Raw genomic sequence first — 103,020 nt, forward strand, 5'->3', positions numbered from 1 at the left:
TTAATTCATGCTGGCCATCAATACGTTGCAGGAAGACTTGGGAATTTAAATTTTGATTTGAAAACTGAATATGGATCGCACGTTTCTGTGCTGTGAGGCCTAAACTGTCCAAGGCTTGAAATATATTACTCAACATATTTTTTATAAAATATTTACTCAAATTTTCCGCATTTTATACAAAATAGACAAATTTGTCTATTTTGTATAATTATCGTTACTCTTGATTTATATGGCGTTTATAAATCCCTTCACTCATCAAAGCATAGATATTTTCCAGATCGTTACGTTGTGTCTCCGCTAATAAATGGCGCTGCATCTTTAATATATTCTGATCACCACGCATTGCAGGCCCTGTCTGCATTTGTTTAGGGTCATTCTGGGTCGCCTTATTCGCAGTTTCCATAATTAAAGGATATAACAAACTAAAATCAACCTGCTCGGCATCTACAATTTGTTTTGCCAAGTCATAGCAATAATTGCTGAAATTACAAGCAAATACAGCCGATAAATGTAAAGTTTGTCTTTGCTTAGAACTATATTGATAGACACGATGGCTTAAACTGTTTGCTAATTCTGTTAAAAAAGCTAAATCCTGCTGCTCAGCAGCTTCAACAAATAAAGGGGTTTCTGCCCAGTTCACATCCCGTTCAAAACTAAAGGTTTGCAAAGGATAAAACACACCAGCTCGATAATGAGTATTTTGTAGAACCGATAAACTGGTGCTGCCCGAGGTATGTACAATCAGATTATCTGGTAAATAAGCTGTAATCGACTCAATTACGCTGGAAATGGCCTGATCACTTACCGCAATAATTACCAAATCTACCTGTGGATCAAGTTGATTAACCTGATTAATCGCTTGAGCATTTACTTGATCTGCAAGGGTACCAGCATGATGTAAGTCTCGGCTAAACACTTGCGCAATCTGATGCTGCTGTTTTAAAGCTCGAGCTAAATGTGTCGCAACCCGCCCTGCACCAATCAATGTAATTTTCATAAACTTTATCTAAGCACGTGATTTGCTTAAGCATGCCAATAAAAAAAGGACGAATCAATTCGTCCTTTTCTACTTGTTTATTTAATTGACATTATTTAGGTAAACAATCCGTTCAATCGTGCGTTGGATAAAGCATTTGGTATATTGCATATCCTGATCTTGCTGATGCATCGCATCATTCCAGTAACCCGCCTGTTTCTGATAAGTTTCCCGGTCTTTTTCAGGAGTATCATAAACACTCTTCTGTGACAGCACTTTACAATCTACATCACGTTTCTCAAACCAGTCTGACTGATCCTGCTGTAATTGTGCCTTTTGTTCAGGACTGAACTTATCCCACGTCTGATTTAAACGTTCCACTTGTTTTGCCTTTTCAGCATCCAGCTCTTTGTTACGAATATTCATGGCCTTTTGCGCCAGATCCATTTGAGCAGATGACTTTGCATCATACTCCTGCTGGGCCTTTTCACTATTCTGTTCAATCAGGCGGTTTTCTTTTAAATACGCCATGTAATGCACGGCTTTGGTCGCCATAAACACAACACCATCAATCACGGCATTTTGATCTGGAATATTCAACACGACACCATCTTTATCGGTTTTGGTCAGATTATAAGAAAACTCACCACGCAACTGATCATCTTCAAGCTTTAATGGATAGTCACTATCTGAGAAATAATCACCTAAAGTATAAGTCGACTGGCCTTCATCCTCACCATCTCGTTGATATTTCTGCTCTTCGAGATACGCATTTTCAGCACGTTTCTGTAAGCCTTTCGGGAATGAAATCACCAATTGGCTATCACAATCCAGTAATGTTTTTGACGCTTGCTCACTGTCGCTATTATCTAAAGTACGGACATTTTTGATTTCAAATTTCAGTCCCTTGTTAATTTTATCTAAAATTTCATAATCAGCCTGATATTCGCTTTCTCGCAAACTCCGTTCAATTTGCTTTAAATAGGCTTTCTTTAAAGCTGCCTGAATATTATTCAAGTTATCTTGATTGGTACAACTCCATTCTGAAACAGCTGTATCAATATTTTCAACTTTCTCTTTGGGTTTGAATTTATCGCATCCTGTTAATAAAATTGCTGTCGTTAATGTGGTGAATATCAAAAACTTATTCATATTAATTACCCTATTATCTTATTTTCGGGCGTATTCTACTCAATTTAATTCGATCTATTCGAGTCTTTTCTTTGACTTTATTTAAATTAATTTTGAGATAAGACTTTAAATGTAATTATAAGTCAAAATTAAAGGAGCTATTATCCTAATAGCTCCTTTAAAGTGTTGCATCATTCCAAATTTAAGGTGTGATTGAGAACTCAATACGTCGGTTTTTAAAACGTCCTTCTTCCGTTGTATTATCTGCAACTGGATTATCTGCACCATGCCCAACTGCTGTTAGCTGGTCAGCAGCAACGCCCTGACTCACCAAATAATCCACCACAGCTTGAGCACGTTTTTGCGATAACGTTTTATTACTGTTCGCGTTACCTGTTGAGTCGGTATAACCCGCCACAGTCAATTTCGCATCTTTGGTATTTTTCATTAATGCCGCAGCTTTATCCAGAATGGCTTTATTCTCATCTGGAATCTGGTTTGAACCTGTAGAGAAATTAATAATCTGTAGGTTTAATGCCTTGATCACATCATTAATATCAACCTGATTGGCATCAATATTTGCTAAAGCATCTTGTGCGGCATTTAAACTATGACTCACAGAATCAGCGGCAGTCATTGGAGCTTCAACCACCACTTCTGTATTGGGCACCAAAGCTTTAATTTTGCCAAGTAAATCGTTAAGTTGATTCGCATCTCCACCTTTCAAAGTGATCTTGTCACCAATCCAGTCCAGAGAAACATTCGGCACACCTTTCAGTAGACCTAATACGCCAGCAAGACCTGCCTGATCCATAAAGGTTCCAGCATGTTTTGTTGCAGTATCAACTGTACAATCCTGATTCGCAGAAAAAACCTCTTTGACTTTGGCCTGTATGGTCGCCAAAAATCCTTGATCCCCAACACCCACCTGACATTGGGCAAGATTACCTGAACCATCGGTGCTTAAAGCTAATGTCGCTGGTGCAGCATCTGCCGCAACTTCTGAGGCTGAATTTGTATCATGAGTTACAGGTGCAGTCGCCTGTTTGTTTTGACAAGACTTCCACAACCAAGCCACCAATAAACCGAGAATAATCAAGGCCACAATAGGTAGCCATGCACGAGATTTAGGTCCCGTCGCTGCCGAAGTATTGGCAAAGTTAGAAGTAGCAGCAGATGCGCTCGACACCAACCCGAGTGGCGCCAATAGACCAACCGCCCATGCTGGCAATAATGAACGGATCGAATCCATATGTTGTTTTAAATAGTTCACAATACTTTGCGTATCATTGCCAGCTTCACTGGTTAAAGCGGCCAGACTTTTTGGAATCGCTTGAGTTAACGTTTGTTCTGTTTCAGCACTGGAAAGTTGCCCATTGCTTAAATTGGTCAGAAGCGCATTTTTGACTTGGTCATTATGCCCTAATAAATCTGATAGTGAGGGCGAAATAGAATCTTTTAATTTCTGAATAAGTTCAGGTTTTGCCGCTAAAATAGAAAGTAAAATGGGATAGAACCTAGATAAAAGAGCACTTTTTTCATTTACTAGACCGTCTTGATCACTCACGATCATCGAAGTCACTTTCTGCTTTAACAGTTCCATTGGGTTTATTGACATTGTTATTCACTCCAACACATTAAATTTATAATATTCAGAACACTCAAGAAAAAAGCGAAGCTCAAGTGAACTGCTGCTTTTTCATTCTAATCTTTTGTATTTTTTTTATTCATTTTTATATAATTTAAATACAATACTTACATCACAATTTACAAAGAAAAATAAGAAATGCGCATCTTTTTTAACAATTGGTACAATATTACCAAATCAAAAAACAACCTTATATTCTTCACAATTATCTATTTTTATATTTAAAATCAGAAGATTATAAAAATAAGAAATTCACTCTAGACTATACATTCAAACCAGCAAGCATCATTTACTTAAATGATATAAAAAAATCAGGGAAAAGCCAAAAAGCACTGTAAAAAGTGGAAAGATCTTGTTCTGCTTTTTTGTAGGAGGCACGATAGGAATAGCGGGAATAACGTCTAGCAATTGCTCTTTAATATAGGTTTCATTTAATTGTGCCAAAACTCCGGTAGTCCAGCTCGGCAATAAAGAATAAATCGATGCTTTATGATCTCTTAAATAATAAATGATCGCCATCGCATCATTGCCCACTTCATTGGATAAAACCGCCAGACTTTTAGGAATAGCCCGATTTAAGGTAATCTCTACCTCAGCTACGGACACCTTTCCCGCGGCCAGTCTCAACAACAACGCATTCTTAACACGCTCATTTTCTTCCAGTAAATCAAAAATAGAAGGCGTAAGTTTTTCTCTTAACTTATCGACCAGCTCAGGCTTTTCTAGAAAACGATAAAGTAAGATAGGATAAAATCTTGATAAGACATCATTTTTTTCATTCACCAAGCTGGTTTGATCATTTACAATCACAGATGAAACTTTCTGTTTAAGTAATTCCATAGGATGTATAGACATCGTATTAAGCTCCAATTATTAGAATGGCTTATTTCTCTTTTTTATAATTTTATGTAAGGCATATCTCATTTATATAATTACTTTAATCTATTTTTTCTTGTTTTTATCTATTCTGTAAAATTTAAATACAATATCTACATCACATTTTACAAAGCGGAATAAGACTTAGCTCCTATTCCGCTACATAAACAAGCTTTTGCTTTACGCGAAAGTGGTCACAACTTTACCTGTCAATTGCTGGCCAATAAGTGGTGTATTCTTACCTTGTGAAAGAATGCTTTCTTTAGACACAGTCCATTGTAGTTCTGGATCAACCAATACCCAGCCTGCTTCCTGTATCCAACGTTCTGTCATATTGGCAACTTGTGCTGGTGTCGAAGTGACTTTTGCCACCCATTCCAACGGCTCAAACAGTCCTTCCTGAATCAGTTGCACACCGAGAGCGACATAGGTATCAAATGCAGTAATCCCTGGTTGAGTTTCCGCAAAAGGTGCCATTTTCGCTGAGCTGCTCAAAGGTTCATGATGGGTACAGATTGCGTCAATCACGCCTTCTTTTACGCCCTGACGTAATAACTCTTTATCCTGTTCCGAACGCAATGGCGGGCGCACATGTGCAAGTGAATTAAAGCCATCGGTCAATTGCTCGGTGAGATGTAACTGATGCATCGCGACATCTGCAGTCACAGGTAAGCCTTTGGCCTTTGCTGCACGGATCAAATCGACCGATGCGCCGCAAGACAATAAACCAAAATGTGCTTTCACACCGGTTGCTTCAATCATCAAAAGATATTTAGCAATCGCAACCGTTTCCGCAATTGCAGGAATCATCGGTAGGCCTTGGCGAGAAGCGATGAAGCCTTCATGCGCACAACCATCTTTGGCAATTTGCGGTTCTTCTCCATAGAACACGACGGTTAAACCCAAGCCTGCGGCATATTCAAGGGTACGGATCACCACATCATCATTTTCAAATGCAGCATTGGCATTTGAAACAGCAGTACAGCCACCCTTCTTTAAACTTGCCATATTGGCAGGTTGCTTACCATTTAAACCTTGCGTTTGTGCGCCAATAATATGTAGATAAATTCCGCCATCCAGTTGAGCTTTTTCAATCAGACCGTGGATCAAGGCACCATTATCTTGCACGATTGGCTTTGAGTCTGGTGGCGTAATAACATGCAAAATACCATTGGCACGTGCAGCTTTTCCTTCCGACTTTAAGGTTCCATGCTGTTGCTGACCCGGCTCACGCATTCTTGCGCACAAGTCCACCATGGTTGGCATTAACCATTTGCCTTGACCATTGATGGTTTCATCCACCTGATCAACGGCATCAATACGCTTACCATTTTCGATATAAACCGTTTGCACCTGATCAGTCTGTTGAATTGGATCGAGCACACGGACATTTTCAATTTTTACAATACTCATGTGATCTATCCCTTACAGTGCAATCGCTTCAATTAAACCTTGTTCTTGTAACTGCCCTTGCATCGCAAGTGCCAGTACAGCCATACGAACCGCAATACCGTTGGTGACCTGTTTTAAAATTACGGATTGATCCCCATCTGCCACGCTCGAGTCAATTTCAACACCACGGTTCATTGGGCCAGGATGCATCACGATACAATCAGGTTTTGCCAGCGCCAGACGCTCTTTGTTTAAACCATACATTTTGTAGAATTCGGCCTGTGATGATAAGGCTGGTGAATCAATACGTTCATTTTGGATACGTAAGGCAATAATCACATCGCAATCTTTCACACCTTCATCCATTTTATTAAACAGACGAACATGCTCACCATATTCATTAAAACCCACTGGCAATAAAGTATTTGGTGCAATTACACGAATGTCTTTACAGCCCAATGTTTGCAACGCTGCTACATTCGAACGTGCTACACGTGAATGTTTGATGTCACCAATAATGGCGACTGTCAGCTCTTCAAATGGTTTCTTGGTCTCACGGCGAATGGTCAACATGTCCAGCATGGCCTGAGTTGGATGTGCGTGACGACCATCACCTGCATTGATAATCGCGACATTCGGACAGACATCTTTGGCAATAAAATGAGCTGCACCCGATGAAGAATGACGTACCACGAAAATATCCGCTGCCATAGCTTCCAGATTCCACAATGTATCGCGTAGCGTCTCGCCTTTCGAGGTACTTGAACGTGCAATATCGATGTTCAAGACATTGGCAGACAAACGTTTTGCTGCTGCTTCAAAAGTGGTACGAGTACGGGTGGAGTTTTCAAAGAAGAGATTCATTACCGTCAGTCCTTCAAGTAACGGACGGTTGATCAAATTATTATTTTCATCTAAAAAGCTTTGCGCTGTATCTAAAATCTTGGTCAAGGTTTCTTTAGAAAGACCCTCAATTGTTAAAAAGTGTTTTAGATTTCCTTGTTGATTGAGCTGGATCTGACTCAAAGTATGCAATGCCGCCAAGTGCATAAGAGATTCCTAACACGTTAAGTTAACGCATTATACAGACTTTAGATTTGGTGCGTAGTTGAAGTTTTCAGCACTTAAGTAAAAAAAGGATGTAATTTCCCCCTTACATCCCTTTTATAATCTATAGCTTATGTGACTTATAACTTAACGTAATGCACCAATATAGTGATGATGAACCTGAGCCTGATAAATTTCTTCCTCGGTTACTTCTATTGAATAGGCATCTGAAGCGACTTCTTTTTGAAGATCTGACGTGTTCTCCTTTACTATCGAAACAGGCTCAGGATATAGCTCGACCAATGGACTCAAGCGTGCCACAAAGCGTTCTAATTCCGGATCTTGAGTATCGAGAGCAATGCCCAGCACATGTTTGGCATAATCCTTATTATTCACCAGATACATCACATCAATTACACGCCCACAAACACGTCTTAAACGGACATACATTTGAGTGGCAATCGTAAATGCCTCAGCATTGACCAAAACTTCGTTCTTCATCACATTCTCCCAGCCTTCAAATTTAAATGCTTAAATTTCATTCGCTTTAAGTAAAATTATTTGCCAATGAACGGAATACTAAAAAGCAAAAGCTGTACCAATTATTCAAATCATGATTAAAACCGCCCGATCAATTTAAAAAAATCATGCTTAATCACGGCCTATCAATGAAAAAATTGCATCGAAACGATGATAAAGCTGACAATCACACAAATATGCACCGACAGAACAAACAAAAATCAGTTAAAATAGCCGATTGCTGAACTGCTTTTTTGGAAATGTGCATGAATTCTACACAACGTCTGACAAACTATTGGGTGACCTGTGCGGATGGACTTGAAACCTTATTACAACAAGAACTCGAACAGTTAGGGATTCAAGACATTCAACGCTTCGCTGGACGTTTGGTTTTTAAAGGCACACTCGAAAATGCATATCGCATTTGTATGTGGTCGCGTCTCGCCTCTCGCGTACTTTTACCGATTCATACACATGAACTAGAACATACACATGACGCCCGTGATGTCGCAGAAGAACTCTATGAAGGTGCGATCAGCTTTGACTGGTCTTTGATTTTTGCACCACAAAGTACCTTTGCGATTCGCTTGCACGTTGAACGTGAAATTAAGGTTAATACTCAATTCGCGACACTCCGTGTTAAAGATGGTGTAGTTGATTCCTTCATGGAAGCTGTGGGTAAACGTCCAAGTATTGATATCAAGCAACCAGAAATTACGCTCTATGTATTGGCGGGTAAAACCGAACATACCTATTGCCTAGATTTATCTGGTGATTCTTTACATAAACGCGGCTATCGCCGTTTTATGACCGATGCACCGATTAAAGAAAACTTGGCTGCAGCAATTTTACAAAAAGCACAACTTGCGCAATATCAACCCGATATTATTCTTGATCCAATGTGTGGTTCAGGTACATTTATTATTGAATCGCTTTTGATCCTGACTGATCGTGCACCTGGTCTGGTGCGCCGTTTTGGCTTTAATGGCTGGCATGGGCATGACCATGAATTATGGATGTCTCTCAAAGCCGAAGCTGCTGAGCGTCATGAAAAAGCCTTACAACAGCCATTACCACAATTCTATGCTTATGATGCAGACTGGGAAGCAGTAAAAGCGACACGCCAAAACATTATCGCTGCGGGTTTTGAAAAGTTACTTGATCAAATCCAGATTGAAGAACGCACTTTGGCAGACTGGGATGATTTCCATGCCGAAGGTAAAAAAGCTTTTATCGTCACCAACCCACCGTATGGTGAGCGTTTAGGCGATAAAGCATCGAATCGTTCTTTGTATCTAGGCTTATCTGCCTTACTTCAAAAGAATTTCCCAAATCAGCGTGCAGCCATTATTGCGGCTCAAATTGAGCAGGCAGATGTACTAGCCTTTAACGATCCACAAACCTTGCGTTTAATGAATGGTAAATTACCAATTTATACACGTTTTGGTACGGTAAAACCTGCGACTGTCACTCAACCCTTCTTGGCAAATTGGCAACCACAACAATTTGAAGCAATTGAAGGCGCCGAAGACTTTACCAACCGTTTGCAAAAGAATATGCAAACTTTGAAAAAGTGGGCAGTGAAGGAAAATATCTATTGCTTACGCTTATACGATGCAGATTTACCAGACTTTAATATCGCAGTTGATTTGTACGGTGACAAATTGCATGTACAAGAATATGCACCACCGAAAAAAATTGACCCAGAAAAAGCAAAAAAACGTTTTAACCTTGGTCTTGCTGCAATCCGTGCAGTAACAGGTCTAAATCGTGATGCCATCTTTATTAAAACCCGTGCCCGTCAAGCCGGAACGAATCAGTACACCAAACAAAGTACTGCATCTAAACGCTTTATCGTACAAGAAGGCGATGCACGTATCTTGGTGAATCTGACTGATTATCTGGATACAGGTTTGTTCCTTGATCACCGCCAGATGCGTTTACGCATTGCTAAAGAGGCACGCGGCAAGCACTTCCTTAATCTGTATAGCTATACCTCTACTGCTAGCCTGCATGCCGCTTTAGGGGGTGCAGCGAGCACAACCAGTGTCGATTTATCTAATACTTATCTGAGCTGGTCAAAAGAGAACTTTGTTCTGAATGGTTTAACCGTAGATCATGCAGATGAACAACATATGTTCTTCGCCAGTGACTGCTTTGAGTGGTTAAAAGAAGGTCATGAGCAATACGATCTCATCTTCATTGATCCACCAACCTTCTCTAACTCGAAGAAGTTCTACGGTACTTTTGACGTGCAACGCGACCACGTTTCATTGCTTAAACGTGCCATGAATCGCTTAACCAGCGACGGTACGCTCTACTTCTCAAATAACTATCGTGGTTTTGAGCTAGACGAAGAGATTGAAGCCATGTATCAGGTCGAAGAAATCACTTCTGAAACCATCGGACTGGATTTCAAACGTAATCAAAAAATCCATCGTGCCTGGAAAATTCAGCACCCAAGTATTTAAGTGTTTTGAATACTCACCGAAAGGTAATTTTGCTTTTTTTTACGTTCGGTGAGTCAAACTCATAAATCATAAAGCGATCAGGAGCCTCAGTATGGGGTTTTATGGTCGCTTTTCTTTTCTCACGAACATCCATCACCGTGGTTTTTTTCTGCTCTTCGTAAGCCGAAAAACCTCCTTCGGCAAGCATACTGACACGAATTTCACGTAAATTCCGGTCACTCAACACACGCTGTGAACGCCAGCGTTCCTCCGCAGGCTTTAATGCATCTTGTTGAGCTTTGATAATGATACTTGGCAAGGCATTATTTAATGCACCTGTTTGCAAAGACAAGGTTCCCTCAGGCAATGGCTGTGCAGCATGTCCGATAGAAGATAAAGCCGTGAACAACAAAATTACACACGTACCTGTGCAATGATGTCTGTTATTTTGCATTTTAATTCATCCTGAATTTTTTTCTTATTTGTTTTGAAGTTATCAAGTTTTTATAGACGTGGCAATGTCATTGGTAATATTCCTGTAAAAATCTGACCAGATGCACCAACATAAAAAAAGATGGTGACTTTCATCACCATCTTTTTGGGTAAAACATTAAAACTTCCGCTTAGCTCAGTTTTAACTTATCAAATACCAGATGACCATTCTCACCTTTGATCAGGATATTGTCTCCAGGCTGGAACTCACCAGATAGGATTTTCTGAGCCAGACTATTTTCAACCTGTTGCTGAATCGCCCGTTTCAATGGACGCGCACCATATACAGGATCAAAACCAGCATCAATCAACAGATCAAAAGCAGTATCATCCACAGTTAAGCCCATATCACGTTCACTCAAACGTGTGCGTAAACGATCTAACTGAATGTCTGCAATACCACGAATCTGTGCTTTTTGCAGAGAATGGAAAATGACCAACTCATCAATACGGTTGATAAACTCTGGACGGAAATGCTGCGTTACCGCACTCATCACCACTGCCCGTACTTCATCATCAGTTGCACCTTCTCCCAGTTCACGTACATCTTGCGAACCTAGGTTAGAGGTCATTACGATCACCGTGTTCTTAAAGTCAACCACACGACCTTGTGAGTCCGTTAAGCGACCATCATCCAATACTTGTAATAAGATATTGAATACATCTGGATGTGCTTTTTCCACCTCATCGAATAACACCACGCTATACGGCTTACGACGAACGGCTTCAGTTAAAACACCACCTTCTTCATAACCGACATAGCCTGGAGGCGCACCGACTAGACGGCTGACAGAATGTTTTTCCATGAATTCGGACATATCAATACGAATCATGGCATCGTCGCTATCAAACAAGAAGTTAGCCAATGCTTTGGTTAGCTCCGTTTTACCCACACCTGTCGGGCCAAGGAACAAGAATGATCCACTTGGGCGGTTCGGGTCAGATAAACCTGCACGTGAACGGCGTACTGCATTGGAAACAGCAACCACAGCTTCATCCTGCCCAACAACACGGTTGTGTAAAAACTCTTCCATATTGAGAAGTTTTTCACGTTCACCTTGTAGCATTTTCGCCACAGGAATTCCTGTTGCCGCACTCACGACTTCAGCAATTTCGTTTTCAGTGACTTTGGTACGAATCAGCTTCGGTTCTTCATTTTCCTCAGCAACTTCGGCCTGCTCCAGACGTTTTTGTAACTCTGGAATGACTCCATATTGCAAGCGTGCAGCTTCAGCCAAATCACCTTCACGTTTGGCTTTTTCCAAAGCACTACGCGCCTGATCAAGTTCAACCTGTGCCTTCTTATCACCTTCAACCAGTGTTTTTTCAGCTTTCCAGATCTCTTCAAGATCATTGTACTCTTTTTGCTTTTCCGCAATCTGTTGCTCAAGATGATTCACTTCGGCTTTACTGCCCGCATCTTCATCTTTTTTCACCGCTTCCAATTGCATTTTCAACTGGATTAAACGGCGATCAAGTTTATCCAAAGCTTCTGGCTTAGAATCAATTTCCATTTTAATCCGCGATGCAGCCTCATCAATCAAGTCAATCGCCTTATCTGGTAATTGACGATCAGTAATATAACGATGAGACATCTTCGCTGCAGCAATAATGGCTGAGTCGAGAATTTGCACACCGTGATGGGTTGCATATTTTTCTTTAAGACCACGTAGGATCGCAATGGTATCTTCTACACTCGGCTCATCGACCAACACTTTCTGGAAACGACGCTCAAGCGCAGCATCTTTCTCGATGTATTGACGGTACTCATCTAAAGTGGTCGCGCCCACACAACGGAGCTCACCACGCGCCAAAGCAGGTTTTAGCATATTACCTGCATCCATCGCGCCATCACCTTTACCTGCGCCAACAAGCGTATGTAACTCGTCAATAAACAGGATGATCTCACCTTCGTGCTTCGCAAGGTCTTTAAGGACTGCTTTTAAACGCTCCTCAAACTCACCACGATATTTTGCGCCCGCAAGCAATGAGCCCAAGTCAAGTGAAAGCACACGCTTGTTCTTTAAGCTCTCTGGGACTTCGCCATTGATAATACGTTGTGCCAAACCTTCAACAATCGCTGTTTTACCCACCCCTGGTTCACCAATCAACACTGGGTTGTTTTTAGTACGGCGCGATAACACCTGAATGGTACGGCGAATCTCATCATCACGGCCAATCACGGGATCAAGCTTGCCCGCTAAGGCACGTTCAGTTAAATCAATGGTGTATTTATTAAGTGAGTCACGTTGATCTTCATGATTATTGCTCATGACTTTGTCATTTCCTCGAATATTTTCAATTACTTTACGTAAATTATCTGGCGTAACACCCACGCCATTTAAAATGGTTTTGGTTTCGCCTGTTTCTGCCAGACCGAGTAATACCCAATCGGTTGATAAAAACTCATCACCTGCTTTCTGTGCATAACGGTCAGCTAAATTCAGCGCCTTTACCGCTTCAGGATTAAGATTGATATCACCCGTAGGATTTGCCAAGGTTGGCGCATTTTGCAATGCTTGTTCCAGTTTCTGCTTTAACTCTGGTAAACGTGCACCCGCTTGTTGCAGCAAACTCAAATTGGCAGGTTCTTCCAATAAGGTAGAAAGAATATGAATACCTGCAATCGAGGTATGGTCTTTACCCATTGCCAATGATTGTGCATCTGAGAGTGCTTGCTGTAAGCGGTTTGTAAATTTTTCAAATCGCATTCTTGTTATTCCTCACAACAAATTTCTAACTTATCACTTAGATGGGAACGATTTTCTAAATTTCAAATAAAAATTTATATATTTTTCAATATTTTATAAAACATTATACAGATAAAACTCAGTAATAATATGGGTGTATAAACAATCTATTTCAAGTATCTTTTGTATAATTTTTCTGTCTATTCGATTCTGAACAAAATCATTATTGTGATTTTTGACCGAACGATTTAGCTTAACACTTTAGTTGATTCAAAATGATGCTCATGTACTTAAAAAAAATTTTACTCGGCGCAGCTTGCCTACTTCCTCTTCATTCGGCATTTGCCCAACTTCCACAAGATTCTCGCCGCGCTGGTGGGATTGCAGTCATTCCCTTGACAGCAAATACCACTCAAGTCTTTTATGAGCAAAAACCTGTACTCATTACACAAGAAGGCGCACAACGATATGCCGTGTTTGGTATTCCACTTTCTGCGCCATTAGGCAGTTTGAACTTAACCACCAATGCTTCTCCGATTCAGATCGAAGTAACGCCATATCGTTATGCGGAACAACGTTTAAACGTCAAGAATCAGGATTATGTCAATCCTAATCAGGATCAGCTCGACCGTTATGCAAGTGAAGCAAAAGAGCAAAACGATATTTATAGTTCATTTACTCAAAGTAACTGGAATAGCTTTCCCAATTTCATCCGCCCTACCGCAGGTAAATTTAGCAACTCTTTTGGCAGAAAACGCTTTTTCAATGGAGAAGAACGCGCACCACATTCTGGCCTCGATATTCCAGCACCCGTAGGACAGAAAGTGGTAGCCCCTGCGGATGGCGTTGTTGTAGGAACAGGCAATTATTTCTTTAATGGTAATACGGTACTGATTGATCATGGTCAGGGGCTGATCAGTATGTTCTGTCATCTCAGCAAAATTAATGTAGAGAAAGGTCAACGCATCCAGCAAGGTGAGATACTTGGGCTGGTCGGTAAAACAGGACGCGTAACAGGCCCTCATTTACACTGGGGAATGAGCCTGAATAATGCTCGGGTAGATCCACAATTATTTTTAAAATAAACAGAACAACAAATAAAAAAGTGATCGGTTCAAAAACAGATCACTTTTTAGCAAAACTTAATAGTTTAAGCTTTATGCAGCTTCAATAATTTCGAAGTCGTGGGTAATTTCGACACCACCATCAGACAGCATTTTACTGGCTGAACAATATTTTTCAGCAGAGAGTTCTACGGCCTTTTCCACCTGTTTAGATTTCACAGCTTTACCAGTCACAACGAAGTGCAAATGAATTTTGGTAAACACCGCTGGAATGCTATCTGCTCTTTCTGCTTTAAGCTGACATACGACATCGGTCACATCTTGACGAGATTTCTTTAAAATAGTCACAATATCAAACGAAGCACACCCACCAAGTCCCATTAAAATCAATTCCATAGGACGTGGACCACGGTTTTCACCCCCATATTCGGCAGAACCATCCATCACCACACTGTGGCCACTTTCTGATTTTGCTTCAAAAGCAACATTCTCTAACCAATGTACACTTGTTTGCATTGCAACTACCCGAAAAACGTTATAAATTTACTCTGTTCTTGTACACTAACATAAAATGAGTTGATAAGGAATTTCATCTCTTCTGTGTAGAAAAGGCTCTTTTAAGGGTCTGTGCGATCGGTTTTATCCAAATTCGGAAATTTTAAGCATGACTTCAAATTTTTCACAACTTAGCACTGATGCTTTATCACCAGGTCAACTACCTGAATCAGTTAAAGCGCTGCTAAAACGTGCTCATATTAATAGATATCCTAAACGCACCACGATTGTTGACGCTGGAACGGAATCAAAATCACTGTATTTAATATTAAAAGGTTCAGTGTCAATTATCTTACGTGAAGATGACGAACGTGAAATCGTAGTTGCCTACTTAAATCCAGGCGACTTCTTTGGCGAAATGGGGCTTTTTGAAAAGAACCCTCAACGTACCGCAGAAGTACGTACACGCGATGTCTGCGAAATCGCAGAAATCACTTACGACAATTTCCATGAGTTAAGTAAACAATATCCAGACTTAAGCTATGCTGTGTTTGCTCAACTGGTTCGCCGTCTTAAAAACACCACACGTAAAGTGACCGATCTGGCATTTATTGATGTGTCTGGTCGTATCGCGCGTTGTTTAATTGACTTATCTGCTCAACCAGAGGCAATGATTCTGCCAAATGGTCGTCAGATTCGTATTACCCGTCAAGAGATTGGTCGTATTGTCGGTTGTTCTCGTGAAATGGTTGGACGTGTCCTCAAGACACTTGAAGATCAAGGCATGATTCAAACTGACGGTAAAGCCATCTTAATCTTTGATGCTTCTTTGGAAGAAAATGCTTTCCCTGAAGATGAGTATGATGACGAAGATTAATTTGATCTAAGATCAAATTAATCGCTATAAAGCCAGTGCACTGTCACTGGCTTTTATGTTTTAAATCAAAATTTATAACAATTGCTGATTACATAATTACAATGATTATAGAGGTATTCAGAATGTTAACTGGTGTAAACATTTTTTATAATCCACCGTGATCATGACTATATTCATAAGATACTGATTTGGAGAGAATAAGTATGAAGAAATTAGCTTTAAGCCTTTGCGCTGTAACTGTGATGACAATTTCTGGCTGCGCATCGTTCGCAGATATGGCAGGTGCGGACAGCGCGACTTTAAACGCGCAATCAGCACAAAGTTTCTCAAAAATGACTCAGGAAGCGCGTGCTAAAAACCAGTTGGATAGTAGCTCAAGTACATATCAACGTATCAACACCGTATTCAACCGCTTAAAGCCTTATGCGGATCAAATGAATCAGACAGGCCAACGTTTTGATTGGCAACTTGCGGTATTAAAATCTGATACGGTCAATGCTTATGTTGCACCAGGCGGTAAAGTGGTCTTCTATACAGGTATTGTTAATAAGCTCAACCTGACCAATGACGAAATTGCAGCGGTGATGGGCCATGAAATGACGCATGCCTTAGAAGAACATGCAAAGAGCAAAATCGGTGCACAAGCTTTAACTAATCTTGCAATTGGGATTGGTAAATCTTATGCAGGCAACAGCATTGGTGATCTAGGTGGCGCTGCAATTGATTTAGGCAGTCAGGTTGGTATCGGTCTACCTTACTCACGCAACCTTGAAAGCCGTGCCGATTATGGCGGTTTAATGTTGATGGCAAAAGCAGGCTATAACCCAAATGCAGCAATCAGCCTGTGGGAAAAGATGAATCGCTTAGATGGCGCTGGTGGCAGTTCATTCTTGTCAACTCACCCATCAAATACACAACGTATCAGCGACATGCGTAAAAACCTGCCAGCAGCGATGGCCGTTTATAATAAACGCCGCTAATCCATAGCATTAGCAGTATCTGCCCTTAAATGCCTATGTGCATTTAAGGGCTTTTTTATTCGTGCCTCTGAATCATCAACGCTGAGCTAACTGTAAGTGCAACATATGCGTTGCAATGGTATGACGGATATGATCTGGACGAGCATGAAAATAACGCTCACTCAACCCATCACCTGATAAATCTTCAATCACGTTATACCCCATTTCAGCAACAGCTTGATGCAATGCTTTCGGTCTAAATTGACCTTTTAATGGTTCTTTTAAAAATCGTGTAAATTGGGAGACAAATAAAGTTCCGAAACGTTCAACACCTTCTAACTCCCGATAATCAATTGAATAATCCAGAACCACTTCGCTTCCCTGTGCAGCAATTTTTGCAATGCTGGCTAAGGTATGGAACGTGGTTTCTGGTTCAAGATAATGTGTCGTACCCAGCCACGAGAAAAAAGCTGCTTGATCTTGCTTCAACGTACTACGTGCCAAAGCATCTGCAATAGATTCTTTTTCAAAATCGATTGCAACAAACTCCACATTCGCTGGGAGCTCTCCCAATTGGTGTAATTTCTTTTGTTTTGCGGCTTGGGTATCAGGATGATCCACTTCGTAAATCTTGAGCTGAGGAAATTGTTGTGCCTGTCTCAAGGTAAATGAATCTAGCCCCGCACCCACTAAGACATATTGCTCGACACCACGTTCAATGGCTACATAGAGCTGATCTTCTGCATAACGTGAACGTCCTACCACTTGTCCTGTTAATAAGCCCAAGGTGCGATTAAACACGGAAGAATTCATTAGCTTGACGGTTAATGGCGTGCTGAGCAATGCCTTCCAGCCTTTACTGGTTAGCTCGAATGCAAAAGGATCTGCAAAGACAGGATCTGCAGCATTCTGAAAATGATTGGCACGCAATGCGGCAGCCGCTTCCGCCGTTCGGCTTGATTGTCCTTCTTTCATTATTTTCCCCCATATTTCTTTCTATCTTGCAAAAAATAAGCAGCAAATTCCATCCTTAGATAAAATTTACTGCTCTTTGATGATTGATTTAGAATCAGTTAGTTTTCTCAGTCTGATAAGTCACTTGATAATCATTCAAGTCCATACGTTTTAAACGTTGCTTTAACTTTTTTAATGACCAAGGCCAAGCAGCAAAGTTACGACCATTGGCATCTAAATAGTAACTCTTACATCCACCCGCATTAAACACAGTGGTTTTAAGATGTTTCTGTACCAATTCATTATGCTGCTTAATCACTTCAGGCTTAATGTTGAGTTTGGCAATGCCTTTGTCTCTGATTTTAAGCAGACCATCTACGATATAATCTAGCTGAGCTTCAGCCAAGCCAATAAATGAATCATAAACCAGTACGTTAGGCCCCAATACCAAGAATGCATTCGGCACATTTTCAATGCTTGTACCTAAATAGGCTTCTGGCGAACTGCTTTTCCATAAATCATTCAGGCATTCGCCTTTTTCATTTGAAACACGTTTGCCAATCGGTGGATGAGACACCTCAAAGCCTGTTCCCCAAATAATCACGTCCACTTCATGACGCTCACCATTTGCTGAAACAACGGTATTGCCTTCGACCTTCACCAATCCATGTGGAATCAGTTTAGTATTCGGTTGCTGCAAAGCAGGATAATAGTTGTTGGCAAACAATAAACGTTTACAGCCAATGGTAAAGTTCGGCGTCACATTTTTACGTAGTTCAGGATCTTCAATCTGGAAGCGTAAAATCAGTTTTGCCAATTCACCCACAGGTTTTAATACCGCTGGATTACGTAAACCAAAGTTGATCGCATTCAGAGACTGGGCAACCGTTTTACGCCAAGTCTTTTGAATCAATGGAAACTTCTCGATCAGCGCTTTGCTGACATCACCCAAGTCAGTATCAGGTTTTGGCACCACCCACGGCGCAGTACGTTGATACACATACAGCTCTTTGGCTTTTGGCTGAATCTGCGGTACGAACTGAATGGCAGATGCACCTGTACCAATCACTGCAATACGTTTACCTGTCAAATCATAATCATGATTCCATTTAGCTGAATGGAACATTTCACCTTTAAAAGTTTCCAGTCCATCAAGCTTTGGAATTTGTGCTTCGGTAATCGGCCCTGTAGCAAAGATCACAGTCTTAGACAGGTACTGCCCTTTATTGGTATCGATCACCCAAAGATTACGCTGGTTATCCCATGCTGCATTGAGCAATTCCGTACCAAACTCGATTTTTGAGTTCACCCCAAAATTTTCACTCACTTCTTCTAGGTAGTTCAGAATTTCAGGTTGACGCGCAAACAAGTGACTCCATTTTGCACTTGGCGCAAATGAGTAGGAATATAAAGCTGAGGGTACATCACAGCCGCAACCTGGGTAGGTATTTTCACGCCATGTACCACCGACACGTGTCGCTTTTTCAATAATTTTGTAGTTGCTATACCCCACCTGATCCAGACGAATTGCTGTCGCAATACCTGAAATACCTGCACCAACGATAAAAGTATCGTAAATGTGCGAGGGTAAAGCCTTTCCTTCAGCTGAATTTAATTTTTTTGCTTGAGCTGTCATTTAAAATGTCCTTTGTATCATGTAGCTGAAATCGTTGATTACCAACAGGTTATCTCTTTATTTCACTCTTTCAGTTCTGTTGCTTAATCAGGGTTATTTCATAAATCGATATGATGTGCCCAAAAATTTTGCATATAAATTTGGTGCCGTACGTTTCATGAGCCAGAATAACTTGGCATCAATCTGTGGAATAGTATAAAGCTCATTTTTATCCAGACGGTCTAGCGTCAGCTTTGCGACCTTGTCACTGGTGGTAAACGCCAGATTAGTCAATGCATAGTCCAGAATCCCTTTATGTGGGACTTTGCCATTCTTGATAATGTTGGTTGGTACCAGCGTTGGGCAAAGTACATTCACCTTGATGTTATGTTTACGAAGCTCAGCAGAAAGCGTCTCCGATAATGCACGTACACCCGCTTTAGTCACGTTATAGGCTGTCATTTCGGGTGCAGCTGTATAAGATGCCGCAGATGCAACATTGATAATCGCACCACGACCGAGCTGTTTAAATTTAGGTACGAAATAATGGCAACCGTGGATAACGCCCCATAAATTGATATCAGAGACCCACTTCCAGTCTTCCAGCGAAGTTTCATCAAACTTGCCGCCTAAACCAACACCAGCATTATTGATGACCAATGTGGTTGGATGTTGCATCAATTGCTCAGCCTGTTCTGCCAGCTTTTCTACTTGCTTGGCATTGCCAACATCACATTTCACCGCAAATGCTTTCGCACCTAGCGCTTCAATCTGCGCTACGGTTTCTCTGGCTGCGTCTAAATTGATATCTGAACACACCACAGTGCCGCCACGTTTCGCCAGTTCAAGCGCAAAACTACGACCAATCCCGCTTCCGGCACCCGTCACCACAGCAAATGCTTTTTGGCTTGGCTTGGTTTTCTTAGCAAATAATCTCATCATTGTTTTCCCAGCAATATCATATTGACTTGGACCAAGTTATGCAGAAGCTGCACGTACAGGTGGCACAAACTCTTTAAGGAAATAAGGGCTTAATAAACCTGTTTCAGGATTCAATAAACGCTCTTTGTAGTACGCCATATACGCAGTCGTATCATGGTCATTGGGATGGAAACTTGGACGCAGATACTCAAGAATATGCATGAAACTGCTACCGAACACGCCACGTTCACTACCGAATAACAACGCGGTACTCTCCACAATATCTTTCATATAGCGAGGATTAATCAGATTGCTTGGTTTCCGTACAAATGGCATCAGATAGCCACCCAGTGAAACACCTCCTAAAATCGTCAAACTGGCCAACAGGAAACCTGTGATTCGGAGCCAATAATCACCAGACAACTCAAGGAACACATCATAGGCAATATCTTTATGCTCTGACTCTTCCAACATATGCCACATCCACATGGCACGTTGTCTTTCATCTTGTGAGCCAAGTAAATATTCTTCGTGCTGCATCATAAATTCAGCAAGCACAGCCGTGTAATGTTCAATGCCGGCCATCAATGAAAGCTGTAAAGACTGTGGAAGTTTATAGATCCCATAATCAAACACCTTGCCAGCAATCGCACGTAGCAACTCGACTGGATAGCCATTTTCTTTCAGCACTTCGTCATTAAACTGATTATGTATTTTTGAATGAATGGCTTCCTGACCAATCAAAGAAGTCAGTCTTTGTTTTAAAATCGGATCATCAATAAAATCACGATGGTGACGTGCCGTTTCGATCACCACATCTTCACCAAAGGTTAAGAAAATGGATAAGGCATGAAAGTAAGAAGTTGCTAATTCTTTATTTAAGAAAAATCGTTCATCTAGTTCTGACGGATTAAACTTAAAGTCAAAATGACGAATTGGAATGGGCGATTTATTTGCTAGGTTCTGAATAATCCCCTGATATTTCGTGCTTAATTTGTCTGAAAAGACATTTCGAATCATTTGAGCAACCATGGCTTGATCCCCAGAGAGAATAAAAGTCCAACAACAGCACATCGATTGAAAATAAAATTGTCTATAAGATTATTTCTGCAATTTTACTTGATTCAATCCTTAAATAATTTAAGTCAATGCTCTGTCATTTCTCCTAATAAGCCTTTTGTACTCGGCTTATTAAGTAAGTTCCTGACAGCATAGTGCACAGATCAAATATGACTAGAACCAAATTGCTCATATCCACATGAGCGATTTTGCCAACTCGACATATCCATACAAATGCAACCTCTGCTGCCCTTAATCAATGCTGTGATTAAGCTGCCTGTACTTTAGGTGTGAACTCTTTTACAAAGAATGGATGTAAGGCACCACCCTCAGATAAAAGCTTCTTCTCATAGTAGGCAAAATAAGCTGAAGCATCATGATCATTTGGATGAAAGTCAGTCCGTAAATAGTCAAAAATACGGCCTTGGGTACTACCAAAAACGCCATCTTTCGGACTAAAAATCAGCTTCACTCCACGGCGTGCATCTTTCCAGAATTTTGTAGTGAGCATTTCTTGTGGCTTACGGAAAATAGGCACCAAGGTTGCTGAGAACGGGATAAGACCTAAAATCGTGAAATAAGCCAAGAAGAAGCCTGAAACACGTAACGCATAATTACCATTCAATGTCTGATAGACATCATAGGCAACATCTTTGTGCTCTGACTCTTCCAGCATATGCCACATCCATAAAGCACGGGTTTTGGCATCATCCGAGAAATAGAAGTTCTGCTCATGCTCCATCATGTATTCAGCCAATACTGCGGTGAAATGCTCAATCCCCGCCATGAGAGAAAGTTTTAGAGGTTGCGGAAATTTCAAGAAAATATATTCAAAGAATTGCTCGCCCAGAAAGCGATAGAATTTTACAGGGTAATCTAGCTCAACAATCGCATCATTAAATTCATTATGTAGTTTTGAATGAATTGCTTCTTGTCCAATCAATGAAGTGACACGTTGTTTTAAAACAGGATCTTTGAGTAAGTCACGATGATGACGTGCTGTCTCAATCACTAGATCTTCGCCATAGGTTAAAAATACAGAAAGCGTAGCGAAAAAAATCGTTGCGAATTGATTGTTCATATAGAATGATAAATCAACTTCCTTGCCTTCAAATCCGATTGCTAAATGACGAATTGGAATACTTTTTTTACTCGCAAAATCGATTTGCTCAGTTATTGGATTCGATTTAAATAAACTTAAACCTTTCCTTAATGTGCTGCTAATCATGGCTACACCTACCTAGTCACTTGAGCGTCATTTGCCCTTTTACATTCTTTTCGTCTGGTTCATCTCTTTTCGACTATCCCAACTGACAGGAAAGTACGAAAAAATATTCGGGAGATTTTCTTGAACCTGATCCTCGTATAAAGCAAATGTAAACCGATCTTATGTTCGGATTCAATTCGGGTAATTTTTATGATTTTTCCTCAATTTTCTACAAAACAGATTTAAAGGAAATTTGCTCTAAAAATATCTTTCATTATGATGTAAAAATATTTTTATATATAATTATCAATATATTAAATTAAAAGCTAAAATTAATATTTTCTAAAAATTGAATGCTTTCATTTCAGGTATACTTATTTATTACAGGATTAAAAACAAATTTAAAAAACTTGTAATTTTATTTGTTCGGATTACTGGACTGACACTTTCAACCAATTGCTGCACATGTTAATCTGAAGTTATGTTCGGATTTTAATAATAATACTTTATGGCTACACGTAAACCACGTCAGTCGCGTTCGAAAGTGACCGTAGACACCATTATTGAAGCAGGTTTTATTGCAGTTGCAACCAACGGTACCAGCGGCACCACCACACGGCATATTGCTGATATTGCAGGTGTAAGTGTCGGTTCGCTGTATGAATACTTCAAGAATAAAGAAGAAATCTATGACGCGATGGCAAAAACCTTTGTTAAAGAAGTTTTGGATATGGTGAAAGAGCTCACGCCCATCATTATTGAGCAAGAGCTGGAACCATTATTCGAAATGATTTTCTATACCTTTAGAGACTTGCTGACGCGTGATGATGATCGTTATCTGATTTGCCTTCGCTATGCGACTGAACTCAAGTACGAAAAATATATTGGTCAGATCGAAATGGCATTGATGGAAGTATTGATGAAATATATGATTCGCCATCCTCGCTATTTGAAAGTGAATAATCTTAGTGTGACTGCTTATATCAGCATTAATAGTAGTATCTTTAATGTCGCACGGCACTTGATCTTGCCCAATCCACAAATCAGCTTTGATGAAATGGTCAAAGGTCTAAGTACCATGATTATTAGTTATATCGAAGCAGAATTGGCAAAAGCTGGAAATTAAAAGCCAGCTTTCACTGGCTCAATTTCATTTTAGAATGGTCTTGCACCTGCCAAACTAACACGTTTCAGTAAACGACGTTGCTCGGCAGGAAAAGCGGTCCGCGAATGCAAGGTCAACTGATTATCCCAATAAACAATATCTCCAATTTCCCACTGATGTTCATAACGATATTGAGGTTGCACAATGTGCGCTCTTAAGCGTTCAATCAATGCAGAACCCTTTTTGTCGTCATACCCGACAACTTCCACTTCGGTTTGTGCATCAAGATAGATACCACGGCGACCACTCTCAGAATGCGTACGGACCAATGGATGGGGAAATGCAGCGCCTAATACAGGTTGATCAGAGAAGCGATATTTGGGAATCGGGCTTTTATCCTTTAATCGCAAGAATGGATTATAAGTAATCAGTTGCAGCCCTTCGATTTCGTCTTTGGTTTCCTGATCAAGGTCTTCATACGCCTGAACAGTGTTATACCAACTGGTTGCGCCCCCATCTTTTGGAAGTTCAATTGCGTAAAGTAAAGATCCACTAGAAGGCTGTGGGGTCCAGTGATGATCACTATGCGGGGTGAGTTCCCCATGACCAGTATAATCCCCCTCTCCAACCGCATTGGATACGGGCACGATATCGGGTGGTGCATTGGTATCATTCCGCGTTGCCAATACCGGAATATCTGTTGGTGGGCGGAAAATCCCGCCAAAATAACTGGCAAAAGCGAGTAAGTCATTGTCTTTTAGATCTTGTGCCTTGAAAACCAGAATTAAATGTTCATGCAATGCCTTTTTCAGCTTGAGGATCACTTCCCCGCTTTGAGGTTTACTGGCATCTAGCCCAGTCACAACTGCACCCAATGCACCTTCGATAGGTGTAATCTGTACAGTATCTAAACGATTTTTCTTATATTCATGCCAACGTGGAGCACTTTCAATTGCGGCTGAAAGTTGTGTGAGTACTGTCATTTTCTTTCCTATAGATCATTCATTATATTTTTTAACGTTGAATTTTATTCACAATTCCTCAATCACAAAAATGAGTGATCTCATTAAATATATGCAAACGATTTAATATAAGAACCAATATTTTTATATTAATTTATTTGTTTTTATGATTATAAAATCAGCGTGCTTGGATTTGTCCAGCTTCGCTCTGTTTAAACAGCAAAAATGGTGTCATCTATACAGAAGACGATGTTGCAGGCAGCTTAATAGTAAACACACTATTATTGGCAGGATTGCTGTATTCAATCGCCCCTTTATGAGCGACGACAATCGCGTGCACAACTGCCAAACCCAACCCTGTTCCGCCGAATTCTTTATTACGGGACTGTTCAAGTCTGAAAAAAGGATCAAATAAATCTTGCTGATATTCAGAAGCAATACCAGGTCCTTGATCAGCAATTTGAATAATCCAATGATCTACAACTAATTTTGAAGAAATGCTCAGTTTTCCAGCATTGGCATAACGAATGGCATTATCAATCAATGCCATAAGAACTTGCTCAATACGGCGCTGGTCACAATTTACTGGGGTCGTTGAAATCTCAAGTACAGGTTCTAATCCTGCTTGCTGTAAACGATGTTCAAACAGTTTCAATACGTTGTCTGCAAGGACTTTTAGATCAACAGCTTCATAATGTAATCTGAGTTGCTGATTCTCAACCAGGCTTAAAGTCCGCAAATCCTCCACCAGATGTGATAATCCTTCCACTTGTCCTAACAAGCTTTTAAATAATGCTTCATCAGGCTTAAACACACCATCGAGAACACCTTGTAGACGTCCTTGCAAAATGGTGATGGGAGTTCTTAATTCATGGGCGATTGCAGCATTCCAGACCTGAGCATTTTCGACTGAACTTTCTAATTTTTTCGCCATATTATTAAAATTATGCATGAGTTCAGAAATTTCAGCGGAATGAATCTGGCTATCCTCTGCTCTGGCTGAAAGATCTCCCTGACTAATTTTTTGTGCAGCTTCCGCCAGATAATTAATTGGTTTAATAAAACGCTGAGCAAGAAACATCCCAATGATTAAAGAAATCACCGCACCACAAAAAATTACGGTTCCTAACCAGATCCAGTCAACAAAATGGAATTCAGTCCAGTCGTCTTGCAATGAACTTAAAGTCAGCCAGCCCGCATCAATCGCGTAGTTATAGATGAAATAGCCAAGAAAAATCGAAAACAGCGTCACACTCAAGTTCACAATACTTAAAGCGATAAAGAGCTGTTTACTAATGCCTGATTTATTTTTCATGTTATTTCTCAAACGACTTGTACGAATATCTGAAACTAAAAATTAAAAGGTTTGCGGATAATCAAAACGATAACCCACACCACGAACATTAATTAAGACCTGCTCTAGTCCCTGCTCCTCGAGTTTTTTTCTTAATTTACTGACGTGGCTATCGACTGTCCGCTCCAAAGCATCACTATCGGGTAAGCAGTAGCTCATCAGCTCACTTCGGGTAAATACTTTATGCGGGTACTCCAGCATCAGAATCAGGATTTTATATTCGGTCAAAGTTAAATTCAGTAAGGTTTTCCGATCTTGCTGATGAACATAAACACTGTGAATGGCCGTGTGAATCTCAATATTTTTATATAGCAGATTTTTATTTTGCGCTTGCTGATTTTGTTGTGCTCTTCTCAAAACAGCCTGCACCCGTGCAACCACTTCATTGGGATTGAAAGGCTTGACCACAAAGTCATCTGCACCAATTCTTAATGCCATGACCTTGTCAATTTCCTGATCCAGTGCGGTCAGCATAATCACAGGAGTTTGGGCTTTTTGGCGGATTTTGCTCAGTACTTCCCAGCCATTTAATTCAGGTAATTTAATATCCAGCAGGATTAGGTCAATCGGTTGAGCAGCATGAATTTCAATTGCTTGTTTACCATTCATGGCTCGAAGCACCTGCATGCCTTCTCGTTTTAAGTAGTGCTCAATAATATCGCCAATATCGTACTCATCTTCTACGACGAGAATCTGCTTATCACGGCAATCAAAAGAAAATGAGGCTTCAAACATGAATCAATCATCGAATAACTACGGTCATTTTGCATGATACGCTGATTTATCTGTCGATCTCCACACTTTTTCCACACTTCCCCGATGTTGGTTACACAAAACAGAAAAATAATGTCAGCATCAAAAACTCCCAAGGTCGGACAGAATGCAAAAGCGTTTATTACTTCCATTATTTTTATCCATCGGGCTTGTGCTACAAGGCTGTGGTTCTGACGAGGCAAAACCTGCTGAAACACCGCTTGCCAAAGTGAGCGTGTTAAGTCTTCAACCACAAGCAGTCAACTTTAGCGAAAACTTGCCCGCACGTGTACAGGCCTTCCGTACTGCCGAGATCCGTCCGCAGGTTGGCGGTATTATTGAAAAAGTGCTATTTAAACAAGGCAGTGAAGTTAAAGCAGGCCAAGCACTTTATAAAATTAACGCGGAAACTTTTCAAGCCGATGTGAATAGCAACAAAGCTTCCCTCAATAAAGCTGAAGCGGAAGTGGTACGTTTAAAAGTTCAGTTAGAACGGTATGAACAATTACTGCCAAGCAACGCGATCAGTAAGCAGGAAGTCAGTAATGCACAAGCTGAATATCGTCAGGCCTTAGCCGATGTTGCCCAGATGAAAGCGCTGCTCACCCGTCAAAACCTGAATCTGCAATATGCTACGGTGCGCGCACCGATTTCGGGTCGTATTGGACAGTCATTTGTGACCGAAGGGGCTTTGGTCAGCCAAGGTGATGCCAATACCATGGCAACCGTACAGCAAATTGACAAGGTGTATGTTGATGTAAAACAGTCGATTGGTGAATACGAACGTTTACAGGCTGCGCTACAAAGTGGTGAGCTTTCTGCCAATAATGAAAAAACTGTACGTATTTCAAATAGTCATGGTCAAGCCTATAACGTCACAGCCAAAATGCTCTTTGAAGACATCAATGTTGATCCAGAAACTGGCGATGTCACCATTCGTATTGAAGTAAATAATCCTGAAAGAAAATTACTTCCGGGTATGTATGTGCGTGTCAATATTGACCGTGCTTCGATCCCTCAAGCCTTATTGATTCCAGCACAAGCGGTACAACGCAACATCAATGGCGAGCCGCAAGTCTATGTGATCAATGCCAAAGGTGCAGCAGAGATTCGCCCAATTGAGCTGGGACAACAATATGATCAGTTCTATATCGCCAATAAAGGCCTAAAAACAGGCGATAAAGTGGTTGTAGAAGGTATTGACCGTATTCAGCCCAATCAAAAACTTGAAATCAGCAACTGGAAAGTACCTGCAACACAAGGAGCCCAATGATGATGTCACAATTCTTCATTCGCCGCCCTGTGTTTGCATGGGTGATTGCGATTTTCATTATTTTATTTGGGGTCCTTAGTATTCCCAAATTACCGATTGCCCGCTTTCCAAGTGTGGCACCACCTCAAGTCAACATTACTGCGGTATATCCGGGTGCAACTCCTAAAACGATCAATGACAGCGTTGTGACTTTGATCGAACGGGAATTATCTGGGGTTAAAAATCTACTTTACTACAGCGCGACCACGGATACCTCTGGTACAGCTCAGATTTCTGCGACCTTTAAACCGGGTACAGATGTTGAAATGGCGCAGGTCGATGTACAAAACAAGATCAAGGCTGTTGAAGCACGTTTACCTCAAGTGGTTCGCCAACAAGGCTTACAAGTTGAGGCTTCTTCATCAGGCTTCCTGATGCTGGTTGGAATCAACTCACCGAACGGGCAATATTCTGAAGTTGACGTGAGTGATTATCTGGTCCGTAACGTGGTCGAAGAGCTGAAACGTGTTGAAGGTGTAGGTAAAGTTCAATCCTTCGGTGCTGAAAAAGCCATGCGGATTTGGGTTGACCCAAACAAACTAGTGTCTTACGGTCTGTCGATTAGTGATGTCAACAATGCCATCCGTGAAAATAACGTCGAGATTGCACCTGGCCGACTCGGTGATCTGCCTGCTGCCAAAGGGCAATTGATTACAATTCCTTTATCTGCCGAAGGTCAATTGGGCGATGTTGAACAATTTAAAAATATCAGTCTCAAGAGTAAGACCAGCGGTAGTGTTATTAAACTGTCTGACGTTGCGAATGTGGAGATGGGTTCACAAGCCTATAACTTTGCAATTTTAGAAAATGGTAAACCTGCAACGGCGGCTGCGATTCAGCTCAGTCCGGGTGCCAATGCTGTAAAAACGGCTGAAGGTGTCAGAGAAAAAATTGAAGAATTAAAACTCAATTTACCAGAAGGCATGCAATTCAGTATTCCTTACGACACCGCGCCTTTCGTTAAAATTTCAATCGAAAAAGTAATTCATACCTTACTTGAAGCCATGGTTCTGGTGTTCATTGTCATGTATTTATTCTTGCACAATGTCCGCTATACCTTAATTCCAGCGATTGTTGCACCGATTGCGCTGTTGGGTACTTTTGCAGTCATGCTCATGGCAGGCTTCTCGATTAACGTACTGACCATGTTTGGTATGGTGCTCGCCATCGGGATTATCGTCGACGATGCAATTGTGGTGGTGGAAAACGTCGAACGGATTATGGCAACTGAAGGTCTGCCACCGAAAGAAGCAACGTCCAAAGCCATGAAGGAAATCACCAGTCCGATTATTGGTATTACCTTGGTCTTGGCAGCGGTATTCTTACCAATGGCATTTGCCAGTGGTTCGGTCGGCATTATCTATCAACAATTTACCTTAACCATGTCGGTGTCGATTCTGTTCTCTGCATTATTGGCGTTGATTTTGACTCCTGCATTATGTGCCACTATCCTTAAACCGATTGATGGACATCATCAAAAGAAAGGTTTCTTTGCATGGTTTGACCGTAGCTTCGATAAAGTTACTAAAAAGTATGAATTGATTCTGCTGAAAGTGATCAAGCATAGCGTTCCAATGATGGCGATTTTTGTGGTCATTACAGGTCTTACTTTTGCAGGCATGAAATACTGGCCAACCGCCTTTATGCCAGAAGAAGACCAAGGCTGGTTCCTGACTTCGTTCCAGTTGCCTTCTGATGCCACGGCTGAAAGAACGAGAGGCGTCGTCAATGAGTTTGAAAACAGTTTAAAAGACAATCCGAATGTCAAAAGTAACACCACCATTATGGGCTGGGGCTTCAGTGGTGCGGGTCAAAACGTGGGTATTGCGTTTACTACGCTCAAAGATTTTAAAGAGCGTACCTCAAGTGCCAGCGAAATGACCAACGGCGTCAATGAAACCATGGCACATAGCAAAGAAGGTGCAACCATGGCGGTGCTTCCACCTGCCATTGATGAACTTGGGACATTTGCCGGTTTCAGCTTACGCTTACAAGACCGTGCGAATCTGGGTATGCCTGCGCTGTTAGCTGCACAAGACCAGTTAATGGAAATGGCAGCCAAGAATAAAAAGTTCTATATGGTTTGGAATGAAGGCTTACCGCAAGGTGACAATATTTCTTTAAAAATTGACCGTGCGAAATTGAATGTTCTTGGTGTGAAATTCTCTGACGTTTCTGACATCATTTCAACGTCAATGGGTTCGATGTATATCAATGACTTCCCAAATCAGGGACGTATGCAACAAGTCATTGTTCAGGTCGATGCCAAGTCACGAATGCAATTAAAAGATATTTTGAATCTGAAAGTGATGGGGTCAAATGGACAATTGGTCTCTTTATCTGAAGTGGTTACACCGCAATGGAATAAAGCGCCACAGCAATATAACCGCTATAACGGTCGCCCATCGTTGAGTATTGCAGGTATCCCGAACTTCGATACCTCATCAGGCGATGCCATGCGTGAAATGGAAAACCTGATTGCCAAACTACCGAAAGGGATTGGCTATGAATGGACAGGTATTTCTTTGCAAGAAAAGCAATCTGAATCGCAGATGGCGTTCTTACTTGCTCTTTCTATGCTGGTGGTATTCCTTGTTCTGGCTGCACTTTATGAAAGTTGGGCAATTCCACTTTCAGTGATGCTGGTCGTGCCTTTGGGTATCTTTGGTGCCATCGTTGCGATTATGTCTCGAGGCTTGATGAATGATGTGTTCTTTAAAATTGGCCTGATTACCATTATTGGTTTATCCGCCAAGAACGCGATCCTGATTGTCGAATTTGCCAAGATGCTGAAAGAAGAAGGCATGAGTTTAGTCGAGGCCACCGTTGCCGCAGCTAAACTTCGTTTACGCCCGATTTTGATGACTTCGCTGGCCTTTACCTGTGGTGTAATTCCACTGGTGATCGCTTCGGGTGCCAGTTCAGAAACACAGCATGCCTTAGGTACAGGTGTATTTGGCGGCATGATTTCAGCGACGATTCTGGCAATCTTCTTTGTACCCGTGTTCTTTATTTTCATTCTGGGTGCAGTTGAAAAGCTATTTTCTTCGAAGCAAAAAAATCCATCTTAAATGACATTGCGCAGAGGGAATCAACGGATTTCCTCTGCCTCCTCCTCTGCATTTATTCTTATCTTATTTGGAGAAGATCATGTCTAAAGCGACTGTCTTATCTCGTGGCTTGCTTGTCTCTACACTCTCAATTGCCTTGACGGCGTGTATGAATATGCAGGCACCAAAACCTGCGATTCAATCGGATACTCCACAAACCTTTTCCCAAACCACAACTGGAACTTCGATTGCCAATCAAGGTTATCAACAATTTTTTTCTGACCCGCGCTTATTACAAGTGATTGAAATCAGTTTAAATCACAACCGTGATTTACGTACTGCAACGCTGAATATCCAACGTGCACAGCAACAATATCAAATCAGCAAAAATGACCAGTTACCGACCATTGGTGCGACTGGCAGCGCTGTAAGACAGGTTAACCCTACTGTAAATCCGAATAATCCTTATTCCACCTTTCAAGTCGGTCTTGGGGTAACTGCTTATGAGTTAGACTTTTGGGGTCGTGTACAGAGTTTAAAAGACGCAGCACTGAATAATTATCTTGCCACCCAAAGTGCCAGAGATGCCACTCAAATTAGTCTGGTGAGTCAGGTCAGCCAAGCATGGTTGAATTATGCCTATGCAAAGGCCAATTTAAATCTGGCTGAGCAAACGTTAAAAGCACAACTCGATTCATTTAACCTCAACAAGAAACGCTTTGATGTCGGAATTGATAGTGAAGTTCCTTTACGTCAGGCACAGATTTCAGTTGAAACCGCCCGAAATGATGTGGCGACCTATAAGACCCAAGTGTCACAAGCACAAAACCTACTGGATCTATTGGCTGGTCAAGCTGTTCCTCAAAATCTCCTGCCGAATCAAGCCGTGAAAAATATCAGTGCTGAACGTAGCTTTACAACAGGCCTAAGCAGTGATTTACTCAATAATCGTCCAGACCTGAAAGCTGCTGAATATCAGCTGCTTGCTGCTGGGGCAAATATTGGTGCAGCAAAAGCACGTATGTTCCCGACCATTAGTCTGACAGGCTCAGCGGGCTATGCATCGACAGATCTCAAAGATTTATTTAAATCAGGTGGCTTCTCTTGGTCAGTTGGGCCAAGTATTGATCTTCCAATCTTTGATTGGGGAACGCGTAAAGCCAATATTAAAATTTCTGAAACAGAGCAAAAAATTGCCGTTGCAGATTATGAAAAAGCCATTCAATCCGCTTTTCGTGAAGTCAATGATGCCCTTGCTGCACGTGCCCATATTGAGGATCGTTTGAGTGCACAACGCCGTTTGGTTGCTGCAACCGATACCACCTATAAATTATCTACGGCCCGTTTTAGAGCAGGCATTGACAGTTATTTGACGGTGCTGGATGCACAACGTTCTGCCTATGCGGCTCAACAAGGTCTACTGCTGCTGGAACAAACCAAATTAAATAATCAGATCGAACTCTATAAAGCTTTAGGTGGCGGCTTATCTCAGGCTTCGTAAACGCTTAAGTCGATTATTTGGGCTGATTTTTAAAGATTCAGCCCTTATAGTATTTGAGTTTAAATAAGAAAATAACCATTCATCTATGTTTACACTTTCGATTACGCCTAGATTCTATGAAACCGATGCTTTTGGACATATCAACAATACTGTGATTACAGGTTGGTTTGAAACTGCACGTGAACCAGTTTTCCGCCTATTTAACCCCGGCATGGAGATCAAAAATCTGCCTTTGATTCTGGCACGGGTTGAAGTCGATTTTGTTGCCCAAATCTATTACGGCGCTGAGATTGAAATCAAAACATGGATTGAGCAGATTGGAAATTCTTCATTCGTTGTTGCCCATGAAGCTTGGCAAAATGAGCATTGCGTTGCGCGTGGCAAAGCGGTTCAGGTGTATTTCGATTTCAGTACACAAAAATCAGGTCGTATCCCAGATCAATTCCGAACCCAGTTGCAACAATACCTGATCACTCCATAAATATTTCCCGCTGAAATAAATGCATTCATTTCAGCGGTTCTGAATTACTCGCCTAAATCTTCGAGAAAATCAAAGGTCGGAACGAAGAATAAGCTCCCTGAAACAGGTGTACTAAAATCGAGTAAGCGATCGACATGACCAGTTTCTTTACCCAAGAACATATTCTCAAGCATGGTTTTGGTGATATTAAAAGAACGTGAATAACCAATAAAGAAGGTGCCATACTCCCCTTCAGTTGGATTTGAAAATGGCATATTCGCTCTTAAAATTTTAAGTTCGTTCCCTTCCGCATCATGTGCCTTACTTGCGACATTATGTGCACTTTGAGGTTTGACATCATCGCCAAGCTCAACATCGTCATATTTCTTTCGACCAATCACTTTTTCCTGTTCTTCAGTAGTTAAGCCCTTCCACATTTCCATATTATGTAAATACTTTTGAATAAATACATAACTGCCACCGAGGAACTCAGCATCTTCTGAACCGACATAAGCAATCTCTTTGGCAATTTCATGCTCAGGATTTTCAGTCCCATCTACAAAACCAATAATCGCGCGACCATCAAAGTATCTAAAACCTTTGGTCTCGCTAATTGGGTAAGTATCTTCTTTTAATTGCTCATGCAAAATTGAGGCAAGTTCATAGCAAATTGCCATTTGATTGGCACGGATATGAAAGAATAAATCACCTGTTGTTGCGACCGCAGTATGTCTCGGCCCTTTGATCTCTTGAAATGGTGCCAGTTCTTTCGGTTTATTTAAATCAGGGAACAGTAAATCCCAAGCATTTGAGCCGATCCCCACCGAAGCACTGAAATTGCTGTTCGGAAAACGATTGGTCAGGCTGCGGACTAAGGCTGAAAAATTGGCGAGAAAATCAATCACCCCTGAATGATCTGGGTTGGTGTTGATGCCAAGCACGATAAATAAAGCATTTTCACCTGAAAGATTGTTGATCACAGGCTGAGGTCTTAAAGGTATATTCATAATATTTGGGAATAAAAAAACTTAATGCTCATATCCTACACAAATCAATGCATTAGAGATCAAACAAATCACAATTTTTTACTATTATTGCGTATACAAAACAAAGCTATCACCACGGCAAAAACTGGCTAAGGTGAGATTTAATTGCTTTGCCATTTCAATCGCCATACTGGTGGGTGCAGAAATGGTGGCCAATAGTCCAATATTATATTGTGCACATTTGCGAACCAGCTCATAACTGGCGCGACTGGTCATCACTACAAAGCCCTCGGCAACATTCAGTTTTTGCTCCGCCAGATGACCAAGTAATTTATCTAAAGCATTATGCCTGCCGACATCTTCAAACAGTGCCACGATTTGCCCTTGTACCACCCATGCCGCAGCATGTGCGCCACCAGTGAGTTCAGTAATTTTTTGTCGGGCTTTTAGTTGAGCAATGGCATTTGGGATTTGCTTGAGCCACAAGGACGAAACCTTGCTGCTCACCAAAGGTAGATCGGCATAAAATTGCTTTAGGCTCTCGATCCCGCATAAACCACAACCAGTACGTCCCACCATCATTCGGCGATGTTCCTTGAGAGCCATAAATGCACGCGATGAAATCGTCATATCGACCTCAACGCCTAATGCATTGTGACGAATTTCAAGCGAATACAACTCGTTTAAGCTTTGTAATATCCCTTCTGAAAGACTAAAACCCTTGGCAAATACCTCAAGGTCTGATGGCGTTGCCATCATGACCGCATGAGAAATCCCATTATAAATCAGTGCTACAGGATACTCCTGAACAATATAATCCATTTCATCTTCAGAATGATCCTGATGGAAACGATGCACTTGCACCGTTTCATAGCCGCGTGTTTTGGTATCCACAATTGACCTCTTTACTTAGACGCGCAACTATACGCCACCCACACGTTCATTGGCATGTTCAGGATCGACTGCAACCGCTAAGTTAAAATGCTCAGGCGCCTGACCTGCATGCAAGATCACAGGGATACTTTTTGATGCTGGAATTTTGGCATATTTATCATGACTGCCTAAGGCCACCAATGGATTGGTTTCAGGATAATACGCTGCCAGACTGCCTTGTGGAATGTTATAAGGCACGATACGGAAACTATGGACAATCCGTTTTACCCCATCCGAGAACACACTTTCAATATCGACCCATTGATCAGCCTCAAAGCCTGCTGCATCAATATCCGCCTGATTCATAAACAGTACACGGCGCTGCCCGAATACCCCGCGATAACGGTCATCCAGACCATATAACGTCGTGTTGTACTGGTCATGCGAACGTGTCGTCATCAAGGTATACACCTGTTGCTCACTATAAGCTGCGGCATACTGGTTTTCTTCATCCTCATATACTTCGGCCAATGGCGTAATCAAAAATTGTGCCTTACCACTTGGGGTATTCCAGACATGCTGATTGGCTGGATGCTCTAAATGGAAACCACTCGGTTGATAAACCCGTTGATTGAAGTCATGAAACTCATCAAAAACATCGGCAATCGAGTCACGAATACGATCATAACTTTCAATATACCAGCGCCATTTCACATGACTCTCAGGCAACGCGGCTTCCGCCATACGTGCCACAATATCGGGTTCAGACAAGATATTTTCAGAGATCGGTGGATTACGTCCCGCTGAAAGATGCACATTACTCATCGAATCTTCTACAGAAATCGCTTGAGGTCCATGCACCTGCATATCCACTTCGGTACGTCCAAGACAAGGCAACATCAATGCATCCTGACCACACACCAAATGGCTACGATTCAGCTTGGTAGTAATATTGACGGTTAAATTACAACGGCGTAAAGCTTCTTGGGTATAAGGTGTATCAGGCGTTGCAACGGCAAAGTTACCGCCTAGGCCAATAAAGACTTTTACATCACCTTCGTACATTGCCTTAATGGTATCGACCACGCCAAAACCATGTTTACGCGGCGACTTGATGCCAAATACGCGATCAATACTATCGAGTAGCTTATCACTTGGGTTTTCATTGATACCCATGGTACGGTCACCCTGCACATTACTATGCCCACGAACAGGACATAGCCCCGAACCCGGTCGTCCGATATGTCCACGCGCCAGCATCAAATTGGCCAGCATATGAATATTGGCAGTACCATGACGATGCTGGGTAATCCCCATCCCCCAACAGAAAATAGCCGTTTTCGCATCCAGATACATTTTGGCAATCGACTCTAAATGCTCGGCTGAAAGTCCAGTATGCTTGTGGATTTCAGACCATGCGGTACCGTCAATCTCCGCCAGCATTTCATCAAAACCGATGGTATTCATTTCGATAAAACTGCGGTCAAAAACACTATGCTCACCTTTGGCAAGGGCTTTTTTGTCCCACTCCAGTAAATGCTTCATCACCCCGAACATCAGCGCGTAGTCACCCCCAATTTTTGGCTGGAAGTAATAGCGACTGATTGGTGTACTACCATTGGTCATCATTTCCAGAGGTGCTTGCGGATCTTGAAAGCGCTCTAGACCACGTTCTTTGATCGGGTTAATCGCAACAATGTTCCCCCCACGTCTTGAGACCTCTCTCAAGGTTGCTAACATACGTGGGTGATTGGTTCCTGGGTTATGCCCGAAACTAAAGATCGCATCGGCCTGATCGAAGTCATCCAGAATAACCGTCCCTTTACCTAAACCAATCGCATCTTTTAAACCGACACTGGTGGTTTCATGACACATATTAGAACAGTCTGGGAAATTATTGGTTCCAAAGCTTCTGACAAAGAGTTGATATAAAAATGCTGCTTCATTGCTGGCACGACCAGAAGTATAGAAAGCCGCTTGGTCAGGATGGTCTAAAGCTTGTAAATGTTTGGCAATCAGTTGAAATGCATCGTCCCAAGAAATTGGAACATACTTATCGGTAACAGGATCATAACGCATTGGGTCGGTTAAACGCCCCAAATCTTCCAGATAGAAATCACTCTGCTCTGCCAACCAGCTCACTGTATGCTGGGCAAAAAACTCTGGCGTAACGGTCTTACTGGTGGCTTCAAAGGCAACGGCTTTGGCACCGTTCTCACAAAAGTTAAAGGCATGCGCATCCTTTTTCTCAGGCCAAGCGCAACCGGGACAATCAAAACCTGTCGGCTGATTAATATTGAGTAAAGTAATCGAACCTTTTTTAAGAATATCTTGTCGTTTAAGATTGCGAGCCACGCTCAACAATGCTCCCCATCCGCCGGCGGGCTGGGTATAAGGCTCAATTCTCGCGTAGCCATTATTTTCTTGTTTATGAACCGTTTGTTCTGAATTATCCATTGCGTCGCCCTCAGCTGAGCTATTTTCATTTGTTACTCAACTAGGAGTATCATGAATCTGGGCATTTTTCTATTCCTGATTTGTCTCATACCATCCAGATACAACTTAAAATCACCATCCATTTAACCAAGAAATCAAAACAAAAAAATGCTAACCAATACTTAGCAACAAGCTAAATAAACTGTGGCATCAACTATTGATGGGTATGGCTAGAATGCTGTGCTTGAGTTGAATTCTGCTTTTGTTGTGAAGGCATATAATCAGGTTGATTACTCACTGCCAAAAAGAAAAACACCAGAAATAAACAGCCCAGTAAAATACTGATACCTACCGCCAAATAGGGAAATTTTGATTGCTCTTGAGACATTTGATCTGCTCCTGTTTAAAAATTAAAAAATTTTCAACCTCGTTTACATCGTCGATAAAACCTTAAAACTGGCGCCATTTTGAATACGGGTTTGCATATATTCCGCATAGACCGATAACTTCTCGAAAATGTGTTCGGAATAAAACATATCTTCGATCAAGTGCGCTGCCTGCTGTTCGGAAAATTGGCCCATATTGGCAATCAATTGGGCATTCAGATGCGAGAACAACGTAGAAATCTCTTTATGGAAATCATCTTTATTTTTAAATAACAGTTTGCGCATATTGATCAATGCATGATCCACTTGAGGTGTATCTTGATCGGTATGAATAATCGTGATTTTGACCTTAAAGAAATCTTGCAACACCTTAAGCTTATGCATATCGATCGCCAGATCTGTTACCAGAAAAAGATGGGAAAGATCCGTTCTGCAAAGCGCTTTCACCAGACTACGAAAAAGAAAATCTTCCTCATTTCCTGAATCATTCACCAGTTCAATATAGAGCTTGAGACTATCAAGGACATCTTCGATCTTGAGTTGAATACTTTTCTCTGCCTGATAATATTGTTTAAAAATTGATAGAACTGGCGTTGTCGCAGGCGTGGTATAGATCACGGGTTGATTTAGATTCGCAATAATCAATGGCGCAAACACATAGCCCAGATGACGATTATTTTCCACGATCTTCGCCTGCGCGATATAGGTCACTTTGTCTTTAGAAAAATCTCTAAGCACCTTACCTCTTAATAAAGTTGCTTCAAGATTGACATATTCAAGATGTAACTGTTCTTGTACTGATTGGGACGGTATCTTGCCTTGAAAAAGTCGGGTAAGCGCATAAAGCTCTGGGGTGACAAACATAATTAAACGCCATTCAGTCAGAAGTATTATCATTCAAACGACTTACAATGCTTGATCAATATTTAACACATTGTATCGTTGCTTATGCTATTTTGAATGAGCAACATACAACTGAATAGCTACAGAATTTTGCTAAAAAAATATAACAGATGAGTTAGCATTTCCGTATCTGTTATAAAAAAACAAGAAGAAATTGTACCTACTCATATACAGCAGAAGACTGGATGATGAATAAAACTTAAAAGGTTTTAAATACGCCGAGAACATTTTTAAGGTTCTGTTTATTTTTAATCGTTTAAGCCCCTTCTTTCACATTTTCCTAGCGACTGCTTTACTCGTCTGTTATAGGAGAGGATATATGGATCTCGGTCTCACTGCTTTAGAATTAGCCCGAATACAGTTCGCCTTTACTGTTTCATTTCACATTATCTTTCCAGCTACCTCAATTGGCTTGGCTTGCTTTCTAGCAATGCTGGAATGGAAATGGCTTCGAACTCAAAACCCGATTTATAAAGATCTATTCAAGTTCTGGATCAAAATCTTTGCTGTTGCCTTTGGTATGGGCGTGGTTTCAGGCGTCGTGATGAGCTATCAGTTTGGAACCAACTGGAGTGAATTTTCCCGAATCGCTGGTGGTGTTACAGGCCCCTTACTTACCTATGAAGTATTGAGCGCCTTCTTTCTGGAAGCAGGCTTCCTTGGCATCATGTTATTTGGCTGGGGACGGGTCAGTCCCAAAGCACATTTCTTTGCCACCCTGATGGTTGCCATCGGTACCTGTATTTCCATGTTCTGGATTCTGTCTTCCAATAGCTGGATGCAAACACCACAAGGATTTATTATTGAAAATGGTATTGTGATCCCAACCGACTGGTGGGCCATTGTTTTCAATCCATCCTTTCCTTATCGCCTAGCGCATATGGCTGCTGCCGCATTTTTAGTATCGTCACTTTTGGTAGTAGGTACTGCCGCATGGCATTTAATCAAAGGCCGTCGTGATGAATTGGTCAAAAAATCATTTTCGATGGGCCTCTGGATGGTGCTGGTCACCTCATGTTTGCAAGTGGTCATTGGTGATAACCATGGTTTAAATACCTTAAAGCACCAGCCAGCCAAACTCGCAGCGATTGAAGGACATTGGGAAACCAATCATAACGAATCCATGCCTCTGCTGCTTTTCGCAATTCCGAATATGGATAAAGAAAAAAATCTGTATGAAATCGGAATTCCTCACCTCGGCAGCCTGATCCTGACCCATTCTCTTGATGGCAAAGTGACAGGTTTAAAAGACTTCGCCCCTGAAGATCGCCCAAATGCCACCATTGTGTTCTGGAGTTTCCGCGTCATGGTCGGTCTAGGCATGCTGATGGTACTGCTTTCATTGGTTGCTTTATGGTTGCGTAAAACTGGCAAACTTTATGGTACTTCGTGGTTTCATAAGTTCGCTTTTGTGATGGGCCCTGCGGGTTATATCGCTCTGCTTGCAGGCTGGGTAACCACCGAAGTTGGTCGTCAGCCTTGGGTGATTTATGGTGTGATGCGTACCAAAGATGGCCTTTCGCATAGTGTGACAGCCGATCAGGTCGGGATCAGTTTAATTATCTTTGTGGTGGTCTATACCATCGTTTTTGGTAGCGGTATTTACTACATGCTGAAACTACTGAAAAAAGGTCCTGAATTTATCGATGCGATTGAACCTGAACCTGCGGGTCCTGGTCATTTCAAAACACCAATGCGTCCACTCAGCGCAGTCGATGAAAGCATTGACGGACAAGACCAAAGTAAGGAGAAACGCCATGATTGATTTATCTCTGATATGGGTTGGTATTATTGGTCTAGGTGTACTGATCTATGTGGTTCTGGACGGGTTTGATCTCGGCATTGGGATTCTGTTCCCCTTCATTAAAGACCGAGAAGAACGCGATGTAATGATGAATACCGTTGCGCCCGTCTGGGATGGTAATGAAACCTGGATGGTGCTCGGTGGTGCAGGCTTATTCGCAGCTTTTCCATTGGTCTATTCAACCGTGCTTTCCGCCTTGTATATGCCCATTACCTTGATGGTAATTGCATTGATTTTCCGAGGTGTCGCCTTCGAATTTCGCTTTAAGGCCAATCGTACCAAGCATTTATGGGATCAAGCCTTTATCTGGGGTTCGATTTTATCCAGCTTCTTTCAAGGTGTGATTCTAGGGGCTTATATTCAAGGGATTCAAACCACTAATGGAATTTTCTCAGGCTCGGGTTTGGACTGGTTGACACCTTTCGCCTTATTTACAGGTTTGGGGGTGCTTGCCATGTATGCAGCACTCGGTTGTGGCTGGCTGATTATGAAAACAGATCATGAGCTACAGGATCAAATGTATCGTTTAATGCCGAAGCTGATCATTCTGCTCTTTGTGGTATTTGCTTGCGTCAGTCTTTATACACCTCTGACTCATCCTGAAATTGCAGCACGCTGGTTTGCCTTGCCAAATCTGCTTTATTTTAGCCCTGTGCCTGTTTTAGTCGTGTTATTTACTGCTTTAATCTTGAAAGCATGCAAAAACCGTCAGGATTTAAAGCCATTTATCTATACTTTAGCGCTGGTGTTTTTAGCCTTCACAGGTTTTGTGATTAGTTTATGGCCTCATATTATTCCGCCATCAGTGACGATTTGGGAGGCTGCTGCACCAGCTTCAAGCCAAAAATTTGCGCTGGTTGGTGCCCTAATTCTCATCCCGATTATCATTGCCTATACGATCCTCTCATACTGGGTATTTAGAGATAAAGTCCGTGTGGGTGATGCAGGTTATCACTAAGGAGGAACATTGCATGAAAATAAAATCTCAGCATTTAACTTCAACGCAATGGTTTATAATCTTATGGTTACTTGGATTTTTTGCACTCGCCATTATTGCAGGTCTGTTTAGATTGCTGTTGATGTTTGCTTATTAGAACGATGAATGGAACAGTCTTTTGATCAAGGCTGTTCCTTCGCACGGATTATCCCTATTTTATGTATAAATCAGAACAGTTAGCACATAACCTGAAACTTCTCATTGAAAATGGGACATGGAAGCCGCATACCAAACTGCCATCTTTGCGTGAACAGGTACAACGCTCAGGCTTTAGCCTCATCACGGTCATGAATGCTTATCAGGAACTGGAAGCACAGGGCCTGATTTATTCCAAAGAAAAGTCGGGTTATTTTGTGGCTGAGCAAAGTCATATTCAGATTCCGCAAGCCTACTCAGTGGTGTCTTTAAATCCTAAAATTGAAATTAACTCACTGGTTTTTAAATATCTTAAATCAATTCAATCCAAGCAAGTCAGTCCATTAGGCTCAGCTTTTCCTGACAGTCAGTTGCTCTATCCTCCCAAACTGATTCAGATTATGGGGCAGCTTTCACGTAATCGGCATAGTTATGATCAAACCACCAATCTGCCACCGGGCAATTTGGCACTCAGAAAACTGATCGCTCAACGCTATTGTATGCAAGGCATTCCAACCGATGCTGATGACATTGTCATTACATCTGGTGGCCTAGAAGCATTGAATCTTTCACTGCAAGCGATCACTCAACCTGGCGATTATATTTTATTGCAGCAAACCATCTTCTATGGCGCATGGCAGGCTGCTGAGCGTTTGGGTTTAAAGGTGATTACCATTCCTGAGCATCCGCAACATGGATTTGATATTGAAGCCTTTGAGCAAGTCATCAAGAATTATCCAATCAAAGTATGCTGGTTTATGCTCAATGCACATAACCCGATTGGCTTTACAGTCAGTGAGGAAATTAAATATAAAATCGCTAAACTGTTACACGAGCATCAGATCCATTTGATCGAAGATGATGTTTATGAAGAACTGTTTTATGGCAATCATAAACCTTTGCCGATGAAGTATTTTGATCAGCAAAATCTGGTGCTGCACTGCTCTTCTTTTTCCAAAACGCTTGGTTCTGGTTTCCGTATGGGTTGGGTCTATGCAGGTAAATTTTCCGAGCATATTCAGCATTTACAATTGATGAGCACCATTTCAGCCAATGCACTGATTCAGAATGCGTTGGTTGAGTTTCTCTCCCATCATCATTATGAAAAGCATTTGCGAACGCTGAGACGTGCTTTGGAGAAAAATAAGAAGCAGTTCTTCCAATATCTCAAACAGCATTTGCCTAAAGGTTGTAAGGTCTACAATTATCCAAGCGGTTATTTTCTCTGGATTCAACTGCCTGACAAAGTCAGCAGTATGAAAATCTATGAGCACCTAATTCAGCAACAGATCGGTGTCGCGCCAAGTACATTATTTAATGTGTTGCCCTCGCATCAACATTTTATTCGTATGAATTGTTCTTTTGAATGGAGTGAGCAAATTGAGCATTCTTTAGAATTGTTTATTCAAACGGTTCAAAATGCTGTGTCAGATTAATCGACTTGGGTCAAACACCTTTTGCGATACTGGCTCGGTGTTTCCCCAAAATTCTTTTTAAAAGCACGAATAAAATTGGTGGCTTCTTCATAACCCACTAGACCCGCAATATCTTGAATGCTGTATTGCTGTTGTTGCAGTAATTTCTTCGCTTGATTAAAACGAACCTCTGCTAAAATCTGTAAAAAACTTGTCCCTTGAGCCTGTAAATGCCGTTTAATGGTTCGCTCCGACATATTCAGGCGCTGTGCAATAACGGGCAAAGTTGGGTAAGTACTGCTTGAGTGATATAACAATTCAGACCGAATGCTTTTTTGCAAATCACGAGCCCCTTCTTTCACTAACTTGAGCCTGTCATTTTCACAATAAAGTACTGCTTGCTGAAAAGCGACTTGATCTGCATTTGGATTTTTACAATGCAGATATTGCTTTGGAAAACGTAAACCATTACGAGCTTGATTAAATTGAATCTTGATCTGTGATAAATCAATTTTTTTATAATTCGGGGCATCAGCCCAATCCACAAATACCTCACAGTTTTCAGCAATACGTCCAGAAAACAAAGTCAAAAAATGAATCGCACCAAATAACAGACTTTCTATCAGGAAATGTCTTAATTGGTCTGATTGTTGTTCATTCCCCAATTTTACTGGATGCACATCATCAAGATAAACATAGACAAAATTGTCATTGATGCACCATTCTGGCGTGAAGTTCTGTATTCGCGTACAAAAATACTGCTGGCAAAGGCTTAGCGCAGTTTCCACATCCGTACAGCTGAGAAATGCAAATCCTAAAGGTCCATGCGAAGTGGGACGTAATTTAAAACCATATTCAATCCCAAGCCGTGGATTGCCTGTCAAGCGTAAGGCATTGACCACTAGTTTCGACCATTGATGCGCACTCATTTTGGCATCAGCCTTATTTATTTCGCTGGAATCAAGCCCAGTACCATTGAAAATACTTTTAGTATCAATACCATAGTCATACACAATTTCTAATAAGATATGTGCATAAGATACAGAAATCGTTTCCTGAAATAATCCGAATGGATCCCGCATGACAGACATCCTGTCCTAAAATGATCATCAATATGGCATAGCCACACCTATTGTGCGAGTGTTTTATTCGAAATAATAGCTTCAATAATAAACAATGGCACAATAAGGATGTACTTAAATGGCAACCATGAGGCTTGATCGACAGCAGTCCATTTATGTTCTTACATTAACCAATGGCGATCAGGAAAATGTCTTAAATCAAGATGTATTGAATGAATATATCGAAGTATTTAATGAAATTGAAAGTCATCAACAAAATGCATGTCTGGTCATTCAAAGTGACCATCCAAAAACGTTTTGCAATGGCTTGGATTTAGCATGGCTGATGCAACAATCCATAGAGGATAAAAAAGCCTTTACCCTACAACTGGAAAATATGCTATTGCGTTTGGCCTTGCTCAACTTGCCTGTTATCGCTGAAATTAATGGCAATGCCTATGCTGGTGGTGCAATTTTAGCATCGGCTTGTGATTTTCGATTTATGCGAGCAGACAAAGGGCGCTTTTGCTTTCCCGAAGTCAAATTAACCATTCCTTTCACCGATGTGATTGCAGAAATTGTGCAATTACTTCCCAATCAGCATACGATCTGGGAAATGTCATTGACGGGCAAATCGATGACAGGGCTTGAATGTTTAGACACGCAAGTCGTCCATCAAATTTATCCCGTAGAATCGTTAAATTCCGAAGTTTTTAAATTTGCAGAAGACATGTCACAAAAGCATCGCTTAACCTATGCCGTGATCAAACGTCAGTTACGCCATCGTATTGTCGACATTGCGAAACAGCGTCAACTGTACAATCCTGAAAAATTTGCACATCCTTTTATGATTTAACTCCACTTTTATAAAAATTAAATATAGGAAATTCTCATGAACAATATGCACGGAAAAACCGTTTTTATTACTGGTGGCAGTCGAGGAATAGGTAGAGCAATTGCAATTAAAGCAGCGCATGCGGGTGCAAATGTCGTTATTGCAGCTAAAACTGAAATCGAAACTGCCAAGTTAACAGGCACGATTTACAGCGTGGCACAAGAGATTGAAGCCGTAGGTGGCAAAGCACTCCCCTTACTGCTTGATGTAAGAGATGAACAACAAATCCATGCTGCCATCCAGCAAGCAGTTCAACACTTTGGCGGTATTGATGTGCTGATTAACAATGCTGGTGCCATTGCGCTCACAGGTGTAGAAGCAACATCCTTAAAACAATATGACCTGATTCAAAGTATTAATCATCGTGCCACTTTTATCTGTGCACAAGCTGCTCTTCCTTTTTTGAAACAGGCCGAACATCCACATATCTTAAGCTTATCTCCTCCTGTGAATATGTCGCCAAAATGGTTAGGCATGCTCTCACCTTATGCTCTGTCTAAATACGGGATGACGATTTTGACTTTAGGTATGGCAGAAGAATTCCGTCAATATGGTATTTCCTGTAATACCCTATGGCCTGAAACCTACATTGCAACAGCTGCTGTCTCAAAAAATTTAGGTGAAGAAAATACACAACAGCTCAGCCGAAAACCGGAAATCATGGCAGATGCAGCTTTTGCCATTTATAGCACAGCCAAAGGTGAACTTACTGGACAAAGCCTGACTGATGAACAAGCTTTAACGAGTATGGGTATCACTGATTTTGCACAATATGCTTGTATTGCAGGTAATCGCCAACTGCAAAAAGATTTCTTCTTAGATTAAATAAAGCATAAAAAAACGACCCTAAAGCATTCACCTTAAGGTCGTTTTCAATGATATTCCGCAGTATTAACCCGGGAAGATACCACGCTCTTTACGTGCTTTTAAGATACGCTCACAACCTAAAATGAAAGCAGCTGTACGTAAAGTACATTCTTTTTCACTAGATTTGTGCCATACATCATTAATCGCTTGAATCATTAACTTATCGAGTCTTTCGTTAATTTCTTCTTCAGACCAGAAGTAGCTCGACATATCCTGAACCCATTCGAAATAAGATACGGTTACACCACCCGCATTACAGATTACGTCTGGAACAACAGTGATACCACGTTCAACGAGGATGTCATCTGCTTCTGGATAAGTTGGACCGTTCGCGCCTTCAAGTACCAGTTTTGCTGATAAGTTTTTCGCACGTTCAACCGTGATCTGGCTTTCTAAAGCAGCAGGGATCAAGATATCCATGTCTACTGTCCAGAACTCTTCATCGCTGATCACTTGAGCACCGGCAAAACCGCCCACACCTTGGTTAGTTTCCATGTGGGTTTTTAATGCAGCAAGATCAATACCTTCAGGGTTGTAAATCGTACCCGTATGGTCTTGAATGGTCACGATTTTAGATTTTGAATCACCGAATAGATACGCAGCTTCGCTACCGACGTTACCAAAACCTTGAACCGCAATTTTAGCGCCTTCCAAAGGTAATTTGATTTTTTCAGCAACTTGCTGGCCTGTGATAAATACACCACGGCCTGTTGCTTTAATACGACCTAAAGAACCGCCAAGGTGGACTGGCTTACCCGTTACCACACCTGTTACGGTATGACCTTGACCAGATGAATAAGTATCCATGATCCAGCCCATTACGTTTGGATTGGTACCAACGTCTGGTGCAGGGATATCTTTTTGTGGGCCAATAATATGGCTGATTTCACTGGTATAACGGCGTGTTAAGCGTTCTAATTCACGTGGAGAAAGTTGACGTGGATCAACACGGATACCGCCTTTTGCACCGCCAAATGGTAGATTCACCACCGCAGTCTTAATTGTCATCCATGCTGAAAGAGCCATTACTTCATTTAAATCTACATCTGGGTGATAGCGAATACCGCCTTTACCCGGACCACGTGACAAGTTGTGTTGTACACGATAACCTTCAAAATGACGAATTGTGCCATCGTCCATAACAATTGGCACGTCAACGATCAAAGCACGTTTTGGGCGCTTCAATGTATCCACATAACCTTCTAGACCTTCTAGATACGGAGCAACACGCTCGATCTGCTCGAGGTAAGTTGCCCATGGACCGTCATTTTGAGAGACATAAGATAAATTAGACATGTTTTAACCTTTTGATGAATTCACATGATCCATCAATAAAATATGTAGTTAAAAATTATATAAGCGGCTAACTTGGCAGTTCTACTATCCAAATCGAACCGTGGATTACATTCCGCCACATCAAAAACTTTAATCTTTCCGGTTTCCTTAATGGCCTCTAGTAATGGGTCAAAGACTGATAAATCAATCCCTTTTACCGCAGGTGCACTTACACCTGGAGCAATGCTAGCACTAAATACATCAAGATCAACTGTAATATACAAATAGTCAACTTTTCCGATAAAAGCTGTGATTTTTTCGAGTAAAATTTCAACGTTTTTCGGTTGTAATTCAAAGTCGTAGATGTAACTGCAATTTAGTCGGTCTGCCGTTTCAAAAAGGACTCTAGTATTTGAGTGTTTTGCAACGCCGATACAAAGATAATGAAACGCCTTTTGATACTGCTCAGAGAGTCTTGCTGCATTTAAAAAAGGTGTGCCTGAGGTGACATGTTCCGCTTCACGCAAATCAAAATGGGCATCAAAATTAATGATCCCGATGGTCTTATCTGGCTCATTATTCTGTAGATATTGGAACAAACCTGAAAAGCTGCCAAAAGCGACTTCATGACCACCGCCTAAAACAATCGGTTTCATTCCCTGTTTTAAGCTGCGTTCAACCTGATCTGCCAGTTCAGCTTGTGCCTGTTCCAGTTTGCCATTGTCACACACTACCGTACCAAGATCGGCAATCGTGACAGGTTGATGGACTGGTAAATTTGCCAACTGCGCCCGAATCATGTCAGGTGCATCAGCTGCACCCAAGCGCCCTTTATTGCGTTTTACACCTTCATCGGAGCTAAAACCGATGAAAGCAAATGAAGCGTGCTGTTGCGTATTGACCACTTGATGGAGACGCAAGTGCGCTTCACCGTCGCCATCATGTCGTCCTTGCCATTTAAATGAATGATTCATTATAAATACCACGCTTTAAAAATGAGTCTTGAGATTAGATCGAAACTTCATTGCCATGCTGAATGATGCGTTTTGGCAAATCACCACCTAACCAGTAAACGATTTCTGATGGATGCTCGATGTCCCATGCAACAAAATCTGCAACTTTACCCTGCTCCAGACTGCCATGCGTTTCTTGCAAGCCCAATGCATGCGCTGCATGAATAGTCACGGCTGCCAAGGTCTGTTCAGGCGTTAAACGGAATAAGGTACTGCCCATATTCATCATTAAACGTAAAGATAAAGCTGGCGATGTGCCTGGATTTAAATCACTGGACAAGGCAATGCGTACCCCATGTTGCTGCAAACTCTCCAATGGCGGATACTTGGTTTCTCTCAAGAAATAAAATGCGCCTGGCAATAACACGGCAACTGTTCCCGCAGCAGCCATCGCCTTCACATCATCTTCAGTCATAAACTCTAAATGATCTGCCGACAAAGCTTGATAACGCGCAGCCAGACTTGAGCCACCGAGCGAAGAAAGCTGCTCTGCATGTAACTTGATGGGTAGATTTAAAGACTGGGCTGTTTTAAAGACGCGCTCAACCTGAGCAGGAGAAAATGCCAGATATTCACAAAATGCATCGACAGCATCGACCAAACCTTCTTGATGGAGTTTTGGCAGCATGTCATTACAGATGTGCTCAATATAAGCATCGCTTTGATTCTGATATTCAGGCGGTAAAGCATGTGCCGCCAAGCAGGTACTGCGTACCGTCATCGGCAAAGTTTCTGCAATCTGACGTATCACACGCAACATTTTGCGTTCATTGGCATAGTCCAGACCATAACCAGACTTAATTTCAATGGTAGTGACACCATCTTTAAGCAGACAACGAATCCGTTTTAGTGCCGATGCAAGTAGCTGTTCTTCACTCGCTTCACGGGTGGCACGAACCGTACTGGCAATACCACCACCACTCGCTGCAATCTCCGCATAGCTAACGCCTTGCAAGCGTTTTTCAAACTCAACGCTACGGTTGCCACCAAACACACTATGGGTATGGCAATCAATCAAACCCGGTGTCACCCATGCCCCATTCAGATCAATGGTTTCTGCATAAGCATCGGCAGGAAGGTCTTTAAATGTACCAATCCAGTGAATCTGCTGCCCGAGCGTTACAATTGCAGCATTTTCAATACTGGAATATTGACCCGCTTGCATGGTGGCGATATGACAGTTTTTCCAAAGCTTTTTCATTCAAAATTCCTCTCACTGCTCAAGTGCTGTTAACACTTGAGCAGCTTGATTATTAGCTTTCCATCTCAATGTTTTGTTGCAAAGCCGTGTTTTCTTTTACCGTGTTTTGCTTGGGTTTCACCCAAATGGTATAGGCAATCCAGAGTAAAACTAACCAAGTTGCACCGACATAAATTGCAGGTCGTGAGTCTGGGAAATAACCCATCATGGCTAAAATAAACAGCATGAACGCAATGGCAAAGGCAGGTGCATACGGCCAGCCAATCACAGGGAAATCCAGAGCTTTGATCTCAGCTTTAGACAACTTGCGACGCATCGCAACCTGAGAAAGCAAAATCATGAGCCAGACCCAAACGGTCGCGAATGTTGCGATTGAGGCAATAATGATGAATACATTTTCTGGAATGAGATAGTTCAGCAATACACCGATCAACAATACGCCTGCCATCACCACTACGGTCATCCAAGGCACACCATTTTTAGAAATTTTCTGGAATACTTTTGGTGCTTGTCCACGGTTTGACATCCCGTACAACATACGTCCTGCACCAAACACATCACTATTGATGGCAGATACAGCTGCTGTAATAACCACTATATTCAAAACGGTTGCCGCTGATCCAATGCCCAGATTTTCAAAAATCTGTACGAATGGACTGCCCTGACTACCAATCTGGTTCCACGGGAAAATCGACATCAATACAAAAATCGTCAGAACATAGAACAACAGGATACGTACCGGCACGGCATTAATCGCTTTTGGAATCGAAGTTTTTGGATCTTGCGATTCACCAGCAGTGATCCCAATAATTTCAATACCACCAAAAGCAAATACCACCACAGATAAACATGCAACCAAACCTGCAATGCCATTTGGCATAAAGCCTTCATGAATCCATAGATTTTGAATGCCAGTGGTAAAACCACTGTGGTCAGCATGGAAACCGTAGAACATTAGCCCCAAACCACCGACAATCATCGCCACAATGGCCGTGACTTTGACAATTGAAAGCCAAAACTCAAGCTCGCCAAAGACCTTAACGTGAATCAGGTTGATTGCACCCAAGAACATGATCAGTGACAAAATCCAGATCCAGCGTGGTACATCGGGATACCAGAATCCCATGTAGATCCCGAATGCAGTCACATCCGCAAGTGCAACGATGATCATTTCGAAAACATAAGTCCAGCCTGTGGTAAAACCTGCAAGCGGGCCAATATATTGAGAAGCATAATGGCTGAATGAACCTGATACCGGGTTGTGTACAGCCATTTCACCGAGTGCGCGCATCACGATATAAATTGCAATCCCTGCAACAATATATGCGAGTAATACGGACGGGCCTGCCATTTTGATCGCAGTAGCCGAACCGTAAAAGAGTCCTGTCCCAATGGCTGAACCCAATGCCAAAAAACGAATATGGCGGGTGTTTAGCCCCCGCTGTAATGTGGAGTGCTGTGACATTATAATCTCCAATCCTTGAGGAAATTTAGTTAGATTCGGCCACTCCATGTGACCGATTTATTGATCACACTTCAGACAAACTCGGTAATAGCTTCGGAATGAGTAATTCGTTCAAGCAGCCACTTGCAAGCAATTCACTTGCTTGCTCGATATCTGGCGCAAAGAAACGATCTTCACTGTAGTAAGGCACTTGATCACGCAACACTTTACGCGCACGCTCAAGTTTGGGAGAACTTTTCAATCCTTCACGGAAATCAAGGCCCTGACATGCACCTAGCCATTCAACTGCAAGGATGCCGCGAACGTTGTCAGCCATATACCACAAGCGTTTCCCAGCATTCGGCGCCATGGAAACATGGTCTTCCTGATTTGCAGAAGTCGGTAAACTATCAACACTGGCAGGATGTGCAAGTGCTTTATTGTCACTTGCTAACGCAGCGGCTGTTACTTGAGCAATCATGAAGCCTGAATTGACCCCACCATTGGCAACCAAGAACGGTGGCAGCTGTGACATGTGACGATCCATCATCATTGAAATACGGCGTTCAGACAGTGAACCAATTTCTGCAATCGCCAATGCCAAGTTATCCGCTGCCATCGCAACAGGTTCCGCATGGAAGTTACCACCCGAAATCACATCGCCTTCTGCTGCAAATACCAATGGGTTATCTGACACTGCATTTGATTCGATTTCCAGTACTTCTGCCGCTTGACGGATTTGAGTCAAGCAAGCACCCATGACCTGTGGTTGGCAACGTAGTGAGTACGGATCTTGAACCTTGCTGCAATCTTCATGTGAATGTGAAATTTCACTCGATTCAGTCAATAAATCACGATAAGCAGCAGCCACATCAATTTGACCACGCTGACCACGAACCTCATGAATACGGGCATCGAATGGCGCACGTGAACCTAACATTGCTTCAACGCTTAAACCACCGCACACCGTTGCCGCAGCAAATAGATCTTCTGCTTCAAACAAACCACGTAAAGCATAAGCGGTTGAAACTTGCGTACCATTTAACAGTGCCAAGCCTTCTTTCGCAGCTAAAGAAATTGGCTCTAGACCCGCAATTTTAAGCGCTTCAACCGCAGGCAACCATTCACCTTTATAGCGTGCTTTACTTTCACCCAGTAACACCAAAGACATATGCGCAAGCGGTGCCAAATCACCTGAAGCGCCCACAGAACCTTTTAATGGAATATGCGGATAAACTTCTGCATTGATCAATGCCAAAATCGCATCAATCACTTTACGGCGAATACCTGAAAAACCACGTGCCAAACTGTTTGCTTTGAGCAGCATAATCAGACGCACCATCGCATCATCAAGCGGCTCACCTACGCCAGCAGCGTGTGAAAGTACCAATGAACGCTGTAATTGCTCTAGATCTTCTGGTGCAATTTTAGTTGAAGCAAGTAAACCAAAACCTGTATTGATACCGTAGGCTGTACGGCCTTCATTCACGATTTTTTCGACACAAGCAACACTTGCATTAATGCCAGCAGAAGCGCTGTCATCGAGTTTCACTTTGATTGGATTTAAATAAGCGTGGCGGAGATCTGCTAAGGTAAGTTTGCCGGGTTGAATTAGAAGTTCCATTGTTGGCGTCCTGTTTTGCACTCTATTGTTCTCTTACGATGCTGTTTACACAATTGCAAAAAGCATCGTAATGTCCTTGTCTGTTTATTGCGTGATCATTGGCAAGTTCAAGCCTTGCTCTTTGGCACAATCAATTGCGATGTCATAACCCGCATCGGCATGACGCATTACCCCTGTTGCAGGGTCATTGGTCAGTACACGTGCGATACGTGCTGCTGCTTCATCTGTACCATCACACACAATCACCACGCCTGAATGTTGAGAGAAGCCCATACCTACACCACCACCGTGGTGCAATGACACCCAAGTCGCACCGCCAGCTGTATTGAGCAAGGCATTCAATAACGGCCAGTCAGATACGGCATCAGAACCATCTTTCATTGATTCGGTTTCACGGTTCGGACTAGAGACTGAACCTGAATCCAGATGGTCACGGCCAATCACGATTGGTGCTGAAAGTTCACCACTACGAACCATTTCGTTAAATGCCAAGCCAAGTTTTGCACGTAAACCTAAGCCGACCCAGCAAATACGTGCTGGTAAACCTTGGAAGCTGATGCGTTCACGCGCCATATCTAACCAGCGATGTAAATGTTCATCATCTGGAATGAGTTCTTTTACTTTGGCATCTGTTTTATAGATATCTTCTGGATCACCTGAAAGTGCAGCCCAGCGGAATGGACCAACACCGCGACAGAACAATGGACGGATATAGGCAGGAACGAAGCCTGGGAAATCAAAGGCATTTTCTACGCCTTCATCTTGCGCCATTTGACGGATGTTGTTGCCATAGTCAAAAGTTGGCACACCCATTTTCTGGAAATCCAGCATCGCTTGAACATGCTTCGCCATTGATTGTTTCGCTGCTTTCACTACAACTTCTGGCTCAGTTTTCGCACGTTGACGGTATTCTTCCCATGTCCAGCCAATTGGCAAATAACCATTTAATGGATCATGTGCGCTGGTTTGGTCAGTCACCATATCTGGATGTACACCACGGCGAACCAATTCAGGTAAAATCTCAGCGGCATTGCCATGCAGCGCAATCGAAACAGCCTTGCCTTCTTTGGTGTATTTTTCAATACGTGCTAACGCATCATCCAAATCAGTTGCTTGCTCATCGACATAACGGGTGCGTAAACGGAAATCGATACTGGTTTGCTGGCATTCAATATTCAATGAACATGCACCTGCAAGTGTTGCAGCCAAAGGTTGTGCACCGCCCATACCACCTAAACCAGCCGTTAAGACCCAACGACCTTTTAAATCGCCGTTGTAGTGTTGGCGACCTGCTTCTACGAAAGTTTCATAAGTACCTTGTACAATGCCTTGGCTACCGATATAGATCCAAGAACCAGCCGTCATCTGACCGTACATTGCCAAACCTTTGGCATCCAATTCATTGAAATGCTCCCAAGTTCCCCAATGTGGTACAAGATTCGAGTTTGCAATCAAAACACGTGGTGCGTCTTTATGAGTTTTAAATACGCCTACTGGCTTACCCGATTGAACCAATAAAGTTTCATCTGTTTCTAAGTTCTTTAGCGTTTCAACGATCTTGTCGAAACATTCCCAGTTACGTGCAGCACGACCAATACCACCGTAAACAACGAGTTCTTTTGGATTTTCTGCGACATCTGGATCTAGGTTATTCATCAACATACGCAATGGTGCTTCTGTTAACCAGCTTTTGGCATTGAGCTGTGTACCACGCGGTGCGCGAATTTCTACATCACGAAATTTTGTTGTCGTTGTTGTCACAATCGGACTCCTTCCATTGAGTTTGAACCAGCAAATTAATCTGCTTTTACTGTATAGCAATGTATTAACTTGTATATACATCCATATACTACACAAAACTTTTTTATTGAAAAGATGCTTTTCAAATCTTTTATGAAAATAAATTACAAGCTAATGAAATAAATAGATTTATTTTTTATAGACAATAAAAAAACACATACAACCTGAGACTGTATGTGTTCTCAAAAATAAAAGAAAACTAGATTTTTATGAGTTCAATTAGACAAGTTTGCTTTAAAATCTGTGGATTCAGAACCACCTTTTTGAGTGATTTTTCCTGCTCAATGTAAAGACTTTCCTGATGCTGCATTTGAAAAATCTGCCCATCAATTTCAATATCTAACAGCTCTGTACTCTGATTAAATATAAAAATCAGATCGGCTGAGCTAAAAATCTCGGTCTTTGTCGGCTCAAAATACCATTGCAAACGCGCATGAAACTGCTTGGGATCATAAATCAGATTAAAATCCCGAATCGGACCATCAATCAATTCACAACGGGTCGCACTTTCACCACTAAACTGTACCGATTGCAATGTCGTTAGAGATTCATACTCATCGTCAATATAAAGCTCGATGCCCTGACCTTCCAGCACGGTTAAGATACGCTGCATCCCGTTAAATCGGGAAAAATCGCCTGCGCTTTTGACATCTGCCATGGAAATACGCCAGTCAAAAGTATCCAGATTTTCACCCGCACTACGCGCCAGTTCAACCGTATAACCTGCACCATTTTTCCATAGCATCTGCCGATAATCAGTACTGCTTAACTGCTTGATCATTGGGTAAATTTACCTTCCAGATAATAACGGCTACCCGGATAAATCAAACGTGCGCTGGAAATCAGTTGTTTATTCGACCAAGTTCTACGACGAATCAATAAACACGGTTCGGTCTTGTTAATTTTCAGCCATTTACATTCTTGCGCTGAGGCTAGAATTGCGGTCACTACATGCTCACCTTCCGTCACAGGTGCTTTTGACATTAGATAGGCGTTGGGTGTAATGGATTTAAAATCTTGTGCCAAGTAATCTGGGATCAACATCGGATCGACCAGTCGATCTTCAATCTGTACAGGCACATCATTTTCATAATGCACGATAATCGAATGAAACAGTTTTTGGCCTTCCCGAATCTGCATCAACATGCTTTGTTCAGCATTGGCCTGAATCTGTTCCAAGACCAACACTTCGGCATGATGTTTATGATTTCGGGCAATAATTTCTTCGGCAATATTATTGACATGGAATAAGGCCGTTCGACCTTGTCCTTCGGCAACAAAAGAACCGACACCTTGGATACGCACCAACAAACCTTCGCTGGTGAGTTCACGTAAGGCACGGTTCACGGTCATACGACTACAACCGAGTAAATTGACCAGTTCACTTTCAGAAGGAATCTTTTTATTAACCGTCCATGTTCCTTCATAAATCTTTTGCGAAATCATTTGTTTCACACGTAAATACAAAGGAACTGGACTATCTTCTTCTAGAGACAAATCCAAATCATTTTGCTTTGTCACTCTTGACATTGGCTAAAACTCATACTAAATATTCTAAGTCATTGTATATTGAATTAATGCAAATTGTATATACAAGCCTATACAAATAAACATTTTAGCTTAAACCCTCTTCTAATCCTCCAAATTTATATTTTAAAAAATCTTACTTCCACTTATACCGTATAGCGTTTACTTAAACCCCATTCCGCCAAAATACGACGGTACATGGTCGAAGAACGATCCGCTTCAAAATGAGCCTCCATACTAATATCTAAAGGCAATTCTTCGGGTTTTTGTGCCTCCACCATCTCCTGATCTTCCGCAAAAATTTGTGCATTAAAATCATAGACGGCCTGTAAATCTCCCGTAGTATCGAAATTACGGGTTAAAGGTACAAACAAACGGGTCTTGTTATGGGAGATTGGACAGCAGGCATTTAAAATCTTGAGTACACCATCATTTGGAAAATGGATTGTCAATACTGCTGAAAATGGTGGATAAACATCAAAAATCCGCTCCCACACAAAATCATCTGGCGCGAGATGCTGCATCCCATGCGGATAATTGCTGACACTGCTGGTGTAGTTGGTATGCAAGCCATAATCGGTACGTTCAGTCGAGTATTTGGGTACGACTGGATTATCTCGATCTGCAAAGGCCTGATGATGTACCCATGCAAAATGTGCGACATCAATAAAACCTTCTAATTGACGACCACTTGAGCCAGCAATATCCACGGACGGCGGTAAAATGGCTTGATGCTCCTTCTGTTCCCATGTGTCCAACACAGGGAAATTCGCCAAACTTTCTTCTCTGCCAAGAATACTGGTCCAGACCAATCCATATTTTAAAACCACAGGAAATTTGGTCAGAGAAAAACGCTCTGAGATTTTCGTTAAATCAGGTTGAGCTGGGATTTTGGTACATTTACCCTCTTCATTAAAATGTAGGCCATGATAAGGACAGATAATGGTTTCACCTTCCACCCAACCTTTACTCAACGGCACACCGCGATGCGGACAAATATCCCGCGTTAAATGAATCTGTCCTGTTTCGGTTTTATACAAGGCCAAATTCATATCCAGTAACGTCACTTGCTGAGGTTTACTGGTGACATCTTCAATACATGCGACCGGATACCAATGCTGCGCAAGAATCTGCCAATCCTGATCATCAAATTGGCTGTGACATGGCTTATTTGGAAGATTGATGAATGGAATTGCGTTCATATCCTGTGCTCATTTTTTAATGTTTTCTCTGTTGTTTGTAGTGTGGAATAGATCATTATTTTCGTCTATTAGAATGAATTACATGCATCATTCTAAAAATTAGAACAGTATCGGCATTAAAATTGCTTTTGTATTTGCACTAGTTTTTATATTGAGAGCACGTAATGGCCCTGCCATTTTCACGTTTTGCCGATTATTTTATGGCTGTAGCCAAAACAGGAAGCTTGAGAAAAGCAGCCGATCAACTTTTCATTTCTGTATCCGCAGTCCATCGGCAAATTGTTCTGGCAGAAGAAGAGCTTGGCGTGAGTTTATTCGAACGGCGACCCAATGGGTTAAAACTGACCTTGGCTGGTGAACTGCTCTATGCCGATTTACGCACTTGGCAAAAAGGCTTTCAAATCACGCAAAAACGTTTAGGTGAAATTCAGGGCTTGCAGCGAGGCTCGATTGAGTTTGGAATGATTTCTGCATTGAGCGAAAGCTTTGTCAGCACCGTTATTCAGTCGATTCACCAACAATATCCATGGATTAATTTTCAGATTCGTGTATTGGACAGTGACAATGTGGCTGATCTGGTGATGAATGCAGATCTCGACTTTGGCTTGATTCTTAATCCTAAACATCAGCATCAGTTACAGATCAGTGCATTCATAGAGATGCCCTTAGGCTTTGTGATTCCAAAGCAGCATCATTTAGCCCATAAAGAAAAAATCTATTTCTCGGATACACTGGAGTTCAATCATATCCTGCCTGCCGAACCTTTGATTATTCATGATCATGTTACGGCCCTATATAAAAAACAGGACTTTCATCCACAGCATAAAATTGAATGTAATGATATTCGTATGATGATTGCCTTACTCAGACAAAACTTAGGTATTGGCCTGATGAGTTATCTGGATGCCGCGCCATACATTGAAAATGGTGAATGTGTATTTAGAACAATTGACGATAATGGACTGCATCCGATTACGGTTGCATTATGTGTTGCACCAAAACGGCAACTTTCCCGAATTGCGCAAATCATGATGAATCAGATCATTGCAGAAATGGAAGCACTAAAATTGCGCATGTACAAACATATTTAGCAAATAAAATTGCTTTTTTGCACCAAAACAAATCAATCAAGTTATTGATTTTATTAAATATAGTGTTTGACACCCGATTATTCTATCGAGTAATTTGATGTGAAGACTCAATGATTTCACAATTTAGGCATTGCTATGGTTCAGTCCAATACAGACATTGATTTTACTGCCAATTATCCGCGAGATATGATCGGTTATGCTGATCGCCCTCCACACGCCCAATGGCCCAATCAAGCAAAAATCGCTGTGCAATTTGTGCTGAATTATGAGGAAGGTGGAGAAAAACATATCCTGCATGGCGATGAAGGTTCAGAACAGTTTTTGTCTGAAATCAGTGGTGCCGAAAGTTATCCTGCACGACACCTTTCAATGGACTCAATCTATGAATATGGTTCACGAGTAGGTTTCTGGCGGATTCAGCAAGAATTTGCCAAACGCCAATTGCCCATGACCATTTTTGCTGTGGCGATGGCACTGCAACGAAATCCACTGGTGGTCGAAGCGATTAAACAGCACAATTATGATGTGGTCTCGCATGGCTTACGCTGGATCCATTATCAAAATATTGATCTTGAAACCGAAAAGCAACATATGGCTGAAGCCATGCAAATATTCAAAGACCTGTTTGGAGAAATGCCAACGGGTTGGTACACAGGACGCGATAGTCCAAATACCCGCCAATTATTGACTGAATATGATCATGTGCAATATGACAGTGATTATTACGGCGATGACTTACCTTTTTGGACAACACTCAGTAATGAAACGGGCACAACACGACCGCATTTAATTATTCCCTATACGCTTGATACCAACGATATGAAGTTTGCTTCACCGACTGGTTTTAACCGTAGTGAGGATTTCTTTGAATATTTAAAAGATGCTTTTGATGTTTTATATGCAGAAGGTGCAACGAGTCCGAAGATGCTTTCGATTGGCATGCATTGCCGGATTTTAGGACGGCCTGCCCGTTTCAAGGCGCTACAACGTTTTCTAGACTATGTGCAAAATCATGATCGGGTCTGGATTTGTACCCGTCAACAAATTGCTGAGCATTGGTATACGCATCATCCTTATCAAGCTTAGATTTATTAAAGCGACACTCAGTGTCGCTTATGCGACTTAAAAAATTTATCTAAATAGACATCCGTTTTAAGATACTCCTTTATATAAAGGAGATGATCAGGATGAAAGTACAATATTTTGCAGCGAGTAGCCTAGACGGATTTATTGCTACTGAAAATGATTCTTTAGAATGGTTATTTACTTTAGGTGAACTGGATAACTCAAGTTATCCGTCATTTATTAAAAATGTTGGTGCTTTAGTGATGGGATCAGCAACTTATGAATGGATATTAAATAATTCTGAAGAGGTTGCTGCTGAAACAGGTTCATCTTGGCCTTATACTCAGCCAGCTTGGGTGTTTTCCAGTCGGGAACTACCCTTAATTGAAGGGGCAAATATCCATTTTGTGCAAGGAGACATCACTCCCGTTTATGCTGAAATACAATCCATAATCGGAGACAAGAATATCTGGATTGTAGGTGGTGGAGAATTGGCTGGACAGTTCTACGATGCAAATTTACTTGATGAACTCATTATACAAATTGGTTCAGTCACCCTTGCACAAGGTAAGCCCTTATTTCCCCGCAGAGTGTTTGCCCCGACACTTAAATTGATCTTTGTCCATCAAATGGGTGAAGGCATGGTTGAACTGCATTATACCGTTGAGCGTAGTACAACGATTTGATGGGTAGAATTTTGAACCCTTTAAACAGCCTGTTTTACCTACAATGTAGATCGCATTAGTCAATCGAAGAACACACCTCAACCCAATCTAAATAACCCATTCTGTTAAATAAAATGGGTTGTTCGGAAGATTTTTCCAATTTTTTAGCTGATACAATTTTATGACCTGATTGCAAATTGATGAGATGCGTTTATACGACATTTCTTAATACCCAAATGGAAAATAACTAAATACGATAAAACTAAAATTTAAATCCGTACCATTATTTAATGATAAGTAATGATGATTTTTTGGAGATTTGAATCATGAAATATGGCGATGCTTCTTTATAATGAATTAGAGGTGTTTAGTGTCTTTATATCAAAAAGGAAAATATTGGTATGGTATAAATCGAGACGATTTGCGTTTAGAGATGATTCGTTATAGCCGCCTAAAGGGCTATGAAACAAAAGAATTTGCATCAAGTTTTTGTCGATGTGGAAACCATATTTTCTATTTAGAAAGTGACGAAAATGAAGGAGTTGCTAGGCGGGTCTGTACTCAATGTCACCACTCACATTTAATAGGAGATAGCGCTAAATATATTGAGGATGCTGAGCTAGAAGAACATATTTGTATTTGTGACAATCAACAATTTGAACTGGAATCTGCAGTTGCACTTTATGATGGATTAAATGATGTCCGCTGGTACTACATAGGCTGTCGCTGTACAATTTGCTCACTGATTGGTGTATTTGCAGATTGGAAATGTGAAGGCGGAAATGCAACCGAATTTTTAGCTAAAATATAGACACTCTGATTTTAACTCTTGGATAGTTACTATTTAAGAAAAAGTACTATCCAATTTCATAAGGTAATCCATTATTTTAGCTTAGGCTATTTTTGCCATATGCATACTGCGCTGCTCTAACAGCTTTACGGCTTGCTTTGCTTGCCAAGCCAACTCCATCATATCCAGATCAGGAATCTGATCATTCTCCATCACCATTTTCCCAGCAACAAACATGGCCTTAATATGCGCCCGCCCAGCACTTGCCACAGGGCCTATCGCCATGTCATGTAAACCGAAATAACGTGGATCGTCCAATTGATACACCACCAAGTCGGCCTGTTGCCCGACCTCAATCGTACCGACTTGATCTAAACCTAATATCTTGGCACCACCCGCCGTTCCCCAACGGATCACATCCTCAATACTGGCAGCATCTGCACCACCTTCAAATTGCCCGCCCTCATACTGTGGTGTCGCCAACATGCCCTTTCTGGCCCGTTGCAATAACCATGCAGCATGGGTTTCAGACAACATATCTGCGGCTTCGTTGGAACCTGCGCCATCAACGCCAATCGAAATGGTCATGCCTGCCTGTTCCAGAGCAACAAGATCGGCAATGCCACTGCCCAAACGTGCATTACTCTGCGGACAGTGCGCGATTCCTGTTTGAGTTTGGCCTAACAACTGAATTTCTTCTGGCAATAATTTCACCAGATGCGCAAACCAGACATCATTTCCGATCCAGTCCTGTTCAGCACAAAACTGGACGGGAGTCATGCCAAACTTGGCTTTGGCGGCATCGAGATAGTCCACCGTTTCAGATAAATGACTATGCATCCGAATCCCGAACTGTCTGGCAATTTTGGCACTTTCCCGCAATTGTGCCGCTGTGGTCGAATGCAGGGTTGAAGTCGGTGCCATTACAATTTTTCGAAATGCATCTGAACCTGATTGATGATATTGCTGCACCAAACGCTCAATATCCATCATATAGTCTTCAAACTTTTCAGGACGTAATGCTTGTGGCAACTCACTTTCCAAACCGCGCGTGAGCGTTGCTCCACCACGACACAACACAAAACGCATGCCTAACTTTTCGGCTTCATCAAATAAAATTGCTGCACCATCGAACGGCATCTTTGGCCAATACAAATAATGATGATCCGCCACTGTTGCGCAGCCTGAACGTAATAACTCAATTAAGCCAATCCGTACCGCAACCCTGAAAGTATTTTCATCAAACGCACCACGAAACCGATACGGCGTACTGGCAAGCCATGAGGTCAGGTTTTGATTCAGTCCTTGTGGCTCACCCTTGAGTAAAGACTGGAATAAATGATGATGTGTATTCACCCACGCAGGGTAAATTACACAATCTTGGGCATCGATCACCTGTTCATTCGGCTGGGCAGCTAACTGGCCGAGTTCAGCAATTTTACCGGCCTGAATACGAATATCACTGAATGAGCAACGCGCTGCATTCCCAGATAACCCCGTCAAAATGGCATGTGCATTTTTAATTAAATAACTATGATTCAAAGACACTAGACTCATACTTGCTCACTCTCATGCCATTTGCTTAAAAAGAACTGACTTAATAAGGACATCAAGACAAATAAGCCCAAACCTGTGCAGGTAATCAGGAATAATGCAGCAAACATTAGAGGTAAATCTAATTGGAAGCCTGCTTGCAAGATTTGATAAGCCAAACCTGCACTGGTTCCACCCGCCCCAGCAACAAATTCGGAAACCACAGCACCGATCAGTGCCAAACCACAGGAAATGCGTAAGCCACCAAAGAAATAAGGCAGAGCGTTCGGTACACGTAAGCGCATCAGAATTTGCCAGCGACTGGCTTTATTGATTTGAAAAAGATTGAGCAAGCCTTTATTGACACTACGCAAGCCCAAAGTGGTATTGGTCAGTATCGGGAAAACCGCAACCAGCATGGCACACACCACCAATGCCAAAGTTGTATTTTGAATCCAGATGATGACCAATGGTGCAATCGCAACAATCGGAGTGACCTGAAATAAAATGGCATAAGGCATAAAGCAGGCTTCGACCACACGACTTTGTACAAACACAAAAGCGACCAATGTGCCGATAATCACCGCACACACAAAAGCCAATAAGGTGATTTTTAGCGTGACCCATAAACTGCCAAATAACACACTGGACTGATTGACCATCGCCATAACGATATCACTCGGCTTTGGCACCACATAAATAGGCACTTCTAGCTGTTGAAAACTCAACTGCCAAAACAACAGGAAGATCAAACCAAGCCCAAGTGGCGCAGCAATACGTTGAACCGTTGGATGTTGTATCAAAGGTTTAATCATGGTGATGTCCTCCACTTGCCTCAGCCAATAATTGCGATAGATGCGAACATTGTTGAATAAAGATGTCTGAGCTTCTAAAGGCTTCGTCACGCAGATAAGGCCCTTCAATTTCCAGATCGGCGACCACCCGCCCAGGTCGCGCGCCCATAACAATCACGCGCGAAGATAAATACACCGCTTCATAAATACTATGCGTGACAAAAACTACGGTTAAATCACGTTCAGACCATAATTGGCGAATATCGCTATCCAGTTTATGGCGGGTAAACTCATCCAATGCGCCAAAAGGTTCATCCATTAACAACAAGTCTGGCTCCGTCACCAGTGCCCGAGCCAACGAGGCACGCATTTGCATGCCCCCTGAAAGTTCCCGTGGATAGGCTTTGCTAAACTTCTCCAAACCCACTGCTGCTAAAGCCGCCATCACTTTCGGGGTGCTAACTGATTTTGAGATATGTTGTAAATTGAGAGGCAAACGAACATTGTCTTCAATATTGCTCCACGGCATGAGCGTTGCTTCTTGAAACACCATAGCCATTTTGCATTGCGATTGAATATCAGCTTTACCATTCCAGCGCACCACTCCGGCAGATGGGTGCTCCAGATCAGCAAACATTTTGAGTAAGGTACTTTTACCGCAACCTGATGGCCCGAGTAATGAAACAATCTCACCACGTGCAATATTTAAATCTAAACGCTGTAATGCATTGGTACCATTCGGATAAGTTTTCTCTACGCCTCTGGCCATGATCATTGGCGTGACAAAGCTTGAAGATTCATGGATTGGCGTATCCATTGGTAAAGCAGAATTCATATGGTTTCCCCTTTGTGCCAGTGCCCTATTTTTTAACCCTAAAAAATCCTGATCGACATTCCAGATTATTTGGCTGGTTTAATAAATTGCGTGGTATAAGCGGTTTTCCAATTGGTTTTCGTGTTCAGCAACCCTGCACTCACCATAAAATCTCGCGTTGCTTTCCAACGTGCATCCGTCATGACGCCAATGCCTTGAGTTTTGGCATCACCACCATCAATCAATTTCAATTTCCGCATTTGTCCTACAGCAAACGTGAGTAACTCATCATTCATATTCGGATTTTCTTTTTTAATGATGCTATTGCCCAAACGTGGATCAGCTAAATAGTTTTTCCATCCCTCCATCGAAGCTCTGACAAAACGGCGCAGCACATCAGGTTTGTTTTGAATGACATCATTTCGTGTCACTAAAATACCGCCATAAGCTGGATAGCCAGCATCAGCAAATAAAAAGAAATTACTCGATGGTTCTGCTTTTTTGGCCTGAAAGACTTCAGAGGTCGCATAGGCTTGTTGTGCAACATTTTTGCCTGCTAAAAAAGGCTGCATATTGAAGGTATACGGGCGAGCTTGTGCTGCATCTAATTTATATTTACCTTTTAACCAAGGCCACCAGCTTGCTTGTCCACTGGTCGAGACCAGAATCGTTTTTCCTTTCAGATCGGCCAAAGACTTTACATCGTTATGGGTTAGTACACCTTGCGGATCAAACTGAAATGGCGCTGCAACCGCTTTAATTGGAAAATTGCTTTCAATGCCCTTTAAGACCTGTAGGTCATAATTAATAATAATGTCAGCACGTTTTGATAATAATAAAGTCATGTTGTTGACTTGTGGCCCACCGATTTTAATATCGACATCAAGGCCGTATTTTTTATAAATTCCTTGTGCTAGTGCCTGATAATATCCACCTTGCTCAGCTTGCGCATACCATGTGGTTTGTAACACAAGTTTATCGGCTGCATAACTGGTTGAGCTGAGAACGGTGACAAAGCCCAATAACGCGCTCGCGATAACAGTACGTCGTCCTTTGCCTACATAGTGTTGAATATTCATAAGTAACACCCCTAAATCTGTATGGATTCATCTTGCTATTCTTTTTAGGGGGTCAATCAATGTATAAGCTACACATTTCTCTCAAAGCCAAACCCAATTGGCTTTGTCCCCAAAAGAGGAACAGCAAACGCTGTAGAGCAATGTCCCGCGTGTTTGGTACACACTGACCGCTTATACTCAGTAATGATTTAGCAAGCTCTGTGCCAAGATTGATTTCATTTTATTTTTCATAGGTATAATCTAGTTTGAATTTATTTTTGATTATTTTAGATGAATAAACCGTATTCATTATCTTCTTTTGTAGGCCATAAAAAATAAGACTGTATTAAAAATGCACTATTTTAAAACAGCTCAATGCGCAGAAATGAATCACTGACGCTGACGATTTAAATCCCTATAAATATTTCAATGCAATCTTTTATAGATTGCTTGTTCATCTCGACACAATTGATCCAACAACAAATCTTTATCAGTTTCCCGATATTTCATGCTCAAGCCCATTGTATAAATTGCTTGTGCTGATTGCCCTCCACGAGCTGCTTTATAAACTGGTATAAAAAATGCTTATGTGTTTATGTCAGAGTAGAAGCGTTCAGCATGCAGTCACACCAACTGCTATGTGGGTCATTGCTCAGAAATCAGCTCACACTCTTCATGAGAAAATATCTTTTGAAGAAAGTGCGGCTCTTTTTTGAATGTGACCCCATCTCTTTCAATTCATTGGATTGGGTCACGGTTTATCCAAAAGATGAGGTTGAAATATGAATAGCGCCAACATGACTCCAATCGCTGAAAATGACTACAGCTTAGAAGAATTACAAAAAGAAGCCCGTATGGGCGCTTTGGGACAAGAAACCTTTGAACGTGAAGTTCGGGTGATTGATTTATCCAACTTTGAACAACGAAAGTATGAGATTGCAGAACAGCTTTGGGCAGCAGCAACGGATATCGGTTTTTTTCAGGTTGCAAATCATGGTATCCCATTGGAACAGATCCAAACAGCTTTCGACATGACACAGCAATTTTTTGCTTTACCTGAACCTGTCAAAGCGCGTTATCCACTGAATCGCAATGCGGGTTGGGAAAGTAAGGCACAAGTTCGTCCTTCGACCAGTACGCCAGATCAAAAAGAATCCTACCAAATCACTCGTCCCCGGATGGAAGGACTTTACCCAAGTGAGCAAGAATTACCGAACTTTAAAAAGACCATGCTGGAATTTGAACAGGCATGCTGGCAAGTCGGTATGAAAATACTGTCCTGCTTTGCTTATAAACTGGGTTTTGCCGATAACTTCTTTGCACTGGCACATGATCCTGAGCAGGACAGCTATCAAAGTACCTTAAGAATGCTACATTACTACGCAATTGATCCTGCGCTTAAAGATCAATTGGGACTATGGCGTGCGGGTGCGCATACCGATTTTGACTGTTTAACCCTACTGTTCCAACGTAAGGGACAAGGTGGTTTGCAAGTCTGTCCTGGCAAGGATATGGAACAACAGCAATGGACCAGCATCGAACCCCTTGATCATGTAATTACCTGTAATATTGGTGATATGCTGATGCGTTGGAGTGATGACCAATTACCTTCTAATTTCCACCGCGTCAAAAATCCAGAAGCCAATGAATATCAAGGGCCGCGTTATAGTCTGGCGTTCTTCTGCCAAGCCAATGAAGATGTGATCATTGAAAGCCCACAAAAGAAATATCCTGCAATCACGGCGAAAGAATATTTAAAACAACGCATCAGCGCCAACTTCAAAGGTAAATATTAATCCTCTATTCTTTGCAGACAGAGATAGATCGTCTCTGTCTGTTATTTCAGCTTTAGTCTATTTATTTTTATCATCTATGATGGTGTTTGCGGTCTTTTGTGTGATCTCTTCTGATTTCTTTTCTTGGGTCTTTTTTGAGGGATAATAATTTTTCCCGTACCTAAACCTCGGAAGAAATAATTAAAAAGATAAATAAATAAAAAACCAAAATAAAAAAACGGGAATATGGTAAAGACACTAAACGTACTTTCCCAAAAAAGTACACCGATCCGATAATTATAACCTAACTGGATAAGTGCACCTCTACGACTACCATCCTGAAAGGAGATATTCTCTAAAAGAAAATGGCTCATCCCCATGATAAAGCAGAATAAAAATATGCCTGAAACAATTGTTTTTTTAATCAATGGCTTCTCCAGCCACGGATGTTTCTTCGATGCCTCAAACTCAGCTTGAAAGAATTTACTATAAATTTTTTCCTGAAATGTCTTGTTTACGCCTACTTTCTTAATGAATAAGAAACACAAATAACCACTGAAAACAGAGGTTATAACCGTACAATAAACACTTGAAAGAATAGTAAAAAATGGCAATGGACCTTTAGTCCCTACCGTAATCAACATCTGCTCTGTGATATAACGATAAATCTCATACTGCCACTGATTGCGTGGATATGCTGGAAATAAAAATAGCGGTAAAACGAATACAATAATCAAAAGGGCAATATGTATTTTGGTCTGTCTTTTTTCTTTAGCTTGTTGTTCAAGCACCAAACGCCTTTGTTCTAATTTTTCTTGCTTCTTTTGCTTTGTATGCTGTTCAAGCAACTCTCTTGCTACATAGCGTTTTGTTGACATAAAAAAAGAAATAAAGATTTAGGTTATATACAAAAAATCTTAATTAAAAAAAGATTCGAATATTAATATGCTTGAAGATTCTAAATTAAAATGAATCACCTTCCAATATTCTAAAGTCAATATATTTTCCAATATACAGTCAGAGATTGATGATCTCTGACTGTGCTAAAGCTTCAGTAATCCATAAAGGTTGAGATAAATGATGCACATCGCAATTACTGCCGCCACCAATCCGATCTACCACTAAAAAATCACTGTTTGCTTCTAAGCTAATTAAAGGATGGTGCCATACCCCTTGATGATAGGTAATTCCCTGCTGTCCATTGCTGATAAAAGCATAAATTAGCTGTTCATCAGGTCGTGTTTGGTCAAATGGCAACGCCACAACAATAATAAATTTCTGCTGCTGTAAAGGAATAAAAGACTGCGAACCATAAGGATGTCGTTCCAGCATCTCAATCTGAAATGGAATCTGAGTTGCAAATAAATTGTGAAAAATGCTCATCCCAACCGCAACCTGCTCTCCTGAAATTTGTGCCAGTGAAAGCGCATGATAACGTTCAGTGAGTCCCTGATTAATTGGAATAAAGTCTTTACCACTTTTTTCAATCACATCACCAAAAGGAGCAAAACTGTCCTGAGTTAAAGGTTGGATCTCAATATTTTTTTCATGCATATGTTTATTCTCTGCCATTTCTTATCAGCCCCATTGAATCACAATGAGGCGATTACTCATGAGAAATTACTAAACCACTTTTCCCCATAAACGAATCCGGCTAATGCCGCCATCAGGGATCATATTGACACGGATAAAATTCACTTTTTGATGTTGAATGACTTCTGCTAGATATTCATGAATACTGTCCATCGTTAAAGGTTGCTGTTCCAATAAAAATGGCCAGAACATACTCTGTGGAATCAGTTGTGCATCGGTTGCATCTTCAATATAAGTCGCTTGTATTGAACAAAATGCGGGGAAATTACCTTTAAAATATGCGGTATCGACTTCAATTTTTTCAACTAATCCAGCTTGTCCCAAAGCAATAATGCACCAATCAAAACCAGGTGCACGACGGCGTTTGGTTTCCCAGCCATCACCCATGTTTAAACCACGATCAGGATTCAGCAAATTATTTGGATGCCCGAAATGTGCATCACTAAAAGCCACAATACGTCCGCCATTTTTTAAACCAATCAGGTCGATCTGCTGGGATGTATCTACATTTTCGACCACCACACGGCCATACACCCTTAAACGGGCAATCCCGCCATCCGGGAAAATATTGATGCGGATATGCGTGATTTTCTGTGCGCTACAATCAAAAAAATGATGCTGATCTGGGGATAAAACCGAATTTTCTAATAAGGGTATCCATTCAATATTGTCTAATTGATTGTCTGGTGCATAACATCCTTCTACCGAGGCAGAAGCTGGATAATTGCCTGTAAAGAAAGAAGTATCAATATCAAATCCAGATACCAGCCCTGCCACACCTAGACGTACAATACACCAATCATAGCCAGCTTCACGCTTGCGTCGGGTTTCCCATCCGTCCATCCATTTACCATTGTCATCATATTTTCCCTCAATAAATTGAGCTGGCGTACTTTGCAACATTCTTTCTGCCTGTGCAAAGAACTCATCTGAACAGCTCACAATGGTTGCACCAATTCGGGCATCAGCAAGATTGGTTAACGCTTGAAAATGGCTCGGTAAAGTTACTGTTTTGGCAATATGCACTGTCATCGATCAATCCTGAACATTTCATTTCTATTCTGTTATGCAAAAACCAGTCCAACTGGTCTGACCTGTTATCAAAATATAGCGATTTTTTATCAGGAACAACAACAAAAATAGAAATTTTGTGTAGAATCAAATTGTTCATTTTAAAGATAAGGTGCGTGGCTTATGAGTCCACAAGCAATGCTCAATGGAAAATCATCTCAGGTGACTGAGCAAGCTGTGGAAGTGATTCATCAACGCATTCAGCAAGGTACTTATCCTGTCGATTCAACACTCCCTTCGCAACGCGATCTTGCCGTCCAGTTAGGCATCAGTCGGGCTTCCTTGCGTGAAGCTTTAACACGTCTTGCTGCCTTGGGATTATTGGAAATCAAGGCTGGCAAAGGCGTTTATGTTATTTCAAAACATAGTCAGGCTGCCGAACAATGGGAAGGTGAGCACCGCGTTTCACTCAAAGATTTCTATCAATTACGCTATGTACTGGAAGGTTTTTGTGCCCTACTGGCTTGTGAATATTTAACTGAAAATGATAAATCGACCTTAGAGCAACATTACCAATCGCTTGCCGCTGCAATCAAACAACAAGACTGGACAACAGCTTCTGGGGCAGATTATGCTTTTCACCAGCACATTATTGAATTGAGCCATAATCAATCTATTATTCAAACACTTAAAATGCATACCGAATGGATTAAAAAGAGTCAGATTCTTCCTTTTGTTCAGCCGAATCTGGCATTTAAAACCATTCAGGAACATGAGCTAATTCTACAAGCCCTGTTTAAACAAGATGCAGAAGCGGCTGAAAAAGCCATGCAAGCGCATATTATTGGTGCGGCACAACGTGCGGGCGTATATTTCTCTCGACATCCCAATTGAATGTCACCAAACCACTCAAATTAATTGCTTAAATCATTACCCCGCACCACTTTGCATCATGTCCCGAACCACATCAATGCAAGCTCAATAATTATGCATTTTAATAAAGCACAAAAACTGGTATGACCAGTAAAACCAGTTATTAAAATTGGCACACTTCTCGCTTAGAACTGTTTAGAAACTTTTTAAATATTTAGGATCTGAACAATGAATATTGCAATTGTTGGTGCTGGTATGGGTGGTCTAACTGCGGGTATCGCTTTAAAAAAATTTGGGCATCACGTTACCATCTATGAACAAGCAGCCGAGATCTTACCTGTAGGTGCAGCGATTTCACTTTGGTCAAATGGAGTGAAGTGTCTTAATTATTTAGGTTTAACCGACCAGATTCAGGCCTTAGGCGGTCAAATGGAATCTTTGGCCTATGTGGATGGTCTCAGTCAGCAAACCATGACGCAATTCAGCTTGTCGCATTTATACAAGGAAGTTGGACAACGTGCCTATCCTGTTGCCCGAGCCGATCTACAGCATTTATTAATGCAGCAATTTGGTCTGGAAGATATCAAACTGGGCATGAAAATGACTGCGATTGAAACGCATCAAGATGAGGTGACCATTCACTTTCAGGATGATTCTCAGATTAAAGCTGATTTACTGATTGGTGCAGATGGTACACATTCCCTCACCCGACAATTTGTACTCGGCTATCAAGTCGAACGTCGTTATGCAGGTTATGTGAACTGGAACGGATTGGTCGAAATTGATGAAACAATTGCACCTTCCATGCAATGGACAACCTATATTGGTGAAGGTAAACGCGTATCGCTGATGCCTGTTGCACAAAATCGTTTCTATTTCTTTTTTGATGTGCCATTAGATGCAGGGCTAACAAATGACCGTGCCTATTATAAACAAGAGCTAAAGGCCCATTTTAAAGGTTGGTGTGAACCTGTACAAAAACTCATTGACCGTTTAGATGCACATAAAACCAACCGTGTTGAAATCCATGATATTGAACCGTTTATGGACTTCTACAAAGGACGTGTCGTGTTATTAGGCGATGCAGCACATAGCACTACGCCTGATATTGGACAAGGCGGCTGTCAGGCCATGGAAGATGCGATTTATCTTGCTCGTGCCCTGCAAATTAATACCTTTGGTCTGGAAGATGCATTGGCACGTTATCAAAACAAACGTAATGATCGTACTAAGGAAATGGTCTTAAGAGCGCGTAAACGCTGCGATGTCACTCATATGAAAGACCCTCAAGTGACCCAAGAATGGTATCAGTCTCTCTATCAGGAACAGGGTTCACATATTATGCAAGGGATTATAAGCAATATCGTTGGGAACCCCCTGGATTAGATCTTTACAGTTTTCGCCCCCTATTGAGGGGGCTTTTTTTCAACTGACTTTTAGGAAATAAAAAATGCATATCTCTGTTGAAATATGCATTCATTAACCAATTGATTCCTTAGAACTTATAAGTCAATGCAAAACGGTTCTGTAAGAAATTCTTGTCATAACGTGGAGAGGTCTGGATACCCGCAAAATTACTGACACTAAAACCTTTTAAAGCCCCTGTAAAATTATAAATCCCAAACAGTATATATTCAGATTGGTTTCGGCTGGCAACATGCTCTGCTTCCTTTAAATCCATAAGTGAATAACGCGCGCCGGCAATCACCTGATCAGACACTTTCCCCTCCAAAGACAACATGAAGGCATTACCCGCACCTAAATCCTGAGTACTGGTAAAAAATGGCTGAGCAAAAATTTCACCTGAAGAGGTTTTGGCAGCATACGGCGTTAAAAGTGCGCCATTCAAATACCCCTCCCGATCTGGCTTAATGTAGTTATATGCAACTTTTAAAGTCGCCTTAGGTAATAGCTTAACTGCCGCCTGTGCACCAAAAATCTGACTATTTACCTCACCAGCTAAAGCTTTGCCTTGATCTTTACCTAAAATATATTGCAGTGAAAATTCAGGAGCATATTTAATCTTCGGCATTGCCAAATCAGCTTGTGTATAGATCAAACGGGTATAGTCATCATAACTTTGATACCACACCTGCGTTTTTAGACTTTGATCTTCGGCTAAGTTGAACCGCTTCCCGACACCCACTGACCAGACACCATCGGTTTCCAGATTCGAGTTTTGACGAGAGCTTTTTGTGAACTCATCTTCGCCATAACTTTTATATTTATTGACTTTGGTTAGACGCAAGAAATTGTCATTGTTTCCAATCTGGACATCGGCTGCCTGATATAAAAACATCAAAACACGACGGTCTGCATAATCCCCCATAAAAGGTAAATTGAGACGCTGATTACCAATGGTCACTCTGGCTAAATCATTCTTCCAACTTAAATAAGCTTCTGCCAGACCATCGCGATCCTCTTGCAGTTCAGGTACTTCGTCATTTTTATTTTTCTCATCTAATCGGCGTTGTATGTCATATCCAACACCTGCCTGTATGCCATAAAAAGGCGCTGTTTCATATTTAATATAGCCGCCGATGACAGCCGTATCCTGATTCAGATTATCCACAAAATAAGCATTATTGAGTGAGTAATAGGTCGATTTCACTGCGCCATGAACACTTCCACAGACAAATGCCGCAACCAGTCCATCACCCGCCTGACAATCTTGTTGCAAATTCAACAGATAATTTAGACTGGTATCAGCCGCCCATGCCTGCATAGTTGAGGTCATAGCGAGCATGAGCATTGCTGATTTTAATTTAAAATTTCTCATAAAATTCCCCGTAAGATTTCATTTAAAAATCGCTTTAGGTCTTTAAAATCCTGTTTTTGGCTTTTTCAAGACAAAAACTCCCCTAGACCTATTCAGTGTTGAATAAGCAACTTTTAAATTTTTCGAATAAAAAGTGTGGTTAGGTTAAAAAATCAGTTCCAAATCAATCTCGATCAATGCCCTGAATTTAGAGGCACTGTTGCGACATCAACAGACTTTTTACTTAATGGTAAGTGGTTAAAAATGATGTTAAGCAAAATGGCGGTGATACAAGCCGAGCTAATGCCTGAATGCAATAAGGTTTTTACCCAAGTTGGGAATTGTGCATAGAACTCCTGATTAACGATGGGTATCATGCCAATTGCCAGTGAAGTCGCCACAATAATCAGGTTTCTGTGATCGTTATAATCAACTTTGGCTAAGGTTCGTATACCACTTGCGGCAACTGTACCAAATAACACAATGCCAGCACCGCCCAAAACAGGCATGGGAATCGAGGCAACCAGACGCCCCACGATCGGCAATAATCCCAGAATAATTAAAATGCCACCCGCAGTCGCCACCACAAAACGGCTTTTCACCCCTGTAATGGCAACCAACCCGACATTTTGAGCAAAAGCCGTTTGCATAAATGAACCAAAGATCGGAGAAATTGCACTCGATAACATATCCGCGCGTAAACCATCACCAATACGTTTCGAATCCACTTTAGTTCCAACAATTTCACCAATCGCAATAATATCGGCAGTGGTTTCCGTCATGATCACCAAGGTCACAATTGTCATGGAAAGAATGGCAGAAAACTCAAATACAGGAGAACCGAAATGGAAGAAGCTAGGAAAAGCAAAAATAGAACCTGCAGCAACCTTTGAAAAATCAGTAAATCCAGCAATATAAGCAAGCACAGTCCCTAGAATGATTGCCGCCAGAATTGCGAGCCGGCGTAAAATCTGGCTACGCAACATACTAAAAATAATCACAATCGCCAGCGTCATCACCGCCAAACCAATATTGGCGGGATCACCCCAGTTTTCAGCTTTAGGATTACCGCCCATAATCCAGCGGATCGCAACAGGCATCAGTGAAATACCAATCATGGTAATCACACAACCCGTCACTACAGGTGGAAAGAAGCGAATGATTTTTGCGAAAAATGGCGTCAGCAATAAACCAATTAAAGAGGCGACGATCACAGCACCAAAGGCAGATGCTAATCCTCCCCCCGTACTCACAATAGCCAGAATGGTCGCAACGCCTGCAAAAGAAACACCCTGTACAATCGGTAATTTTGCCCCGAAATGTTTAAAACCTATGGTTTGTATAACCGTCGCCAGACCACCTACGAATAAGGCAGCAGCGACCAGTAATCCAATTTCTGAAGCTTCGAGACCTGCTGCGGCTCCAATAATCAATGGCGGTGCAATGATTCCACCATACATAGTCAACACATGTTGTAAACCATATAAGATGTTTTTATTCATGCCTAAATATTGATGTTCTGCCGAGATAAGTTCATCTCGTTCTGGATGGGTGTTGTCTTGATGCATGGTTAATTCCTCAAATTAAATTCATAAGGTCCACATTGCTTGCGTTGATTTAGCTGCCACGATAAGTTGAATATGAAAAAGGACTGATCAATAAAGGCACGTGATAATGCTGTTGCGTATCCACGACCTTAAAATCGATACAGACGCTTGGATAAAAACTGTCTGTGTTCAAAGCCTGAAAATAATCCCCCACTTCAAAAATCAATTGATAATTGGCTTGGATGAATGAGTCGATTTTGAATGCAGGAATACGACCATCTGCATCTGTGAACTGTTCATCCAGCAAAATATATTGATGATTGATTTCCTGACGTAATTTCACCAAAACCTGACGCGCTGGCTGACCAAGTGATGCATTTAAAATATGTGTGCTAATACCCGCCATTATTGAATCTCCTGTTTTAAACGAATCAAGGCAATTTCAGCCAACTGTTGTTTTACTTCGGCTTGCTCTTGTTCAACCGTATTGAGTAATCGACGTTGTAGTTCAGACAAGATCTGTTGCCCCGAACGACCCGCAGCGCGAATCAGGAAAATATGCCCAAATTTGTGCTCATAATCTAAATTGCCCTGATATAGCGCCAATTGCACGACAGCGTCCGTTTCAACTTGAGCTTGTTCACGTTGAGAAAATTGCTGTTCTTTTTCAGACAAAACCGATGCTGCTTTTTTCTCACCAATGCGCGGATGTTGTGCCAAAGCTTCTGCAATATCAGACCATGACCATGTCTGGGCTTGTGCAACGGCAACTTGATAAAGCTGGTCTATAGAAAAATAAGGACGTTGTTGTACCAGTTCAGAACCCCAATTCGGGATATGTACACACGCTTGTAATACACGCCCTGCTTCCACTGAGTCCAGTTGATTGAATGTTTCTAGCTGCATCGCTGCTCCAATTTAACGCATTGTCTGACTGGTCAGACCAGATGTATTAAATTAAGCAATGACTATGCCAATTATTATGTGTAGAGCTTTGAATAGCGTTTATTAAAAATGAGCTGGATATCCAAATAAAAAAACGGCAATCACTGAGGATTGCCGTTTTATGTTTTTAACGATAAATAAGGATTTAGTTCAAGCTATATGCAATCACATAATCCCCATGATCAGGCGATTGACGCGCGCCACCCGCAGTAATCAATACATATTGCTTACCTGATTTCGGTGACACATAGCTGATTGGTGTACCTTGGCTACCCACTGGTAAACGTGATTTCCAAAGCTCTTTACCTGAAGATGAATCTAGTGCACGCAAGTAATAATCTTGAGTTGCAGCAAAGAACACTAAACCACCTTGAGTTGCCATTGGACCACCAATGGTTGGCATACCAATCGGAACAGGCAAGCCCATTTTGATTCCCATCGGGCCAGTATCCTGTACAGTTCCCATTGGCACTTGCCATGCAACCTGACGGGTTTTCATATCCACTGCGGTCATGGTGCCATACGGTGGTTTTTGGCAAGGGATCATCAATTTCGACCAGAAGCGATCTTTATTGACTTTGTATGGGGTTCCTTTCATTGGTACTGCACCCATACCTGTATTAACTTTTTCACCGCCATTTGCCTGAACAGCCAAATCTTCAGGTGTTTGTTCAATCAACTGAATCCATAGGCCTAAGCGCATGTCATTGACGAACATATATTGATGGCTTGGATCAAAGGCAATACTGCCCCAGTTCATGCCGCCTAGAGAACCTGGGAAGCTCAATGATTTATCCGTGCCCGGTGCAGTAAACAAGCCTTCATAACGCATTGATTTGAAGTTGATACGGCACATCAATTGGTCAAATGGTGTAGTCCCCCACATATCAGACTCAGTTAAGGTTTGGTTACCAATCTGTGGCATTTCTACCGAACGTGGTTGTGTCGGGCTGTATTGTTCTCCCGGAATATCCGCAGGCTTCACCGCTTGCTCAACCACTTTTGTTAATGGCTGACCTGTTACGCGATCCAATACAAAGAACTGGCCTGATTTAGTACCAATCACCACAGCAGGCTTATTGCGACCATCCTTCATTGGGAAATCCACCAAGCTTGGCTGCATTGGCAAATCAAAATCCCAGAGGTCATTATGCACTGTTTGATAGACCCACTTTTCCTTACCTGTAGTTGCATCTAAAGCAAGAACGGATGAGTTGTATTTGTGATCCAGTGGTTGACGATTACCGCCCCAGACATCAACAGATGAGCTACCCATTGGCAAGAATACCGTGTTCATCTGCGGATCATAAGACATCGCTGCCCATGAGTTTGCTGAACTACGTTTATAGGTTTCTCCATCCTTCAACACATAGTTTGGATCAGGGTTGCGAGGATCAAAAGCCCAACGTAATTCACCTGTAATGACATCGTATGCACGAATTACACCACCCGGCATATCGGCAGCAAAGTTATCGGCAATACGGCTACCCACTACAATCACCGTACCGGCAATGGTTGGTGCTGAAGTGACTTCAAAACGTGGTGCAGTGGTTCCCTCACCCAAGCCTTTGAGCAAGTCAACGGTGCCTTCTACACCAAAGTCTTTACAACGTTCGCCCGTATCTGCATTGACTGCGATTAAGCGACCATCTGGTGTATTGGTATAAACACGACGTAGGCATGAGGTATTGTTTGCCACCGCTTTTACAGGTGTCGCTCCCGCTAGAGTCGGCTGAACCAATGCTTGCGTTGAGTCAAAATAAGCAACACCACGGCAACGCTCCCATGCGTCCGATTTGGAATTGACTTCCGCTTTCCAGAGTTGTTTACCTGAATCAGCTTCTAACGCAAAAATGTTGTTATGCGGGGTACACAGGAAAATCTTATTGCCCACTTGTAGCGGCGTCATCTGATCTTCTGCACCATTTCCTGAACCTGTGGTGAAATCACCCGTACGGAAACGCCAGACTTCTTTCAACTGGTGCACATTATCGCGTGTGATCTGATCCAGTGCAGCAAAACGGCTACCCCCTGAATCCTGACCATAATGCGCCCAGTTGGTCTGCTTCATATCCGTTTTTACAGGAATCAGTGGTAATGCCTCACCAGAAGCCGTCACGGTTGGATGTGGCTGGAACATCTGATAAAGGCCAATCACCATGCCAATAACCGTCAATATTCCGAGACCATAAGCAGGTAAATCTGCACTTGGTTGAAATTGATAACGACGAATGGCAGGTAAAGTAAACATCAAGGCCGCAAATAAGCCTGCGGGAAACATCAGTCGAGAAAATAAAGGCCAGAACTCCAAGCCAGCATCAAACAACGACCAGACTATTGTTCCCGCAAATATCAATGTAAATAACCAGACACCCAGCGCTTTTTTCTTAAAAATAAAAAGTGCCGCGATCAGCGTTAATACACCTGAAATCACGAAATACCATGATCCGCCTAAGGTCGCCAGCTTTACCCCACCGACTGTAAAAAACAGTCCTGTCAGTAATAAAACCAGACCTAAAATAAAACACCATATTTTCAATATGGTATGCGAGCTTGAAGATTCAGACATCTGTCATACTCCTGTATTAGAAATTCACACGCATGCTCAACCCTGCAACCCATGCATCATCAACTTCTTTAACACCAGCAGGTTGATGAATATATTGCAGGTTCGGTCTTAACATGACCGCAGGTGACCACTGATAGGTGTAATTCAGCTCAACATTGAGCTCATCACGCTGAACGGGTACATAATCTGCAGCAAGCGCATCGTATTGGTCATAACCACGACTCTGGTTAATTTCAATTTGACGATCTTTATAACGATCATTTACGAGGTAATTGGCAATACCAAAACCAATTGAATCATTTGGACGACCATCAAAAGGCCCTTTGTACCAGAGTGCCAGTTGCTGGGTACTGTTGACTGCTGTAGTGGCTTTATCATTCACCACGGCATTGAAACTGACGTACAAACCACGTTTTGGATCGTCGCCTTTTTGGCTGAGTTGTTGTTGTGCATTGAGCCAGAAACTATGTTTACCATCATGTACCTTGCCCACGGTCGCAATATCATTTGCTTCAGCAGTTGAATACAGTGCCCCGACTTTATATTCACCAGACAAGCCATTAAAGACAGCAAGTTTTGGTCGCCATGCCAGTTCTACAGGAATGGTCGCCCCTTTGACGTGGTCCATATCCAGATTAAAACCATCACTATTCCCATCAGTTTTAACATTGTCTGGATTGACCTCATAGACACCTACGCCCAGCGTCCATTCAGGTGCGAATTGATATTTAACATTGGCGCCCCATAATCCAACAGGTAAGTTGTACCAGATTGAACCAATCGACTTTCCAAGCTGACCGCCACACAGTAACAGGTTCTGAAATTCGCATTGCGAGCCATTAAAATCTTCTGACATGCCCATACGGCCAATCTTGAACTGAACCGTATTATCAACAAAACCCTTTTTCACCCATGCCTGACTCAAACGCCAGATTTTGCCGCGACCGTAGATTTCCTGTGAATTGCCTAGTGCACTAGAACGAGGATCTTTAATCCGATCCAGCGTTAGCGCATTACCATCACGTTTGGTGATTAAAAGACTGGCACTGGTATCTTTCCAGCCTGCAATTTTCTCTAAATCAAAATTGGCACCTAATGATAATTGCGCTGCATTTTTAAAAGTATTGTTATCGTCATAACCACCATCCAGATTAGTGGCACTTTGACTCATGATTGAGGCTGTAAATTTATAGCCTTCTTTTTCCAGTTGCTGACGCTGGCCATCCCAGTCACCCAGTAGCCATTGGCGATCCTGTGACCACGGCTGATCTGCAAAACTAGCTTGAGCAGTACATACTGCAACTGCCAGACAGCTCATTTTGAGCAATAATGCATTCGATTTCATATTCAGCCTCCTTGTCGTTTATTTTAGTTTCACAGCTGAACTGAGTTCAGATGTCGCACCTACACGGTCAGTGATATTTGCTGTCACTGAAGCAACTTGCGCTGTTGGTTTCCAAGTCAGCGTTGCAGTTCCTTGTGCATTTGTTGCAGCAACAGCTGAACCTAAATAAAACTCTGCTTCATTTGAATTTGCCGATGAGTTTCCAAAAAACTCGACCTGATAACGCTGATTCGGCTGCCCTTTTACTTCGACTGCAATTTGTCCTTTAGACAAAGTTAATTTTGGTGCCTGAATATTCTGGTTCGGTTGTGCATTACAGCCTTGCTCATTGGCCTGTTTACAGGTCTTCTGCAAGTTGGCAGGATCAATCTTGACGCCATGACCGCGCGAACCCACATAATGTGAATGCTCCAGTCCAGGAACATCAAAAATAATCGCACCTACACGTTGATTCGGTACGCAGCTTCCGCCTGCTTCACAACGTTTAATCTCTTTAGCATTATTCCAGATTTGGTTTTTAGTCAATGTAATATGTGCATCCGCGTCTTTCTCGGAACGAATCGCGATGCCGACCCGATTGCCATGTACTTTATTACTATCAAAGATATTGCCATCACCGGTCAGGTTAAAGCCGTTGGAGTTATTGGTTAGCTCGTTATAAGCAATATAGTTACGCTTGCCCCAGTTGATCTGTAAGCCATCTGAATAATTTTCAAATTTATTGCCGATCACCGCATTGTCATTGCCCCACAGGATTTCAATCCCTTGTGATGGTTCAGGATTTGCTGCTGTTGAAATAAAATGGTTGTTAGCCACCAGATTAAATGCTGCGCCACGAGTTAACTCAAGACCATCACCATTGTCCTGAAAATAGTTATTCAGCACTTTGTTGTTATTGGTTGTCGTTGCTGTTGGATTACCTTTGCCATCATCACCCGTCAGCATCACACCTGCGCCGCCGTAGTTATGCATGATACGGTTATTTTGAATCAGGTTATTACTGGCACGGTTCATCAGAATACCAATACAGAAATGGCGGATTTCCAACCCTTGAATGGTTACACCATTGATATCGCGTAATACAATGCCAGGCAAAGTTGTGGTACGGACATTGGTTCCGAACTGCCCTTCAACTGCACCAGGACAGGCTTCAACACCAGTTCCTTTAATATAATTCGATCCATCGACTGCAATAAACTCACCTGTTTTTGCCCATTGCGTCCCAATGATTTTTACAGGCGCTTTGATCTCAGGTAATGGACTGTTGACCTTAATGGCATAAGGCGCCTTGCCTACTGCCTGAATCAGAATCTCGCTGGCTTCAGTCGGCTTGCTATTGACTTGTTCAATTGCCCAACGCAAAGAACCTTTATCTTTATCATCTTGATAACGATCAACAACATAAGTTTCTGCTGCTGCCATTCCCGAAACCGCCATCGCCACAGCTAAAGTGCTTAAACGTAAGTAAATTGCTTTCATGTCTAAAAATCCTTTTTAAATTATTGTGTAGGTTGAACCGTTTTTAAAAACTGTTTCAGTTGCGTGACGTCGATCTGACCCGGCGCCGAAGCTTCACCAATCATGCCAAAACTGAAGCTGCCGCCCATATTGGCCGTCGCAATGCGGGAAATCGTCCCAAGTTTACCCATTGACATAGTGAGTAATGGCTTTTTAGATTGCTGACTGACTTTCAATGTCGCATTCATGAGGGTAAATACATCCTGTTTGCTTTGTGGCATGACTGCAATTTTAAGGATATCTGCCCCTAGCTCATCTTGCTTGAGCAAGCGTTTAATGATTTCAGCCTCAGCGGGTGTTTTTTGGAAATCATGATTCGACATCACAATCAGCACTTTTTTCGCATGTGCTAATTTGACCGTATTCTTCACAATTAGCTGATCGCGGAACATTTCCACATCCAGCATATCCATAAATGGCTGCTGTAAATAAGCCAGATAAGTCTTGCCATAATCTGCATCACTAATGGTCAGTTGCCCACCTTCATTATGAGTACGAATGGTGGCAATCATCGGCTTAGTACCGAGAATCTTTTTTAATTCATGTCCCAAGGCAATCACTTGCTTGCTATCACTGGCAAAGCTCAGTAAATCAATCCGGAATTCAGCAAGATCCGCATCAGCATTGGCGGCAATCACTTTTGCCTGTGCAATCGCCTGCTCTTTGGTTTTGGCCGTAATTGGTACAATAGTTTTCACAGGCAGTTTTGCCAGTTTAGATAATTCAACATGTTTGTGCAGATTGTCCTGTGCTTGTACGCTTTGAACCATCAATAGAGGGCTAACAAGCAGCATCAATGTTGCCAGTGTTTTCATTTTCATCTGTATCGTCCTTAATAATAGATTTGCTCATTCAGCGGGATCTTAGCGAATTTTGATTAAATGATAGGATAAGCCTTCGGCTGGACTTACTTTGGTTCCGCCCTGAGAAGCGCTTGAAGCTTCGTAAGGGCAAAAGCATTGTCATCCGTAAGGTTCACTTCCGATACCACATTCGTAGCATAGCTACTCGTTTTACGCTCAGACAAAGCGTTGCTTTGTTTATCTTCGCTCAGATTGCAGATGACATTCCCGAGTAGCTAATTTCTACATACGTTTCTTTAATATATTTAAATATCAAAGAACACGGTTTCATCATCACCTTGAATACGAATATCAAAGCGATAAACCACCTCACCATCCACTTCACTGCGTTTGGCGATTAAAGTCTGACGACGTACTGCCCATTCAATGCTGTTTAGCACTGGATCATTGGCATTGGCATCCACTTCATCTTCAAAATAAACACGAGTGTGTAAGCCAATATTGATGCCGCGCGCAAACACTGCCACAGCAATATGCGGCGCCTGAATTGAACCTTTACGCCCAGCAACAGCGCCCGGTTTTACCGTATTAAAGCTCCAGAAACCTGTTTCAAAATTGGCACCTGTACGGCCCCATCCAAGAAAATGTGGATCGGCAGTTTTACCTTGAGTATCCGCCTGACTTGGATAAACACCATTTGCATCCGCCTGCCAGATTTCCAGTAATACATCTCTTAATGGCAAACCAAGACCATCAAACACCTGACCTTCGAGACGAATACGTTGTCCTTGAGTTTGGTCATTCACTAACTGGTTATCAAAGTTGTGCTCAAATACTTCAATATTGGCTTGTTGCGGTAATAAACCGATATGAACATAAGGACCACCTGTTTGTGATGGGGTTTCCTTTAATTCCTGAAAATTCCATGCATTCATCGTATGTCTCCCTTAAGTCAAATCATTTTCAAAATAAGTCGCACGACGACCACGAAGATGAATATCAAAGCGGTAACAACGACTATCTGCTTCGATGAAGTTGTTTTTATCTTCCAGTGCGATCAAGGCACGACGCTGATCTTCCGACGGAATAGTTTTCAAAATCGGGCAAGTATCAATCAAGGTATCGCCTTCAAAATAGAACTGCGAAATCAGACGCTGTGCCCAACCATCTGCAAGTAGGGAGAAATGAATATGCGCTGGACGCCATTCATTAATACGGTTACGCCACGGATATGGGCCCGGTTTGATGGTACGGAAAATATAAAAACCATTTTCATCGGTTAAAGTACGACCACAGCCACCAAAGTTAGGATCCATCGCACCAATGAATTTGTCATTCGGATGACGATAGCGACCAGATGCATTGGCTTGCCATACTTCAAGCAAAGCATTTTTTACAGGGCGACCAAACTGATCACGTACATAACCATGCACAATGATACGTTCACCAACAGGTAGACCTTCTTTGGCATAGTTCAAGATCAGATCATTATCTTTAGGGCCAAAGATATTCGGTGAAAAATGCGGTGAAGTGACTTCAGTCAACGTCTCATTAATAGAAATCAATGCATTCTTTGGCGAGCGTAATACACTGGTCTTATAACCAGGTGTATATGCTGGCGGATGATCATCAGTATTACGTTGTGGGTATGCACCTAATGTATGCTTTAACATGCCTGTCTCCTTAATCCTGTGGTTGTGCCGCAACGGGTTGCACGTCGATGCCAAGTTCTTTAAAGACTTCTTCTGCCATATGCATCGCCGCATTTGCTGCTGGCAAACCTGCATATAAAGAACTATGTAAAATCAGTTCTTTCAGTTCATCCTTAGTGACACCGTTGTTGAAGCAGGCACGTAAATGCATTCTGAGTTCGTCTTCACGGCCCAATGCCAATAAGATGGCAATCGTGACCAGACTACGGGTATGACGTGGCAAGCCTTCACGCGACCACACTTCACCCCATGCAAAACGACTAATAAAATTCTGGAAATCCTGATTGAAATCATTAAGGTTCGCTAAAGAGCGGCCGACATGTTTTTCACCCAGTACTTCGGTACGGACTTTTAGTCCTTGCTGATAACGCTGTTCATCATTCATGAACGTTGCTCCTCATCTTGAAAATATGAGCCTTAGGTTGCATCGGTATGAGCAACTAGAGATTTAACAAAAATTGCGATGGCTGCTGCCGTAGCAGGAATCATCAACAAGCTGAGAATGGCGGTAAATGACCAGTCATTACCCAATAGCACTGCGCCAATCCATGCACCAAATACGGCACCAAAACGGCCAATACCTGTCATCCATGCCACACCTGTTGCACGACATTGCGTTGGATAGAAACGAGCACTTAATGCTGGCATTGAAGATTGCGCTCCGTTAATCGCAATGCCTGCACATAACACAAGGATCGCCAATAAAGTTGGATTGCTGAGACTTTGCCCAACCGCAATTGCAAACAGACCAGCGAGAAAATAGAAACCTGAAATAATGCGGTTTGGATTGAAACGATCCATTGCCCAGCCAATGAATAAGGCACTGAGCACCCCGCCAAACTGGAACAAGCCGCCGATGAACGCCGCGCGTTCCATGGTTGCACCAGTCTCACGCATCAAGGTTGGTAACCAGCTGGTGAGCAGGTAAACCACCACTAAACCCATAAAATAAGTGGTCCACAATAAAACCGTACCTTTGGCATATTGTTTAGAGAACAGCATGCCAAACACATTTTTCTTTTCCGCCACAGCAGATTTTTCTTCCGGGATATGGAAGCTCTCAGCAGCCTGTGCTTTTTCAGGTGAAATATGGGTTAAGATGGTGCGAATTTTTGCTGAATCTCGACCTTTGACAATCAGAAAACGATAAGACTCAGGCAAGAACAAAATCACCAGAACCATTAAAATCAAAGGCGTCCAGCCACCCAATAAAAATAAGCTGTGCCATCCAAAAGCAGGAATCAACCAGCTACTGATAAAGCCGCCTGTCGCCATGCCAAGGTTATAACCACAGAACATACAGGTCACCATCAATGAACGTACCCGTGTCGGGCAATATTCAGAGAATAAAGTCGCTGCATTCGGCATCGCCGCACCGAGACCAATCCCCGTTAAAAAACGTAATACGACCAATTGATTCAGGTTGTCAGCATAAGCAGATGCCAAGGTAAAACCACCAAAAATCAACATTGCAACGGTTAAAACAATCTTGCGCCCGAAACGGTCAGCTGTTGGACCCGAAACCAGCGCACCAATGATCATGCCACCCAATGCCGCACTCATTACTGGCCCAAGCTGGGAACGGTCAATGCCCCAGTCCTGAGTCAATGCAGGTGCAATAAATCCCATTGCAGCGGTATCAATACCGTCAACAAATACAATGAGAAAACAAACAATTGCGATCATCCACTGATATTTACTAATTGGCGCATTATCAATTAATGCTTGTGCATCTACGCTATTTTTCGATGCAGCAAATTCCTGTGCCATAACTGCCTCCTTGTAGGCGAATTCCTTTCTAACCCTTGCGGTTATATGTTTTGAATAAACTTGGACAATGCCTGTTTGAACACTTGTGGCTGTTCAATATTGGACAAATGAGAAGCTGCCAAGATTTCAAGCTGACTGTTTGCAATGTGTTGATGCATAAACTCTGCATCCTGCACCGTTGTAATCGGGTCGTATTGCCCTGCGATAATTAAAGTAGGAAGCTGAATCTGACCGAGTTGCTCCCGAACATCAGCATCAGCTAAGGCACGGCATGCATTGGCATAGCCTTGTGCAGGTGTCACAGCCAGACTCTGAATGGTTTTTTGTGCCAGCACATCGTGCGCATAATCAAAATGTTCGCTAAACCAACGGGTATGTGTGGTTTTCACAAGTTCAGCCAAACCGTTTTGCTCTACGCTATCCGCACGGGTATTCCATGCCTCAGCGTTTCCGATTTTTGCTGCCGAGTTTGCAACAGTAATACTGTGGAAACGTTCAGCGTGATCAATTGCCAAAGCCAAAGCCGTGATTCCGCCCATCGAAATGCCACAAAAATGTACTTTCTCAACGGCTAAAGCATCAAGAATATCCACGACATCTTCAGCCAGATTTTGCAAGGTTGTATCGGCAATCACGGTGCTGGTACCATGTCCACGTGTGTCATAGGTAATGACCTGATAGTGCTCAGCCAAAGCTGTCACTTGTGCCTGCCACATACCATGATCGGTTCCCAAAGAGTTAGAGAACATGATCACAGATGCATCTTTGCGCCCTTGAACCTGAACAGCCAGCGGATGTCCCTGACGATTATTGATATGAGTGACCATGTGCTTACTCTCCTTGTGCTGCATGTAGTACTGCATCGATTTGTGCCTGAATATTGCCTAGGTAAGATGCAGGATTGAACAGATCATCTAATGCCTGATCATTGAAATAGACATTCACTTGCTCCATGTTGGATAACACGGTTTTTAAATGCTGATGCTGGGCAACTGCTTGCTGGCAAGCCTGCTCAACCAGATGGTGTGCATTCAAACGTCCAAGTTTTGGTGCAAGCGCCATCATCACAGCCTCCGCCATGATGAGGCCATTTGTACATTCAAGATTACGTTGCATCGCGTCTGCGTTGACCTGCATGTGCTCAAGCACTTCACTGCTTCGTTCTAAAGCACCTGCACATAGCTGGAAAATTTCTGGAATCGCAAGCCATTCCGCATGCCATGCACCTAAAGCACGTTCATGCTCTTGCACCATGCTTTGATAAACACTTGCCATTAAGGCTGGCACACGATTGGCTGCAGCAAGAATTGAAGCTGCTGCCACAGGATTACGCTTATGTGGCATGGTCGATGATCCACCACGCCCTTTTGCTGCTGGTTCAAAAACTTCTGCGATTTCGGTTTGCATCAGCAGCGACCAGTCTTTCGCGATCTTGCCAACATTCCCAACAATCAAAGCAAGCGTACTGGCAATCTCAACCATACGGTCGCGCTCACCATGCCATGTGCATGCTGGAACTGTTAAATTGAGTTGCGCGGCAAAAGCCTGAACCACAGCCGAACCTTGGTCTTGTAAAGATGCCAATGAGCCTGCTGCGCCACCGAGTTGTGCAGTCAATACGCGTTCTTTCATTGCATGCAGACGATCAAGATCACGCTTCAAAGCGCTCGCCCAACGGGCAAATTTATGACCCAAAGTAATCGGTAAAGCTTGCTGTAACCAAGTCCGCCCAATCATGACCTGATCACGATATTGCTGTGCTTGCTTTAAGCTCACCTGATAGGCCTGTTGCACTTGCTGTTCGATTAACGCCAATGCATCACGACACTGCAAAATCGTTGCTGTATCAATAATATCCTGACTAGTCGCACCCCAATGCACATAGCGGGATGCATCTTCATCCTGCTGTTTCACCAAGGCGGTAAATTGCTTTACAAATGGAATTGCAATATTGCCAGCCAAGCCCGTTGCTGTAGCCAAAGCATCCATATCGATTTGCGCTACAGCATTTTGACCAACCTGTTCAATGATCATTGCCGCTGAAGCAGGAATGACGTTGACCTGTGCCTGAGCTTTAGCTAAAGCAACTTCGGCCTGCACCATATATCCCAATAAAGCATGATCACTAAAAATTGCAGTGGCATCAGGCTGATAAAATAAGCTGGCGTATAACTGGCTCATAACAGACCTCACTCAACACGTTGAATAATCAATGCAATGCCTTGACCGACACCGATACACATCGAACACAAGGCATATTCACCCTTGATCTGTTCAAGCTGGTTTAAAGCTGTGGTCACCAGACGCGCACCAGACGCACCCAATGGATGACCTAGGGCAATTGCACCACCATTCGGATTGACGCGTGCATCATCATCTGCCAAACCTAAATCACGGGTGACTGCCAAAGCTTGTGCAGCAAAAGCTTCGTTTAGCTCAATCACATCCATTTGCGCTAAAGAGAGATTGGCTTGTTTAAGCAGTTTCTTGATCGCAGGTGCAGGTGCAAAACCCATAATGCGAGGTTCAACACCCACTGTGGTGGCTGCAATAATTTTTGCACGTGGTTTAAGCTGGTATTTTTCGACGGCTTCGTCCGAAGCAATCAATACCGCAGCAGCGCCATCATTAATTCCAGAAGCATTACCTGCGGTCACTGTGCCTTCTGCTTTCACCACACCTTTAAGTTTAGTTAATGCTTCTAAAGTCGTTGATGCACGTGGATGCTCATCCGTATCCACCACAATGGCATCACCTTTACGCTGTGGAATGGTCACAGGGATGATTTCACGAGCAAAGAAGCCTTTGGCTTGTGCGGTTGCAGTACGTTGTTGGCTATTGAGGGCAAACTGATCTTGATCGGCACGGTTGATATTGAACTGTTCTGCCACGTTTTCTGCGGTTTGTGGCATGGTGTCCACACCATACATTTCTTTGAGCTTTGGATTGATAAAACGCCAGCCCATGGTGGTGTCTTCAATCTTTTGGTTGCGACCAAAGGCACTGTCTGATTTGCCCATCACATAAGGGGCACGGCTCATACTTTCCACACCGCCTGCAATAATCAGCTCGGCTTCGTTGGCTTTAATGGTACGGGCAGCCATGGCAATGGCATCCAATGAAGAACCACACAAACGGTTCACCGTGGTGGCTGGCACTTGATAAGGTAAGCCAGCTAATAATGCTGACATACGTCCCACATTACGGTTATCTTCACCTGCCTGATTGGCACAGCCATAGATCACATCATCCACTTGTTGCCAATCGACACTTGGGTTGCGTTGCATCAATGCCTGAAGTGGAATAGCTCCTAGGTCATCGGCACGTACTGGTGCAAGACCACCTGCATAACGACCAAATGGAGTACGGATGGCATCGATGATATAAGCGTTTTTCATATTCTTACATTTCCATTTCTAAATCTGTTGTGATCACTGCCACAAATTACGGGTTTAATCATTCTTCCTTTGCGTAGGCAATGCCTCGTTTCGCGGCGGCGGCATGGATGCCGCCCGTTGGACTGTGGTATATGGATATACCATCAGTCCAACAAAGGATTTTTGTTACTTTTTATCCTTAAAAAGTAAGGCATTGCCTATACAAAAGTCTCTGCTTTAACCCGTAATGAGTGGCTGTGTAAACATTATCCTTGAGTCGCATCAATCAATTGAGCACCCGTCAACGCCTGTAACTCCTCAAAGCTCAGACCATCCACTTTCTCAATCACTTTTAAACCCTCTTGGGTCACATCAATCACACACAGATCGGTATAAATCCGATCGACACATTTCAACCCTGTTGCTGGATATGAAAGTGCTTCAACAATCTTCGGTTCACCTTGCTTGGTGGTGTGATCAGTGGTGATAAATACTTTCTTGGCACCCACCGCCAGATCCATCGCCCCACCCACGGCAGGAATCGCATCCGCTGCTCCAGTATGCCAGTTGGCTAAATCACCATTGGCTGCCACCTGGAAAGCACCAAGCACTGCAATATCCAGATGTCCACCACGCATCATGGCAAAGGAATCACCATGATGGAAAAAACTACCGCCAGTCAGCATGGTAACGTATTCTTTCCCCGCATTGATGAGTTCAGGATCTTCTTCACCTTTGGCTGGTGGCGGCCCGAATGCCAGTAGGCCATTTTCCGAATGCAGGAATACATCTTTGTCTGCTTGAAGATAGTTTGAAATCTTGGTTGGAAGGCCGATGCCGAGATTGACATAAGCACCATCTGGAATATCTTGTGCGACACGTTCAGCAATCTGGTCACGGCTTAATTTTTGATAGCTCATGTTTATGCTCCTGTGCCAGTCGTCGCATCAACTGCGACCACATGCTGTACAAAAATCCCAGGGGTAATAATGTGTTCAGGATCAAGCTGACCGAGTTCAGCCAGTTCAGAAACCTGTGCAATGGTGACATCCGCTGCCATCGCCATGATCGGGCCAAAGTTACGGGCTGATTTGTTATAAACCAGATTGCCCCAGCGATCGCCTTTGTGTGCCTTGATCAATGCGAAGTCTGCTTTGATTGGGTATTCAAGCACGTAGTCTTTACCATCGATATGACGGGTTTCCTTGCCTTCAGCCAAAAGCGTACCGAAACCTGTTGGGGTAAATACCGCACCTAAGCCCATGCCAGCAGCCTGAATACGACAAGCCAGATTGCCTTGCGGCACCAATTCCAGCTCAATCTTGCCTGCACGATACAGTTCATCGAAGACCCATGAATCAGACTGACGTGGAAAGGAACAAATGATTTTACGTACTGCGCCTGTTTTCAGCAGTTTGGCCAAACCATAATCACCGTTACCAGCATTGTTATTGACGATGACCAGATCCTTGATCCCGAGTTCGATCAGTCCATCAATCAGTTCAGCGGGTTGTCCTGCGGTGCCGAAGCCACCAATCATGATGGTTGCTCCATCCTTGATCTGTGACAGTGCCTCGGTCAATGAGGCGGTACTCTTATCAATCATCTGACTACTTCCTGTACTGTGCATCACCCATTCATCCATCTAAAAGCCGATAAAATGAAGTTGAGTGTTTTGTTCGGATTTCTTCTATTTATTCTTGATAAATTCTGCGCTGACTTCTACGCTTTAAAATGGTTTTTGTTCGATTATTATTTTTTATGTTCGATCATCGAACATTATCCAAGTAAATTAGTCGTGATTAGATTAGAATAATTCTTCATCAAAGGATTTGAAATGGATAATCTAAACAATGGAAAATGATCAAGATAAAAGTCCGCGACTCATTCATCATAGTGAAAATAAAAAAACCATACGCCATGAGGATTTTATTGCGGGGATTGCCAAAGGTCTGTCCATTCTGGAATGTTTTGGGCCTGAACGCCACCGCCTGAATATGAGTACGGCGGCTGAAAAAACAGGGATGACCCGTGCCGCAGCTCGACGCCACCTACTGACGCTAGAATACTTAGGCTATTTAGATTTTGATGGTCATTATTATTATTTATCTCCAAAAATTTTAAAATTCTCAGGAGCTTATCTCGATGGCTCCTCTCTCCCGAAAATCTGTCAACCTTTACTGAATCTCTTAACCAATCAGACTTCACTGATTTATTCAGTCATGGTGCTAGATAGCTACGAAGCAATTACCATTGCCCGTAGTGCCGCCCATCAACAAACTGATCGGGTCAATCCTTATGGCTTGCATTTGGGTAATCGTCTCCCCGCCCACGCCACTTCGGCTGGCAAGATTTTACTGGCACATTTAACGCCCGAACAACAAAAACGCTGGTTAGAAAAATATCCATTAAAACGTTTGACCAAATACACCCATACCGATAGTGAAGAGTTTCTGGATTTACTCCACGAAATCAAGGAACAAGATTGGTGTTATTCTTGTGAAGAACATGAGTTGGGCGTACATGCAGTTGCTGTACCCATTTATGATTCCAATGCCAGCGTAGTCGCGGCACTGAATATTGTGTCCCCGACCATGCGCACCACCAAAGACTATTTAATTACCCATATTCTGCCGTTATTACAGGAAACGGCGCGTGATTTACGACAAGTGATTTAATTCAAAATCTTAAGGCAAAAAAATGCCACATCTGGAATGTGGCGAAAGGTGTACTGTGTATACGGTTATTTCCGTCCTTTTAAATTAATTGCCCCAGCTTAAATGAATATTAATTTTAAACCTTTCACATCTACATTGATTTGAGTGGCTAAAAAACACGCTGAGGCAATCAGTCAGACAGCTTACAGATCAAGTACCAATTTCTTGCCTTTGGCACGTGACACGCAGATCATCATGGACTGCTGTGATGCTTTTTCATCATCACTCAGATACTGATCGAAATGCTCTGCCTCACCTTCCAGAATCATGGTTTCACAAGTCCCACACACACCTTCACGACATAAACATTCCACATCAATGTTGAGGAGTTCAATCGCCTGCAAGATCGTCTGGTTCCCTTGTACTTCCACTTCCTGATTCGATTTTGCCAGAACAACCGTAAATGCTTCACCTTCCTCTGGTACGGTAGATGCAAATTGCTCCCAGTGAATATATTCATCGCGGTAACGATGGTAATTACAACGATCAATCACTGCATCAATCATCGGTTTCGGACCACACACATAGACGTGCGTACCTTTAGGTTGAGATCCAATCAATTGATCGAGATCAAGATATTTTCCATCTGAATCAATATAGCTAACAATATGTTCGCCATGCTTTTGCTTGAGTTCTTCTAACAATGCAGCATGTTCTGGCGAACGGTAGGCATAATGCAATTCAAAGTCTGTACCACGCGCTGCCAGCTCATCCATTTGCGGTACAAACGGCGTAATCCCGATACCACCCGCAATTAAAATATGTTTCTCACCTTCTTCCGCCAACGGAAATAAATTCTTTGGTTCAGAAATCAGAATTTCACAGCCTTCATTGCACTGATCATGCATATAAACGGAGCCGCCTTTACCTTCGACATCCTTACGTACACAGACTTGGTAAGTCGAAAGATCTTGAGCACAACTCATCAGTGAATAGGCATTGGACAGTTGATCATTCATTTTGACAATGATATGACTGCCACCATTAAACTGAGGAAAATTTTGTCCGTCCTGACGTTTAAATGTGAACCGTTTAATCAATGGGGTCAGTTGCTCTACACGAGTGACCACTGATGGGAACATTTCATAATGACTAGCCATGTCTAAATCCTCTTTACCGCATGCTGCTCATCTAAGCATTTTCTAATTTTAACTGCATATTTTGCCTATGGACCCTCGATGAGAGAGTCCCAACAGGCATTGTTGCTATAATCCTAAACACATATATTTAATGGTCATGAACTCTTCTAAACCGTATTTAGAACCTTCACGCCCCACACCAGATTGTTTAACACCACCAAATGGCACGACTTCATTGGAAATCGCGGTTGAGTTCATCCCAACCATGCCATATTCCAGTTGTTCAGCGACACGCCAGATCCGTGAAATGTTTTCGCTATACACATAGGCAGCCAAACCAAAAATCGTATCATTGGCTTGCGCGACCACATCGGCTTCATCTGTAAAGCGAATTAAAGGGGCCACAGGGCCAAAGATTTCTTCCTGAACAATTTCCATATCACGCGATACGTCGGTTAGCACGGTCGGTTCAAAGAAAGTTTGTCCAAGTGCATGTTGTTTACCACCGCACGCCACTTGTGCACCTTTGCCACAGGCATCATCAATTAACTGTTGAGCTTTAAGCACGGCCTTTTCATTGATTAACGGTCCAATCTGTACATTCTGTTCCAAACCATTACCAATTTTGAATTTCTGTACTTCTTGTACAAATTTCTCGGTAAATGCCTGATAAATCTTGTCATGTACATAAATCCGATTGGCACAGACACAGGTTTGTCCCGCATTACGGAACTTGGCAAAGATTGCGCCTTGAACTGCTTTATCCAAATCAGCATCATCAAATACGATCAGTGGTGCATTGCCACCCAGTTCAAGTGCCAGTTTTTTGATGGTATCTGAACATTGCTGCATCAATAAACGTCCGACCGGCGTAGAACCTGTAAAAGTCAGTTTTTTGACTTTTTCATGGCTGGTAAATACCGAACCAATTTCTTGCGATTTGCCTGTAACTACATTAATGACACCTGCTGGAATGCCTGCCATTTCAGCCAGTTTAGCAATTGCAAGTGCACAATATGGGGTTTCATTGGCAGGTTTGATCACGATGGTACAACCCGCTGCCAAAGCAGGCGCAGCTTTGCGGGTAATCATCGCGATCGGGAAATTCCACGGCGTAATTGCAGCAACCACGCCAACAGGTTCTTTGGTCACAATAAAACGCTGTTGGCTATTGGTGGTCGGAATCACATCGCCATAAACACGTTTGCCCTCTTCCGCGAACCATTGAATAAATGAAGCTGCATATTTCACTTCACCCAATGCTTCGGCCAAAGGTTTACCCTGCTCAATGGTCATGATCCGTGCCAGTTCATCAGCGTGACTCAAAACTAGTTGATGCCAAGCCAATAACAGATCTGCACGTTTTTGTGCCGTTAATCCTCTCCATGCAGCTAAAGCCTGATACGCCACTTCAACCGCGTCTGTGGCTTCTGCAGCACCCATATTCGGAATCAAGCCAATTTCTTCACCCGTGGCTGGATTGGTCACAGGAATGGTGGCATTGGTTTGCGCATTGACCCATTGGCCATTAATCAATCCGCGTTGTTGAAATAATTGACTTCCTTGCAAACTTGACATGTCATGATCCTATCGATTGAAAGCAAGGTACGGTCTTATTTTCACCGTACCCTTAATGAGCCTGATACAAAATTACTTGTGGTACTGCGCAACAAGATTCTGGAAATAAGCAATACCATGCTCACTGATGCCTGAACGTTGCTTATCGGTCATGATACGGCCCTGACCGCGATAACCTCGTGATTTCAAGCCACGTTGTACACTTTCAACCAGTTCAAGGTCTTCAGGACGGAAGACATTGCGATACCATTCGATCAAATCTTTCTGATCTTGAGTCAACTCTTCATTGGTGAAGAAAATATCGTAGTGCTGCAAAGTGGTTTCCGCATCCATCGGGAACTCATAGATCACCGTCATGAAGTTTGCACCGGGTGGCACGTTAAACATGGTGCAAGGCCAAGTCCAGAAACCGCTAAAAGTCGGATCTTTGACTGATGGATCAAGCTTGAAGGACTTCTCTGAAGAACGTGCATAACCATATTGCAAAGTCCAGTTTTGATGCGTAGTGTGCCAGTATTTATCGACCTGTACCGAGTCTGCAAAACCAGGATGCGCTGGGCCACAGTGATAACATTCTAAATAGTTATCCACGATCACTTTCCAGTTCGCAGGCGTTTCCGTTACGAAACGTGCAGCCAGTTTCAAGTCTTTGATCACAGCACAAGCTTCATTCAGTTTCTGTGCAAATTCAGGCAATTGATCTTCAACACAAGTGGCATTTTCATCCATATTGATAAAGACAAAACCACCATATTCTTCAACCTTTAACGGCACCATGCTTGAGTTTTGCTTGTCGAAAGACTCGACATGATCACAGTTACGTGCCAATGCCAAACTACCATCCAGCTTAAATGTCCATGCATGATACGGACAGGTAATCACATTTTTCGCTTTGCCACTGCCACTTAACAACTCATGACCACGATGCGGGCAGACATTATAAAATGCACGTAATACGCTGTCTTTGCCGCGAATCACGATAATATTTTCACCAATCACCTTACGGGTAATATAGTCATTGGCTTGGGCAACTTCACTGCCATGTGCCACGCAAATCCAGCTTTTCGCAAAAATTTCTTCTTTTTCACGCTCAAATACCTGAGAAGATGTGTAGAACACTTTTGGAAATGTCCACGCCACATTTGGGTTTGAACAGAAATCTTCTGGTAATTTTTCAACTGCATTCATGGTTTTACTCCATTAAACTCTTTTGTCCTAACGACCGTTTTATCAAAATTGGCTGGTGTTCAAATCACTTGAACATTTGCTTTAACGAACTCAGCATGTGCTGATATAAATCCTGCACCACAGGACAATCACGTACTAAACGTAAACTGCCATGCAGTAATCCTTTGCCGAGATAAAACTCGGCGGCAATATTGGCTTGTTTTAACTTGTCCACGAAAATACGTCCGTCGTCACTCAGTGGATCATATTCAGCCACCGCAACAAAGCTATGGGGCATGTCAGAAAAATCCTGTGCATTTAATGGCGCTAAACGTGTATCTTTCCAGTCACTTTCATTCGGAGCATATTGTTTTAGGTAATAATGCATTTCCTCTAACGTGAGTAACGGCGCATGTGCATGCTGCTGGCAAGACGCTGTTTCAAAACTGCTGCTCAAACATGGATAGATCAAGGCCAAACCACAGGCCTGATTGCCTGTATGCTGTAGCTGAACCGCCAGTGCCGCAGCTAAATTGCCGCCTGCACTGTCGCCTGCTAACACAATCTGTGCCGGGTTAATGTTCCAGTCTGCGCCATGCGCGCGGAGCCATTTATAAGCCGTTTCACAATCCTCATAAGCGGCTGGGAAATGATGTTCTGGCACCAAACGATAATCGACACTTAGCACCGCAACATTCAGATCACGACATAAATAACGGGTAATAAATTCATGTGAATCCAGATTACCCAGCATCCAGCCACCACCATGGATAAACAGAATACAAGGCCAACCCGCTTCAGGGGCCTCGCCCCGTGGTGAATACAACCGAACATTGACGGGATGAGTGGTATGCGCAACGGTTTTATCTTCAATATTGACCGCACCATCGCGTGGCAAGGTGTAATGCAGGCACATGGCATCGTAGGCTGCACGAATTGAATCAATATCATTATCCGCTGCTGAATAAATGCTGCTCCAATACACCAGACTTTGCATTTCTTCGCTTAACTCATAGCGCGTGTTCGGTTGCTGGGTCATAACAATTCCTTTTGACTGCTTTTATGCGCAACTGCTGTTGCCGCGATATCAATCTGCATTTGTTGATTTGAGTCCGTATGCTCAAGCGCTTCCAAGTCATTAAAGCTATTCTGCTCGATCAAATGCGATGGCACCTTGGAATAATCCTCAATCAGCCACTTCACCAAACCATAGGTCTGCACCAGAATAATCACAATAAACGGCAAGGCAGTCACAATGGTCGCAGTTTTCATGGTGTCTAACGGCGCCTTCGAGAAAATCATCGCAATTGGCACTAGAGTTAACATCACACACCAGAATAAACGCGCATTTGGAGACGGATCCTGCCCTTCACGCAAACCGCGAGTACAGGTTGCAGAGACGGCATAACCGACCGCATCCATATGTGCTGCAAGGAAAATCACCATAATGCCAAGGAATAACCACATCATCAGCTTGCCTGCTGGTAGTAAACCGAGCAGTTGACCGATCGCCACTTCACCGCCTTGCTGACTCAAGACTTGCGGGACATTGACCATACCGTGAATAAAGCTATAGACACTGTAATTCTCAAACACACCGAAAATGAACCATAAACCAACGCTACCACCGATGACCATGGCAAGAATCACTTCTTTAATAGTGCGTCCTTTTGAGACGCGGGTAACAAATAATGCCACGCCCGGTGCATAAGAAATCCACCATAACCAATAGAACACAGTCCATTCACGAGTGAATTTTCCATCGCCCATCGGGTCAGTAAACAAACTCATATCCACAAAGTTGGTCGCCATGAGGCCAAAGCTCATCAACGAATTATTCATAATGAATTGGGTTGGGCCAAAGCACAGCACATAGATGGCAAACAGCACCACACCCAAACACACCATATGACTCAAGCGTTGCATGCCTTTATCCATACCGACGTAAGAGCTCAGTGCGAATAAGATGGATACCGCTAAAATGATGATGACTTTGGTCATAAAGGTATTTGGAATACCGGTTAGTTGCGACAGAATGTTGGTAAAGGTCACAGCAGTCAAAACCAGTGAAATGGTCAAGGCACCAAACATGCACAGCAAGAACATCAGATCGACCACACGCCCAACTGGACCCGTTGCTTTAAAGCCCGTCACGGCTTCAATCACAGATGCGAGACTCAGACCTTTATTCTTTCTGACATGATAGCTGTAGCACAATGAAATCGACGCCAAGGCATAGATCGACCATGCACTCAAACCAGAGTGAAAGAAGGAATAAGCCACGCTGTATTTCAGCGCTGCTGCCGATTCAGGTGCTAAATTTAAACCTGGGGTTTGGTAATAATAAGCCCAGTCTAAAAAGCCCCAGTACAAGGTGGAAGACCCAATCCCAGATAGAATGAACATGAAAATCCATGACATCGTGCTGTATTGAGGTTTACCTTCACCGAGCTTGATCTTGCCGTATTTACTAAAAGCCAAACCAAAGGTAAAAATAATTGATAAAAAAGCAAATAAAAGTACTGGCGTGGTAAACACTGACGTGGTCCACTGCATCCATTTTGCAGCCAGTTGTATTGATTCAGATGAGTAGATTGCCAAACCAGCCACCGATGTAAACACAACGGCAAGACTGGTGATCGCAAGCGTCTTATCTGTATAAGGTTTTGTAATTTGATTATCCATATCTATTCAATCCATCTCGGATAGTGACTATTCCCTAAGAGATACTTACTCCATCGCGAATAAATCCATTTTTTGCTCAGTCACACAGGATGCAATTGCATCACCTACTTCATAAGTCTTGGCAGTTCCACCGACATCTGGCGTTTTAGGGCCATGTACCAAAACATGCTCAATCGCCTGCATGATTTCCTGTCCAGCCTGAATCACCTGTTCATCACCGTCTGCCAAGAAATCCAGCATCATCGCACCCGACCAAATTGCAGCAATCGGATTGGCAATTTGTTGTCCGTAAATATCTGGTGCTGAACCATGTACAGGTTCAAACAAGGATGGAAACTTACGTTCGGGGTTTAAGTTTGCCGAAGCCGCCAAACCAATCGTGCCCGTACATGCAGGTCCCAAATCCGATAAAATATCACCAAATAAATTCGATGCCACCACCACATCAAAACGCTCAGGTTGCAATACAAACCGTGCCGCTAAAATATCGACATGCTGTTTATCTGCCTTGATTTGCGGATAGCGTTTAGCCATTTCATCGACACGTTCGTCCCAGTACGGCATACTCACCGCAATGCCGTTAGATTTGGTTGCAGCCGTGATTTTTTTCGCCTCACGCTGATCTGCAAATTCAAATGCATATTTCAAAATGCGATCGACACCATGACGGGTAAAAACTGCTTCCTGCAAAACAAACTCACGATCTGTGCCTTCAAAGGCTTTACCACCAATCGCAGAGTATTCACCTTCACTATTTTCACGAACCACATAAAAATCGATATCACCCGGTTGCTTGCCCGCCAGTGGACATTTCACTCCCGGCATTAACCGAACTGGACGTAAGTTCACATACTGATCAAAACGACGGCGGAACTGAAGCAATGATCCCCACAGTGAAATGTGATCAGGCACCTTGTCAGGCCAACCCACTGCACCAAAGAAAATTGCGTCATATTCCTGTAGAACTTCAAACCAGTTATCTGGCATCATTTTGCCGTGTTCTAGGTAGTAATCACAGCTGGCCCAATCAAAGCTATCCATTTGAAGTTGAATGCCATATTTGTCTGCCGCTGCCTTTACAACCTTGATGCCTTCTGGTAGAACTTCTAAGCCAATTCCATCGCCCGCAATCGTGGCAACTTTATACTTTTTTGCCATAACGCTCCCTTACACCTTTGGTTAATATCCTTAGCTGTAAACATGCTGTTTTCGGCAACAATGATCAATAAGAAAACTATCACCCCAATGGACACGGATCGTGAATAATCTACCTAACCTATCGGATTTAAAGGTTTTTTGTACAGTCGCCAAACGCAAGAGTTTTGTCGATTCAGCTGAGGAGCTGGGCGTTTCACCTGCATTTATCAGTAAACGCATCAATATTTTAGAAACCAACCTGAACTGCAAACTATTCCATCGTAGTACCCGTCATGTCAGTTTGACCGAGGATGGCAAACTGATTCTGGATCGGGTCTCCAATATTCTGGATGAATTCGATGAAATCAGTGAGCTGGTCAATAACCCCTTAAGCACGCCAACGGGTCATCTCGACATTGTCAGCAGCTTTGGTTTTGGCCGAAAACATGTTGCGCCGATTCTGTCTAAACTGTTGACCATGTATCCAAAACTTGAGATCCAGTTCGATACCATTGACAACACCAAAGACCTGATTCAGCACAGCATTGATTTGGATATTCGAATTGGTAATGACATTGCACCGAATATGATTGCCAAAAAACTGGTTTCAAATTTTCGGATTTTTTGTGCAGCACCCAGTTATTTGTTGAAACATGGCATGCCTGAAAATCTGGAAGATTTACGCAGCCACGATTGCCTAACCATCAGTGAACGTGATCAGTCCTCAGTCTTATGGAAATTGCGTCATACCTCGGAAGATATGTCCGTCCATGTCACACCGCGCTTCATTTCCAATAATGGCGAGATTATTCACCAGTTAGCCATTGAAGGACATGGCATTATCTTACGTTCGATCTGGGATGTGGCAGATGAATTGATTAGCGGTGAATTGCAGCACATTTTGCCTGAATACTGGCAAGATGCCGATGTCTGGGCGGTTTATCCTTCGCGTTTAAAAAGCTCGTCAAAATTACAGACCTGTATTCTGTTTATTCAAAATGAACTGATTAACCGTTTACAACATATCCAGAATCTGACGCGTGGAAAGCTGATTCAGCCAGTTGAGCCAATCAATCCAAATACTGAAAAAGTATTTCTATAATCGCGATAAGCTGCGTGCTTTCTTTTTTCAGCAATATCATGCACATTAGCGAGATCATGAATCAGCAGGCAGCCTATGAGCACGGCAATATTTGTCCTTATTTTAATTGCAGCAGCATGCCATGCCAGCTGGAATGCCATTGTAAAGGCAGGGACAAATAAGTTTTTAACCACGGTACTGGTCACGGCATCAGCAGCAGTTTTAGCCGCGATCCTGTTACCCTTTTTTCCAATACCACACAGTGATAGCTGGCCTTATATTCTGGCTTCAACGGCAATACAAATTCTGTATTTTGGACTGGTTGCCAAAATCTATCGCGTTGCTGATATGGGGCTGACCTATCCGCTGATGCGTGGCACTGCCCCCCTTATTGTGGCAGTATTCGGTACGTTTTTGCTGCATGAGCAACTGGAATTTAATGCGTGGATTGGCATTATCTCCATCTCCATCGGTATCCTATCCATGATCTTGGCTGCTCCTAAAACGGGACGTAAAGGCATTGGTCTGGCCTTGCTGAATGCAGTGCTGATCGCAGGTTATACTTTGCTGGATGGTCATGGTATTCGTCTTTCAGGATCACCTATTTCCTATATTTTATGGAGCTTTGTTCTCTCAGGCCTGATCTTTTTGATGTTCGCCTTGAGAATACAATATCGACAAATGGGTGCATATTTCCGCCTGAATTGGCATTTAGGCTTAATCGGTGGCATTGGTTCATTTTTTTCTTATGGCTTAGCACTGTGGTCGATGACCTTTGCACCCGTTGCCGTTGTCGCCGCATTGCGTGAAACCTCAATTTTATTTGCCACACTAATCTCGATTTTTATTCTGAAAGAACGCATCAATGCAGTACGAATTATGTCCTCATGTCTCATTTTAATTGGCGCTTTGATCCTCAGAATCGCCTAAATAAAAAAGCCAGTCCATGACGAAAAGACTGGCTCATTTTCGATATTGAATTTAGAAATAATAACCCAGCGATAAATAGAACAATTTATTCCATTGATTACTGTCACCTTGAGCAAGGCCATCTGCACCACTGCCCGTCATCGGGTCATTACGGCTCCAGATATATTCACCCTGTATGCCGATTTTTTTATAGTTAAAATACAGACCTGCGATTAAACGATCCGAATCTTGATAGCCCGATTCATCTTTATAAAAACGGCTATAAGATACGTAAGGTTTAATATTTTCTAACTGATAGAAAGGCTTGGCAAAGGTGTAGTTGATTTCATTGGCCATATATTTGCCTTTATTGGCGACCTGATAGGGATAATCAAATGCCCCAATCGTCGAACTTTTCGGTAAAAGATCATCTGCATTTTTAACGTCCTGCTCGCCTGCCAAGAACAACCATTGCCATGCCTGATAATTGGTGGTGCTAAAAACACTCCAGGTACTACGATGTCCATTTCGATTAGTGCGATTATTTTCCAGTTCCGAATACCAGTAAGAACCACCAATTTCAGTCGAGAAATTCTGCGATTGATCGATATCAAACTTTCTGGAAAAGCGCGTCACCCACATGTTCTTTTCATCAATATCAGTGCCTTGGGTCAAATCATCAGCTCGTACAAAGTTCCCGCTATAACGACTTGAATCTTTGGATGTTCCTTTATAATTTCCACCATCGGTTGGATAAAAACCGAGAATGAAGTTGTACAGATTGTCCTTAAACTGGTACTTCACTCCAAGGTTTTGAATGTCTTCCAGTCCAACGGTATTGAGTAAAGTTTCATAATAGCTATTGCCCCACAGTCGTCCAAAGCCAAAATCAACCGATTGCAAACCAACTGTTACCCGTTGCTGATCTGAAAATTTATAGCCTGCCCAAGCATCTTTTAGAAATAAAGCATCACATAAGCGATCATACTGGTAGCAACGCACATCCATGGATGCGATCCAATTCGGATTTTCATAACTCAATACCGCTTTGATATCTGCCAGTCGCCAGTCATCGTTCTTGGAACCTTCATTGGCTTCAACAACATAATCTTTATGAATATAACGGGTACGGATTGCGCCTGTCAGTTTCAGTTCACCCGATTGTGTTTTCGGGTCACCGATACTTAAATCGGCTGCCAAGACAGGCATATTTACCAAGACACCCATTGAACCTAAGAGAAGCAGTGCTTTTTTCATTGTTGTACGTCCTTGTTTAACCTCATAAGAAAATGAAGAAATTCATTCAGACAAACAATGCTTAAACTATAAAGTCGGTCTTTACGGAGTGTGTTTAATGATGAATCATTCATAAAGCTTTTGAAGCGACTTGCATCCCAATTAAATCGTTTGATTAATGAAACACATAGCTTCAGCTTTTTCATGGTTTAAAAATTTACGGTAGAAATCTCTTCTACAACCTTTAATCCTTGCTGCGTTTTTTTAACTGAATACATGTTCAAATTAATGGATGAAGCTAGACCAAATTGAAACCGTGTACTTAAAAGTAATGAAATTTTATTGTCTTCATTTATCAACTGCGGCTTAAATCTTTGCAGGTTGTCTACGAACTCTTGTGCGAAAAATGAATTATTCAGTTTTGACAAATCATTGATCTGAACATCAAACAAAATGAATTGAGTCTCTGATTCATCTTCCATTTCTGAAATCTGTTTTACATGAATAATTTCAGGTTGAATGTGTTTAAACTGTTTAATTTCAACAAACTCCTCCCGATCAAATACATTGAAAGAAGATGCCCCAGTTCCTAAACACACCAGAGTGATGAGCAATGCAAAAATTGTATGCTTAGGCCACATCTCAGGGACAGGCTGTTCTTGATCATTTTTTTGTAAGTTAACAACCATTGAACCCGCAATAAAATCATGGACAGAACGACGATTGCGACGGTTAAAGATATAAAAATAAACAATCAGGATTTGTAAGCAGACCAGTAATAAGTTGAATACTTCAGACAAAAATAAAATAGGAAAATAGTCACTTAATGACATCAAGCATGATGGAGCAAATAAGATGGCTGAACGCAGCAATGATGGAATGACAGCAAGATCATCTCCATGTTTGTCTGCCACTTTAATTTTTAAAAGCTGCTTTCCGAAAGTTTGCCCAGAATTTAAATGACTGTTTAATAAGCTGAAATATAAAATAACAAAAAAATAGCCAACCAAGATAGATATAATTGGAAATTGGTACAAAACGTTAGAGAGAAGCTGAGTCACACTCCAACAGAAACCACCTACCAGTAATAAATCAATAAGAAAAGCGAATGATCGACGCCAGAAACCAGCGATATAAGAAGATTTTACAGAAGACAAAACTTACCCTTTATAATTAATCAAAAATCAACATCTACACTTTAGTTACTTAAACAGTAATTTAGGATTATATAATGAATCATAATAAAATACATTAATGAAGCATCTCACCCAAGGTTTTTATATTCAACCATTCTTCATCAGTATATTCCATC

91 protein-coding genes are annotated in these 103,020 nt (G+C 42.2%); 25 read left to right on the forward strand and 66 right to left on the reverse strand.

What is annotated here, in order from left to right:
* The 8 genes from AWW72_RS19850 to AWW72_RS07085 form a co-directional block, all read right to left on the reverse strand.
* Positions 1-136: hypothetical protein (locus AWW72_RS19850; protein ID WP_502686077.1), on the reverse strand; the 136-nt coding region annotated here is incomplete at its 3' end.
* 78 nt (positions 137-214) lie between these two features.
* Complete coding sequence (locus AWW72_RS07055) at positions 215-997, reverse strand: Rossmann-like and DUF2520 domain-containing protein (RefSeq protein WP_062846872.1); 783 nt, start codon at positions 995-997, stop codon at positions 215-217.
* A gap of 81 nt (positions 998-1,078) precedes the next feature.
* Positions 1,079-2,128, reverse strand: a complete 1,050-nt coding sequence (locus AWW72_RS07060; protein ID WP_062846873.1) for a lysozyme inhibitor LprI family protein — start codon at positions 2,126-2,128, stop codon at positions 1,079-1,081.
* Positions 2,129-2,309: 181 nt separating this feature from the next.
* Positions 2,310-3,725 (reverse strand): OmpA family protein, encoded by a 1,416-nt coding sequence (locus AWW72_RS07065; protein ID WP_062846874.1) that lies wholly within the window; start codon positions 3,723-3,725, stop codon positions 2,310-2,312.
* A gap of 315 nt (positions 3,726-4,040) precedes the next feature.
* The gene (locus tag AWW72_RS07070) at positions 4,041-4,610 is read right to left on the reverse strand and encodes a hypothetical protein (protein WP_062846875.1); all 570 of its coding nucleotides are present in this window, start codon (positions 4,608-4,610) and stop codon (positions 4,041-4,043) included.
* Between the two features lie 201 nt (positions 4,611-4,811).
* On the reverse strand, positions 4,812-6,044 hold the full coding sequence (locus AWW72_RS07075) for a dihydroorotase (RefSeq protein ID WP_062846876.1): 1,233 nt from the start codon (positions 6,042-6,044) through the stop codon (positions 4,812-4,814).
* Positions 6,045-6,056: 12 nt separating this feature from the next.
* Positions 6,057-7,073 (reverse strand): aspartate carbamoyltransferase catalytic subunit, encoded by a 1,017-nt coding sequence (locus tag AWW72_RS07080; protein WP_004772716.1) that lies wholly within the window; start codon positions 7,071-7,073, stop codon positions 6,057-6,059.
* Positions 7,074-7,217: 144 nt separating this feature from the next.
* On the reverse strand, positions 7,218-7,571 hold the full coding sequence (locus AWW72_RS07085) for a hypothetical protein (protein WP_062846877.1): 354 nt from the start codon (positions 7,569-7,571) through the stop codon (positions 7,218-7,220).
* 284 nt (positions 7,572-7,855) lie between these two features.
* Here AWW72_RS07085 and rlmKL point away from each other — a divergent pair, with 284 nt between their 5' ends.
* The gene (rlmKL, locus tag AWW72_RS07090) at positions 7,856-10,060 is read left to right on the forward strand and encodes a bifunctional 23S rRNA (guanine(2069)-N(7))-methyltransferase RlmK/23S rRNA (guanine(2445)-N(2))-methyltransferase RlmL (protein WP_005258095.1); all 2,205 of its coding nucleotides are present in this window, start codon (positions 7,856-7,858) and stop codon (positions 10,058-10,060) included.
* A 13-nt stretch (positions 10,061-10,073) separates the two neighbouring features.
* On the opposite strand, the gene AWW72_RS07095 is transcribed toward rlmKL, so the two are convergent.
* Entirely contained in the window at positions 10,074-10,493 is a 420-nt protein-coding gene (locus AWW72_RS07095) for a hypothetical protein (RefSeq protein WP_062846878.1), read from the reverse strand.
* 169 nt (positions 10,494-10,662) lie between these two features.
* Positions 10,663-13,242, reverse strand: a complete 2,580-nt coding sequence (clpB, locus tag AWW72_RS07100) for an ATP-dependent chaperone ClpB (protein WP_062846879.1) — start codon at positions 13,240-13,242, stop codon at positions 10,663-10,665.
* 263 nt (positions 13,243-13,505) lie between these two features.
* Between clpB and AWW72_RS07105 the strand changes: the two genes are divergently transcribed.
* Positions 13,506-14,306, forward strand: a complete 801-nt coding sequence (locus tag AWW72_RS07105) for a peptidoglycan DD-metalloendopeptidase family protein (protein ID WP_062846880.1) — start codon at positions 13,506-13,508, stop codon at positions 14,304-14,306.
* A 72-nt stretch (positions 14,307-14,378) separates the two neighbouring features.
* Here the strand turns inward: AWW72_RS07105 and AWW72_RS07110 are convergent, their stop codons facing one another.
* A complete protein-coding gene (locus AWW72_RS07110; RefSeq protein WP_004772726.1) occupies positions 14,379-14,801 on the reverse strand; it encodes an OsmC family protein in 423 nt (140 codons plus the stop codon).
* 148 nt (positions 14,802-14,949) lie between these two features.
* On the opposite strand from AWW72_RS07110, the gene crp reads away from it, so the two are divergent.
* The gene (crp, locus tag AWW72_RS07115; RefSeq protein ID WP_004772727.1) at positions 14,950-15,657 is read left to right on the forward strand and encodes a cAMP-activated global transcriptional regulator CRP; all 708 of its coding nucleotides are present in this window, start codon (positions 14,950-14,952) and stop codon (positions 15,655-15,657) included.
* Positions 15,658-15,860: 203 nt separating this feature from the next.
* The gene (locus AWW72_RS07120; protein WP_004772729.1) at positions 15,861-16,637 is read left to right on the forward strand and encodes a M48 family metallopeptidase; all 777 of its coding nucleotides are present in this window, start codon (positions 15,861-15,863) and stop codon (positions 16,635-16,637) included.
* A 75-nt stretch (positions 16,638-16,712) separates the two neighbouring features.
* Here the strand turns inward: AWW72_RS07120 and AWW72_RS07125 are convergent, their stop codons facing one another.
* The 5 genes from AWW72_RS07125 to AWW72_RS07145 all read right to left on the reverse strand — a co-directional run bounded on the left by AWW72_RS07125 (position 16,713) and on the right by AWW72_RS07145 (position 22,393).
* Positions 16,713-17,591, reverse strand: a complete 879-nt coding sequence (locus tag AWW72_RS07125) for a class I SAM-dependent methyltransferase (protein WP_062846881.1) — start codon at positions 17,589-17,591, stop codon at positions 16,713-16,715.
* 94 nt (positions 17,592-17,685) lie between these two features.
* On the reverse strand, positions 17,686-19,206 hold the full coding sequence (locus AWW72_RS07130) for a flavin-containing monooxygenase (RefSeq protein ID WP_004772732.1): 1,521 nt from the start codon (positions 19,204-19,206) through the stop codon (positions 17,686-17,688).
* Positions 19,207-19,299: 93 nt separating this feature from the next.
* Positions 19,300-20,124 (reverse strand): SDR family NAD(P)-dependent oxidoreductase, encoded by an 825-nt coding sequence (locus AWW72_RS07135; RefSeq protein ID WP_047428196.1) that lies wholly within the window; start codon positions 20,122-20,124, stop codon positions 19,300-19,302.
* A 39-nt stretch (positions 20,125-20,163) separates the two neighbouring features.
* Positions 20,164-21,138, reverse strand: coding sequence for a metal-dependent hydrolase (locus AWW72_RS07140; RefSeq protein WP_005258110.1), 975 nt, complete (start codon positions 21,136-21,138; stop codon positions 20,164-20,166).
* Positions 21,139-21,433: 295 nt separating this feature from the next.
* On the reverse strand, positions 21,434-22,393 hold the full coding sequence (locus AWW72_RS07145) for a metal-dependent hydrolase (RefSeq protein WP_062846882.1): 960 nt from the start codon (positions 22,391-22,393) through the stop codon (positions 21,434-21,436).
* Between the two features lie 487 nt (positions 22,394-22,880).
* On the opposite strand from AWW72_RS07145, the gene AWW72_RS07150 reads away from it, so the two are divergent.
* On the forward strand, positions 22,881-23,498 hold the full coding sequence (locus AWW72_RS07150; RefSeq protein WP_004772738.1) for a TetR/AcrR family transcriptional regulator: 618 nt from the start codon (positions 22,881-22,883) through the stop codon (positions 23,496-23,498).
* A gap of 29 nt (positions 23,499-23,527) precedes the next feature.
* Here the strand turns inward: AWW72_RS07150 and AWW72_RS07155 are convergent, their stop codons facing one another.
* The 3 genes from AWW72_RS07155 to adeR form a co-directional block, all read right to left on the reverse strand.
* Positions 23,528-24,460: a TauD/TfdA dioxygenase family protein gene (locus tag AWW72_RS07155; RefSeq protein WP_062846883.1), complete on the reverse strand. Its 933-nt coding sequence runs from the start codon at positions 24,458-24,460 to the stop codon at positions 23,528-23,530.
* Positions 24,461-24,674: 214 nt separating this feature from the next.
* The gene (adeS, locus tag AWW72_RS07160) at positions 24,675-25,754 is read right to left on the reverse strand and encodes a two-component sensor histidine kinase AdeS (protein WP_062846884.1); all 1,080 of its coding nucleotides are present in this window, start codon (positions 25,752-25,754) and stop codon (positions 24,675-24,677) included.
* Between the two features lie 42 nt (positions 25,755-25,796).
* Positions 25,797-26,528 carry an efflux system response regulator transcription factor AdeR gene (gene adeR, locus AWW72_RS07165; RefSeq protein WP_062846885.1) on the reverse strand — a complete coding sequence of 244 codons (732 nt, stop codon included), beginning with the start codon at positions 26,526-26,528 and terminating at the stop codon, positions 25,797-25,799.
* Positions 26,529-26,673: 145 nt separating this feature from the next.
* Here adeR and AWW72_RS07170 point away from each other — a divergent pair, with 145 nt between their 5' ends.
* From AWW72_RS07170 to AWW72_RS07185, 4 genes are all read left to right on the forward strand, one after another.
* A complete protein-coding gene (locus AWW72_RS07170) occupies positions 26,674-27,819 on the forward strand; it encodes an efflux RND transporter periplasmic adaptor subunit (protein WP_062846886.1) in 1,146 nt (381 codons plus the stop codon).
* A complete protein-coding gene (locus tag AWW72_RS07175; protein ID WP_062846887.1) occupies positions 27,819-30,929 on the forward strand; it encodes an AdeB/AdeJ family multidrug efflux RND transporter permease subunit in 3,111 nt (1,036 codons plus the stop codon). Before AWW72_RS07170 ends, AWW72_RS07175 begins: the two co-directional genes overlap by 1 nt.
* Before the next feature lie 79 nt (positions 30,930-31,008).
* Complete coding sequence (adeC, locus tag AWW72_RS07180) at positions 31,009-32,409, forward strand: AdeC/AdeK/OprM family multidrug efflux complex outer membrane factor (RefSeq protein WP_062846888.1); 1,401 nt, start codon at positions 31,009-31,011, stop codon at positions 32,407-32,409.
* Positions 32,410-32,494: 85 nt separating this feature from the next.
* Positions 32,495-32,890 carry an acyl-CoA thioesterase gene (locus AWW72_RS07185; RefSeq protein WP_062846889.1) on the forward strand — a complete coding sequence of 132 codons (396 nt, stop codon included), beginning with the start codon at positions 32,495-32,497 and terminating at the stop codon, positions 32,888-32,890.
* 44 nt (positions 32,891-32,934) lie between these two features.
* On the opposite strand, the gene AWW72_RS07190 is transcribed toward AWW72_RS07185, so the two are convergent.
* The 5 genes from AWW72_RS07190 to AWW72_RS07205 all read right to left on the reverse strand — a co-directional run bounded on the left by AWW72_RS07190 (position 32,935) and on the right by AWW72_RS07205 (position 38,414).
* On the reverse strand, positions 32,935-33,876 hold the full coding sequence (locus AWW72_RS07190; RefSeq protein WP_062846890.1) for a Dyp-type peroxidase: 942 nt from the start codon (positions 33,874-33,876) through the stop codon (positions 32,935-32,937).
* Positions 33,877-33,960: 84 nt separating this feature from the next.
* A complete protein-coding gene (gene fdhD / locus AWW72_RS07195; protein ID WP_062846891.1) occupies positions 33,961-34,749 on the reverse strand; it encodes a formate dehydrogenase accessory sulfurtransferase FdhD in 789 nt (262 codons plus the stop codon).
* Between the two features lie 27 nt (positions 34,750-34,776).
* Positions 34,777-37,185, reverse strand: a complete 2,409-nt coding sequence (locus tag AWW72_RS07200) for an FdhF/YdeP family oxidoreductase (RefSeq protein ID WP_062846892.1) — start codon at positions 37,183-37,185, stop codon at positions 34,777-34,779.
* A 193-nt stretch (positions 37,186-37,378) separates the two neighbouring features.
* Complete coding sequence (locus tag AWW72_RS19430; protein ID WP_148087538.1) at positions 37,379-37,552, reverse strand: cbb3-type cytochrome oxidase assembly protein; 174 nt, start codon at positions 37,550-37,552, stop codon at positions 37,379-37,381.
* A 43-nt stretch (positions 37,553-37,595) separates the two neighbouring features.
* Positions 37,596-38,414 carry a hypothetical protein gene (locus AWW72_RS07205; RefSeq protein WP_062846893.1) on the reverse strand — a complete coding sequence of 273 codons (819 nt, stop codon included), beginning with the start codon at positions 38,412-38,414 and terminating at the stop codon, positions 37,596-37,598.
* A gap of 358 nt (positions 38,415-38,772) precedes the next feature.
* On the opposite strand from AWW72_RS07205, the gene AWW72_RS07210 reads away from it, so the two are divergent.
* The 4 genes from AWW72_RS07210 to AWW72_RS07220 all read left to right on the forward strand — a co-directional run bounded on the left by AWW72_RS07210 (position 38,773) and on the right by AWW72_RS07220 (position 42,825).
* Complete coding sequence (locus AWW72_RS07210; RefSeq protein ID WP_062846894.1) at positions 38,773-40,218, forward strand: cytochrome ubiquinol oxidase subunit I; 1,446 nt, start codon at positions 38,773-38,775, stop codon at positions 40,216-40,218.
* A complete protein-coding gene (cydB, locus tag AWW72_RS07215) occupies positions 40,211-41,215 on the forward strand; it encodes a cytochrome d ubiquinol oxidase subunit II (RefSeq protein WP_062846895.1) in 1,005 nt (334 codons plus the stop codon). Before AWW72_RS07210 ends, cydB begins: the two co-directional genes overlap by 8 nt.
* A gap of 13 nt (positions 41,216-41,228) precedes the next feature.
* The gene (locus AWW72_RS19775; RefSeq protein ID WP_264673641.1) at positions 41,229-41,351 is read left to right on the forward strand and encodes a hypothetical protein; all 123 of its coding nucleotides are present in this window, start codon (positions 41,229-41,231) and stop codon (positions 41,349-41,351) included.
* A gap of 61 nt (positions 41,352-41,412) precedes the next feature.
* On the forward strand, positions 41,413-42,825 hold the full coding sequence (locus AWW72_RS07220) for an aminotransferase-like domain-containing protein (RefSeq protein WP_004772759.1): 1,413 nt from the start codon (positions 41,413-41,415) through the stop codon (positions 42,823-42,825).
* Here AWW72_RS07220 and AWW72_RS07225 read toward each other — a convergent pair.
* Complete coding sequence (locus AWW72_RS07225) at positions 42,822-43,886, reverse strand: AraC family transcriptional regulator (RefSeq protein ID WP_062846896.1); 1,065 nt, start codon at positions 43,884-43,886, stop codon at positions 42,822-42,824. The two genes, AWW72_RS07220 and AWW72_RS07225, sit on opposite strands and share 4 nt — an antisense overlap.
* A gap of 118 nt (positions 43,887-44,004) precedes the next feature.
* Between AWW72_RS07225 and AWW72_RS07230 the strand changes: the two genes are divergently transcribed.
* Together AWW72_RS07230 and AWW72_RS07235 are read left to right on the forward strand one after the other, a co-directional pair.
* Entirely contained in the window at positions 44,005-44,721 is a 717-nt protein-coding gene (locus AWW72_RS07230; RefSeq protein ID WP_062846897.1) for an enoyl-CoA hydratase/isomerase family protein, read from the forward strand.
* A 36-nt stretch (positions 44,722-44,757) separates the two neighbouring features.
* Complete coding sequence (locus AWW72_RS07235; RefSeq protein WP_062846898.1) at positions 44,758-45,585, forward strand: SDR family oxidoreductase; 828 nt, start codon at positions 44,758-44,760, stop codon at positions 45,583-45,585.
* Between the two features lie 66 nt (positions 45,586-45,651).
* Here the strand turns inward: AWW72_RS07235 and AWW72_RS07240 are convergent, their stop codons facing one another.
* The 9 genes from AWW72_RS07240 to AWW72_RS07280 all read right to left on the reverse strand — a co-directional run bounded on the left by AWW72_RS07240 (position 45,652) and on the right by AWW72_RS07280 (position 56,713).
* A complete protein-coding gene (locus AWW72_RS07240) occupies positions 45,652-46,923 on the reverse strand; it encodes a Glu/Leu/Phe/Val family dehydrogenase (RefSeq protein WP_004772767.1) in 1,272 nt (423 codons plus the stop codon).
* Between the two features lie 32 nt (positions 46,924-46,955).
* Positions 46,956-47,876: a formimidoylglutamase gene (gene hutG, locus AWW72_RS07245; protein WP_004772768.1), complete on the reverse strand. Its 921-nt coding sequence runs from the start codon at positions 47,874-47,876 to the stop codon at positions 46,956-46,958.
* A 34-nt stretch (positions 47,877-47,910) separates the two neighbouring features.
* Entirely contained in the window at positions 47,911-49,116 is a 1,206-nt protein-coding gene (hutI, locus tag AWW72_RS07250) for an imidazolonepropionase (protein WP_062846899.1), read from the reverse strand.
* Between the two features lie 52 nt (positions 49,117-49,168).
* The gene (locus tag AWW72_RS07255) at positions 49,169-50,581 is read right to left on the reverse strand and encodes an L-histidine transporter HutT (protein WP_005258176.1); all 1,413 of its coding nucleotides are present in this window, start codon (positions 50,579-50,581) and stop codon (positions 49,169-49,171) included.
* Between the two features lie 64 nt (positions 50,582-50,645).
* A complete protein-coding gene (hutH, locus tag AWW72_RS07260; RefSeq protein WP_004772773.1) occupies positions 50,646-52,184 on the reverse strand; it encodes a histidine ammonia-lyase in 1,539 nt (512 codons plus the stop codon).
* An 84-nt stretch (positions 52,185-52,268) separates the two neighbouring features.
* Positions 52,269-53,945, reverse strand: a complete 1,677-nt coding sequence (gene hutU, locus AWW72_RS07265) for a urocanate hydratase (protein WP_062846900.1) — start codon at positions 53,943-53,945, stop codon at positions 52,269-52,271.
* Between the two features lie 238 nt (positions 53,946-54,183).
* On the reverse strand, positions 54,184-54,765 hold the full coding sequence (locus AWW72_RS07270) for a HutD/Ves family protein (protein WP_062846901.1): 582 nt from the start codon (positions 54,763-54,765) through the stop codon (positions 54,184-54,186).
* Entirely contained in the window at positions 54,762-55,514 is a 753-nt protein-coding gene (gene hutC / locus AWW72_RS07275; protein WP_005258179.1) for a histidine utilization transcriptional repressor HutC, read from the reverse strand. The genes AWW72_RS07270 and hutC overlap by 4 nt, the downstream gene beginning before the upstream one ends.
* 143 nt (positions 55,515-55,657) lie before the next feature.
* Positions 55,658-56,713, reverse strand: a complete 1,056-nt coding sequence (locus AWW72_RS07280) for a Rieske 2Fe-2S domain-containing protein (protein WP_062846902.1) — start codon at positions 56,711-56,713, stop codon at positions 55,658-55,660.
* A gap of 164 nt (positions 56,714-56,877) precedes the next feature.
* Between AWW72_RS07280 and AWW72_RS07285 the strand changes: the two genes are divergently transcribed.
* The 4 genes from AWW72_RS07285 to AWW72_RS07300 all read left to right on the forward strand — a co-directional run bounded on the left by AWW72_RS07285 (position 56,878) and on the right by AWW72_RS07300 (position 60,345).
* On the forward strand, positions 56,878-57,804 hold the full coding sequence (locus AWW72_RS07285) for a LysR family transcriptional regulator (protein WP_062846903.1): 927 nt from the start codon (positions 56,878-56,880) through the stop codon (positions 57,802-57,804).
* A gap of 135 nt (positions 57,805-57,939) precedes the next feature.
* Positions 57,940-58,890, forward strand: a complete 951-nt coding sequence (puuE, locus tag AWW72_RS07290; RefSeq protein ID WP_062846904.1) for an allantoinase PuuE — start codon at positions 57,940-57,942, stop codon at positions 58,888-58,890.
* Between the two features lie 101 nt (positions 58,891-58,991).
* Positions 58,992-59,555 carry a dihydrofolate reductase family protein gene (locus AWW72_RS07295; RefSeq protein WP_062846905.1) on the forward strand — a complete coding sequence of 188 codons (564 nt, stop codon included), beginning with the start codon at positions 58,992-58,994 and terminating at the stop codon, positions 59,553-59,555.
* A gap of 349 nt (positions 59,556-59,904) precedes the next feature.
* Positions 59,905-60,345: a hypothetical protein gene (locus tag AWW72_RS07300; RefSeq protein WP_062846906.1), complete on the forward strand. Its 441-nt coding sequence runs from the start codon at positions 59,905-59,907 to the stop codon at positions 60,343-60,345.
* Between the two features lie 81 nt (positions 60,346-60,426).
* On the opposite strand, the gene AWW72_RS07305 is transcribed toward AWW72_RS07300, so the two are convergent.
* From AWW72_RS07305 to AWW72_RS07320, 4 genes are all read right to left on the reverse strand, one after another.
* The gene (locus AWW72_RS07305; protein WP_062846907.1) at positions 60,427-61,881 is read right to left on the reverse strand and encodes an amidohydrolase family protein; all 1,455 of its coding nucleotides are present in this window, start codon (positions 61,879-61,881) and stop codon (positions 60,427-60,429) included.
* Positions 61,878-62,672, reverse strand: a complete 795-nt coding sequence (locus AWW72_RS07310; RefSeq protein ID WP_062846908.1) for an ABC transporter permease — start codon at positions 62,670-62,672, stop codon at positions 61,878-61,880. Before AWW72_RS07310 ends, AWW72_RS07305 begins: the two co-directional genes overlap by 4 nt.
* Positions 62,665-63,486 (reverse strand): ABC transporter ATP-binding protein, encoded by an 822-nt coding sequence (locus tag AWW72_RS07315; RefSeq protein ID WP_062846909.1) that lies wholly within the window; start codon positions 63,484-63,486, stop codon positions 62,665-62,667. Before AWW72_RS07315 ends, AWW72_RS07310 begins: the two co-directional genes overlap by 8 nt.
* A 65-nt stretch (positions 63,487-63,551) precedes the next feature.
* Positions 63,552-64,544 (reverse strand): ABC transporter substrate-binding protein, encoded by a 993-nt coding sequence (locus AWW72_RS07320; RefSeq protein WP_062846910.1) that lies wholly within the window; start codon positions 64,542-64,544, stop codon positions 63,552-63,554.
* 761 nt (positions 64,545-65,305) lie between these two features.
* On the opposite strand from AWW72_RS07320, the gene AWW72_RS07325 reads away from it, so the two are divergent.
* Positions 65,306-66,319 carry an isopenicillin N synthase family dioxygenase gene (locus AWW72_RS07325; protein ID WP_062846911.1) on the forward strand — a complete coding sequence of 338 codons (1,014 nt, stop codon included), beginning with the start codon at positions 65,306-65,308 and terminating at the stop codon, positions 66,317-66,319.
* 74 nt (positions 66,320-66,393) lie between these two features.
* Here AWW72_RS07325 and AWW72_RS07330 read toward each other — a convergent pair whose 3' ends face one another.
* The 3 genes from AWW72_RS07330 to alc all read right to left on the reverse strand — a co-directional run bounded on the left by AWW72_RS07330 (position 66,394) and on the right by alc (position 68,923).
* Positions 66,394-67,176, reverse strand: coding sequence for a hypothetical protein (locus tag AWW72_RS07330; RefSeq protein ID WP_062846912.1), 783 nt, complete (start codon positions 67,174-67,176; stop codon positions 66,394-66,396).
* A 139-nt stretch (positions 67,177-67,315) separates the two neighbouring features.
* The gene (locus tag AWW72_RS07335) at positions 67,316-67,852 is read right to left on the reverse strand and encodes an ureidoglycolate lyase (RefSeq protein ID WP_062846936.1); all 537 of its coding nucleotides are present in this window, start codon (positions 67,850-67,852) and stop codon (positions 67,316-67,318) included.
* A gap of 69 nt (positions 67,853-67,921) precedes the next feature.
* The gene (gene alc, locus AWW72_RS07340) at positions 67,922-68,923 is read right to left on the reverse strand and encodes an allantoicase (RefSeq protein WP_062846913.1); all 1,002 of its coding nucleotides are present in this window, start codon (positions 68,921-68,923) and stop codon (positions 67,922-67,924) included.
* A gap of 162 nt (positions 68,924-69,085) precedes the next feature.
* Between alc and AWW72_RS07345 the strand changes: the two genes are divergently transcribed.
* Together AWW72_RS07345 and hpxO are read left to right on the forward strand one after the other, a co-directional pair.
* Positions 69,086-69,796, forward strand: coding sequence for a FadR/GntR family transcriptional regulator (locus AWW72_RS07345; protein WP_062846914.1), 711 nt, complete (start codon positions 69,086-69,088; stop codon positions 69,794-69,796).
* A 207-nt stretch (positions 69,797-70,003) separates the two neighbouring features.
* Entirely contained in the window at positions 70,004-71,161 is a 1,158-nt protein-coding gene (gene hpxO / locus AWW72_RS07350; RefSeq protein ID WP_062846915.1) for an FAD-dependent urate hydroxylase HpxO, read from the forward strand.
* Positions 71,162-71,270: 109 nt separating this feature from the next.
* Here the strand turns inward: hpxO and AWW72_RS07355 are convergent, their stop codons facing one another.
* The 17 genes from AWW72_RS07355 to AWW72_RS07435 all read right to left on the reverse strand — a co-directional run bounded on the left by AWW72_RS07355 (position 71,271) and on the right by AWW72_RS07435 (position 89,725).
* Positions 71,271-72,554, reverse strand: coding sequence for an OprD family outer membrane porin (locus AWW72_RS07355; protein ID WP_062846916.1), 1,284 nt, complete (start codon positions 72,552-72,554; stop codon positions 71,271-71,273).
* 173 nt (positions 72,555-72,727) lie between these two features.
* Positions 72,728-74,101, reverse strand: coding sequence for a nucleobase:cation symporter-2 family protein (locus tag AWW72_RS07360; RefSeq protein ID WP_062846917.1), 1,374 nt, complete (start codon positions 74,099-74,101; stop codon positions 72,728-72,730).
* Between the two features lie 49 nt (positions 74,102-74,150).
* Entirely contained in the window at positions 74,151-74,486 is a 336-nt protein-coding gene (uraH, locus tag AWW72_RS07365; protein WP_047428280.1) for a hydroxyisourate hydrolase, read from the reverse strand.
* Positions 74,486-74,986, reverse strand: coding sequence for a 2-oxo-4-hydroxy-4-carboxy-5-ureidoimidazoline decarboxylase (uraD, locus tag AWW72_RS07370; protein WP_062846918.1), 501 nt, complete (start codon positions 74,984-74,986; stop codon positions 74,486-74,488). Before uraD ends, uraH begins: the two co-directional genes overlap by 1 nt.
* Before the next feature lie 184 nt (positions 74,987-75,170).
* Positions 75,171-77,594: a glucose/quinate/shikimate family membrane-bound PQQ-dependent dehydrogenase gene (locus AWW72_RS07375; protein WP_062846919.1), complete on the reverse strand. Its 2,424-nt coding sequence runs from the start codon at positions 77,592-77,594 to the stop codon at positions 75,171-75,173.
* A 16-nt stretch (positions 77,595-77,610) separates the two neighbouring features.
* Positions 77,611-78,939, reverse strand: coding sequence for a carbohydrate porin (locus tag AWW72_RS07380; RefSeq protein ID WP_062846920.1), 1,329 nt, complete (start codon positions 78,937-78,939; stop codon positions 77,611-77,613).
* 18 nt (positions 78,940-78,957) lie between these two features.
* Positions 78,958-80,418, reverse strand: coding sequence for a NosD domain-containing protein (locus AWW72_RS07385; RefSeq protein ID WP_062846921.1), 1,461 nt, complete (start codon positions 80,416-80,418; stop codon positions 78,958-78,960).
* Positions 80,419-80,438: 20 nt separating this feature from the next.
* Positions 80,439-81,278, reverse strand: coding sequence for a type I 3-dehydroquinate dehydratase (aroD, locus tag AWW72_RS07390; RefSeq protein ID WP_062846922.1), 840 nt, complete (start codon positions 81,276-81,278; stop codon positions 80,439-80,441).
* A gap of 287 nt (positions 81,279-81,565) precedes the next feature.
* Positions 81,566-82,195 (reverse strand): protocatechuate 3,4-dioxygenase subunit alpha, encoded by a 630-nt coding sequence (gene pcaG / locus AWW72_RS07395; RefSeq protein ID WP_004772811.1) that lies wholly within the window; start codon positions 82,193-82,195, stop codon positions 81,566-81,568.
* Positions 82,196-82,207: 12 nt separating this feature from the next.
* Complete coding sequence (pcaH, locus tag AWW72_RS07400) at positions 82,208-82,933, reverse strand: protocatechuate 3,4-dioxygenase subunit beta (protein ID WP_004772812.1); 726 nt, start codon at positions 82,931-82,933, stop codon at positions 82,208-82,210.
* 10 nt (positions 82,934-82,943) lie between these two features.
* Positions 82,944-83,357, reverse strand: a complete 414-nt coding sequence (gene pcaC / locus AWW72_RS07405; protein WP_004772813.1) for a 4-carboxymuconolactone decarboxylase — start codon at positions 83,355-83,357, stop codon at positions 82,944-82,946.
* Between the two features lie 32 nt (positions 83,358-83,389).
* Positions 83,390-84,742 (reverse strand): 4-hydroxybenzoate transporter PcaK, encoded by a 1,353-nt coding sequence (pcaK, locus tag AWW72_RS07410; protein WP_062846923.1) that lies wholly within the window; start codon positions 84,740-84,742, stop codon positions 83,390-83,392.
* A gap of 41 nt (positions 84,743-84,783) precedes the next feature.
* On the reverse strand, positions 84,784-85,569 hold the full coding sequence (gene pcaD, locus AWW72_RS07415; RefSeq protein ID WP_062846924.1) for a 3-oxoadipate enol-lactonase: 786 nt from the start codon (positions 85,567-85,569) through the stop codon (positions 84,784-84,786).
* 4 nt (positions 85,570-85,573) lie between these two features.
* Positions 85,574-86,923, reverse strand: coding sequence for a 3-carboxy-cis,cis-muconate cycloisomerase (locus AWW72_RS07420; protein ID WP_062846925.1), 1,350 nt, complete (start codon positions 86,921-86,923; stop codon positions 85,574-85,576).
* Between the two features lie 8 nt (positions 86,924-86,931).
* On the reverse strand, positions 86,932-88,140 hold the full coding sequence (pcaF, locus tag AWW72_RS07425; RefSeq protein WP_062846926.1) for a 3-oxoadipyl-CoA thiolase: 1,209 nt from the start codon (positions 88,138-88,140) through the stop codon (positions 86,932-86,934).
* Between the two features lie 245 nt (positions 88,141-88,385).
* The gene (locus tag AWW72_RS07430; RefSeq protein ID WP_062846927.1) at positions 88,386-89,039 is read right to left on the reverse strand and encodes a 3-oxoacid CoA-transferase subunit B; all 654 of its coding nucleotides are present in this window, start codon (positions 89,037-89,039) and stop codon (positions 88,386-88,388) included.
* A gap of 2 nt (positions 89,040-89,041) precedes the next feature.
* Positions 89,042-89,725, reverse strand: a complete 684-nt coding sequence (locus tag AWW72_RS07435; RefSeq protein WP_004772821.1) for a 3-oxoacid CoA-transferase subunit A — start codon at positions 89,723-89,725, stop codon at positions 89,042-89,044.
* A gap of 247 nt (positions 89,726-89,972) precedes the next feature.
* Between AWW72_RS07435 and pcaU the strand changes: the two genes are divergently transcribed.
* Positions 89,973-90,797: an IclR family transcriptional regulator PcaU gene (gene pcaU, locus AWW72_RS07440; RefSeq protein WP_004772824.1), complete on the forward strand. Its 825-nt coding sequence runs from the start codon at positions 89,973-89,975 to the stop codon at positions 90,795-90,797.
* Positions 90,798-90,979: 182 nt separating this feature from the next.
* Here pcaU and cntB read toward each other — a convergent pair whose 3' ends face one another.
* The 6 genes from cntB to AWW72_RS07470 all read right to left on the reverse strand — a co-directional run bounded on the left by cntB (position 90,980) and on the right by AWW72_RS07470 (position 98,503).
* Positions 90,980-91,936, reverse strand: a complete 957-nt coding sequence (gene cntB, locus AWW72_RS07445) for a carnitine monooxygenase, reductase subunit CntB (RefSeq protein ID WP_062846928.1) — start codon at positions 91,934-91,936, stop codon at positions 90,980-90,982.
* A 105-nt stretch (positions 91,937-92,041) separates the two neighbouring features.
* Complete coding sequence (locus tag AWW72_RS07450; RefSeq protein WP_062846929.1) at positions 92,042-93,493, reverse strand: NAD-dependent succinate-semialdehyde dehydrogenase; 1,452 nt, start codon at positions 93,491-93,493, stop codon at positions 92,042-92,044.
* A gap of 72 nt (positions 93,494-93,565) precedes the next feature.
* Positions 93,566-94,681 carry a carnitine monooxygenase subunit alpha gene (gene cntA / locus AWW72_RS07455; protein ID WP_004772828.1) on the reverse strand — a complete coding sequence of 372 codons (1,116 nt, stop codon included), beginning with the start codon at positions 94,679-94,681 and terminating at the stop codon, positions 93,566-93,568.
* 64 nt (positions 94,682-94,745) lie between these two features.
* Positions 94,746-95,699: an alpha/beta hydrolase gene (locus AWW72_RS07460; RefSeq protein ID WP_062846930.1), complete on the reverse strand. Its 954-nt coding sequence runs from the start codon at positions 95,697-95,699 to the stop codon at positions 94,746-94,748.
* Positions 95,696-97,351, reverse strand: a complete 1,656-nt coding sequence (locus tag AWW72_RS07465; protein ID WP_171254693.1) for a BCCT family transporter — start codon at positions 97,349-97,351, stop codon at positions 95,696-95,698. Before AWW72_RS07465 ends, AWW72_RS07460 begins: the two co-directional genes overlap by 4 nt.
* 39 nt (positions 97,352-97,390) lie before the next feature.
* Positions 97,391-98,503 (reverse strand): tartrate dehydrogenase, encoded by a 1,113-nt coding sequence (locus AWW72_RS07470; protein ID WP_062846932.1) that lies wholly within the window; start codon positions 98,501-98,503, stop codon positions 97,391-97,393.
* Positions 98,504-98,603: 100 nt separating this feature from the next.
* Between AWW72_RS07470 and AWW72_RS07475 the strand changes: the two genes are divergently transcribed.
* Complete coding sequence (locus AWW72_RS07475) at positions 98,604-99,584, forward strand: LysR family transcriptional regulator (RefSeq protein WP_004772837.1); 981 nt, start codon at positions 98,604-98,606, stop codon at positions 99,582-99,584.
* A 75-nt stretch (positions 99,585-99,659) separates the two neighbouring features.
* A complete protein-coding gene (locus tag AWW72_RS07480; protein ID WP_062846933.1) occupies positions 99,660-100,493 on the forward strand; it encodes an EamA family transporter in 834 nt (277 codons plus the stop codon).
* 51 nt (positions 100,494-100,544) lie between these two features.
* On the opposite strand, the gene AWW72_RS07485 is transcribed toward AWW72_RS07480, so the two are convergent.
* Positions 100,545-101,729 (reverse strand): porin, encoded by a 1,185-nt coding sequence (locus AWW72_RS07485; RefSeq protein ID WP_062846934.1) that lies wholly within the window; start codon positions 101,727-101,729, stop codon positions 100,545-100,547.
* Positions 101,730-101,917: 188 nt separating this feature from the next.
* A complete protein-coding gene (locus AWW72_RS07490) occupies positions 101,918-102,865 on the reverse strand; it encodes an RDD family protein (protein WP_062846935.1) in 948 nt (315 codons plus the stop codon).
* Positions 102,866-103,020: the final 155 nt, after the last annotated feature.

It is taken from the genome of Acinetobacter sp. NRRL B-65365 (genome assembly GCF_001605865.1).
Taxonomy (GTDB): Bacteria; Pseudomonadota; Gammaproteobacteria; order Pseudomonadales; family Moraxellaceae; genus Acinetobacter; species Acinetobacter vivianii.

Coding starts and splice junctions, on each gene's coding strand:
- AWW72_RS07055 (WP_062846872.1), bottom strand. CDS start 997: ATGAAAATTACATTGATTGGTGCAGGGCGGGTTGCGACACATTTAGCT.
- AWW72_RS07060 (WP_062846873.1), bottom strand. CDS start 2,128: ATGAATAAGTTTTTGATATTCACCACATTAACGACAGCAATTTTATTA.
- AWW72_RS07065 (WP_062846874.1), bottom strand. CDS start 3,725: ATGTCAATAAACCCAATGGAACTGTTAAAGCAGAAAGTGACTTCGATG.
- AWW72_RS07070 (WP_062846875.1), bottom strand. CDS start 4,610: ATGTCTATACATCCTATGGAATTACTTAAACAGAAAGTTTCATCTGTG.
- AWW72_RS07075 (WP_062846876.1), bottom strand. CDS start 6,044: ATGAGTATTGTAAAAATTGAAAATGTCCGTGTGCTCGATCCAATTCAA.
- AWW72_RS07080 (WP_004772716.1), bottom strand. CDS start 7,073: ATGCACTTGGCGGCATTGCATACTTTGAGTCAGATCCAGCTCAATCAA.
- AWW72_RS07085 (WP_062846877.1), bottom strand. CDS start 7,571: ATGAAGAACGAAGTTTTGGTCAATGCTGAGGCATTTACGATTGCCACT.
- rlmKL (WP_005258095.1), top strand. CDS start 7,856: ATGAATTCTACACAACGTCTGACAAACTATTGGGTGACCTGTGCGGAT.
- AWW72_RS07095 (WP_062846878.1), bottom strand. CDS start 10,493: ATGCAAAATAACAGACATCATTGCACAGGTACGTGTGTAATTTTGTTG.
- clpB (WP_062846879.1), bottom strand. CDS start 13,242: ATGCGATTTGAAAAATTTACAAACCGCTTACAGCAAGCACTCTCAGAT.
- AWW72_RS07105 (WP_062846880.1), top strand. CDS start 13,506: ATGTACTTAAAAAAAATTTTACTCGGCGCAGCTTGCCTACTTCCTCTT.
- AWW72_RS07110 (WP_004772726.1), bottom strand. CDS start 14,801: ATGCAAACAAGTGTACATTGGTTAGAGAATGTTGCTTTTGAAGCAAAA.
- crp (WP_004772727.1), top strand. CDS start 14,950: ATGACTTCAAATTTTTCACAACTTAGCACTGATGCTTTATCACCAGGT.
- AWW72_RS07120 (WP_004772729.1), top strand. CDS start 15,861: ATGAAGAAATTAGCTTTAAGCCTTTGCGCTGTAACTGTGATGACAATT.
- AWW72_RS07125 (WP_062846881.1), bottom strand. CDS start 17,591: ATGAAAGAAGGACAATCAAGCCGAACGGCGGAAGCGGCTGCCGCATTG.
- AWW72_RS07130 (WP_004772732.1), bottom strand. CDS start 19,206: ATGACAGCTCAAGCAAAAAAATTAAATTCAGCTGAAGGAAAGGCTTTA.
- AWW72_RS07135 (WP_047428196.1), bottom strand. CDS start 20,124: ATGAGATTATTTGCTAAGAAAACCAAGCCAAGCCAAAAAGCATTTGCT.
- AWW72_RS07140 (WP_005258110.1), bottom strand. CDS start 21,138: ATGGTTGCTCAAATGATTCGAAATGTCTTTTCAGACAAATTAAGCACG.
- AWW72_RS07145 (WP_062846882.1), bottom strand. CDS start 22,393: ATGATTAGCAGCACATTAAGGAAAGGTTTAAGTTTATTTAAATCGAAT.
- AWW72_RS07150 (WP_004772738.1), top strand. CDS start 22,881: ATGGCTACACGTAAACCACGTCAGTCGCGTTCGAAAGTGACCGTAGAC.
- AWW72_RS07155 (WP_062846883.1), bottom strand. CDS start 24,460: ATGACAGTACTCACACAACTTTCAGCCGCAATTGAAAGTGCTCCACGT.
- adeS (WP_062846884.1), bottom strand. CDS start 25,754: ATGAAAAATAAATCAGGCATTAGTAAACAGCTCTTTATCGCTTTAAGT.
- adeR (WP_062846885.1), bottom strand. CDS start 26,528: ATGTTTGAAGCCTCATTTTCTTTTGATTGCCGTGATAAGCAGATTCTC.
- AWW72_RS07170 (WP_062846886.1), top strand. CDS start 26,674: ATGCAAAAGCGTTTATTACTTCCATTATTTTTATCCATCGGGCTTGTG.
- AWW72_RS07175 (WP_062846887.1), top strand. CDS start 27,819: ATGATGTCACAATTCTTCATTCGCCGCCCTGTGTTTGCATGGGTGATT.
- adeC (WP_062846888.1), top strand. CDS start 31,009: ATGTCTAAAGCGACTGTCTTATCTCGTGGCTTGCTTGTCTCTACACTC.
- AWW72_RS07185 (WP_062846889.1), top strand. CDS start 32,495: ATGTTTACACTTTCGATTACGCCTAGATTCTATGAAACCGATGCTTTT.
- AWW72_RS07190 (WP_062846890.1), bottom strand. CDS start 33,876: ATGAATATACCTTTAAGACCTCAGCCTGTGATCAACAATCTTTCAGGT.
- AWW72_RS07200 (WP_062846892.1), bottom strand. CDS start 37,185: ATGGATAATTCAGAACAAACGGTTCATAAACAAGAAAATAATGGCTAC.
- AWW72_RS19430 (WP_148087538.1), bottom strand. CDS start 37,552: ATGTCTCAAGAGCAATCAAAATTTCCCTATTTGGCGGTAGGTATCAGT.
- AWW72_RS07205 (WP_062846893.1), bottom strand. CDS start 38,414: ATGTTTGTCACCCCAGAGCTTTATGCGCTTACCCGACTTTTTCAAGGC.
- AWW72_RS07210 (WP_062846894.1), top strand. CDS start 38,773: ATGGATCTCGGTCTCACTGCTTTAGAATTAGCCCGAATACAGTTCGCC.
- cydB (WP_062846895.1), top strand. CDS start 40,211: ATGATTGATTTATCTCTGATATGGGTTGGTATTATTGGTCTAGGTGTA.
- AWW72_RS19775 (WP_264673641.1), top strand. CDS start 41,229: ATGAAAATAAAATCTCAGCATTTAACTTCAACGCAATGGTTTATAATC.
- AWW72_RS07220 (WP_004772759.1), top strand. CDS start 41,413: ATGTATAAATCAGAACAGTTAGCACATAACCTGAAACTTCTCATTGAA.
- AWW72_RS07225 (WP_062846896.1), bottom strand. CDS start 43,886: ATGCGGGATCCATTCGGATTATTTCAGGAAACGATTTCTGTATCTTAT.
- AWW72_RS07230 (WP_062846897.1), top strand. CDS start 44,005: ATGGCAACCATGAGGCTTGATCGACAGCAGTCCATTTATGTTCTTACA.
- AWW72_RS07235 (WP_062846898.1), top strand. CDS start 44,758: ATGAACAATATGCACGGAAAAACCGTTTTTATTACTGGTGGCAGTCGA.
- AWW72_RS07240 (WP_004772767.1), bottom strand. CDS start 46,923: ATGTCTAATTTATCTTATGTCTCTCAAAATGACGGTCCATGGGCAACT.
- hutG (WP_004772768.1), bottom strand. CDS start 47,876: ATGAATCATTCATTTAAATGGCAAGGACGACATGATGGCGACGGTGAA.
- hutI (WP_062846899.1), bottom strand. CDS start 49,116: ATGAAAAAGCTTTGGAAAAACTGTCATATCGCCACCATGCAAGCGGGT.
- AWW72_RS07255 (WP_005258176.1), bottom strand. CDS start 50,581: ATGTCACAGCACTCCACATTACAGCGGGGGCTAAACACCCGCCATATT.
- hutH (WP_004772773.1), bottom strand. CDS start 52,184: ATGGAACTTCTAATTCAACCCGGCAAACTTACCTTAGCAGATCTCCGC.
- AWW72_RS07270 (WP_062846901.1), bottom strand. CDS start 54,765: ATGATCAAGCAGTTAAGCAGTACTGATTATCGGCAGATGCTATGGAAA.
- hutC (WP_005258179.1), bottom strand. CDS start 55,514: ATGTCAAGAGTGACAAAGCAAAATGATTTGGATTTGTCTCTAGAAGAA.
- AWW72_RS07280 (WP_062846902.1), bottom strand. CDS start 56,713: ATGAACGCAATTCCATTCATCAATCTTCCAAATAAGCCATGTCACAGC.
- AWW72_RS07285 (WP_062846903.1), top strand. CDS start 56,878: ATGGCCCTGCCATTTTCACGTTTTGCCGATTATTTTATGGCTGTAGCC.
- puuE (WP_062846904.1), top strand. CDS start 57,940: ATGGTTCAGTCCAATACAGACATTGATTTTACTGCCAATTATCCGCGA.
- AWW72_RS07295 (WP_062846905.1), top strand. CDS start 58,992: ATGAAAGTACAATATTTTGCAGCGAGTAGCCTAGACGGATTTATTGCT.
- AWW72_RS07305 (WP_062846907.1), bottom strand. CDS start 61,881: ATGAGTCTAGTGTCTTTGAATCATAGTTATTTAATTAAAAATGCACAT.
- AWW72_RS07310 (WP_062846908.1), bottom strand. CDS start 62,672: ATGATTAAACCTTTGATACAACATCCAACGGTTCAACGTATTGCTGCG.
- AWW72_RS07315 (WP_062846909.1), bottom strand. CDS start 63,486: ATGAATTCTGCTTTACCAATGGATACGCCAATCCATGAATCTTCAAGC.
- AWW72_RS07320 (WP_062846910.1), bottom strand. CDS start 64,544: ATGAATATTCAACACTATGTAGGCAAAGGACGACGTACTGTTATCGCG.
- AWW72_RS07325 (WP_062846911.1), top strand. CDS start 65,306: ATGAATAGCGCCAACATGACTCCAATCGCTGAAAATGACTACAGCTTA.
- AWW72_RS07330 (WP_062846912.1), bottom strand. CDS start 67,176: ATGTCAACAAAACGCTATGTAGCAAGAGAGTTGCTTGAACAGCATACA.
- AWW72_RS07335 (WP_062846936.1), bottom strand. CDS start 67,852: ATGCATGAAAAAAATATTGAGATCCAACCTTTAACTCAGGACAGTTTT.
- alc (WP_062846913.1), bottom strand. CDS start 68,923: ATGACAGTGCATATTGCCAAAACAGTAACTTTACCGAGCCATTTTCAA.
- AWW72_RS07345 (WP_062846914.1), top strand. CDS start 69,086: ATGAGTCCACAAGCAATGCTCAATGGAAAATCATCTCAGGTGACTGAG.
- hpxO (WP_062846915.1), top strand. CDS start 70,004: ATGAATATTGCAATTGTTGGTGCTGGTATGGGTGGTCTAACTGCGGGT.
- AWW72_RS07355 (WP_062846916.1), bottom strand. CDS start 72,554: ATGAGAAATTTTAAATTAAAATCAGCAATGCTCATGCTCGCTATGACC.
- AWW72_RS07360 (WP_062846917.1), bottom strand. CDS start 74,101: ATGCATCAAGACAACACCCATCCAGAACGAGATGAACTTATCTCGGCA.
- uraH (WP_047428280.1), bottom strand. CDS start 74,486: ATGGCGGGTATTAGCACACATATTTTAAATGCATCACTTGGTCAGCCA.
- uraD (WP_062846918.1), bottom strand. CDS start 74,986: ATGCAGCTAGAAACATTCAATCAACTGGACTCAGTGGAAGCAGGGCGT.
- AWW72_RS07375 (WP_062846919.1), bottom strand. CDS start 77,594: ATGTCTGAATCTTCAAGCTCGCATACCATATTGAAAATATGGTGTTTT.
- AWW72_RS07380 (WP_062846920.1), bottom strand. CDS start 78,939: ATGAAATCGAATGCATTATTGCTCAAAATGAGCTGTCTGGCAGTTGCA.
- AWW72_RS07385 (WP_062846921.1), bottom strand. CDS start 80,418: ATGAAAGCAATTTACTTACGTTTAAGCACTTTAGCTGTGGCGATGGCG.
- aroD (WP_062846922.1), bottom strand. CDS start 81,278: ATGAAAATGAAAACACTGGCAACATTGATGCTGCTTGTTAGCCCTCTA.
- pcaG (WP_004772811.1), bottom strand. CDS start 82,195: ATGAATGCATGGAATTTTCAGGAATTAAAGGAAACCCCATCACAAACA.
- pcaH (WP_004772812.1), bottom strand. CDS start 82,933: ATGTTAAAGCATACATTAGGTGCATACCCACAACGTAATACTGATGAT.
- pcaC (WP_004772813.1), bottom strand. CDS start 83,357: ATGAATGATGAACAGCGTTATCAGCAAGGACTAAAAGTCCGTACCGAA.
- pcaK (WP_062846923.1), bottom strand. CDS start 84,742: ATGGCACAGGAATTTGCTGCATCGAAAAATAGCGTAGATGCACAAGCA.
- pcaD (WP_062846924.1), bottom strand. CDS start 85,569: ATGGTCACTCATATCAATAATCGTCAGGGACATCCGCTGGCTGTTCAG.
- AWW72_RS07420 (WP_062846925.1), bottom strand. CDS start 86,923: ATGAGCCAGTTATACGCCAGCTTATTTTATCAGCCTGATGCCACTGCA.
- pcaF (WP_062846926.1), bottom strand. CDS start 88,140: ATGAAAAACGCTTATATCATCGATGCCATCCGTACTCCATTTGGTCGT.
- AWW72_RS07430 (WP_062846927.1), bottom strand. CDS start 89,039: ATGAGCTATCAAAAATTAAGCCGTGACCAGATTGCTGAACGTGTCGCA.
- AWW72_RS07435 (WP_004772821.1), bottom strand. CDS start 89,725: ATGATTGATAAGAGTACCGCCTCATTGACCGAGGCACTGTCACAGATC.
- pcaU (WP_004772824.1), top strand. CDS start 89,973: ATGGAAAATGATCAAGATAAAAGTCCGCGACTCATTCATCATAGTGAA.
- cntB (WP_062846928.1), bottom strand. CDS start 91,936: ATGGCTAGTCATTATGAAATGTTCCCATCAGTGGTCACTCGTGTAGAG.
- AWW72_RS07450 (WP_062846929.1), bottom strand. CDS start 93,493: ATGTCAAGTTTGCAAGGAAGTCAATTATTTCAACAACGCGGATTGATT.
- cntA (WP_004772828.1), bottom strand. CDS start 94,681: ATGAATGCAGTTGAAAAATTACCAGAAGATTTCTGTTCAAACCCAAAT.
- AWW72_RS07460 (WP_062846930.1), bottom strand. CDS start 95,699: ATGACCCAGCAACCGAACACGCGCTATGAGTTAAGCGAAGAAATGCAA.
- AWW72_RS07470 (WP_062846932.1), bottom strand. CDS start 98,503: ATGGCAAAAAAGTATAAAGTTGCCACGATTGCGGGCGATGGAATTGGC.
- AWW72_RS07480 (WP_062846933.1), top strand. CDS start 99,660: ATGAGCACGGCAATATTTGTCCTTATTTTAATTGCAGCAGCATGCCAT.
- AWW72_RS07485 (WP_062846934.1), bottom strand. CDS start 101,729: ATGAAAAAAGCACTGCTTCTCTTAGGTTCAATGGGTGTCTTGGTAAAT.